The sequence below is a fragment of the Bradyrhizobium sp. AZCC 1693 genome (assembly GCF_036924745.1).
Lineage (GTDB): Bacteria > Pseudomonadota > Alphaproteobacteria > Rhizobiales > Xanthobacteraceae > Bradyrhizobium.
Window position 1 is genome coordinate 899,142 of record NZ_JAZHSD010000001.1, and the last position, 113,862, is coordinate 1,013,003.

The following is a 113,862-nucleotide window of genomic DNA, read 5'->3' on the forward strand; positions in this document are numbered from 1 at the left end:
GCTTCAGGCGACCGGAAGGCTCAGTCCCGATCGTAGTACCGGCCCTGCTGCGGGCGTCGGTAATACCCGTCGCCGTAATATTGTTGACGCCCCTGCTGATACTGCGGCGGCACCATTCCGTTCGGGTAACATTGGCCATCCCTGACATCGAGGTCGGCGCCATGGCCGCAAGGCACGGGGTAGCGGCCGCCGCGATAGTAACGCGGATATTGCCTTGCGGCCTGCTCCTGCGGCGGCAGATACCCGTTCGGATAGCAGAGGCCATCGCGCGCGCTCAGATCCCAGCCATGGCCGCATGGCGGCGGACGGGCGGGGACATGGTATTGCACGGCTTGAGGCAAGACAGGCGCAACCACGTCAGGTGCAACAGCGCTTCCGGGCGTCATGCTCAACTGAGCGGCCAGTGCTGCGGCGGCAATGCTGACGATCATGGTCCTTCTCCGATCAAACCAGAAGCTGCGTTTCCACGACGCGCTGGCCGGATCGCCCGATCACGATCGAGGGGCTGTTGTTGCGTCGATACAAATATATCAAAACACGCCCTGAATATCCGATGAACGCATTCCAGGCATCGGAGTCAAACTCCCTGCAACGGCGGCCACGGGACAACTGCTCGGCGAACAGACGTTCAGCGTCGCCGCGGCTATCGCATTTCGAAGTAGCCGTTTCGTCGATAGTGATAGCCCGGGCGGCCTTCCTGATACTGCCGTGGCACCGTGCCTGTCGGGTAGCAGAGCCCATCGCGAATATCGCGGTCTGCGCCGTGCCCGCATGGTACCGGCCGCCGTCCGCCGCCGTACTCCAGGGGATAATACCGGCCCGATTGAAACCGCGGCGGCACCATCCCGTTCGGGTAGCACTTGCCGTCCCGCTCATCGAGATCGTAGCCGTGGCCGCACGGCGGCGGATGGCCGTGACGGCGGTAGCGGATTTCCTGCGCCAAGATTTCCTGCGCCAAGATTCCCTGGACCAAGGGGATGGTTTCGTTCAGCGGCTGGGCAGGTACTCCCAATTGTAGCGCGAGGGCTACGCCGGCAATGCTGGCGAACATCTTATCCCTCCGGTGAACATCCGATTTCCCTGCGGCCGATCTTCGCTTTCGGAAATGGCTACGGGAAAGTACGTTTCCATATCGATGCTGTGCGCGCGCTCGGGAAGACCGGCTTGCGAAAATAGGACGTCCTTCAAGCGCGACATTCTTGCGGCAGCCGGTATGCCGACACAATCCCAGACCATCGCGCAATGGCGGCTGGTCGGGCAACTCACCGTCCATTCAGCGTTACTGAGATTGGCAGCCCCGAGGCGTGAAAACAAAAGACCGCCCGGAGGCGGCCTGTCATTGTGATGCCTGTTGAGGGTTAGGCCGGTAGAGGTCAGGCCTGTTGAGGCGCGACGGCCGTATGGTTGCGGCGGCGATAGGCCAGAAAGCCGACGCCGACGAATCCCAGGATCATCATGGCCCAGGTGGAAGGCTCAGGAACGGCGGAAATCTGCGCAGTCACGAACTGCGTGTTGTCCCCGAAATTGGAATCCCAATAGTACAGCTTGAGCTCGCCAGTCGCGTTCGCCGGGCCTGAGAACGAAGTGCCGATTTCAAAGAAGGCGCCAGCGCCGATTTTGCCGACCAACGTGCCATAGGGGAGGCTGAGGCCAGCCTGATTCCATAATCCGAAATCTATACCAATGAGAGTGCCGGGAGCCTGGCCACTCTCGTCGCCGAGCACCGCATATCGCAACCCCGTCAGCCCATCCGCGTTCGACCATCGCGGCAAGGCGCCAGCGTTCCAAAGATCGTTAGGGTCGACCGAGACTGTGAAGTTCTGGCCCACGTTCAAGAAGACGCCGGTTGAGCCGCCGGTGCCGCCCGAACTGCTGTTCGTATAAGCGTCGACGACGACGGCCTGGGCGGAGGTGGCGGAAATGCCGGCAAGTCCCGCAACGAGTGCGCACGCAAACAAGGCTCGCTTGAAGTTGAGATTAATCATGCCAACACCTAATTTAATAATCTAAATCAAAGCCTCGCGGACGGAATCGCGCGAGTCCGGTTGCAGTCATTACATTTAATTAATAGTGCGTCAACAATGCCGGTCTGGCTGCCCACAACGACGAGCCCGCTGATGGCGGGCGACCGCGTCAGGGCAGGGTGCGGTTCAAGCTCGGGTCATGGGCACGCGAATAGGCGCTGATCTCGGGCCAGCGTTTCTTCATGCCGACGGCAATCTGTTGGGCCAAGCGGTCTTCACACTGAAATGGCTGCAACGACGCGCGACGTTGCGCCCGCAACCGTGCGCGGTGACGCCGGAGGTATCTTTTGGATCGCGTATGCATGAGGCATCGCTCCAAGATTTGGAAGCCACCGCCAAAAAGGACCCTGCGGAGCGGCGGTCGTCTCCCGATCGGGCTTACGATGATCGTGTCTGGCGGATTATTTTCTTACCCGCAGCGTCCTGGCTCATTTAATTAAGCTAATAGAGCTATTTAACTGGATCGATAGTTTCAGGCAAGAAGGCCGCGGTCAATCGGCATAATTACGGTTAAATTGTTGGGGCGGGGGCGTTCAAGGGAGCTTTGCATTTTTCCCGATTTAAGTCCGGGAGCAGGGAGAGGGATCATGGCCAAGCGCTGGAGTGCCGAGGATATCAGGAACCTCAAGACTCTCGCTCAGAGGTATTCCGTTCAAGCGATTGCCGAAAAGATGGATCGAACCGTGGGTGGGGTGGCCTTCAAGGCTCACCAACTGGGGCTACCACTAAAAGCGCCTCGCGGGCCATCGATCCGGAGTCCACGGATTTCAATTGGAGAGACACCTGCGTCTGACGAATGCCGCTGAGGCAACGCCTGCGGCCCTCAAGGTGAAGTTTGGTTCTGAGGCCGCTGCGAGCCTAGCCGGTGCGGTAGGCATCCAGCGCATGGGCGGCGAAGATGCCCACGCTGACCAAGGCGAGGATGGCTGCTGAGAGTTCGATCATAGCTCGGCCTCCCGCTTATCCATTGCGGCGAGGAACCTGCCGCGTGACTGGTTCCATATGAGATCGAAGAAGAACTGCATGTCGGCCGTCCCTGTTTTGTTAACAACCAGGTACGCAGCCCTTTGTTTCAGGATGTTTTCGTCAGGCTCAGAAAATGGTTTCGTCCGGGCGTTGGCGGCAACTGAATGATGACAATTTCGCGGCCGGCGCGCATGCTTTTTGTGACACCAGCGGAGTGATTCGATCATGCTGGAAGCAATTGTGCTGTTGCTGGGCGTGAGCACGTGCGCCCTGATCCTCATTGCCTTCTGGGGCCTCGACCTGCGCGGGATGCGACGCCGCAGAGGATAGGGGGCTGGTTCAACGCGGATCGTTGCCGCGAGTAGCGCTGGCGCGAGGTTGTCACGCGCGCCTGAGGTGCGCCCCCTCACAGTAAACCAACACTTAACTATAAATCGGTACCATCTGTTGCGTCCGGGTGGTGACCGTCCGGCCAAGCGGGAGCGAATATCATGCCCGTCGAGATGCTGACGTATGCCGACCTGGGCGACAGGCTCAAAATTTCACCGGAGGCTGCCCGGGCTCTGGTAAAACGACATCGATGGCCGCGTTCCCGCGCCAACGACGGCAAGACGCTTGTGCAGGTCGACCTCACTGAGATCAGCCATTCGCCAATCGCCCGTCAGCCGCAAGCGCAGGCCGGTCACCAGGTGGTCACCGCCCTGAAGCAAAGAATCGAGACCCTGCAGGCCGAACTGATCGAGACGAAGGCTGTTGCCCACGGCCATCGGGCCGACTTTGAGAGAGAATGCGAACGCACGAACAAGCTCCTGGCCGAATTGCTCAGGGCCACCTCGGAAAGCATGGGCGCGCGGGAAAAGGCGGCTCTGCTGGAAGGGAAGCTATCGATGCTAACGCAACCCTGGCGACGCCGGCTGGTGGATGCTTTCACCCTTGCCTTGCCACAAGTCGCCGGCAACACGCCCGAGAGTGCCGGAGGCTCAGCCCGATCGCATAATTGAACTGACGTGCCTGCCAAAAGCCAACACCAGGCCGACTCCGCATAGAAGCCAGAGCACAATTTCCCGGTTGATTGGCACTTTCCGCATGATCCCCTCTGGGAGCCGGGCTGGGATATTGCTGGAACGGGCGCCATGAAGCGTAACCCGCAGCGGCGCCTGCACGCGCGACGGCTCAGACGGTAATGATCTCTTAACGCCTAAGGCCAAGTAGCCGTCGCTAAATCGTCATAGCGACGGCTTTTTGCCACCAAGCTGCCACCAGTTTGGCCGACGAATCGCGCGTGTTTGAATCCCACCTTTTCTCATTAGCGGGAGATACTGAAGTGGCGATAGGGACAGTGAAGTGGTTTAATGCAACCAAGGGGTACGGATTTATCCAGCCGGACGGCGGCGGCAAGGATGTTTTCGTGCACATTTCAGCTGTTGAGAAGGCCGGTCTGAGCAGCCTCAATGAGGGTGCCAAAGTGAGCTATGAAGAAATGAGCAACCGGGGCAAAACGTCCGCGGAAAATCTAAGAGTCGGGTGAACTCAAGCCCGCTGGTTCATGCCGGCGGGCTTTGTTCTGGCGAATTGCCCGCAGGCTCACGTGACCGACGGTTGCGTGCGCTATGCTCGGTCATCGCTTTCACTGCCTCGTTCTCGTCGGCGCAAAAAGCAATGCTTTGCCGATCCGCAAACACGAGCCATTGATGATGGCCAACTTCCGTGATGACGTATTCGGTCATTCCGCCCTCCGGCGAGTAAATACACCTTAGGACAGCAGCCTTGCTGCTTTGTTAACCACAATCCGCCACGATCCTCGTGACCTTCTGGTGGTCACGCGTATTGAGTAGAGCCGTCGCTGGGAATACCTGCGACGGCTTTTTTGCAGGAGAGTCGATGGATTTTCAGGCTTTCACGAATGACAGCCTCACCATGATGTACGCTGCCGTCCGTGGTGCTTTGGCTGCCGATGACGCGGCTGAACGCCAGGGCGGCGAACCCAGGTTCAAGGTCCGCGATACGCCAGAGTGGAAGAAACACGCAGCGGACCTGGAATCCGAAATGCTTAGACGGGGCATGCTATTCGAGGTCATCGATTGGGCTGATGGACAAGGATCCCTGCCGCTTTAGCATTTCCGGGTCGCGGGGCATGTGGCTCCCAATGTATCCGGCACCTCCGGTGATAAGGATCGCCATTGCTATCGCCTTAGGGAGACCTGATTTGAAACTTCGGAACAAAGTTCCCTTCAGGCGTGTTATGAAAGCCCATGCCAAGGAGGTGCGCTGGGGGTTCGTTCCCGATTAAGCGATTTGCTGGGTGTCGCCTGATGTGATGCAGGCGGCGGTGTCGGCCGATGGCAGAACCGTCTGCGTCTCGATCCGCCGCTCGAAACTCCTCGTGCAGCCGCTCGATCGCATTGGTGATAGTAGCGATGTGGCGATCCCGCCGCGCGAATTCCCACCACATTTCCGGGCGGCATCAGCGTTGTCATGCAACCAGTTAAGGACAATGCATGGCGCTTGAACAGGTGGATGGCGACGGCTCTGAATTTGCGCGGCCGAAACTCGGCCTCGCATTTGCTGCTCGTCATGCGGAGACGTTGCTCGTGCTCCTTGTGCTGGGCGTGGCCTTGGTCATCGGGCTTGCGACCGCCGCGGATTACGGGGTGTCAACTGACGAATTCAATACGGACGATTACGGCCCAAAGTCGCTTGCCTGGTACGCGAGCGCCTTTGGGGACCGGTCTCAGTTCGAGACGGTCGAAGAGTATCTGTGGATGTATGGACCGTGGTTTCAGATGCTCGTCGCGGCCGTGCAGTCGCTTGAGCTCGCGAACCCGATCACGGTCCGGCACGCCATCACCTTCCTGTTCGGCCTCGCTGGGCTCGCCGCCGTCGTGCCGATAGCACGGCTCACGGTCGGGTACTGGGCTGGGTTGACGGCGCTCGCCCTGTGCCTGCTGACCGGCTACCTGTACGGCAACCTGTTCTTCGCCCCGATCGACGTGCCGTTCCTGTTCACCATGAGCTGGTCGACGCTCTCGATCGTCCTGATGGTGCGGCAGGAGGTGCCGAGCTGGCATCTGACACTTGCGACGGGCCTTGCCACTGGCCTCGCCATTGCGACGCGCACCGGCGGGGTGATCACGCACGCCTACCTCGTCGGTGGCATGAGCCTGTGCGCGCTCGAGGCGCTGCTGCGCCATGGTCGTGCGGGTTATGGCCAGTTGCGCCAGATCGCCTTGCATACGCTGCTCGTCATCCTCGTCGCCTGGCTGACGGCGATTGCGCTCTGGCCGTGGTTGCAGACTGGACATCCGCTCATGCAATTCCTCGAGGCCTATCGGCACTTTGCCACGCTCGACACCTCGTTCGAATTCCAGAACTGGGGCCGGCGCACGTTCACCGATAAACTGCCCGCCTGGTACATCCCCGGACAGCTCGTGGCGCGTTTGCCCGAGGGCTTTTTGGCGTTGCTGTTGCTCGGCATGGCGGTCTGGATCAGTGCTGCAGGGTCGTGGACGCGCGCCGCCATCGGCGCCCTGCGTCGGTCCGGCATCGTGGGACTGCGACCAGTCGCGGCCGAGCTCGCAGGATCGCGCGCGGTGCTGGTCGTCGGTGTGGCGGCGTTCGGGCCCATCGGGGTGCTCATCCTGCAGGGCTCGACGCTCTATGACGGTGTCCGCCACGTATTGTTCGTGATCCCAATGCTCGCGATCGTGGCCGCGCGCGGGCTGACGAGCCTCTTGCCCTTCTTGCGACGCCTCCCGATTGTGCCCGCGGTCCTTGGGGTCGCGCACATGGCCGTCATCGTGGTGACGCTCGTCATCCTGCATCCGCTCGAATACATCGCAATGAACAGTCTGGCAGGCGGCGTCGCCGGCGCTTACGGCCGGTTCGACCTCGACTATTGGAGCATGGCGGCTCCCGAGGCGCTGCGCCGCCTCGAGCGTCGAATTGACGCCGAAGGCCGGTTCGCGGGCGATCCACCGCGCGTGCTGGTCTGCCTGGGCTGGCGCGAGCAACTGGCCGGCGTGATGTTCCGTCGCAACTGGATTGCCGAAACCGATCTGCATAAGGCCGACTACCTGATCGCCACCGAGCGCTGGCCTTGTGCCGAGGGCACGTTGGCCGTACTGGTTGATGAGGTCACGCGATTTGGTCGCCCGTTCGCCCAGATCTACGCCAATCGTCGCGGGCTCGGCGAGTGACGCCAACTCCGGGCGCGACTTGACAATGGCATCTACTTCTTCGCCTGCAATTCGATCGGGGGCGCCTCGGCCTTTCGGCCCAACATGACCGGACGACGTTTTCGCGGCGGGCCTGCCTCACGCCGGCTCTCCTTGGCGCGATCGATCGCGACGGCGCGCGCCAGCCGCGTGATCATATCGAGCTGGAGCCGCAACTTGAGATGCAAGTTGAGCATGATGAGCAGGCTGATCACGACCCAAATGTAGACGATGAGGTCGGAGCCGCGGCCGATTCCCACGAAGGCCGCAAGCGCGGTGGCATGCTCCGGCATCCAGACGAAGTACAGGCCGGCGAGCGCAGCGCCGCTCGCGAGCAGGCCGATGATCGGCACCGTCCGATGCGCCGACCAGGCATAGACCAGAACCAACGCCAGAAAGGCCGTAAGCAACAGCTGCGCGATCATCGGTAGAGCCTCCGCGCAAATAGATCGATCAGGATGGCCAGCGCATCGGTGATGCGTTGACCCTTGCCCAGCGAATAGGCGCTGTACTCGATGTTCACCGGCACCTCGACAAAGCGCAGGCGGCTCTGCGCGATCTGGTGCAGGATCTCGGACGCGTGCGCCATTCGGTTCTGTCGCAAGCAGATCGCGCGGGCGCCGCGCGCGGTTATCGCCCGTAGTCCATTGTGGGTATCGGTGACCGGCAGTCCGGTGCTCGCACGCGTGAACCAAAGCGCCGTGCTGAGCAGGATGCGGCGCGACGCCGGCAGATTTGCCGTCGCGCCGGTGAGAAAGCGGCTGCCGAGCGCGAAATCGATGCCGGGCTGCTCGATCGCCGCGAGCAGCGCCGCGATGGCCATGGGGGAATGCTGGCCGTCGGCGTCGAACGTGACGAGCGCATCCGCACGCTGCTCGAGGGCGTAGTCGATGCCGGTCTGCAGCGCGGCGCCCTGTCCGAGGTTGACCGGATGCCGGACGACGACCGCGCCTGCGAGCAACGCGACGTCGCCGGTCCGGTCACTGGAGCCGTCATCGACCACGACGACCGCGTATCCGGCGCGGCGAATGCCGGACACGACGCTGCCGATCAACGGCGCTTCATTGTACGCCGCGACAACGACCCAGGGATTGCGAATCCGTCCGGTCATGTCTCATCAACCCACAACAAGAACAAACCACACAAAAGCCGCAGGCGATCACCGCGATTCCAACCAGGAGACGCGCCGCCAGCAATGCGATCTGGCCGAGGTTGAGGCGCTCTGTCATGGGGGGCTCGTATCCGGACATGGTGGCGCCTTGCTCAAGACCACGCGCATCGCGTCGAACAGGTTCACTGGAATGGCGAACCGGTTGCCGGTCGGGCTGGCCGCGATCTTGCGGCCGAGCATGCGACCGACCTGGAAGGCGATCAGCGAGAACGGCACGAATTTCCAAGGGTAATCGGAACTCTCGACGCGAAAGCCGACCGAATGGGCCAGAGACGCGATGCTGGCGCGATTGAAGAACCACAGATGCTGCGGAGGCGTCATCAGGCGCCAGTGCGGGCCGGTCGACCGCGCCGCCAAGGAACCGAAGTCTCCGGTCGTCAGCACGATGATCCCGTCCGGCCGGAGATGGTCCGCGAGCAGCGCGAGGGCTTCCTGCGGGTCGGGCAGATGCTCGATGACGTCGAGGAGGACGATAACATCCAGGGTGCCAAGCGACTTGAGAGTCGCTTCGCTCAGCAGGCCACAGATGACGTTCAAGCCGAGATCGCCAGCATGGGCAGCAGCCGACTCCGCCGGCTCGATGCCGCTCACCTCAAATCCCGCGCGGCGGGCTTCATCGAGAAAGAAGCCGTAGGCGCAACCGATCTCGAGCAGGCAACCCTGTGGCTTGCGGTGCTGGATGAACTCGACCGTGCGGGCGAACTCGCGCCGTAGCACGGGTTCGGCGCCGCGATAGTCGGCGTAGCCGTCGGACTGACGGCCGGAAAAGTAGCCATCGTCATAGTAGGCGAGGGGCTCGAAGCTCGATGCTTCGGTGCGTCCCAGTCCGCACTCCCGACACTGAAAGATGTCGCAACCGTTCTTGATGTAAAGGAACCGATGTGGCGTCGCCCGACTGCACGCGGGACACTGAAGCGTCAGCGCAGTTCGGTCGTTTCGCATCAGCACATGCGTCCCCCAAGGGCGTTTCTTCAGTCCGAAAAACGCCTCCGATGCCGAACTGTTCCGCTTGGCGAACGGCCACGGGGTCGCAGGCTGCTTTGTCTGGGCTTCGTATTGACCCCTTTTCGGCGTCCAACCGTGACCCCAGTCAGAGTCTGGTTAGGTGCAACGCGGAGGCAACCTTGGACGCCGATTGGAGGTCAGAGCGCGCCGATTTACACTCGCTCACGACGACTTCGGTCACCGCCAACCTCCTGTTCGACCACATCGCTATCGAAATTGCCTGGATCACCAGAGGCATTGGTCCTCCTGCGCTTGCGGACCGGGTTCGATCTTGAATTTGTAGGATTCTCCATTCGCCCGGACGTAAGCCCGGTCACAAGCGCACCTCATCCCCGATTGGATCGCCCGCGGGCTGGCCAAGGCGGTGGACGCGACTCCGCGTACGCGCCCAACTACCCTTGTGGTTGAACCAAATGAGCTGGCATTTAACTACCTAGCTACCGTCTGACCGCTGCGCGCGCCGCGGTTCTCCTGCGCTGCAAAGGGATCGCAGATCGCAACCCCGAGCCCGGACGACACCACCCGCACATGGTATTGAACTTGTTTGGTGAGCGCGGAGGGACTCGAACCCTCGACCCCATGATTAAAAGTCACGTGCTCTACCACCTGAGCTACGCGCTCACTCGCCGCGCTGTGTAGGGGGCGGGCCCCTGCGGGTCAATAGTGCCGGCGCGACAAAAGCGGCACTCGCGCAACTCGAATTTTCCTTGTGCCCGTGACGCTTAGCAAGGCTTGTTGAAGCGGACGCCTGTTCATCCACCGTCAGTTCGCCTCGCGGCGGATTTCCGACGCAACCGGCTGGGACTGGCTGCCGACCGCCGGCAGCCTGACCGGGCGCAGCCCGATCAGTTCCGCCGTCCGCACCGCGCTCTTGCGCCAGAAGGCGAAGGAATTGATACGGGAGTTCTCCAGCACCGCGATCGCAACCGCCGCGAGGAACGGCAGGCTTTGCAGCACCAGCACGCCCGCGAAGATGTAGATCTCGCGCACCTGTTTGTAGCCGTTCGTCACGACCAGCACCGTGGCGCCGACCAGCAGCAGCACGCCGATCACGGCCTCCCAGAATGCCTGGAATTCGATCGACATCCGCGACAACCCGCCTTTGGAGGTCCGGGCGAAGGCGAGATGCTCGGTGATCAGGCCCTGGGCCACCGCGCGCGACACCGTCCATTGCACGCTCATGGCCGCGATCATGGCGCCCAGCATCTGGCCGGCCTTGATCTTCACCCGCAGGCGATAGAGCGCGATGAAATGCACCAGCGAGACGATGAAGGAGGCGATGATCGGCAGCGTCAGGATCTTGTCGGGGATGGCGATATCCGCAAACGCCACGATCGGCACCCAGATCAGGTTGAGGATCGCGACCACCACGCCCAGGCTTTCGGCCCCTAACCAGTTCAGCCAGCCCAGCGAAAATTCGCGGCGCTGGTCCGGTGTCAGCCGGCTCGCGCCGGGCATGAAGCGCCGCCAGTGCTTCTTGACGATCTGGAAGCCGCCATAAGCCCAGCGGTGGCGCTGCTTCTTGAACGCTTCGTAGGTGTCGGGCAGGAGGCCCTCGCCATAGCGGACATTGGTGTAGTGCGTCAGCCAGCCCTGCTGCTGGATGGTCAGCCCGAGATCGGTATCCTCGCAGATGGTGTCGCTGGACCAGCCGCCAGCCATGTCCATCGCGGAACGGCGGAGCAGGCACATCGTACCGTGCACGATGATGGCGTTACATTCGTTGCGCTGGACCATGCCGATGTCGAAGAACCCGGCATATTCGCCGTTCATGATGTAGTGCATCAGCGAGCGGTCGCCGTCGCGATGCTCCTGCGGCGCCTGCACCAGGCCGACGCGCGGGTCGGCGAACACAGGAACCAGATCCTTCAGCCAGTCGGGATGCACGACATAGTCAGCGTCGATGATGCCGATGATTTCGGCGTCCGCCGCGGTCCGCTCCATGGCGATGCGGAGCGCACCGGCCTTGAAGCCCTTGACCTTCTCGGCGTTGATGAACTTGAAGCGCTCACCAAGCGCGCGGCAGTGGTCTTGAATCGGCTGCCAGAACTCCGGATCGGGCGTGTTGTTGATGATGCAGACGCATTCGAAGTTCGGATAGTCGAGCCGCGACACCGCATCGAGCGTCTGCTTGAGCATCTCGACCGGCTCGAAATAGGCGGGAATGTGGATCGAGACTTTCGGAAAGGCGATGGCGTCGCCGATGGTCGCCGGCGGCATCTGCTCGGCGCTCTTGCCAACCAGCCGGCGCGGACCGCGGCCGAAGGCAACCGCTGCGATTTCGTCGATGCGCGCCATCGCGATCAGGACCAGCGGCACCAGCAGGATCAGGCCAAGCGTCAGCGCAAACGCCGAGCCGAGCACGAAATAGTGCCCGGCCCAGTAGGCGAACACGGTGGAAGCCCAGGCGCCGACGCCGTTCGCGGCGGCCGAAAGCACCAGGGCCTGCATGATTTTCGGCTGCTCGAGCCGCAGGATCGGCAGCGACATCAGGATGCCGACCAGGAGCGCGATCGCCGCCAGCTTCCAGTAGTTCTCGTTCACGATCGGGCCGGTCCACGAGAATTTCGGTTCGCGGGACGCATCGAGAATGCCCCAATAGGGTCCGACGCCACCTTCGAAGAATTTCCAGGGCTGATCGATCGCCTCGACGATGTTGTAGTCCATGCCGATGGCTTCGGCGCGGGTGACGAAACTGCGCAGCACCGAGGCCTGCTGGAACTGTCCGGGCACGGCGTCCCTTAAATTATATCCGGCGCTCGGCCAGCCGAACTCGGCGATCACGATCCGCTTGCCGGGGAACTGTTCGCGCAAGAGCCGATACATCGCGACCGCCTGGTCCACCGCCTGCTTGTCGGTGAAGTTTTCCCAGTAGGGAAGAACGTGTGCGGCGATGAAATCGGCGGAGTTGGCGAGCTGCGGATGGTCACGCCAGATGTTCCAGATTTCGCCCGTCGTCACCGGAACATTGACGGATTTCTTGACCCGCTGAATTAGCTTGGCGAGCCGATAGACGTTGTTTTGCGCAACCGTCCATTTCAACGCTTCGGCCCGCTTGTCCTCAGGCTGCGCTTCCGCATCCCGAACCCGCTGGTTTTCGTCGCTAAGTATCCGCGCGGCATCCGCGGGGTCGAGCCCGGTTCCGGGCACCGGCCCGAGGTTCTCGAGGGGGACTTGTTCACCGCGGTAGACGGTTTCGTTTCCGACCACCACCCCGATGACGTTACTGTTGCGCCGCGCGAGACTGATGACAGCTTCGATCTCGCGATTGTTGCGGTTGCTGTCCTTGTCGATCCACGCGCCGACCGTGACCTTCATGCCGAATTCGGCGGCAATCGGAGGCACCAGTTCGTTGCCTTCCGTCGAGGAGTACAGGCGGACCGCTCGCGCAAGCGTGGACAGTTTCTTCAGATCGGCGCGAACCTTCTCTGAGTCGGCGGCGAGGTCAGTGACGATGTGACCCGGTTCGAACGGCGCGTAAGAAAGGCTCGGCAGAATGCCGCGGAAGTCGGGCGCCGGCTGCTTCTCCTGGAACAGGCCCCACAGCCCGGCGTGAGCTGCAGTCACAAACAGCAGAACGGCGACGACGGCACGCATCGGGGGCTAAACCATACGGGGCTGCAATTTAAGGGAAGCGAACCCGTCCCCTGGGTTCGACCGACATGGCGGCATCATAAGGATAGTCCTGCCCCGCGATTTCACAACTGGTATGACGCCATGACTTTTTTTAAGGACGGCGCTTTTTTAAGGACGGCGTTTTAAGAGCGCGGCCGGGCAACGCCGGAAAATTAGGATCGTTCCGCTGAACGTACCCTGAATGCCGCGCGGCTATTTCGCCGGCGGGGCAGGGCTGGCGCCGGGGGCCGGCGAGGGCGAAGCGGCCGGCGCCGGCGTGGCGTTGCCGGCGGTCGCAGCGCCCGCTGGCGCCGGGCCAGCCGCCGCGGCGGCCTGGGGCTGGGCGCCCGGATTGATCCAGCAGACGTGGATGCGGCTGGAGAGGGTTTCCGCGACTTTGGGGTCGATCTGGCCGCCGAAGCGGGTCAGGCAGCGGAAGGTGGCCTGGACATGGCCGCCCGGGCAGCCAAACCGGTCATAGAGGTCGAGGTGCCGGAAGGCGGTATCGAGGTCATCAAGCCACATCAGGCGTACGACGCGGCGGCCGAGCCAGACGCATTCGGGGTTGCCGGCCGGGCCGTTAATGGCCTGCGACGCCTCGACGAATTCGTCGGCCTTGCGCTGGTTGTCCTTGTTGACGTCGGCGACGTTCGGGGCCGGCGGCTTGCCGGACTGATCCTGGGGCGCCGGGCTGCCGCTCTGGGCAAACGCCCCCGCCGATCCGATCAGGAGGGCCAGGCCGGCAGCGGCGAAGCGCCTCAAAACCGCAACTCTTGGATCAAGCAACCGTCGACGCATACATTCCCCGATGAGTTTCCTGCCGCGAGCGGCTGGTGTGATGTCTGGCTTGTTGCCGCCCAAATTCGTCCCCAATGCGGCGGACATATCAGGCGATTCACATGCCGGGTATTTCAGATTTTGTCCAGCAAAGTCACAACTTTATCGGGGCGCTGGTAAAACTGCCGCAGGGGATGAGGCGCAATAGGCCCATCGGGCATCTTGGCAGAACGCCAATGGTCGGGTAATCGACGGTCCCCGCCCGGAGGATGGAACCGATTTCTCTTCGTACGCCGCTGGCGCTTCTCCTTTCATCGCTCGGCATGATCGCGGCCCTTTGGTGGTGGCTGGCTACGCCGATTACGCTTGTGCGTGCCCCGATTGATCCCACCGCAAAGCTGCAATGCGTTTCCTACGCGCCGTTCCGCGGCGCGCAGACGCCGCTGATACCGACCACGCAAATCCCCCCCGAACAGATCGCGCAGGATCTGGCGCAGCTCGCCAGGATCACCGACTGCGTGCGGACCTATTCGATCGAGAACGGGCTCGACCAGGTTCCGGCGCTGGCCGCCAAGGTGGGGCTGAAGGTGATCCAGGGGATCTGGCTCTCGAGCAACCGGATCAAGAACCTCGCCCAGATTTCGGTTGCGATCGAGCTGACCAAGGAACATCCGGATGTCATCACCGCGCTGGTGGTCGGCAACGAGGTGCTGCTGCGCGGAGAGATGACGACGTCGGATCTCGCGGCCCATATCCGCTCGGTCAAGTCGCGGGTCACCGTGCCGGTCACCTATGCCGATGTCTGGGAATTCTGGCTGCGCAACCGTGAAGTCTATGACGCCGTCGACTTCGTCACGATCCACATCCTGCCTTACTGGGAAGACATGCCGGTGCGCGCGAAACACGCCGCCGGCCATGTCGACGACATCCGCAAGCGGATGGCGGTGGCGTTTCCGGGCAAGGAAATCCTGATCGGCGAAACCGGCTGGCCGAGTGCCGGGCGGATGCGCGAGGGCGCGCTGCCGTCGCGCACCAACCAGGCGCGCGTCGTGTCCGAAATCCTCGATCTCGCCAAGCGCGAAAAGTTTCGGGTCAATTTGATCGAGGCCTACGACCAGCCGTGGAAGCGCCAGCTCGAAGGCACCGTCGGCGGCTATTGGGGCATGATCGATGACGCGCAGCGCGCGGTGAAATATCCGCCTGGCGAGCCGATCAGCAATTATCCGTTCTGGAAACTGCAGATGGGATGCGGGATGGCGCTCAGCGCCTTCGTCTTCCTGGCGGGCTGGCTGACGCTGCGACGGCGGCCGTGGAAGCCGCGGCTGTCCGCGTGGATCGCGGTCGGGACGTCGGCGACGACAGCCGGCATGCTGCTCGGGGTCGCCGCCGACAAGATGTATTACGAAAGCTACGGCGTTGGCGGCTGGCTGCAATGGGGTGCGCTGCTGGCGGCCGCCATTGCCTCACCGTTGCTGTGCGCGAACGCCGCGATGTCGGGGCGGCCGCTGCCGACATTCCTCGAACTGTTCGGACCGCGCGACATCAGGACCAAATCGGTGCTGTCGGCGCTGTTGGGTTTCGTGGTTGGTCGTCACCACGCTGATCGCAGCCGAAACCGCGCTCGGCTTTGCGTTCGATCCGCGCTACCGCGATTTTCCGTTCGCTTCGCTGACCATGGCGGTGGTGCCGTTCGCGGCCTTGATGCTGCTCAACCGGCCGAAAGAGGGCGTGCGCCCGATCGCCGAATCCGCTTTCGCCGGTTTGCTGGTCGCAGCCGCGCTGTTCACCGGCTTCAACGAGGGCAACCAGAACTGGCAGTCGATGTGGACCTGCGCGGTCTATCTCTTGCTGGCGCTCACGCTGTGGCGGGCGCGGGCCGAGCAAATCCCAAAATAAGCAGGCCGATCGCAAGTCCCGACAGCACGATATTGTAGAGCACGATCCCCAATCCCGCCGCGATCAGCCCGCCGGTCAACAGCACGATCGACGGCCGCATCACGTGAAGTGTCGCAATGATCAGCGCGACGATGCCGAAGACCGAATTCTTGAACAAATAGGTGGCGAGCGTCCGCGACTTGCAAAGCATGGTCTGCAGGCCGGCGTCACAGGCGAGCGCAACGGGTGAGAGCTCGACCGCGAGATAGCGCAGGTAAAGCGCGTAACCGACGGTGACGAAGCCGACCACCAACAGGAATTGCACTTGGTAGGGCGTGAGCCGGAACGGGGATTTTTTCATGGGGGCAATATGGTCGGGATTGGCGGCCGGGACAAGCGTTCGCCAATGGCGGCAAGGCGTGTCAAAAATTCGGCGTAACGCGCTGTAGTCAAAAGATTATTGTGAATTTTTCCGGCTGAAGAAGGACGACAATGTCGTCTGTGTTGTCGTCTGCGTCGCCGCAGGCGGCGGGTCCGGCTTCTTCGGCGCCTCCTCGACGACCGCCGCCGCCCGCTTGGCGATGCTGCGACGGCGCGGCATCGGCTTGGCGGCCGTGGGCGGCGGATCATCCGGCTTCAGCGACAGCCGCTGGCCGTCGAAAATCGCAGTCTCGCAGGGCCGTTTGTTTTCGGTCAGGATAGCGCAGATCCTGGCGGCGGCGCCGGCGTCGTTCAAGGGACCGGCCACCAGGCGAAGCTGCATGCCGAGCCCGCCGGTCGCTTCCTTGATGACGATGATCGGACGCAACGCCGCCAGCGGGGCGTTCGATCTCGATTTCAACAGCCCGAGCCACAACGCGCGCAGGCCGTTCACCGAATTGGCGCTGCCAAGATCGACCCCGAACTCGGTTCGCCGCAGCGAGACTTTTGGCGCGGTGTCATCGTCGGCTTCCGCATCGGTCGCCGATGGCGCCGCCGCCACGACGTCAGGGATCGGGCTCGCGATCACGGGGTTTGGCGCCTTGCCCGGCTCGATCAGCTTGCCGGCGGCGGGATCGGGCGGGGCCATCATCGACTGCGACGCCATCAGCGGCGTGGCGGGCGAAGGTTTTGCGGGCTCCGGCTTGACGGCGTCCGCTTTTGCCGCCTCGACCTTTGCCGCTTCCAGCTTGGCGCTCTCCGCTTTGGCTGCGTCGGTCTTCGCGGTGTCCTTTGCGGCGGAGTAAACCGCAGCCGGGGCGGGCTCTGTGGTGGCGGCAGTGGACTTGTCCGTGGCGGTCGCCGTGGCCGGGGCAGTTGCTACCGGCGCGACGGTTGGCGACGGCTGCGGGCTTTGGGCGGCGGCCGGCGGTTCCTGATTTGCAACCGGCGGCGAAGCCGCAGCGGGACCCTGCCGGGCGATGGCCCCGGTGACGGAGTCGAGCCCCTGTTCCAGGCTGGTGACGCGGGAATACAGCCGGTCGCGATCGCCATTGAGCGTATCGATGGCGGCGGCAAGCCGCCGCGCCTCGTTCTGGGTTTCCCTGGCGACCAGCTGGATCTGCTGCGCCTGCCGGGTCAGATCGGCGGCGGCGACCTGTTCCCGCTTCAATCCGAGCGACGACTGGCTGGCCATCACGGCCAGAATCACCGCAGCCGTCGCGCCGGCGCCCCAGGATCCGAGCCGCCACAGCGCGCGGCGGTCAAGTTCGTCCTCGTCGGCCAACAGGTTGCCCAGCACGCCACCGGTGTCATCCGCCTCGAAGTCCGCGAGATGGTCTGGTTTCCTGGCCAAGCGCCCCTGGCCCTCCTCAAGGCCCTGCCGAATCACAGGGCAAACATTAACAGGAAAAGCGCCGCCCACTTGAATCCGGACCTTTTCGGGGCGGCGAATCGGTTTGATCTCCGGGGGAAAACAATTAAAGACGGCCGGCGGCATCCGCCTGATACGTTTCGTCATGGCCGGGCTTGTCCCGGCCATCCACGTCTTTCTTGCTCAATGGGAAAAAGACGTGGATGCCCGGCTCAAGGCCGGGCATGACGAGCCAACCGAAAGTGCCCGATTTCATCGGCTGCTTTTTGAGTCAGACTCTGAGGACCACAATGACCGCTCGATCCAGCCTGACTGTCGTGCTTGCGGCCGGTGAGGGCACGCGCATGCGATCCTCGCTGCCGAAGGTGCTGCACCCCGTCGCCGGCCAGTCGCTGCTGGCGCATGTGCTGGACGCCGCCCCGCACGGAACGGGCGCGGCCCTCGCGGTCGTGATCGGGCCGGACCACAAGGCGGTGGCCGACGTGGCCAGGCGCGTCCGCGCGGACGCGGCAACCTTCATTCAGGCCGAGCGCCTCGGCACCGCGCATGCCGTGCTGGCCGCCCGCGAAGCGATCGCGCGCGGCGCCGACGATCTGCTGGTGGCGTTCGGTGACACGCCGCTGATTTCGGCCCAGACATTTGCGCGGCTGCGCGCGCCGCTGGCGCAGGGCGCAGCCCTTGCGGTGCTCGGCTTCCGTGCCGCGGATCCGACCGGTTACGGCCGGCTGCTGCTCGAGGGCGGCCGCCTGATGGCGATCCGCGAACATGCCGACGCGACGGAAGAAGAGCGCAAGGTGACGCTGTGCAATGCCGGCGTGATGGCGTTCGACGGCCACCGCGCGCTGGAAATTCTCGACCGGATCGGCAAGGCCAACAGCAAGGCCGAGTATTATCTGGTCGATGCCGTCGCTATTGTCAGGGAAATGGGACTGGAGGCCGTCGTGATCGAAACCAGCGAGGACGAAGTGCGCGGCATCAACACCAAGAGCCAGCTTGCGGAGGCGGAAGCGGTGATGCAGGCGCGGCTGCGCAAGGCGGCGCTCGATGCCGGCGTGACGCTGATCGCGCCGGAGACGGTCCATCTCGCCGCCGATACCACGTTCGGCAGCGACATCACTATCGAGCCGTTCGTGGTGATCGGCCCCGGCGTCACCATCGCCGACGGCGCGGTGATCCATTCCTTCTCGCACATCGTGCAGACCTCCATCGGCAGAGGCGCTTCCGTCGGCCCCTATGCGCGCCTGCGCCCCGGCACCTCGCTCGGCGAGGGCGTTAGAATCGGCAATTTCGTGGAAACGAAAGCTGCGACGATCGAGGCGGGCGCCAAGGTCAACCATTTGTCCTATGTCGGCGACGCCCATGTCGGCGCCAACGCCAATCTCGGCGCCGGCACCATCACCTGCAACTATGACGGCTTCTTCAAGCACAAGACCACGATCGGCGAGGGCGCGTTCGTCGGCACCAACTCCTCGCTGGTGGCGCCGGTGAAAATCGGCAACGGCGCCTATATCGGCTCGGGCTCCGTCATCACCAAGGATGTGCCTGATGACGCGATGGCGGTGGAACGCAGCCCGCAGAGCAACCGCGAGGGCGGGGCAGCAAGGTACCGCGAGATGAAGATGCGGGCGAAGAAGCCGAAAGAGAGTTAAGCGGAGCGCGTGTTAAGCTTCCCGCTTCAGACTTGTCTCAATCGGCAATACGGTTTTCGGTCGAAAATGCCGTGAATAGCCCGGCACATTGCGGACACTCGCGAAACCCCTCCGCAACGCCATCGCAGCACAATTTAGCAATTTGGCTACCAATTGGTGCCAGCATTCCGCCGTTGCGGATAGGTCGCAATTGGCGACAGCGAATTCCGAAAGGCTTTAACCCGACCAGCCCGGTTGGCGGTCTCTTTCCTTTGGAGAGGCCCACTATGTTCAAAGGCTTTGTAATGGCAGCCTTGATGCTGCTTGGTGCGTCGCAGCTAGACCAGTATCTCACCCATGGTCGGTATACCGACGCCTCCATGTCGATGCTGAGGCAGATCAGGCACTCGTTCGGTATTTGACCTGCAACCCGGCTGGCGTCGGCTGAATTGGCCACCTCGGTTGACGCCCGAAGGGACGCCTTGATCTTGATGAATATTCATTCAAGTTCCTGCAACCATCGGTCTCGTTCGGCGTCATGCTTAAGTGCGGAGCGCGTTATGGACGACGACAGGGAACAGCGTGAGCTTCAAGAGCGGGTGATGCGCTTCCGCGTGATGGAGCGCGAGGTCACTGACCCGCTTGCAATTGGGCTCCTGCACGACATCGTCACAGAATTGGAAGCGGCCCTGGAGCAGCCTGACAGGTAGTCATGCAAAAGCCCGGCAGCCATTTCGGACTGCCGGGCGAAACGCAAATACCAGGTGAACTGAATGCCGCGCCGCTGCAATGCGGCTATTCTGACGCGGATTTCGTGACCGTCTATCCGGAAGAGTACGGGCGCGCACTTTCGTCCCGTTGGAACCGAACCCTCGCACCTTTGCGGGCCGCTCCAGCGAAGGCAATACGCCGCGCTACTTCCGGCTCCCTTGATTGCCCCGGAGGAACCCTCAGCATTCGTGTCCGTTGCACCGCTAAATCAAGCCCAAGGAGGACTTCCACATGTTGAAGATCGCTCTTTCCGTGGCGGCAGCCGCAGCGCTGCTTACGACTGCCCCGCTCGTCACTCCGGTCAAGGCCCAAGGCGTCGATGTTCAAGTCGGCCGGGACCGCGACTACGATAGGGATCGCGACTATCGCTACGACCGTCGCCGACACTACGACTCCGACACCACAGTTGGCGTCGGTCCAGGGGGTGTCACCATCGGCAAGCGCTGCCGCATGGAGACTACCACGATTGAACGGGACGACGGCCGCAGGATCACGCGCAGGGAGCGCCGCTGCGACTAAACGAATTACGAATTACGGTGCACTAAACATTCCCGCCTGATTAAGTGCACTGTAAGGGCCAAGCGCCTTCGAGACGACTGCCCTTAGCGGCACAAAGGGAGGTGCGTAGCTGTGAAATATGGAAAGTTTGGAGAACTCAGTACCTTGCAACGACGGGGTCACCAAACTTGTACGCTATTCCTATCATTCCAATGTGCGTATTGAGTTTCAAATTCGTGGCCACCGTTACAGTTGAAACACCGGGGGATACGAGCAACAGCGAATTGCTCCACGTTCCGAAGTCCGAGTAACGATACTCAGCACGAAGCATCCAGTTTGCGAAGATTTTCGCGTCGATGCCGACTCCGGCCGTCCAGCCAGTTCGGGTGGAACTGTTCGTCGCCGTCGCAGCAGCGGGGACTGGAGTTGGTCCGCAAAGGGGATCGTTAAGGCTGGTTTGGCAGGTTATGGAGTTGGAGAAGTTCTGGAATGCAATACCGCCAGTCCCATAGAGCAGAACATTGGGAGTTACCAGATATCCGAGCCGACCCCGCACATCCGCATCCCATTTAGCTTTTACACTCGATACATCGGCTCCGGGTCCCGGGACACCCAAAATGCAAGTGACCGTGCAGCCGGGCGCCCCCACAGTCGTGACGGTGCTGTCAAAATAGGCCGCATCGAGGACAATGCCTGCAACCCACTGAGGCGCGAACTGATAGTCGTATCCGGCAAAGACCCCAAAGCGACCGCTTGAGGGGCTAAAGCGCCTGGGCGAACTACCATCTACTGTTGGGGGAGGAATTACAAAGCCCGGTGCGACAACGGCAATCGACGTAGTCGTCCAATTGGCGTTGGCCTGCTCGCCGCCGAGCGAGGCTCCAACATAAAAGCCTGTCCAAGTCGAAGCGGCTGCTTCGGGTGCTTGGTACCGAGGGGCTTTCACAACCATGTCGGCAGCGGATGCGCCCATTGCGCTGGCCGCGAGAACGGATACCGCCAAAGCAAGTTTTTCCATAAAAAAGCCCCAGGCACTCGCTGAATGGCACAACCCAAAGCCTAAACAGGTTCATCCCGCTCGGATGTAACGTTCAAGCCACAGTCGAGACATTTCGGTCGCCGGTTCCGCTCTTGCCAACGCGTCCGCCGACATGGCCGAACGCCAATCGCCTGACGATCGGCATCATGGCGTTGCTAGCCGAGTAAGAGCGCCGCCTCATCAGCGAGCGCATCAAGGCCACGCTTGCAGCCGCCAGGGCGCGCGGCAAGAAGCTCGGGGGCAAGCGCAGCAATGCACTCTCGGCAAGCGGCACGGCGCAAGGCGTTGCGGCGCTGAAGCAGCGCACCAACGAGCGCGCAGCGTCATTCGATCATATCAACCGGTCGCTTTGCGAAAACGTCCCTTGCCTTGCAAAAAACCTGCCTCGCGCCGTGATACCACCACCCCATTCTTTCGAAAACAAATCTGGATTCATTTCTCGAAAGGTGAAGTATCTTCTCGTTGACAAAAACTTTGTGCGGACTTCTGGGGGCGCCATTTCTTTCAACAGGAATCACTTCGGCATCATAAATTAGGCCATGCAATTCTGCGAAAATCATAGCTTCGATGATCAGCATATCTATGCAATATTTTTTATATTTTTCGTCACCACTGAATTTCGTGCTCTGTGGGTGATATTTTCTGCTTGCCAACCATGCATAGGTCGCTCCTGAATCAAACAGGAAGGCGGCGGCGGCTTCCACGCCGTTCTTATCTTTTACTGCAAGCGCGAAAGCTTTCTGACGACGAACACTGTTCTCGATGAGTGTCTCTGCAACGCTTAGCGGGGCGTAGCTCTGCTCGCCATTACCAATCAGATTGCTCTCGTAAAACTTACAAAAGTCAGACGCTGAGATATTCTCTATTTTTGCTAGTCCTGCTGTTTTTTTATACCTAGCTCTTCCGTCTTTTGAAATGGTTTTCAGTACGTTGTCTCTGGCTTGCGCATATCCGTCAACACGCTCATAATTTTGCTTGCTGGGTGGACGGATGTATTTGGGCATTTCGATGCATTCAAACCCAGCTTCGATAAACGCGTCGCGAATGGATGCCTGATTATCCAGGATGAATTGGCAATAACCAATCGATCCAGGAAGCTGCTTTATGATATCGGTGATCGCACCTCGTTTCTCTTCATCACTTATGTGTTTGTCGAGAAAGACGAATGAGCTAAGGCGTCTCCAGTTATCTGAACTTGTTATCCTTGGAAAAATGCCCATTACGTTTGTTTGGCGGTATGGAAAAGCGCATATTAGCTTGCCGGCTTTATTAAATGCCTTGGCTACACGGAGCTCCTTCCTGTACGCGATATCTACGAACCAAGGCTGAGAAAAGATCGATATCTCGTCCAGGTGCGCGCCCGCGATCCAATCCCACTTGCTCCGACTCTTCGGCACGAGCATCGTCGTCAAAAGCCTGCCCCATCGATTTTCGAAGGGCGCGATGCTCAATATCATCCAGCGTTTTATCGTCCAGTCTATTGGCACGCTCGAACTCGACCGCCATTTCGCGGATCACGCCAAGCGGCCCCTCACGTTCTTGATTTTCAAGATCGTCAGGATGCGCCCGGTCGAGGCCGCGGTGGCTTACCCAGAATATTCGGGAGCAACGCAAGAGTGAGTGCGCAGAAGGATTACCTAAATCGGAAAGCCGCTCTGGATATTCGTCGACCCCGCGTTAGTCTCTGCCCGATGCTGCTGCTGCCGAAGCCGCGCCGGATTGGCGAGGCTCACGCGTAATTGCGGTGACACTGTCACCGTAATTTCGTAATTTGGGGTATCCAAGCGCGGCGGCGCGCTGACACGTCTCAAAACGCCTCAGGCCACCGGCGTGCACTGTGGAAGACCCGCAGGACTTGGATTGTGTTGCCGACCAGACGGTACGGCACGATGTATGGCGTCCTCGGGATCACGAACTCGCGCGTCCCCGGAACTCGACCCGGCCGCCCCATTTCGGGGCTATTGGGAAGTAACGTCTCGACATTGTGTACGATATGCAGCGCAACACGTTGCGCTGCTGCGGGATCGTTCTGCGCGATGTAGCCCGCAATGCCGCGAGGTCGGCAATCGCTTCTGGCGACCAGATTGGGTTCATGACCTCAGAGCCGGCTCCGGAAATCTGCACAGTGCGATAAGTGGAGTTTCTGCCTGACGGCGGGCAAGATTGTCCCGCGAATCAGGAGAGACGATGACGAGACGAGCGCGCCGGAACCACACACCGGCTTTCAAGGCGAAAGTGGCGCTGGCCGCGGTGAAGGGCGATCGAACACTGGCTCAATTGGCGGAGCAGTTCGACGTGCATCCCAATCAGATCACGTCGTGGAAAGCCCAGCTTGAGGGCGGGGCCGCCGATGTGTTCGGTCCAGGGGGCGGCAACGCCATGGCGCTACCGGCCGTCGATGTGAAGTCGCTGCATGCCAAGATCGGGGAGCTGACGCTGGAGAACGATTTTTTAGAAGGAGCGCTCACCAAGGCGGGATTGCTGAGCGCAAAACGATGATCGACCGTGAGCACGATCTTTCGATCACCAGGCAGGCGGAAGTTTTGAAGATCAGCCGTGGCAGTGTCTATTACCTGCCGCGTCCGGTGTCGCCCGACGACCTCGCGATCATGCTGCGGCTCGACCGGCTGCATCTGGAGTTTCCTTTCGCCGGTTCGCGGATGTTGAGAGGCCTGCTGGCTGCCGAGGGGTGCAAGATCGGCCGCCGGCATGTCAAGACGCTCATGCGGAAGATGGGGATAGAGGCGCTCTATCGCCGTCCGCGCACCACCAAGCCCGAACCTGGTCACAAGATCTATCCGTATCTGCTGCGGGGCATGGAGATCACGCGCCCGAACCAGGTCTGGGCAATGGACATAACGTATATCCCGATGGCGCGTGGCTTCGTGTATCTCACCGTCGTGCTGGACTGGGCGACCCGCCGGGTTCTGTCGTGGCGGCTGTCGATCACGATGGAGGCGGCATTCTGCGTCGAGACGCTGCATGACGCCATGGCTCGCCACGGCAAGCCGGAGATCTTCAACACGGATCAGGGCTCGCAGTTCACCGGCTCGGCCTTCACCGGCGCGCTCGCCAGCAACGGTATCGCCATCAGCATGGACGGCAAAGGAGCATGGCGGGACAACGTGTTCGTCGAGCGGCTGTGGCGCAGCGTCAAATACGAGGAGGTTTACTTGCGGGCCTACGATAGCGTGTCCGACGCCCGCGCCTCGATCGGCCGATACCTCGACTTCTACAATGGCCGGCGTCCACATTCGAGCCTTGACGGCAGTACACCGGATCAAGCCTACTTCAACTCGCTGCCGCTCCGCACGGCAGCCTAACCCCGGCAGAGGCTCCACTTATCGACGCGGAGATTCTGTTCAGACAATCGGGACCAGCTCACTCTTGGGTGCCGGTTTCTCGTTCGCGCTTCCCCAGGAAGCGACCCAATCCTTAACCTGGTCATGCGGAATCCCTTCGCCGCGATCGAGCGAGGCGATGGCGCGCTTGATACTGGCGACCTGCCATTCATTGAATTCGAGATATTCGTTGATGGCCTCGGCAGCGAGAAAGGAGCTACTGCGACCAGTACTCTTGGCCAATCGCTCCAGCCGTTTCTTCACGCCCGTATCGACGCGCACCGTAAAGGTTGTCGACTTCATGAGGGACCTCTGTGAGTGATTGTGTGCAATATGATACTAGCATCGGAGATGCACAATCCCATGGGCCTCCTGCGGCAAACTGGCTGCTGGAATTGCGAACGGCCGCGTATTTCGACTACGGTGACGTCAATTGGATGTCACCGCAATTCGGCAAGAACCACTGGTAGTTTTATGCGCGGCCGATAAGCTTCAGCCATTGCACAAGGGGGACACGATGAAATCAATTCTATTCGCCACTCTTATGCTCGCCAGCACCCAAGCCTTTGCGGAAACATGCTCCGATTCTTACGGGCGCTGCTTGAAACCTCGCGGCAGTGGCGTCTGTGACGCTCCGTGCCAGAGCTACTGCAAGGGTCAGAGAGCGCAATGTATGACCACTGGCACCTTCACAACTCGCAACACCAGCCGGACGGGGCTCGACCGGAAATAAATTAGTACGGCCGAACCATTTTCTGTGTGACCAAGGGGATTACAGGCTCATTTCGAGGATGACCTGTGGCAGCAAGAGGAAAGAACCGTCGGTTTCCGACGGCGTTCAAATTGAAGGCGATCAAGCGTGCCGAAGGCGGTGAAGGCGTACTGCCTGTGGCCCGCAAGCTTGGTATATCGCGCAAGCTCCTGCATGACTGGATCAAGGCGTGGAAGGCCCACGGGCCCGAGGGGTTGAACCGCAAGCCCGGGCCGAAGCCTGGCCCCCGCAGGCTCAAGCCGCTACAGGCGGATGACATGAAGCGCTCTGCGCTCGCCCAGGCGAACTTGCGCATAGCCGAGCTCGAACGGCTGGTGGGCCGCCAGCAGATGGACATCGATTTTTTTCGAAAAGCCTTGCGCGCCTTGGAGCGGCCGGCAGCGCAAGGCAAACCCGCATCCGCATCATCGAAGTCATTGAAGCGATGACCACAGAAGCGTCTGGCTCACAAGCCGATGTGCAGCGTCTTTGCAGGCTCGCAGGCCTGCCGCGCGCGACCTACTACCGGCACCTTGCGCGACGCGGCGACGAGGCGGATGAGTGCGAGCTGCGCGATGCGATCCAGCGCATTTGCCTCAAGCACCGCTTCTATGGCTATCGGCGGGTGACAGCGGCACTCAGGCGGCAGGGCATGGTGGTAAATGCCAAGAAAGTTCAGCGGCTTATGCGCGAGGACAATCTCCTGGCCCAGCGCAAGGCGCCGTTCCTGAAGCCACCTGCCGATCGACCTTCGGCCTTTCTCATCGTGCCCAATCTGGTGCGTGGCCTCGTGCCGTCAGCGCCGGACCAGATCTGGGTCGCCGACATCACCTATGTGCATCTCGCCAGAGCCTTCGTCTATCTTGCCGTCATTCTCGACGCCTTCTCGCGCAAGGCCGTCGGCTGGGCTTTGGAGAACACGCTTGATGCCTCGCTCGCCATTGCCGCGCTGGACACAGCCCTCGAAGCCCGAAAGCCGCAACCCGGCAGCCTGATCCATCACTCCGATCGCGGCGTACAATACGCCTCCATCGCCTACCGCCAGAAGCTCGCCGAACACGACATCACCATCAGCATGAGCAGGCCCGGCAATCCCTTCGACAACGCCAAGGCCGAAAGCTTCATGAAGACGCTCAAGACCGAAGAGGTCAACGGCAAGGCTTTCGTCGACATCCGCGATGCCCGCCGCCGCATCAACGGCTTCATCGCAGAGGTCTACAACAAGGACCGGCTGCACTCGGCGCTCGGATACCAATCGCCGCTTGAGTTCGAAACCGCGTTCGCGCAAAACAAAGCACGATAACGCATCATGGCAACCGCACTGTCACAGAAATTATCGTGTCTCACTTATGGGGTGCAGTCCAGCACTGTCACCGTAACTCCAGCTGTTGCGCCGGGTCGGCGCCGTACAGGTTCGGCCCCTTGGTGCCTGGCAGAATGCCGAGCTCGACGATGCCCCATAGCGCGGGCGGAAGGCTCGCAAGAACCGGGATCAAGCCGGTCGAGAAATCTCCGCTCCGGCCGGTTCTGGGGTCGTCAAAGAGGGCGATGCTGAAGCCGCCAACGAACAGGGCGAAGGGCAGCAGCCAGAAAACCAGCAGCCACCAGCCGTTCTTGTTGCGGTCGTGCAATCGCTTGCTGCCCACGGCCAGTATCGGCCACAGGCTTAAGAGCCATATGAATTGCGAGGTCAAGGCGAGCATCAGGACGGCCGCCTTTTCGCTTTCGAGGAGAAAGGGGGCGAAGGTCAAGACCAGCACCGCGACGATCAGGGCGAGGATCGCCAGCCAATACGTGCGGCGGCCGATCCGGCCGTCGAAGCTAAAGAGGATCTTCTGCAGTTTCATCGCATCCTCGCCAGGGGCGCCATCTCGGGCGCTTTGATTGGTCGGCACGGCGGCAGATTTGGTTCGAAACGGAGTTCCTTCAGGCAGCGGACAGCGGATACGACGCGCACCGTAAAGGTTGTCGACTTCATGAGGGACCTCTGTGAGTGATTGTGTGCAATATGATACTAGCGTCGGAGAGGCACAATCGAGACCTCATGGGCCTCCTGTGGCAAACTGGCTGTTGGTGGTTAAGCGATAGTCCTCTTTGTGCACGATGGGCCGGACACGAAAACTTCTGGTAATTCGTCATCACGGCAATTGGCTCGCCGGATTGTAGCCCGCTTCATTTTTTGCGTACCCCCGGCAGCCTCCGGGCAAATGGCGAGGAGAAGATCCCATATGGCGAAGCTCGTCTTCGGATTGAACCAGTCGCTGGACGGCTATGTCGACCACACGGCATTTGTACCCGACTCTGTGCTTTTTCGTCATTTCATCGAAGACGTGCGCGGTCTGGCCGGCAGTGTGTACGGTCGCCGCATGTATGAGGTGATGCGGTATTGGGACGAGGATCATTCCGAATGGGACGAGGCGGAACGTGACTATGCGGCGGCGTGGCGGAGCCAACCGAAATGGGTGGTGTCGCGCTCGTTGAAGTCGGTCGGCCCGAACGCTACCCTGGTCGAGGATGAGGTCGAGGCGGCGATACGCGGGTTGAAAGCTCGACTCGATGGGGTGATTGAAGTTTCCGGACCAGAGTTGGCGGCAAGTCTGAGCAACCTGGGCCTTGTCGATGAGTATCAATTATACCTGCATCCCGTTGTGCTCGGTGGCGGCAAACCGTTGTTCACCGGCCCGCTGCCCCCGCTGCGCCTGGTGGCGAGCGATCGTATCGGCGAGGACGTGATCAGGTTGACCTACGTTCCGGCATAGTCACGGCGATTAGCCTGACGGACCGCTGAAGAGAGGCGCAAATTGCGGTGGCCGCGTCACAAACCGGGATGACAGGCAAATCACTTCGGATTTTCAGAAATCGTGTCAAGTCCCGGAATCAAAAATATTCCGCTTCCACCCTCGGGCAAATCACCGCTATCACTCCGGCCATCCACCCCGGCAAGAGGGGCGTATCGCGATCGTCACGGACGCGGGGTTGGATGCGGTGGACGCAGCGGCGTCGGGCGCGATCGTGGTCGCAGGGCGGGTTCTCCCGTGAGTGATCTTACGTTTACGCAGACGACCGGCGTTTCAAGGCCTTCGCAAGAACTTCGCACCGGCATCTCGCCGATCGGAGGGGCGGTTGAGGGCGCTGCGTACGGCGAAGTCGTGTGGTTCTGGCATCCGTTGCTGATGTCAAGCCAGCGGAGATGCGTCGGCCCGACCGGGCTTAGACAAATCTCAATCCGCTGGTGACGGTGACAAAAAGGAATTCGTCGCCGGGAAGAGCGCGTATAAGCCGTAAAGCCATTGCGCAGGGAATGCCGGATTGCCTCCGCTGAACCTGTATGCTCGTGTGCGTTTCCTTCTACCCATTGCACGCGAGACCGCGGGTGCAGCGCGCATCCGGCATTCCCTGCTCCCTCTCTTTCGGGGAGAACCAAGGCCAAAACTCGGGCAGATCATGCCGCGAGATCGCGGACCCATATTCCGTAGGCCCGGCGGCTGTGACAGGTTAATCCCCGGTTTGGCTACCCATTAAGCTTTCCGCTTAAGACTGTCTCAATACGCAACAATTATTGAGTATCTGTCAGACTACATTTCTCGTTAAGAGACTAACGGGTTGCGACGCTACTCTCGTCGATTTGGGGATATCAAACCGCATGTGCGGCATTGTCGGCATTCTTGGGAAAGCTCCGGTCGCGGAACTGTTGGTGGATTCACTCAAGCGGCTTGAATATCGCGGCTATGATTCCGCAGGCGTCGCCACGCTGGAAGGCGGCCACCTCGCGCGCCGCCGCGCCGAAGGCAAGCTGAAGAACCTCGAAAAGCGGCTGGAGGCCGAGCCGCTCGCAGGGCACACCGGCATCGGCCACACCCGCTGGGCGACCCACGGCAAGCCTACCGAGAACAACGCGCATCCGCATGCGACCGATCGCGTCGCCGTGGTTCACAACGGCATCATCGAAAATTTCCGCGAGCTGCGCGAAGCGCTGGAGAAAAAAGGGGCCGTCTTCAAGACCGAGACCGATACCGAGATCGTCTTGCACCTGGTCGACAGCCTGCTGCAGCAGGGCATCAAGCCGGTCGAGGCGGTGAGGGCGGCGCTGTCGGAACTGCGCGGCGCGTTCGCGCTCGGGTTCATCTTCTCAGGCGACGACGACCTGATGATCGGCGCCCGCAACGGGCCGCCGCTGGCGATCGGTCACGGCGACGGCGAAATGTATCTGGGGTCGGATGCGATCGCGCTCGGGCCGTTCACCGATATGATCAGCTATCTCGAAGACGGCGACTGGGTGGTGCTGACGCGCAAGGGCGCTGTCATCTACGACAAGAACAATGCGATCGTGCAACGCGAGGCGGTCAAGCACAGCGCCTCGACTTCGCTGGTCGACAAGGCGAACTACCGCCACTTCATGGCCAAGGAAATCCACGAGCAGCCGGAAGTGGTTGGCCACACCCTGGCACGCTACATAGACATGGCGAGCGACCGCGTCGTGCTGCCAGTCAAGCTGCCGTTCGATTTTAGGGATATCCAGCGCATTTCGATTATCGCCTGCGGCACCGCGAACTATGCCGGCTACGTCGCCAAATACTGGTTCGAGCGGCTGGCGCGCGTGCCGGTCGAAGTCGATGTCGCCTCGGAATTCCGTTACCGCGAGGCGCCCTTGCGCAAGGGCGATCTCGCGGTCTTCATTTCACAGTCGGGTGAGACCGCCGACACGCTGGCCGCGCTGCGCTATGCCAAGGCCGCGGGCGCCCACACGGTGTCGGTCGTCAACGTACCGACTTCGACGATTGCGCGCGAAAGCGAAACCGTGCTGCAGACGCTGGCAGGTCCCGAAATCGGCGTCGCCTCGACCAAGGCCTTTACCTGCCAGTTGATGGTGCTGGCCGCGCTCGCGGTCGCCGCCGGCAAGGCGCGCGGCGAATTGTCGGACGAGGACGAAACCAAGCTCGTCCACGGTCTCGTCGAGATTCCGCGCCTGATGGCGGCGGCGCTGACGATCGAGCCGCAGATCGAAAAACTGGCGCGCGATATCTCGAAATCGAAGGACGTGCTTTATCTCGGCCGCGGCACCAGCTATCCGCTGGCGCTGGAAGGCGCGCTGAAGCTGAAGGAAATTTCCTACATTCACGCCGAGGGCTATGCCGCCGGCGAACTCAAGCACGGGCCGATCGCGCTGATCGACGAAAACATGCCGGTCGTGGTGATCGCGCCATTCGACCGGGTGTTCGAGAAGACCGTCTCCAACATGCAGGAAGTCGCGGCGCGCGGCGGCAACATCATCCTGATGACCGACGCCAAGGGGGCGGCGGAAGCCACCATCGAATCCCTGGTCACTATCGTGCTGCCCGACATGGCGGCGGCGTTCACCCCGATGGTCTACGCCATCCCGGTGCAGTTGCTGGCCTATCATACCGCCGTGGTGATGGGGACCGACGTCGATCAGCCGCGAAATCTCGCCAAATCGGTAACGGTCGAATAGTCAAGTCAAACGGCTGTCACGCTGGCCCTTCAAAAACCTGCTAGGATGGCTTAGCTGGCATAATGCCGGCTGCCCTGACCTGGAACCCCAATGAACCGCGAAGAACTGTCCCCGACCGCGTCCCCGGAGGAACCCCTGCCGGAGGCGCACCACGCCGGGCTAATGGCCCGTTTCCGGAACTATTTTCTGACCGGACTGGTTGTCGCAGGGCCGGTCGCGATCACGTTTTATTTGACCTGGTGGTTCGTGAACTGGGTCGACAATCTGGTTCGCCCCTTCGTGCCGACCGTCTACCGTCCCGAAACCTACCTGCCGTTCGGCTTGCCCGGTTCCGGGCTGATCGTCGCCGTGGTGGCGCTGACGCTGCTGGGTTTCCTCACCGCCAACCTGATCGGGCGGACGCTGGTCGATCTCGGCGAGCGTCTGCTCGGCCGCATGCCGGTGGTGCGCGCGATCTATCGCGGCCTGAAGCAGGTGTTCGAGACGCTGTTCTCGGGCAAGGGGTCGAGCTTCCGCAAGGTCGGCCTGGTCGAATTTCCCTCGCCGGGCATGTGGTCGATCGTTTTGATCTCGCAGGCGCCGAGCGTGAACATCGCCAGCCAGCTTCCCGGCGAGGAAGAGCATATCTCGGTTTTCCTGCCCTGCGCGCCGAACCCGACCACGGGTTTCTTTTTCTACGTCCCGAAGAGCAAGATCATCGAAGTCGACATGAGCACCGAAGACGCCGCGACCCTGATCATGTCGGCCGGCGTGGTGCAGCCCGGCTCTGACCCGCAGAAACGCAATGGCGCGCTGGCCGGCATGGCGAACGCGGCGCGCGTGGCGAATTCGGCTGCCGCGCTGCAGCCGGCTCCGGCAAAGGTGAAGGTGGAGTGATCTGCTGTCATTCCGGGATGCGCGAAGCGCAGACCCGGAATCTCGAGATTCCCCGATGCGCAATCGCGCATCTGAGGTTCGCATCTTCGATGCGCCCCGGAATGACAGCAGTTATGCTAACTCTGACAGGCCGACATCATGACCAAGAAGATCGAAGGCATCATTCCCGTGATGATCACGCCGTTCACCGCGAACGGCCAGATCGACTATCCGGGCCTCGGCCGGCTGGTGGAATGGTACATCGACAATGGTTCCGACGCGCTGTTTGCAGTCTGCCAGTCCAGCGAGATGCAGTTCCTCAGTCTCGACGAGCGGGTTGCGCTTGCCGCTTTCGTCAAGAAAGCCGCCGCCGGCCGTCTCCCGGTCATCGCTTCAGGTCACGTCAGCGAAAGCCTGGAAGACCAGCTTGCCGAACTGGCCGCGATTGCCGCCACCGGCGTCGATGGCATGGTGCTCGTCACCAACCGTCTCGACGCCAGACGGGAAGGCGGCAGCAAGTTCATCGACGACCTGAGCTGGCTGCTCGAGCGGATGCCGACGCAAATTCCCCTCGGCCTCTACGAGTGCCCGGCGCCCTATCGCCGCCTGCTCACGGATGATGAACTGACGTTCTGCGCGGGTACCGGCCGCTTCGTCATCCTCAAGGACGTGTCCTGCGACCTCGAAACCGTGAAACGCCGGGTGGCGCTGACCAGAGGTACGCCGCTGGCCATCGTCAACGCCAATGCGGCGATTGCCCATGATGCGATGAAGGCCGGTTCGCGCGGCTTCACCGGCGTGTTCACCAACTTCCATCCCGATCTCTACAAGTGGCTGATGACCGAGAGCGCCGGCCATCCGGCGCTGGCGGACGAACTTTCCGTCTACCTCGCGCTGTCGGCGATGGCCGAACCGATGGGCTATCCGAAGCTTGCAAAGCTCTATCACCAGCGTCTCGGCACGTTCGCCTGCATCGACAGCCGGGCCGTCACCTTCGATGTCCACGAAAAATTCTGGGCGCTCGACGCGCTACTGGACAAGATCGTCGAGGGCACCGAGCATTACCGGCGGCGCATTGCCGTGGTTGATGCCAGCAAGACTTATCCCGCACCGATCAGCGACACGGCTTCATCGCGCTCGTACAGATAAAGCAGGCAGCGCAGCGCTTCGCCGCGCTCGCCCTTGAGTTTCGGATTGTCCTTCATGATCCGCAGCGCCTCGTCACGCGCCTGCGTAATCAATTGGGCGTGCACGTCGGAGCGGGCGATGCGGTAGCCGGGCAGGCCGCTCTGGCGGATGCCGAGCACGTCGCCTTCGCCGCGCAGCTTCAGGTCCTCCTCGGCGATCCGAAAGCCGTCGGTGGTCTCGCGGATCACCTTCAGCCGCGCCTTCGACATCTCCCCGAGCGGCTCCTTGTAAAGCAAGAGGCAGGTCGACGCCTCCGAGCCGCGCCCGATCCGGCCGCGCAACTGGTGCAATTGCGCGAGCCCGAAGCGCTCGGCGTTCTCGATCACCATGATGGTCGCGGCCGGGACGTCGACGCCGACCTCGACCACCGTGGTCGCCACCAGGAGCCCGATCTCGTGGGCGGCGAATTGCGCCATCACGCGGTCCTTCTCCGTGCCCTTCATCTGGCCGTGGACGAGACCGACCCTGTCGCCGAAGCGTTGCTGCAGCTTTTCAAACCGTTCCGTCGCGTTGGTGAGGTGCCCGGTACCTTCGCCCTCCGATTCCTCCACCAGCGGGCAGATCCAGTAGACCAGCTTGCCGGCCTTGAGCGCGCGGCCGACGCCATCCGTCACCTCGTCGAGGCGGCTCATCGGAACGGCGCGGGTGTCGATCGGCTGGCGGCCGGCGGGCTTCTCGCGCAGTTCGGATACATCCATGTCGCCAAAGTATGTGAGGACCAGCGTGCGGGGGATCGGCGTCGCGCTCAACACCAGCACATCGACCGCTTCGCCCTTGTTGGTCAATGCAAGACGTTCGCGCACGCCAAAGCGATGCTGCTCGTCGACCACGGCGAGCGCGAGCGCCTTGAAGATCACGTCGTCCTGGATCAGCGCATGGGTGCCAACCAGGAAATCGATCTCGCCGGCTTCAAGCTGGGCGAGGATTTCGCGGCGCTCCTTGCCCTTCTCGCGGCCGGTCAGGATCGCCACGCGCAGCCCGGCGCGTTCGGCCAGCGGCGCGATGGTCTTGATATGCTGGCGCGCGAGAATTTCGGTCGGCGCCATCAGCGCGGCCTGCTTGCCAACCTCGACAACCGCAGCGGCGGCCAATAGCGCCACCACCGTTTTGCCGGAGCCGACATCGCCTTGCAGCAGCCGCAGCATCCGCACCGGCTGACGCAGATCCTCGGCGATGGCGGCGACTGCCTCGCGCTGTGAGGACGTCAGCGCATAGGGTAACGCGTCGATGATCTTGTGGCGCAAATGGCCGTCGCCGGCGTTGCGGTCGCCGGCCGGACGCCGCAACTGCGCGCGCACCAGCGCCAGCGCCAGTTGACCGGCCAAAAGTTCGTCGAAGGCGAGCCGCGACCAGAACGGGCCATCGGGCAAAATGTCGGTGAGTTCGAGCGGTACATGCACGCGGTTCAGCGCTTGGCTGATCGGCGGAAAGCTGCAGCGGCGAATGACTTCCGGGCTGATCCACTCGGGTAACTCCGGAAGTTTTTGCAACGCCTGCGCGATCGCGCGCCGCAGCGAACCGAGCGCCAGGCCTTCGGTCAGAGGATAGACCGGATCGATGCCGCTGAGTTTTGCAAATCCGGCCTCGTCCACGACGCGGTCGGGATGCACGATCTGCGGAATGCCGTCATACATCTGCAGCGTACCGGAAACGTAGCGCTTCTCGCCGACCGGCAGCAGCTTTTCGACATAGCCGGGCTTGGCGCGGAAAAATGTCAGCACCACGTCGCCGGTATCGTCCGAGGCATAGACGAGGTAGGGCGCGCGGGAATTGCGCGGCGGAGGCGGCCGGTGGCGGTCCACGGTGACCTCCAGCGTCACCACGGTTCCCTGCACCGCCTCGCGAATCTTCGGCCGCGCCCGCCGGTCAATCACGCTCGCCGGCAGGTGCAGCAAGAGATCGACCAGCCGCGGCGTCTCATCGCGCGACAGCAGATAGCGCAAGAGCTTGTCCTGCTTCGGCCCGACGCCAGGAAGGGTCGTGACCGGTGCGAACAGCGGATTGAGCAGGGTGGGGCGCATCGGTGTCTCGCAGGCGTCATGCGCGGGCTTGACCCGCGCATCCATCTTCAAAAGAGGATGGATTGCCGGGTCAAGCCCGGCAATGACGGCACAGCGAATAATCGCGAACAACAAGGGCTGACATTGGCGATCCCGGCAGCTATATCAACCCCGCCCGGCACGTCCGGGCTTTTGGCGTTCGAAATGGAATGGGACAATGACGGGTACGACACGATCAAGCGGTGGCCTCGACGACCGCCGCAAGCGGCTTTTATTCCGCTGCTGGCATCGCGGTACCCGCGAAATGGATCTCATCCTCGGCCGCTTTGCGGATGCCGAGATATCTGCCATGCGCGATGACGAACTGGCCGAACTCGAACGCCTGATCGAGGTGCCCGATCCCGATCTCTATGCCGCGCTGATTGGCGACACGCCGCTCGATTCGGAATATGCGACCGCGCTGTTCGACCGCATCAAGGCGTTTCGCGCCGTGGATCATGACGCATGAAGGCTCCAGTCACATCACCCGCCGCGCTGCTGGCTCCCGGCCGCGCGCTGACCTTTGCCAACGTCGCCGAGGGCGCCGAGGGGCTGGTCGTATCCGATCTTGCGCGCGCGGTGGCGGCGCGGCCAAAACCGCCGGCGGTGAGCCTTGCCGTCGTCTGCCGTGACGGTCCGCGCATGCAGCAGCTCGCGCGGGCGCTGGAATTCTTCGCCCCCGATTTGCCGGTGATGCAGTTTCCGGCCTGGGACTGCCAGCCCTATGACCGGGTGTCGCCGCATGGCGGCATCCTGGCGCAGCGCCTGACCACGCTGGCGCGGCTGTCGCGCCTGCAGGGCAGTGACAAGCCGCTGATCGTGCTGACCACCGTCAACGCCATCGTGCAGCGCGTGCCGGCGCGCGAGGTGGTGGCGGCGCAGGCGCTGTCGGTGGCGCCCGGCCATGTGGTGCCGATGGACTCGATCGTGGCCTGGCTGGAGCACAATGGCTACAACCGCTCCTCGACCGTGCGCGAGCCCGGCGAATACGCCGTGCGCGGCGGTATCCTCGACCTGTTTCCCGCCGGTCTCGACCAGCCGGTGCGGTTCGATTTCTTTGGCGACTCTCTCGAATCGATCCGTACGTTCGATGCGGAAACCCAGCGCACGCTGCTCGACATGCGCGCGCTCGACCTGGTCCCGGTCTCCGAATTCCAGCTCGTCACCGAAACCATTCGCCGCTTTCGCATGGGCTATGTCGCGACCTTCGGCGCGCCGCAGCGCGACGATCTGCTCTATGAAGCCGTCAGCGAGGGCCGCCGCCATCCCGGCATGGAGCATTGGCTGCCGCTGTTTGGGGAGAGGATGGATACGCTGTTCGACTATCTCGACGGCGCGCCGGTCGCGATCGAGCCGCAAAGCGAGGATGCCGCGCGCGAACGCTTCAAGCAGATCCAGGATTATTACGAGGCAAGGCGCGAGGCGCTGGAACATCCAGGCTCCGGCGCGATCTACAAACCGTTGCCGCCGGACCGGCTCTACCTGACGGAAACCGAGTGGACCGAGCGCCTCGGTGAGGCGGCGGTGGCGCGGCTTACGCCATTTGCGGTGCCTGAGGGGAGCGCCGATGTGTTCGACGCCGGCGCGCGGCAAGGGCGCAATTTCACGCCCGAGCGCGCCGATGGTTCGGTCAACGTGTTCGAATCCGTGGTGGCGCACGTGCTGGCGTTGCAGGCGCAACGCAAGAAGGTGGTGATCACGCTGTGGAGCGAAGGCTCCCGCGACCGCATGGGCAGCATGCTGCGCGACCACAAGCTCGCCAATCTCACCAGCGTCAACACCTGGCGCACGGCGCAGGCGACCCCGCGCAACGAGGCCATGCTGGCGGTTGTCGGCATGGAGAGCGGTTTTGAGACCGACGAATTCGCCGTCATCAGCGAACAGGACATCCTTGGCGACCGCCTGGTGCGGCCGCGCAAATCGAGCCGCAAGCTCGACAACTTCATCTCGGAGGTCACGAGTCTGGCGACCGGCGATCTCGTCGTCCATGTCGAGCACGGCATCGGACGCTTCGTCGGATTGCAGACCATCGAGGTCGGCGGCGCGCCGCATGACTGTCTCGAACTGCACTATGCCGCCGAAACAAAACTGTTCCTGCCGGTCGAGAACATCGAACTGCTGTCGCGCTACGGCTCCGATCACGCCAATGTCGAACTCGACAGGCTGGGCGGCGGCGGCTGGCAGGCGCGCAAGGCAAAGCTCAAGAACCGCATCCGCGAGATCGCGGGCGAACTGATCAAGATCGCGGCCGAGCGGCATTTGCACGAAGCGCCGAAAATGCCGGTGCAGGCGCATGTCTATGACGAGTTCTGCGCGCGCTTCCCCTATGAGGAGACCGAGGACCAGTTGGGGGCCATCACGACCACCCTGAAGGACCTCGAAAGCGGCCGTCCCATGGACCGGCTGATCTGCGGCGACGTCGGCTTCGGCAAGACCGAGGTAGCGCTGCGCGCGGCATTTGCCGTGGCGCTCGAAGGCAAGCAGGTTGCCGTCGTGGTGCCGACCACGCTATTGGCGCGGCAGCACAGCAAGAATTTTGCCGAACGTTTTCGCGGTTTCCCGGTCAATGTCGCGCAGGCCTCCCGCCTGATCCCGGCCAAGGAGCTGACGCAGGTCAAGAAGGGGTTGACTGATGGTAATGTCGATATCGTAGTCGGTACCCATGCGCTGCTCGGCAAGTCGATCAAGTTCAGGGATCTGGGCTTGCTCATCGTCGACGAGGAACAGCACTTTGGCGTCAGCCACAAGGAGCGGCTGAAGCAATTGCGCGCGCAGGTGCATGTGCTGACGCTCAGCGCCACCCCGATTCCGCGCACGCTGCAACTGGCATTGACCGGCGTGCGCGACCTCTCGATCATTGCTTCGCCCCCGGTCGATCGCCTCGCGGTGCGGACTTTCGTGGCGCCGCACGATCCGCTGATGATCCGTGAGGCGCTGCTGCGCGAACGCTACCGCGGCGGTCAGGCGTTCTACGTGGTGCCGCGGATCGAGGACCTCGCCAGCGTCAAGGATTTCCTCGACAAGAACGTGCCGGAGATGAAGGTCGCGGTCGCCCACGGCCAGATGCCGCCGACCGTGATCGAAGACATCATGTCGGCGTTCTACGACGGCAAATACGACATCCTGCTTTCGACCACGATCATCGAGTCCGGTCTCGATATCCCGACCGCCAACACGCTGATCGTGCACCGCGCCGACATGTTCGGTCTGGCGCAGCTCTATCAGTTGCGCGGACGGGTCGGGCGCTCGAAACTGCGGGCCTATGCGCTGTTCACATTGCCGGCGCAGCAGAAGATCACCGCCCAGGCCGAGCGGCGGCTGAAAGTGCTGCAGTCGCTGGAAACGCTGGGGGCGGGCTTCCAGCTGGCATCGCACGACCTCGACATCCGCGGCGCGGGCAATCTCTTGGGCGAGGAGCAGTCCGGCCACATCAAGGAAGTCGGCTTCGAACTCTATCAATCGATGCTGGAGGAGGCGATCCTCAACCTCAAGGCCGGCGTGGCGGAGCCTGCCGCCGACCGCTGGTCGCCGCAGATCACCATCGGCATGCCGGTGCTGATCCCCGAGGATTATGTCAACGATCTCGCGGTGCGGCTGTCGCTGTATCGGCGGCTCGCCGATCTCGAAACGGATGAAGAGATCGACAATTTCGCCGCCGAAATGCGCGACCGCTTCGGCGTGCTGCCCGACGAAGTCCGCTATCTCTTCAAGGTCGCGGCGATCAAAGCCTATTGCCGGCGTGCCAATGTCGAGAAGGTCGATGCCGGACCGAAGGGCGCTGTCATCACCTTCCGCGACAACAAGTTCGCGCAGCCGGATCGGCTGGTGTTCTTCATCCGCCAGCACGGCCAGGCCGCGAAGGTGCGGCCCGACATGAAGGTGGTGTTCCTCCAGGTATGGAAGACGCCGGAAGAGCGGTTGATGGGCACCACCGAGATTTTGCGGCAACTCGCCAATCTCGCGGAGAGCAAGAAGGCGGCGTAGTTCTTCGCGTCATTGCCGGGAATAGATCTGGCGACGCTCTACGACGCCGCGCGATGCGCCTCTTCCTGCAGGCGCGACCGCAGCGATTTTGCGGAATCGTTCGGCAGCAGCGTTGCGACCGTCACCGACGGCTCCGCGCGCGCGTCGCGCGTGCCGTGGCTGGTATGGCGCATCACGCTCGACAGCCGCCGCGCGATGGTGTGTGCCGTCTTCAGGTCGGTTTCGGCAAAGACCACGATAACCGACCCGTCTTCCTGGGCGGCGCCGAAATCCATTTGCCGCATCAGGCGGCTGATGATCCGCGCGCCGTCGAATTGCGCGCGGGGATGCTCGGGATCGAATGCAAAGCGTGCGACCGACAATCCGCCGCCGCGTTGCTGCGTCTGGTAGATGGCGCTGGCAAAGTCACGCTCGAAGGCCTCCCGGGTGAGCAGGCCGGTCCGTGCGTCGATCAAGCCGTCGGCGTCGATGGCCTTCAGCGTGCGGCTCAGATGTGCTTCGAAGGCATGCTGGCGGATCAGCGGCAGTGCCGTTGCGACCACCTGGGCCGCGTCGTCGGCGACGATTTCGAGGTTCGGCAGATCGTAAGCCGGCGCTAGGTCGTTTGCCGTTACGACCACGGGAAGGTTGCGGAAACGGGCATCCTCCGTCAGCACGGTGAGGAAGGCGTCGATCACGCGTGGGCTAAAACCTTCGCCGAGCACGATGCCGTCGATGTCCCTGACGTTGAGATGCTTTGCCGCCGCCTCGATCGAGAGCGCGCCGACCACGCCGGTGCGCTCGCCGAGCGCGACCGACAGCGTCGGATAGGCGCCGCCGCGGCCGATCAGCAGCACGGTGGCGTCGCGCGCCGGATCGATATGCGACGGCGCCATCGCCGTTGCCGGTACCAGCCGGCGCATCACGGTCGCATGCAACGACCGCACGCGCAGCGCGGCACGCAGGCGGGCCACCAGACGGTCGGAGCCGCCTTGGGTTTGCAAGGTTTGGGTTTGAAAGAAAGGAATGACGTTGTCCGGATGCGGGACCTGCGGATTAACCGAGATCAGCGGCAGATAAGGCTGGCGTGCCGCAACGCGCGCTGCCAACTCCGCCAGTCGGGCTTCATCGGTGTCGGAGGTTGCAGCCAGCACGGCGGCCGGCTGCACCTGCTCGACGGCGTGCACCGCATCCGCCCATTCGGTCTCGACCACCGGAAACAGCTTCCCGATTTCGAGCGTGGCGGCGAAGGACGGCCGTCTCGCGGTCGACACGACGAGGATAGGACCTTGCTGGGACATGTTGAGAACTCGGATCAGGCGCGCATCTGGAGCCAGCGATCCTAATTCGCGGCGCTTAATGCGGCGTCAACGCCGGCTGCCGGAGGCTCTCAGACCGCGCTGCTTCGATCGCGGAATGCTTCCACCATCAACGGGTTAAGGCCGAGTTCTGTCAGCGCGTCGCGGGCGCGCGCATTGTCGAGCGCGCGGCCGGCGAGCCGGTGGCCGCTGAGGCGGTCGGGCAATGCGGTCAACAGCGCGCCCTGGCCCAGCCGCCGCGCCCACTCCTGCAGGTCCTGCGCCAGGAACCGGTAGCCGCCGACGGCCATGACGCCGGACGGCGGCGCGGTGATGTTGATCGCGCCGGTCACGCGGTCGAGCCGTGCTGCGTAATCCGTATCGACGTAGTCGCGCGGCGGCGAGGCGATCAGGGAGTCGCTCGGCGGCGGAGGCGGCGCATAGGCCGCGACCGGCACCATCGGCCCGCGCAATCCCAACGTGCCGCGCGGCGTCAAAACGATCTCGCCCGCGATCGACGATCCCGGCAACTCGCGCGGCGCGCCGTGGGGGCCGGGCTTGATCAGGGCCGGCGAGCCGTCCTCTGCGATCCGGCGCGCGCCGAACAATCCGGCCTCGCCGAACAGATAGACATCTGTCAGCGTCGCCTGTTGCGCGGTCCAGCACGCGCTGGAGCCGACCTGTTCCGGCGTGCGCCACAGGCCGACGACATTGCGCAGGCTTGGCATCCGCGCGGCGAGGTCCATTTCGTCCAGCCGCAGCGCCAGTTGAGCCGGTGCAATCAGCGTATCGCAGGCCTGCTCGTTGATCTGTTGTTCCAGCGCCTCCTCGTCGAACGGATGGTGCAGCACCAGCGTTCCACCCGACAGCAGCCAGACCGCCAGCGACGAGGCGAGGCCGGCAAACGACATCGGCGAGAAAGCCGACAGGACCGTTGCGCCCTGCGGCACGTCGCTTTCGAGCGACATCGCAAGGCCGCCGGCAATCAGGCCGAGATGGGCGCGCGGAACCGGCCGAAAGCCGTCCGGGGTGACGTCGAAGGAAATCAGCGCCGCCTTGCGGCCGTCCTGGATCACGGCGCGCGAGGTCAGGGATTCCCGGAAAATCGCGTTGTCGAGCGAGGCCATGCCTTCGGGAAGGTCGCTGCCGAAGCCGCAGACATGGCGGATCGAGAACGCCTCGGCGGCGGCGTTCATGGCGATGTCCGAATAGACCACGCCGTCGACCTTGCCCGAGGTCACGATCCCCCGCGCGGCGGTGCGGTTGAGCGCCATGGTCAATTCCGACTGCCGCCAGAGCAGCGGCAGCACCGCGACGACGAGGCCGGCGCGGAAGGCGGCGAGCACGGTGAGCGCGAATTCGATGGTGTTGGGCAGTTGAACCGCGATTACGGAATTGGCCGGCAGGCCGGATTCGATGAAATGCGCTGATAGCGACGAGATCATGCGGTCGGCCTGCGCGAAGGTAAGACGCTTCGGCGGCTGCCCCGTGATGCGCTGCTTGTTGAGGGGATCGACCAGCGCCAGCGCATCCGGCTGTCGCGCCAGGTTCCGTTTGAACAACGTGTCGAGCGTTGGCGAAGCGGTGGGCTGGGTCACGGCGTTACTTCGGCTCTGTCACGGGGTTGCATCACTTGGTGAGTTCACTTCGTTCCCGGCTTCTGCCACCAGGTTTCCGGCAGATAGCCCGTCAACGCGGTCGCTCTGGGTTGTTCTATCCGATTCCAGCGCGCGATCCATTGCTCCTGCACGTTAATAACGGGGATAGCGTAGAAGCCAGACATCAGGGCGCGGTCGAGCGCCCGCACCGCGGAGAAGAAGGCCGGGCGCTCGCGCGCCTCGAGCAGCGCCGCAATCAGGGCGTCGATGGCGGGCTCCTTGGCTCCCATGTAATTTCGCGTGCCGGGAATGTCGGCGGCCTGGCTGCCCCAGTAGAAGGACTGCTCGTTGCCGGGGGACAGCGATTGATCCCAGCGGTTCTGCAGCATATCGAACTCGTAGCCGAGCCGGCGCTGGTCGAACTGCACGGGATCGACTGCGCGCACGCTGGCCTCGATGCCGGCCCGCTTGAGGTCGCGCTGATAGGCCAGCGCGATCCGCTCCTGATCGCGCGTCGTCACCAGGATTTCGAAGGTAAAGGGGATTTTGGTCGAACGCTGCCGCAACACCGTTCCATCGAGCTCGTAACCGGCTTCCGACAGCAATTTGAGCGCGCTGCGCAGCGTCGTGCGGTCGCGCCCCGATCCGTCGGTGACGGGCAGGCGGTAGCTGCCGTCGAGAATATCCGGCCGGATGCGCGCGGTGAACGGTTTCAAAAGCTCGCGCTCGCGATCGTCGGGTGGACGGCTATAGGCAGACAGTTCGGACCCTGCGAAGAAGCCGGCTGCGCGCGCATAGAGCCCGAAAAAGTAATTGCGGTTGATCCACTCGAAATCGAACAGCAGCGTCAGCGCCTGCCGCACGCGGATATCCGAAAACACCGGACGCCGCGTGTTGAACACCAGGAATTCCGATGGCTGCGGCATCCCGGTCTTGATGGTATCGCGGATCACCTCGCCGTTGTGGGCAGCCGGAAAATCATAGCCGTCGTGCCAGCGCAGTGGTTCGTGCTCGACACGAAAGTCGTAGAGGCCGCGCTTGAACGCCTCGAACAGGCCGTTGGATTCGCGATAGAAGTCGAGCCTGATCTCGTCGAAGTTCCACAAGCCACGATTGACCGGCAGGTCGCGGCCCCAGTAATCGGGATTGCGGGTCAGCGTGACGCTGGCCCCAGGCTTGACCGCAGTGACGCGATAAGGGCCCGAACCGATCGGCCCGGTCATGGTCGTTTCCTCGAATGTTGCGGGATCGACCGCGTGCCGCGGCAGGACCGGCATCAGGCCGAGGATCAGCGGTAGCTCGCGGTCATTGGCGCCGCCGAAATCGAACCGCACCGTGAGCGGGTCGGGCGCCTCGGCCTTCGCGACCTTGGAATAATACTGGCGGTGATTGGGACGGCCCTTGTCGCGCAGCAGCTCCCACGAAAACAGGACATCGTCCGCCGTGACCGGCTTGCCATCGGCGAAGCGCGCTTTGGGGTCGAGGCGGAAGGTGACATAGCTGCGTGCGTCGTCGGTCTCGACGCTTTTGGCCAGCAGGCCGTAGAGCGTGAAAGCCTCGTCATTGCCGCGGGTCATCAGGCTCTCGACCACCAAGCCCCGCATCTGCTGAACGGCGAGGCCGCGGACGATCTGGGGATTGAGGCTGTCGAAGGTTCCGAGGATACCCCAGACCAGGCGCCCGCCCTTCGGCGCATCGGGGTTGGCGTAGGGCATATGCGTGAAGTTGGGGGGAAGGGCCGGCGCACCGTGCATCGCCAGCGCGTGGCTTTCGGCCGCTTTTGCCTCGCAGAACGGCGCAAGCGGCGTTACACCCAGCGCGAGGGCGACACACGCCAACACACGCAGGCGGATACGCCCGCAGACGGTCACAGGCGGGCAGGGATTTGATTCGAAAATGCGCACGCGAAAGCTTTACCATAGGCTTCGGCCCCGACCTTTGGGGAATGCCAAAGATGCCTGTCGGCATTGATCTTTTCGCCTGCCGCTGTATTGAAGGCGGGCAATTGATGATGGCGGGAACAGCTGTCACGTATCCGCCTCAATTGCCAACGAGACAGCCGCCTCAGCGCGGCTAGGTGTCGGTGCCTGTAGCGGTTTCGGGCGCTGCGGTTCAGAAAGGGTTTTCCGCAATGAATTTCCGTATCTTGGCCGGGTCGATCCGGCCGCATGGGCAGATCTTGGCCCTGTTGGCGGCCTCGGCATTGTCGGCAACGTTGATCGCTTCGGGCGCGCAGGCCCAGCAGGCCGCGCCCGGCGCGCCGAAGGCTGTCCAGGCCCAGGCGCCCGCTCCGGCTGCTCCGAAAGCGCCTCCGAAGGCTGCTCCCAAGGCTCCGGCTCCCGCCGGCGCCCCGGCCGCGCAAGCCCCTCCGGCCGGCGCTCCTCCCGCCGCCGCCCAGCCGCCGGAACAGCAGGTTCAGCTGATCTACGCGCCCTGGACGAAGTTCTGCCTCAAGGGTCAGGAAGCTGGCGCCAAGCAGGTTTGCTTCACCGGCAAGGACGGCCGCATCGAGTCCGGTCAACCCGTCATCGCCGCCGTCATCATCGAGCCGGAAGGCGAGCCGAAGAAGCTCCTGCGCGTGACCCTGCCGCTCGGCATGCAACTCGTCCACGGAACCCGGATCATCGTCGACAGCAATGCGCCGCTGCAGGGCCCCTACGTCATCTGCTTCCAGAACGGTTGCATGTCCGACTACGAAGCAACCCCCGAGCTGATCGCCAGCATGAAGAAGGGCCAGAATCTCGTTGTTCAGGCGATCAATTCCAACGGCGCGCCGCTGACGCTGCCGCTGCCGCTCGCAGGTGAATTCGCCAAGGCCTATGACGGTCCGCCGACCGATCCGAAGGTGTTCGAGGAAAACCAGAAGAAGCTGCAGGAAGAGCTGCAGAAGCGGGCTGAAGAGCAGCGCAAGAAGCTCGAGGGAGCGGGTGGCGGCGCCGCCAATCCGGCGGCGAAGTAACAGCCGCGTCGTTCGACAAAACACAAAAGGCGCCCGAGCAGGGCGCCTTTTTTTATTGCGGGCAAAGATGGCTAGTTCAAAGATGGCTAATTCAAAGATGTCTAGTTCAGTGACGGATTACGCGGGCGATAGCCGCCCGACTTGTCCTTGACGAAGATCTCGGCCACCTGCGAATGCCGGATCGGCTCGCCGGAATCGTCCGGCAGCAGGTTTTGTTCGGAGACATAGGCGACGTATTCGGACTCCGAATTTTCCGCGAGCAGATGATAGAACGGCTGATCCTTGTGAGGCCGCATCTCTTCAGGGATCGACAACCACCATTCCTCGGTATTGTTGAATTCCGGATCGATATCGAAAATCACGCCCCGGAATGAAAACACCCGATGGCGGACAATCTGCCCGATCTGAAATTTGGCGGTGCGCGCTTTGATCATGTCCCGTCGAATAGACCATGATTGTGGCCGATGCTAGGGGCAATAGGACGAATTAACCTTTACGCGTGGTGGCCGGATCCAGTGCCATGCCCCAGAAATCACTGACGAAAAGACGTTTCCGAGATGGTCGATATCCTCAACCTCGCGCTTCCCTATTTTGGATTGATTTTTATCGGCTTTGCCTGCGGCAAGACCAGAGGGCTGCCGGAATCGGGCCTCGCCTGGATGAACTTCTTCCTGCTGTACGTTTCTCTGCCGGCGTTGCTGTTTCGCATCATGTCGGAGACACCGTTCGCCGAACTGAACAACCCGCCATTCCTGATCGCAACGACGATCGGCACGGTCAGCGCTTTCGTGCTGGCGATGGTGACAGGGCGGATCATCGGCGACCTCTCGCTGCGCAAGGCGACGATCTCCGGCCTGGCGGGCGCCTACGGAAATATCGGCTACATGGGACCGGGGCTGGCGCTGGCGGTGCTCGGCAGCAAGGCGGCGGCGCCGACGGCGCTGATCTTCTGCTGCGACAGCATCTTCCTGTTCTCGATCGTGCCGCTGTTGATGGCGCTGACCAATCGTGAGCATCCGTCCTTCCTGCACGCGGTTGGCGTCGCCGTGCGGCAGATCGTGATGAACCCGCTGATCATGTCGGCTGCCGCCGGGGCGCTTGCTGCGGCGCTACATATTCAACTGCCCGTTGCGGTCGACAAAACGCTGCTGTTCCTGCAGAACGCGGCAGCGCCGACCGCGCTGTTCGTGCTCGGCGTCACCGTGGCGTTGCGCCCGTTCGATCGCGTGCCCTGGGAAGTCCCCGGCGTGATCGCGACAAAACTGCTGATCCATCCGCTGATCGTGTTCGGATTGATGCTGCTGTTCGGGCCGTTCGCGCAGCCCTGGGCGGCGACCGCCGTCCTGATGGCCGCACTGCCGCCGGCGCTGAACGTGTTCGTGATCGCCCGGCAGAACAATACCTGGATCGAGCCCGCGTCGGTTGCCGTCCTGATTGGCACCTTCGCCTCGGTGGTCACGCTGACCAGCGTGATGTGGTTCATCCAGAGCGGGCGGCTGGTGTTCCCATAAAGCGTGGCGCGGGTTCTCGAACCACAAAATCGCGAAAACAACCCCATGCAAAGTAGAATGGGCCCCGGCTCGCAGCACTCGGGCCGCTTGCGTCCGGGCCTAGCTGACGCGTTTCCAGGTCGGCGCCAGCCCCTCGCGCATCGCAAGCCGTCGCAGCGGGCCGAACGAGCCAAGGAGATGCATGCCTGCAGCGCGCAGCGATTGCATGGGCAGGAAGTCGCTGAGCAATGAACGGTTGGCGACATCGATGGCAATCAGCCGGCTCGCGACGTCGGCGCGGCGGGCGGACTGATAGCGCGCCAGGACGGCCAGCGATCCCGGATCTTCGCCGAGCGAAATCGCGCTGCCTGCGATGTCGGCGATATCGGCAGCGTCGCGCAATCCCATGTTGAGGCCCTGCGCGCCGATCGGCGGCACCACATGGGCGGATTCGCCGACCAGCGCGACACGATGGCTGGCGAATTGCGCAGGCCGCTCGATCGTCAGCGGAAACAGGTTGCGCCCGGCTTCGACCTGGACGCGGCCGAGAATGGAGTGCGACTGTTTTTCCGCGGCTTCCGACAATTCGTCGTCGCCGAGCGACATCAGCCGCTCGGCTTCCCTGGCCGCCGAGACCCACACCACGCTGCAGCGGTTGCCGGGCAGGGGCACGAATACGCACGGACCCTGCGAGGTGTGAAACTCAGTGGAGATGCCGTTGTGCGGCCGCGAATGGGAAATGTTGAAGGTCAGCGCCGACTGATGCAGGTCGCGGCGGCTGATCCCGATTCCGGCCGCCGCGCGCGACGGCGATTGCCGCCCGTCGGCGCCGATCACCAGCCGCGCTGCAAGCTGCTCGCCCTTGCTCGTATGGATAACGACGGTCGCATCCTGCGGGTCGATCGTTGCCGCCGCATCGTCAAATCGGGTCAGGTTCGAAAGCCCGGCGGCGCGCTCTTCGAGGGCGACCATCAGCGAGCGGTTGTCGATGTTGTAGCCGAACTGTTCGAGACCGATCTCGTCCGAGGAAAACCGCACCTCGGGCGCGCGGATCAGCCGGCCGGTGTCGTCGACGAGGCGCATGGTCCGCAAGGCGGCCGCCTTGTCACGGCAACGGGACCAGACATCCAGACGTTCGAGCAGATCGGTGGAAGCCCCCAACAGCGCCGTGGTGCGATTGTCGGCATAGGGGACGCGGCGGGCGAGCAGGGCGGTTCTCGCGCCGGTTGCGGCGAGCGCGATGGCCGCGGTCAACCCCGCCGGCCCGCCACCGATCACGGCGGTGTCATAAATTTGCGATGCATCATTCATATTAGGACAATTGACGTTCGGAGCGGCATTTTCAAGCCATCAACCGGCCGAAATGTTTCCGCCCTATCGCGCGGCGGAACGCCGCAAAGCGCCGATATGCAAATCGCAGCGATTCCTGATAGCACTGCCGGAGCAATGGACCAGACCACAGAGCCAGATTCCGCACCCGCGACCAGCCGAATGCGGACCGCAGCGTTCGCCGTGCATATCTTCACGGCGATGGGCGCGGGCGTCGCGTTGCTGGCGATGCTGGAGGCCGTGCGCGAACACTGGGCCAACATGTTCGGCTGGCTCGGCGTCGCCCTGATCATCGATGCGATCGACGGCCCGCTGGCGCGCAGGCTGGATGTCGTGCGGCTGCAGCCGAACTGGTCGGGCGAGGTGCTCGATCTCGTGGTCGATTTCGTGACCTACGTATTCGTTCCGGCCTATGCCATCACCGCGAGCGGGATGCTGCTGCCGGTGGCGGCGCCGCTGCTCGGCATCGGCATCGTGGTGTCGAGCGCGCTCTATTTTGCGGACCGGCGTATGAAGGCGTCGGACAATCATTTCCGCGGCTTTCCGGCGCTATGGAACGTGGCCGCGTTCTACTTGTTCTTGCTGCACTTGCCGCCTGCGCTTTCCAGCCTTGGCATCGCCGTTCTGATCGCGCTGACGTTCGCGCCGTTTCACGTGCTGCATCCGATCCGCGTCGTTCGGCTGCGCTGGCTCACCCTGTGGCTGCTTGGTGCCTGGGCCGTTCTTGCGATCTACACGCTCGTCTACGACTTCAACGTAGCCGCTCCTATCATCGCCGGGCTCTGCGCCATCGCCGCCTATATCGTCGGCAGTGACGCGGCGATCCGGCTCATAAAGTCATTCAAGGCATGATGGAATTGCTTACAAGCCCGGAAGCCTGGGCGGCGCTGCTGACATTGACAGCGCTTGAAATCGTGCTCGGCATCGACAACGTCATTTTCATTTCGGTGATCGTCTCGCGCATTCCTCCCGCGCAGGCCAAACGCGCACGCCAGATCGGCCTGCTGCTGGCGCTGGTGTTCCGCATCGTCCTGCTCAGCGTGCTGGTGTGGCTGATCGGCCTGACGGAGCCCGTCATCGCGGTGAGAGACATCGAATTTTCGTGGCGCGACATCATCCTGATCGGCGGCGGCCTGTTCCTGATCGCCAAGGCGACACACGAAATCCATGGCGAAGTCGAGGCCCGCGAAGCGGGAGACGACGGCGCGCCGAGCGCGAGCGTGTTCTTCTGGGCGATCATGCAGATCATCGTCATCGACATGGTGTTTTCGCTGGACTCGATCATCACGGCGATTGGTATGGCGCAGGACCTGGAAATCATGATCGCCGCCGTCGTGATCGCCTGCGTGATCATGTACGTCTCGTCGGGCCCGGTGGCAAAGTTCGTGGCCAATCACCCGACCACCAAGATGCTGGCCTTGGCGTTCCTGGTGCTGATCGGGGTGGCGCTGGTCGCCGATGGATTCAAATTCCATATCCCGCGCGGCTACATCTATTTTGCCATGTTGTTCGCGGCCGCGGTTGAACTGTTCAATGTGCTCGCCAGACGCAACCGAAGGAAGGCCGCCAGATAACCGGTTTGAACCGATCAGTTGACAAGGCGTCGGCAATGGCTTTCGTTTCGCATCCAAGTTGGGTGCCTGAGTAAATACCGGAGGGAGAGACTGTCATGACCAAGGCCGTGCGCGTGCACAAGGTAGGGGGTCCGGAAGCCCTGGTGTATGAGGACGTGGACGTGGCGGCGCCCGGACCGGGCGAGGTCCGCATCCGCCAGCATGCCGTCGGCCTGAATTTCATCGACGTCTACTTCCGCACCGGCCTCTACAAGGCGCCGGGGCTGCCGTTCATCGCCGGCAACGAGGCGGCCGGCGAGGTCGTGGCCGTCGGGCCGGGCGTCACCAATTTTCACCCCGGCGACCGCGCCGCCTACTATTTCACGCTTGGCGGCTACGCCAGCGAGCGGGTGATCCCGGCGGACAAGCTGGTCAAGCTGCCCGACCACATCACCTATGAGCAGGGCGCGGTGCTGATGCTCAAGGGGCTGACGGTCTGGTACCTCCTGCACAAGACCTTCAAGGTCGAGCCCGGCCATCGCGTGCTGATCCATGCCGCCGCTGGAGGCATTGGGCTACTGGCCTGCCAGTGGGCAAAGGCGCTCGGCGCGCATGTGATCGGCACCGTAGGCTCCAAGGCGAAGGCCGATCTCGCGCTCGCCAATGGCTGCGACCACGTCATCCTCTACAACGAGGAAGATTTTGTCGCGCGGGTGAAGCAGATCAGCCGCAACGAACTCTGCGATGTCGTCTATGACGGCGTCGGCAAGACCACCTTCCCGGGCTCGCTGTCGTGCCTTAGGCCTCGCGGCCTGTTCGTGAGTTTTGGCAACGCCTCCGGCCCGGTGCCGCCATTCCCGCTCACTGAGCTCAACAATCACGGCTCGCTGTTCGCGACGCGGCCGAAGCTCAACGACTATGTCTCTACCCGCAAGGAACTGCTTGAAGGCGCCGACACGCTGTTCGCCGCCGTGATCAATGGCAAGCTTCATGTGCCGATCAACCACGCCTATGCGCTGAAGGATGCCGCCAAGGCGCATATCGAACTCGAGAGCCGGGCGACGACGGGGGCGGCGATTCTGCGGCCTTAGTTTCTACACTAGATCGCACCTCAGACTCGTCATGCCCGGCCTTGTGCCGGCCATCCACGTCTTGCAGCAGCGTAAAGAAAGACGTGGATGGCCGGGACGAGCCCGGCCATGACGAAATCCGACAGATGAATTACGCCACCCGTCTCGCAGCTCCTGCCTTCACCAAAATCGCATCCAGGCAATCGATCATCAGCGATATCTCCTCGCGCGTGACGTTGAGCGCCGGCATGAAGCGGAGCGCATCGGGCTGCGGCGAGTTGATAAGCACGCCGTCCGCCAGCGCCTCGGCCACGATCGCGGCGCCGATCGGCAGTTTCAGATCGAGCGCCAGCAGCAGCCCGCGGCCACGGACTTCGCCAAGACCATGCCGCGCGGACAGTTTTTGCAGTTCGCTTTCCAGAAACAGGCCGGCATCCGCGGTCGCTTTCAGGAATTCCGGCTTGGATACATGCTCGAGAACGGCAAGCCCGGCGGCGCACATCAACGGATTGCCGTTGAAGGTGCCGCCCTGGTCGCCGTGTTCGAAGCACGACGCATGCTCCGTCGCGAGCAGGGCGGCCAGCGGCACGCCGCCGCCGATGCCCTTGCCGAGCGTCATGATGTCGGGCTCGATGCCGGCATGCTCGTAGTGGAATAGCTTGCCGGTGCGGCCCATGCCGGTCTGGATCTCGTCGACGATCAGCAGCAGGCCGTGCTCTTTCGTCAGCGCGCGCAGCTCCGTCATGAACTGATCGGTCGCCGGCCAGACGCCGGCTTCGCCCTGGATCGGCTCCAACATCACGGCAACCGTGTTGTCCGAGATCAGCGCCTTCACTGAATCGAGGTCGTTGAGCTTGGCTTTGCGGAAGCCTGATACTTTCGGCTCGAACAGCGGCTCGAACGCTTTTTTGCCCGACGCCGACATGGTGGCGAGCGTGCGGCCGTGAAAGCCGCCCTCGAAGGTGATGATTTCGAACGCGCCGTTCTTGTATTTGGCGCCGTATTTTCGCGCGAGCTTGATGGCGCCTTCATTGGCTTCCGCGCCGGAGTTGGCGAAGAAGACCTGATCGAAGCAGCTTTTTTCGACCAGCGCCTGCGCCAGCTTGAGGCTCGGACCGTTGTAGAAGGCGGGGCTTGGTGTCAGCAGCAGCTTGGCTTGCGCGGCGAGCGCTTCTGCAACGGCAGGCGGCGAATGGCCTAGCGCGTTGACGGCCCAGCCCTGCACGAAGTCGAGATAGCGCTTGCGGGAGTCGTCCCAGAGATAGGAGCCCGCACCGCGGACGAACACCACCGGCGGGCGAGCGGTAATCTCCATCAGCGCGTCGAACGGATGGGTGGCGTCAGTCATGTCGATCTCCTCTGGGGTTTTGGAAGGGGCAGGCCGAAACGCAAGAAGGCCGCACTTTTGAGGGTGCGGCCTTCTCGAAAACTTGGCTGAAACTAGCTGATCAGCGTTGTCGTCGGACACGGCGCAACCCATCGTCGCTGGAGCGACGACGCAGGCAGGCGCGGCGGTTGGTCCGGTTCAGTTTCATGGCGATGGCCCATACAGCCGAACGGTGGGCCATGTCAAGGGCGCTGGCCTTCGGCATCTGCCCCGTGAAGGTGTAACCTTGCTCTCGGTTATCAATCCGATAACGTCGTCGGCGTACTGAAGTATGTTGTATCAGAGGCGCCGTTGGTTGAATCGATTCAGTTTCAAAAGGTTTGCTCGACACCAAGTCTCTCGGGCTTTTCGCTGGTCACGACGGCGGTGGCTGAAGATCAATCGCTCCTGTTTCTTTTTGTCGAGGTTTCCGGAAGCAGTTCCGTCGTTGAGACATTTCAGCATGGCGTTGGCATTTTTCCGCGCGCAAAGATGGAAGTCCCGAAGCGATTTTGCCTGCAGCGCATGAGCGGTGGCTCGTTGCGGTCGATTGATCTTCCCCTGCTCGACGTCACTTTCCCTCGGGTCGATACCTTTCCCGACGGACGAATTCTTCTTGCGAGCCCCAGATGTTCGTGGCGTGCCGAACACGACTACGACCTGAATGGCATCATCTTCGATCCGGGCACCGGCCGATCCAGGCGCGTGCTTCTCGGTGACGGCATCGACAGTATGCAGATCGATCGCCTTGGCCGAATCTGGGTCTCCTACATCGACGAAGGCATTTTCGGCAATTTCGGCTGGGGAACTCCAGGACCGCCGCCGGTCGGCTCAAGCGGGCTGGCGTGCTTTTCTGCGTCTGGCGAAAAGCTCTGGGAGTTTCCAAGAAGTACGGGCTACGACATTACGGATTGCTACGCGCTCAACGTGTCAGGCTCAGAAGCGGCCATCTTCTTCTACACGGACTTTCCGATCTGCAGGATCAGCGGGGACTATCGCTTGAGCTTCTGGAAGACAGATCTGCAAGGCTGTCACGCATTCGCGCTTTCCGAAACGGAGGCTTTTTTTCTGGCCAGTACAAGGAGCCGCCCGACCTTGCGCATATTGGCAGGCTAGTCGCGGGCGAGCTTAAGGAAACCCGGCGAATACGTCTCTTGATGCCAGACGGCTCCAGTCGATCGGGAGGACGATTGCAGGGAAGGGGCAGGCACCTCTACCACTTCGATGCCGAGAATGTTTGTTGTGTGAGCTTGGATTAACCGCGTGTTCAGCCGGTCACTCAAACGCGTCAAAACCCCGCGACGCTGCCGTGCAGGTCGTATTGATCGGCGCGTTCGATCTTCGCGGTGACGATCTCGCCAACCTTCAGCGGGCGGCGGCTGGAAAGATAGACCGCGCCGTCGATCTGCGGCGCGTCGGCTTTTGAACGACCCTTTGCGACGGTCGGGCCGACTTCGTCGATGATGATCTGCTGCCTGGTGCCGACCTTGCGCTTGAGACGCCGCGCCGAGACTTTCTGCTGCCGCGCCATCAGCGCGTTCCAGCGCTCCTGTTTGACTTCTTCGGGCACAGCGTTGCCGATGGCATTGGAAGCCGCACCCGCGACCGGCTCGTATTTGAAGCAACCGAGACGATCGATCTCGGCTTCTTCGAGCCAGTCGAGCAAATAGGCAAAGTCGGAATCGGTTTCGCCGGGGAAGCCGACGATGAAGGTCGAGCGCAACGTCAAATCAGGACATTCCTCGCGCCACTTCTGGATCCGCACCAGCGTCTTTTCCTGCGCGGCCGGACGTTTCATGGCCTTGAGGACGTCCGGGCTTGCATGCTGAAAGGGGATATCGAGATAGGGCAGAATCTTGCCCTCGGTCATCAGACCGATGACTTCGTCGACATGCGGGTAGGGGTAGACATACTGCAGCCGCACCCAGGCGCCGAGTTCGCCGAGTTCCCTGGCGAGGTCGGAGAATTTGGCGCGGACCTGGCGATCCTTCCAGGGGCTGTCGGCATATTTGATGTCGACGCCATAGGCCGAGGTGTCCTGCGAGATGACCAGCAGTTCCTTGACGCCGGCACTGACCAGCCTTTCCGCCTCGCGCAGCACGTCGTTGGCCGGGCGCGACACCAGGTCGCCGCGCAGCTTTGGAATGATGCAGAAGCTGCAGCGGTTGTTGCAGCCCTCGGAAATCTTCAGGTAAGCATAGTGCCGCGGCGTCAGCTTGACGCCCTGCGGCGGCACCAGATCGAGATGCGGGTTATGAACCGGCGGCAGCGCCCGGTGCACCGCCTCCAGCACGCTCTCATATTGCTGCGGGCCCGTGATCGACAACACGCCGGGATACGCCGCCTCGATCTGCTCGGGTTCCGCGCCCATGCAGCCGGTGACGATGACCTTGCCGTTCTCCGCCATCGCCTCGCCGATGGCGCCGAGCGATTCCTGCTTGGCGCTGTCGAGGAAGCCGCAGGTGTTGACGATCACGATATCGGCGCCGTCATGCTTGCGCGCGAGCTCATAACCTTCGGCGCGCAGCCGGGTGATAATGCGCTCGGAATCCACCAGCGCCTTGGGGCACCCAAGCGAAACAAAGCTGACTTTGGGCGCAGCGGCCTGTTGCATATCTAATCTGCCTGATTGATACGCACGAACTAGTCCCAATTGCCCACAATTACAAGGCTTTGCCCGGGCCTCTGACGTGCTATGGATGCCCGGCCGGGTTAAGAGTTGATCGATGAGCGCTGAGTCGTCGCCGAAAATCGTCATTGTCGACGAAAGCCCGATCCGGGCCGCGATCCTGGAAGAGGGATTGCGGGAGGCCGGCTTTACCGGCGTCGTGCATATCAGCGAAATGCAGAGCCTGCTGGCGCGGATCTATGCGCTCGACCCCGACGTGATCCTGATCGATCTGGAAAACCCCAGCCGCGACGTGCTGGAACAGATGTTCCAGGTCAGCCGCGCGGTGCGGCGGCCGATCGCCATGTTCGTCGACCAGAGCGATGCGGCCTCGATTCAGGCCTCCGTCGACGCCGGCGTTTCCGCCTATATCGTCGATGGCCTGAAGAAGGAGCGGATCAAGCCGATCCTCGACCTCTGTATCTCCCGCTTCAACGCCTTCTCGAAGCTGCAGGACGAACTCGACCGCACCAAGTCAGCGCTCGAGGAACGCAAGGTCATCGACCGCGCCAAGGGCATCCTGATGAAGGTGAAGGGCCTCACCGAAGACGAGGCCTATGTGCTCATGCGCTCCACGGCGATGCGCGAGAAAAAGAAGATCGGAGAGATCGCGCAGTCGATCCTGACCGCCTCGGAGCTGCTGAAATGACGACACCGCTGCATATCGGCTTCATTCCGCTGGTCGACGCCGCCGCGCTGATCATCGCCGTCGACAAGGGCTTTGCGGCAGCCGAAGGGCTCGACGTTAAGCTGGTGCGGGAGGTGTCGTGGTCCAATGTCCGCGACAAGCTCAATATCGGCCTGTTCGACGCGGCGCATTTGCTGGCGCCGGTAGCGATTGCGTCGAGTCTCGGGCTTGGACACGTCAAGGTGCCGATAGTGGCGCCGTTCAATCTCGGCCTCAACGGCAACGCGATCACGGTATCGCCGGCGTTGCATGCGGCAATCATGGGCGAGATCGAGGGCGATGCCGTCGATCCCATGGCCACCGCGCTGGCGCTCGCGCGCGTCGTGGCCATCAGGCGCAAGAGCGGGGCGGAACCGCTGACTTTTGGCATGACGTTCCCGTTTTCCACCCACAATTACCAGCTTCGGTTCTGGATGGCGGCAGGCGGGGTCGATCCCGACGAGGACGTTCGCCTGGTGGTGCTGCCGCCGCCCTACATGGTGGACAGCCTCGCCAACGGCCATGTGGATGCGTTCTGCGTCGGCGCGCCCTGGAATTCCGTCGCGGTCGACCTCGGCGTCGGCCAGATCCTGCATTTCGTCTCGGATATCCTGGTGCGCGCGGCAGAGAAGGTTCTCGCGGTCAGGCAAAGCTGGTCGGAAAAGAATGCGGACGTGCTGGCTGCCCTGGTCCGGGCGGCGTCCCACGCCGCCGAATATATCGAGGATCCCGGAAACCGCGCCGAGACCGCGCATGTCCTGGCGCGGCCGGACCGGATCGGCGTCGGCGCCGAGGTGATCCAGCGCACCCTCGACGGCCGGCTGAAGATTTCACCCGATGGTCAGCGGCGCGAAAGCGGCCGCTATCTCCTGGTCGGGCGCGAGGGCGCGGGTCGGCCCGATCCCGCTCAGGCCGCCTGGCTTTACGCGCAGATGGTCCGCTGGGGGCAGACGGCGATGCGGCCAGACGCGCTCCGAACCGCGATGGGCGTCTTCAGGCCGGACCTCTACGACGCCGCCATGGGGCATCAGGGCAAGGCTCCCAGCGCTTCCGACGCCATCGGCGCCTTTGCCGGTCCCGCGTTTGACCCTGGCGACATCTCCGGCCATCTGGCGGCATTTCAGATCGGCCGCTGGAAACCCTGACAGGGGTTCTTCAATGAAGAAATATTGAGCACTTGTCTGCATTGCCTAAGTATTAGGCTATCTGCTTCAAGAGCAGCAGTGAAGCCAGCTTCATAATTTCGAGGCTGGGTTCATAACCAATTGAAATAAAACAATATTGTTCGTGGCTTGGTGTGGCACGCAACTTGTATGTTGCAGTGCGGCCGGTCGTCATGGATGCCTCTGGCCTACATCCAAGATGGATTTCCGCAGCAACGAAGCTGGTCGGACCGCTCAATCCAGGCCCGGCCTACAAGGCCAAGCCGGTTTCCAGGCGGTCGCACCCAACTTCGTTGACGGCACTACTCGTGGCCGCAGGACCTTCGTCGCGCACCATGAAGATCGAAACGCTCACAATCGACTTTACCGACGAGCAGAAACGCTACCTTGAAGGCTTTACCACCGGGCTGCAGATCAGCCGGGTGGGGCGCGGCCTCGGCGGCGGTAAGGCGGTCAAGGCGAATGCCGAACCGACCGGACCGGACGCCGCGCATATCAAGGCGCAGGACAAGGTCACAGCCTCCGGCAAGAAGCTCACCGACCCCGAAAAATTCAAGCGCGAGGAGCATCCGTTCGATGCCTATCCGCGGCTGAAGCAGCAGGCGCTCGACAATGCGCCACCAAGCCCTGCGGATAATTTCCGCTGGCGCTATTACGGCCTGTTCTATGTGGCGCCGGCGCAGGATTCCTACATGTGCCGCTTACGGATTCCGAACGGCATCCTGAAGCACTGGCAGTTTGCCGGTCTGGCCGATCTCGCCGAAAAACTGTGCGGACCGTTTTGCCACGTCACCACACGGGCCAATCTGCAGGTGCGCGAGATTCCGCCGAAGCACGCGGTGGCGTTGATCGAAGGCATCCAGGATCTTGGCCTGTGCTCGCGTGGTACCGGCGCCGACAACATCCGCAACGTTACGGGCACGCCGACGGCCGGGATCGATCCGCAGGAGCTATTGGACACCCGCGAATATGCGCGCGAGTGGCACTACCACATCCTCAACGATCGCTCGCTGTACGGGCTGCCGCGCAAGTTCAACGTCGCCTTCGACGGCGCCGGCAAGATCGCCGTGCTGGAAGACACCAACGACATCGCGTTTTCCGCGGTCGAGGTGAAGGATGGTTTTGGCGTCGAGCCCGGCGTCTGGTTTCGGCTGGGGCTCGGCGGTATCACCGGCCACAGGGATTTCGCCAAATACGGCGACATCATCGTCAAGCCGGCCGATGCGACAAAAGTGTCGGATGCCATCGTGCGCATCTTCATCGATCTCGGCGACCGCACCAACCGCAACAAGGCGCGGCTGAAATACGTGCTCGATGGGATGGGGCACGACAAGTTTCTCGCGCTGGTCGAGGAGCGGCTCGGCAAACCCTTCACCCGCGTGCCGCCGGAAGCGCTCGCCCCGCGGCCGGCCTTCGACCGCATGGCGCATATCGGGGTGCACAGGCAGAAGCAGGAAGGGTTGAACTGGATCGGCGTGTCGCTGCCGCTCGGCAAAGTCACCTGCGATCAGATGCGCGGGCTGGCCAAGATCGCGCAGGATCTCGGCGACGGCGATATCCGCCTGACGGTCTGGCAGAACCTTCTGATCCCGGGCGTGCGCGGCGACAACGTTGAGCTCGCGATCGCTGCGATCAAGAAGATCGGGTTGGCGGTCGAAGCTTCGCAAATCCGTGCCGGGCTGATCGCCTGCACCGGAAACGCGGGCTGCCGGTTTGCGGCGTCGAACACCAAGCGCCATGCCGCCGAGATTGGCGACTGGTGCGAACCGCGCGTCAATATCGACACGCCGCTTAACATCCACGTCACCGGCTGCCATCATTCCTGCGCGCAGCATTACATCAGCGATATCGGGTTGATCGCTGCGAAAGTGGATGTCGGCGAGGATGTCGATCCCGTCGAGGGCTATCATCTGTTCACCGGCGGCGGCTTTGGACCGGATGCCGATGTCGGGCAGGAGGTCTATCACGACCTCAAGGCGGAAGACGCGCCGAAGACGGTCGAGAGATTGCTCAAGGCCTATCTGGCGCATCGCGTTTCGCCCGAAGAAACCTTTCTGACGTTTGCGCGCCGCCATGACGGCGAGACGCTGCGCAAGCTTGCCGACGCCCAGGTCGCTGACGTTCAGGTGTCCTCATGAACCAGATCACGCCGCCTCCGAAAATCGAAATCATCCCGTCCAGCGCGCCATTCTCCGAAGCGCAGCGCTCGTGGCTGAACGGGTTTTTCGCCGGACTTCTGTCAGATGCGATGCCGTTGTCGGCCGAACAGGGCGCGGCCGTCATGGAAGGAGCCGGCGGCGACGGCGATGACGGCGAAGCGCCGTGGCATGACCAGACCATGCCGATGGCCGACCGCATGAAGCTCGCGGAAGGCCGCCCGCTGCGGCGGCGCATGATGGCGGCGATGGCGCAGCAGGATTGCGGGCAGTGTGGCTACGACTGCCATAACTATTCGGAAGCGATTGCGAACAAGAGCGAAGCACGGCTCAACCTCTGCGTTCCCGGCGGCAAGGAAACCGCACGGATGCTGAAGTCGCTCTATGAGGATATCGACAAGGCGCCGGCCGTGGCCTCATCGGCGCCCGCAACCGCGCCGGCTGTGGTGGTTGCGGAGCCGGGCCGATCGCGCGACAAACCGATCGCAGCGACCTTCCTGTCACGTCGCCTCCTGAACAAGAAGGGTTCGGAGAAGGAGACCTGGCACATCGAGTTCGATCTGTCCGGTTGCGGGCTCGACTATGTCGTCGGCGATTCCTTCGGCATTTTCGCGCGCAACGATGTCGGGCTGGTCGACCAGATCATCGCACTGCTCGGCGCCTCCCACACCACCAAGGTCAACGGCAAGACGCTGCGCGAGGCCTTGATCGATGACGTCTCGCTGTCGCCGGCGCCGGACTCGCTGTTCGAGTTGATCTCCTTCATCACCGGCGGGGCTACCCGCGAGAAGGCGAGGGCGCTGGCGCAGGGCGAGGACCCCGATGGCGACGCGGCAACGCTCGACGTGATGGCGGTGCTGCAGAAATTCTCCGGCGTGCGCCCGCACCCCGAAGCCTTTGTCGAAGCGCTCGAGCCGCTGCAGCCGCGGCTCTATTCGATCTCGTCGTCGCATAATGCCACGCCCGGAAAATTGTCGCTGACGGTCGACTGCGTGCGCTATGTGATCAACAAGCGCAAACGCTTAGGGTTGGCGTCGACCTTCCTTGCCGAGCGGATCAATCCCGGCGATGAGCTGAAGGTCTATGTGCAGAAGGCGCATGGTTTTGCGCTGCCGCAGGATCCCAAAACGCCGATCATCATGATCGGGCCCGGCACCGGCGTGGCGCCGTTCCGCGCCTTCCTGCTCGATCGTCGCGCTACCGGCGCGCCGGGCAAGAACTGGCTGTTTTTCGGCCATCAGCGCAGCGACTGCGATTTCTTCTATGCCGACGAACTCAACGCCTTGAAGACGTCGGGCCTGCTGACGCGGTTGTCACTGGCGTGGTCGCGCGACGGCGACAAGAAGTTCTACGTGCAGGACCGCATGCGCGAGGTCGGCCGCGAATTGTGGACCTGGCTTGCCGAGGGCGCCAACATCTATGTCTGCGGCGACGCCAAGCGGATGGCCAGGGACGTCGAGCGCGCCCTGGTCGATATCGTCGCCCAATTCGGCGCCCGAACCACCGACGAAGCTGTCAGTTTTGTCGGCGAATTGAAGAAAAAGGGCCGGTTCCAGCAGGACGTTTACTAATTCCGGGTTCCAGCTGGCTCAAATCGGCCCGAATAAAATTCTCGCTCTGGTCGGGAGGAGGGGAATTTCCCCTCGAAATGGAGGGCGCGGGAGCGCCCATATCGCTATTTCGGCGGATATCTTGAATCCGGGCGCAAACGATATTCCATATGCAGTCCATGCCGCGTTGGAGATCGATGATGCGCGAACTATCGGCGGAAGCCCGCCTGCACCTTTATGCACGCTCGGTGTCCCGCCGTTCCGGCACCGGGTTGCACACCGCCGCGCTCTACAGCGCGTTCGCGCTCATTGCCGCGATCGTGTTCGGCACGCTCTCGGTTCATCCGTTCTAAGAATTAAATTATCGTCTTGAACGGCGCCACCGCAATCCCGGCATCCTTCAACGCCTGACGCACCGCGCGCGCGATGTCGACCGCGCCGGCCGTGTCGCCGTGAATGCACACGGTGTCGGTGCGCATCTTGATTACCTTGCCGGTGACTGAGACGACCGCGCCGTCCTGCACCATCCGCACCACGCGGTCGGCGATCTCTTTCGCGTCATGCAGCACGGCACCCGGCTTCTTGCGCGACACCAGCGAGCCAGTGTCCTCATAGGCGCGGTCGGCAAACACCTCGTGCACCATCGGCAGATTGGCGGCTTCGCCGGCTTGCACCAGTTTTGAATTGGCGAGCACCACGAAAATCAGGTTGGGGTCGACCGCCTTGATGCCGTTGGCGATGGCTTTTGCGGTCATGTCGTCCTCGCAGGCGACGTTGGAGAGCGCGCCATGCGCCTTGACGTGGGTGACCTTGTAGCCGGCCGCGGTCGCAATCGCCTGCAGCGCGCCGATCTGGTAGGCGATCAGGTTCTCGATCTCCGAAGATTTCAGGCCTGGGATCGGCCGCCGGCCGAAGCCGTGCAGGTCGCGATATCCAGGGTGCGCGCCGACGCTGACGCCGCGCGCTTTCGCCAGTTCGACCGTGCGGCGCATGATGTCGGGATCGCCGGCATGAAAACCGCAGGCGACGTTCACCGACGTCGCCAGCTCGATCATCGCGGCGTCGTTGCCCATTTCCCACGTGCCAAACCCTTCGCCGAGATCGCAATTGAGGTCGATGGTTGTCATGTTGCTGGTCCGCTTCTCGTGAGTGGATTGGTTGATCAGTCCGGGCCCGATATTTCGGCCAACGACACGGCGTGCCAGGTTCCGGCATCGACGGCGCTGACGGCGTGGCCCGCGACATTGGCATCGTGCAGCGCATCGATGTTGAGATCAACGCTTTCGATCGCTCGCAGCCGCTCGGGCAGGGTGCGCAGCAGCTCGGCAAATTTGCGCGCTTCGGCCTGCGCTTCCGCCATGCTGATGGCTCTGAAGCGAAAGGTGCGCCCGGCGAGGATCTGCGCGAGCCGCCCGAAGTCGGCCGAAATAACGGTCGCAATCTTGGGATAGCCGCCGCTGGTGCCGCGGTCGCGCATCAGCACGATCGGCTGCCCATTTCCAGGCACCTGCAGGCTGCCGTTGACGGTGCCGTCGGAAACGATGTTGTGGCCGTGGAGATGCCTGAGCACAGGGCCTTCGAGCCGGTAGCCCATGCGGTCGCTGGTCGCCGAGATCTTCCATTCGCTGTCGACAAACAGCTTTTTGGTCTCGTCGGCGAATTCGTCGTCCTGCGGACCCCACACCACGCGGATCGGCGCGTCGGTTGCTGCCGGCAGCTCGATCCGCTGTTCCGGCGCGCCGCTTGCGGCCTTCGTCTGCAGTTCGTCGCCGGACTGCAGCGGGCGCGGATAGGGGCTGCCGAGGCCGGCGCGGGCATTGACCGCGAGGCTGCCGAACATCGGCTCGCCGGCAATGCCGCCTTCGATCGCGAGATAGCTGAACGAGCCGCCGCGCGCAAAACCGAGCGTCAGCGTCTCGCCGTCGGCAAGCGTTGCGGAAGTATCCGATGCCACGGCGCGGCCGGCAATGTCGGCATTGCGCGGGGCACCCGCCAGTGCGATGCGCACCGCGCCGCCGCGCGCGGTGAACTTTGCCCCGAACGGACCGACCTCGACGGCCGCCGTGAACGGCCCATTGCCGGCCAGCGTATTCGCGGCCGCCAGCGCCAGCCGATCCATCGCCCCGCTTGGAACGAGGCCGTAACGCTGGGCGCCGGGACGTCCGCCGTCCTGTACCGAACTTGCCGGGCCGATCGATGTAATGACGAGCTTGCTCATGAGGCGATCTGCTCGGCAATGAATTCGCCGGCCTCGGCGGCACGATCCTGCTCCGCGAAAGTCTTGGCATCGATCGCCGTAAAGGTGACGTTGTCGCCCGGTTCCAGCAGGAAGATCGGATCGCGGTGGAGCTGGTAGGTGCGGACGGCCGTTTGTCCCAGAAGGTGCCAGCCGCTCGGGCCGGCCAGGCACTGCACGCCGGTCTGCACCCCGCCGATTGAGATGGTGCCGGCCGGCGTCAGCAGGCGCGGGTTCTGCCGCCGCGGCATGTGCAGGGTATCTGCGAGACCGCTGAGATACGACCAGCCGGGCGTAAAGCCGATCATGGCGACCCGGTAGTCGCCGGCAACATGCCGCGCCACGATCTCGTCGGGGGTGGTGTTGAGGGTTTTTGCGACGTCCTCGAGGTCGATGCCGTGCTCGCCGCCATAGACCACCGGAATGCGCCAGCGCCGGGTCTTTGTCGTTGCCGGTACCGGCCGCTGCGCGAGCGCGAGAATCTGTTCGCCAAGCTTGTCGAAGTCGATCAGCACGGGATCGTAATGCACCAGCAGCGAGCGATAGGTCGGCACCGTCTCGGTGACACCCGTGAGCGGCTCAGCAGCCATGGCACGGTCGAGCGCCAACACCCGCCGGTTGGCGGCATCGTCGATGTTGCGGCTGAACTCCACCGTGATGGCGCTGTCGCCACTCGGCAAAAGGCGGGGCGGGGGTAGCGTCGCGGCCATGGCCTCTAAACTGTCTCGCAGCTTTGGCTTTTGAGCATGATCTCTGCGGAAAACCGGTACCCACTTTTCCGGATCATGCTCCTATGCTGGTCTCCACCTCTAGCGTGTTTTGGGTGCGAGTGGAATTCGCTTCGCGCGAAATCAGCCTGTAAGTTCAATAAATTAATCTGCATGCCGACGATAAGATGTTGTGATCGCGCTCCTTTCCGCGAGCCCTTGACGTGCCATCCGCGCTTCGCAAGATGCGCTATCTTTCACCCGTCCTCCGGAGCCTGCATTCCAGATGTCCCTGTCCCCCGAAGCCCTCGCAACCCTGTCCGGCGTGTCCATCGCCACCATCACCACCGTGCTGCTCAAGAAGGGCCTGCGAAACGTCTGGATGCGCGGCACCAAGCCGCTGCGGCCCGGGCAGCCGCGCCTGGTCGGACCGGCCTTCACGCTGCGCTTCGTGCCCGCGCGCGAGGATCTCGCGACGCCGGAATCCTGGTCGTCGCCGATCTCGACCCGCACCGCGATTGAAGCCATGCCGAAAGGCTGCATCGCCGTGGTCGACGCCATGGGCGTCACCGATGCCGGCATCTTCGGTGATATTCTCTGCGCGCGCATGGTCAAGCGCGGCGTTGCCGCGCTGATCACCGACGGCGTGGTGCGCGACGTCGAAGGCGTGCTCGGCACCAATTTGCCCGTGTGGTGCGACGGCTTCGCAGCGCCGCCTTCGGTCGCCGGGTTGACCTTCGTCGGCTGGGGCGAGCCGATCGGCTGCGGCGGGGTCGCGGTATTTCCGAACGACATCGTCGTCGCCGACCAGGACGGCGCGGTGCTGATCCCGCAGGCGTCGCTCGACCATGTGCTGGCCGAAGGGCCGGAGCAGGAGCGGATGGAAGCCTGGATCGTCAACGAGGTGAATAACGGCGCGGCATTGCCGGGCCTCTATCCGATGAACGCCGAGACCAAGGCGCGTTACGCAGCAACCAAGAAATAACCTGAGAAAAAGGGAGAAACTCCATGGAAATCCATCTCGCTGGCTCCCGGCCGACGCGCCGGGCGCCGCCGGACTATTTCACCGGCACGGTGCTGCAGGATCCGATCATTGCAACGGAGTCGCCGGCACGGCTGGTCTCGACCCGGGTTTCGTTCGAGCCGGGCGCGCGAACCGCGTGGCATACGCATCCGCTGGGCCAGACGCTGTACGTGATCTCAGGCGTTGGCCGCGTGCAAGCCAAGGGCGGGCCGATCCGTGAAATCCGGCCGGGCGATGTGGTCTGGATTCCGCCGAATGAAAAACATTGGCACGGCGCTTCGCCAACCAACGGCATGACCCATATCGCCATGCAGGAAACATTCGACGGCAGTTACGTAACCTGGATGGAGCACGTGACCGACGCGGAGTATTCCGAGAAGGTCGGCTGAACGCCTGTCGCTTCACAAGCGCTGCGCGGTCCAGGTGCCCGAGCACAGGGCTGCGCGCCATGTGCCCGATCCCGACGCGCCGTTGAGAACGCCGGAGCCGACCGCGCGCTTCATGCCGCTTGCAAGTGTCACATGGATGGCGCCCGCTTCGGCCACGCGACCGGACGCCGTTACAGTCGCGCTGTTCGAGGCGACCTGGCCGTTGTTGATTCCGATCGAGACCGACGCGCCGCTGTTGCAGGCTGCGTTCGACGAGGTGATCTGCACATTCCAGGCGCCGTCGAATGTTGCGGCCGCGGATGGCGTCGCGAAGCCCAGTGCAACAAGCAGCGAAACGGCTACTGCGGATTTCCGAGACTTGACCATGACGCGCCCCTTTGGTTTGGACACGATCATGGTCTCACAGCGGTTCCATGACGACTGTGACTGTCATCACGGGTCAGGGCGCAGTGAAAAGCCCCGCGTTGCGGCGGGGCTTCCAGTTGAATGCGCAGCGTTAGCTGCCGGTTCAGTTGACGCGGGTCCAGGTCTGGCCGCCACAGAACATGCCGCCGAAGGCGCAGCCCTGAACGCGCAGACTGTCAGTGCCCTTCAGCGCGATCGTCGAATCGTAGGTACTGCCGGAATTCGGATCGAAAATCCGGCCGTTCCACTTGTCCTTGCCGGGCTTCATGTTGATCAGGACCTGCTCGCCGTTCTGGTTCGACTTCTTGTCAACGGAATAGCCGCAGAGATTGGGACCGCACGCTTCGATCCGCACCTTGCCCTCCTTCTCCTCCGTCAGCCACACGCCGAGCGGTGAGTTCGCAGACGAAGGTGCCGAAGCTGCCGGGACGGCGGCCTGTTTCTGTTGCTGCGGCGGTGCTGGCGCGGCAACGGGAGCAGGCGCAGGCGGCGCAGCCGGAGCAGCTTGAGGGGCGGACGGCGGTGCTGGTGCAGCAGTATCCGCCGGCGCAACGGCCGCCGTCGCGGTCGACGGCTCGCCTCTCGAAGTGGTGGCTGCAGCGGCCGGAGCAGGGGCGGCCGGCACAGGCGCAACTGATGGAGCGGCAGCCTGTTCAGCCGGTGCAGGTGCGGCCGGGGTTGCCGCCTCGGGGGCGGCCTGTGGAGCGGACTTCGCCTGTTGCGGCGCCTTCCTAGTCGGACGATCAAGATCGCCTTCCTCGCCGCGCGCGCGTTTGCCCTTCTTGCCGGTATTATCGTAGACGCCCGGAATAGAAACCGTGCCTCGATCGGGATCGATGGTAATGGTCCGGCCGCCATACTCGAAACTGTACTGGGCCTGCGCGGTGGTGAGGCTGCTCGCCAGCAAGAGCACGGCGATAGCGAGAGACTTCTTCATTTGCGACCTCCTGAGCAGGGAACCCCATCCCCGAAGCTACTACGCAATGGTAGCTTCCCTCAAAGTGATCCAGATCACTTTCAAACTATGAGTCGTGTACTAGCGGCTTTGGTTCAAATTCAGCTGGGCAGTCTAAATATCGCCCAAGGGACGGTCAATTTCCTGCGAAAACAGGTTCTTGCAACCAGGAATCAATCGAACCAGGCCGCATAGATTTTTCTGAAGCTGCCGTCTTCGGCAGCGATGTGCAGCCACTGATCGACAAAGGCCTTCAGCGCGACGTCGCGCTGCAGCCAATAGGCCTTCTCGGCAAAGTCGAACGGCTTTTCCGGATGCACCGCGCAGAGCACGCCCGGGTGCTGTTTCTGCTGGTAGCGGGTTTCCGAAGAGTCCGTCATCATCAGGTCGGCGTTGCCCTTGGCGATTTCGTCGAAAATCGTGACGTTGTCGTTCCACATCTTGATCTCGGCGTTCTTGATGTTCGCCTTGGCGAAGCGTTCATTGGTGCCGCCGGGATTGACGATGACGCGCGTGCCGGCCTTGTCGATATCGGCGATGGTGTCATACTTGCCCTTGTCGGCGCAGCGCGCGATCGGCGTCTTGCCCTCGCGCATGATCGGCGTCGAAAACATTCCCTTCTTCTGCCGGTCGAGCGTGATCGAGACGCCGCCCATCGCGATATCGAAATTGTCGGCTTCGAAATCCTTCATCAGTTGCGGCCACGCGGTCTGAACGAACTCGACCTTGACGCCGAGCGCCTTGCCAAGCGCTTCCGCCATGTCGACGTCGAATCCGCGGAATTTCGACGTGGCTTTGTCGAAATAGGTGAACGGCTGATAGTCGCCGGTCATGCCGACCCGCAGCGTGCCGCGCTTGATGATGTCGTCGAGACGGGAATTCGCCGGCTGCTGCGCGTGGGCGACAACGGTCCACAGGACAGCCATTGCAAGGCTAACGAACACTCGAAACATCAGGTCTTCTCCGCCGACAAATTAGATGACACTCTGGACCGATGGCGCCGATTTAGACCAGATATCGCGGTGGTGCCAGCCGGAGAAATTGAAATCGTGACTATCTCGCTCTACGAAGCTTCCGTCGGCGTGTTCGTGCCGTATCTCGGGAATCTCGCCAACCTTCTCGATCAGGCCTCGGCCCATGCGGGAGCCCGAAACATCGACCCCGCGGTCCTTCTGAACATGCGGCTCGCACCCACCATGTACAGCTTGAAGCAGCAGGTGGGAGAAGCCAACCGCCATGCTGTCGTTGTGTCAGTAGCGCGTGATCTGTCGTGTGTTTGTAGCTCGTGAAGTGTCGTGTTTTTGGTGCCCTGGAACAAAGGGGGCACGATGGGCACGGCATCCATTCACGAGGGTGTACGACGGATGCGGTTTTCGGATTTGCTGGATCGGACGGAGGCGAAGGAACTGACGCAGGTGGCCGCGGCTGAGCTTCTCGGGATCAACGTGCGGACGTTTCAACGTTGGGCGGAACGCTATGAGGCGGAGGGCGATGACGGGCTTGTCGACCTCCGTATGGGGCGGCGATCGCCGCGGCGCGCGCCGGAGGAAGAGCTTGAGCGGATGCTGGGGCTGTTCCGGGACAGGTACGCGGACTTCACGGTGAAGCACTTCCACGAGCAGCTGCAAAAGCGGCATGGCTATGTGCTTGGCTACACGGTGACGAAGCTGGCCTTGCACGCGGCGGGCTTGGTGCGGAAGGCGCCGAAGCGTTCGGCGCACCGCAAGAAGCGTCCGCGCCGGCCGCTTCCGGGCATGCTGCTGCATCAGGACGGGTCGCGCCACGCCTGGATCGAAGGTCTGCCGGCGATGGACCTGATCGTCACGCTGGACGATGCGACGAGCGAGATCTACTCGATGTTTCTGGTCGAGGAAGAAGGCACGGCGTCGACGTTCCAGGCCTTGGGCGAAGTGATTGGCGGGCGCGGCCTGTTCTGCGCGCTCTACACCGATCGCGGCAGCCATTATTTCTACACCCCGAAGGCTGGCGAGAAGGTCTCGAAGACGCAACAAACCCAGGTGGGACGGGCTTTATCGCATCTTGGGATCGAGCATATCGCAGCCTATTCGCCGGAGGCGCGCGGGCGCTCCGAGCGGATGTTCGGCACGCTGCAGGGCCGGCTGCCGAAGGACCTGCGGCTCGCCGGGATCAGGACGGTCGAAGCCGCCAATGCGTGGCTGAGGGCGCATTACATGGCCGAGCATAACGCGGCGTTTGCGATCAAGGCCGAACAGCCGGGCACGGCGTTCGTCGCCGATCGCCACGAGGCTTGGCGCGAAGCGCTGTGCGTGATCGAAGACCGAACCGTCGCCAACGACAATACGATCGCATGGAACGGTCGGCGGCTGCAGCTGCCGGAGAGCCGGCTCAGGCCCCACTTCGTCAAAGCCCTGGTGCGGGTCCATGAGTATCCCGATGGCACCGCGAGCGTGTTCCTTGGCCCGCACCGATTGGCGACGTTTGCCGCCGACGGACACCAGATCAGCCCCGACGCGCCTCAGCCTGGCAGCGTGCTCGGAGCCGTCAAGGACAAGCCCTTGCGGGCGCGCAAGCGCGCGTCCTTGACCGCCCCTGCGCGCGCCGCCGTCGAGATAGCGCGGGTCGGGGCGGAGAAACGGGCTTCAAGTCGAACAAAGAAACCGACCAGGAGGGCTAACCCGGCAGCAATATCCGTGGCATGACCAACCCGGAGGAAACCGTCCACGCCTTCCGGCTCCTCCGAAACTCAACAACGAAGGCGACAGATCACGAGCTACAAAAATACGACAACTTCACCCGCTACGGACACCGCCATGCTGTCGTTGCCGGCGCGCTGCTGGCCGGCCGTGCCCCCCACACGTTTTCAGACGCCGAGCCCGACATCCCCGAACTCAAGGCGCGAATATCCGCGGCGATCGATTTCGTGCAAGGTCTGCCGCGCGCCGAGATCGAAGCCGCAGCGGACAAGGAAGTCGCTTTCATTTTCAAGAATGGCGCCCAGCGAACATTCACCGGAAAATCGTTGCTGCTGACGTTCAGCGTTCCGCAGTTCTTCTTTCATGTCACGACAGCCTACGACATCCTGCGCCATGCCGGTGTCGATCTTGCCAAGAAGGATTTTCTGGGGCCGCCGAGATAGCCGTCAGACGCCGCAGTAAGGCTACGCCTCGTCGCTGTCCTTGCGGGCCAGACTGGCGGCGGCGCCGCGCCCGGTCATCTCGCTCTTCAATTGCTCGAAGCGTCTGCGTGCGTCGCTTTCGCGATCGTCCACCATCTGGATCGCGGCTTCCCTCGACATCGGGCCGTTGACGATCGGTGTGGAATTCTCCCCGATGGTCTCATCGACATAATAGTCGCCATTCTCGAGGCGGACCGTCCACTTGAAACGGATCGAGGCCATCGGACCGGGACCGTGCTTGGAGTAACCATGAGCCTCGATCGGCGAAGGGGTCACTGGGATCGGTGGAGGGACCATTGGCCCATGATCCGCGACCGCGGGTTTTTCGGGCTCGCGATGGCTCTCCGGGCGGTCGAGAATGCTGGCGATTGCCGCCAGCGCATTGTCGGTCGGGTCGCTTTGAGTCACGATTCAGCCTCCGGATCGGGGCGTCGTGAGCAGAATCAATGTCCCCGTTGCCGCCCCGTGTCTTTCCTCGTTACCGAATAAGACGGAGCTTTGTCCATCCGTGGCGTTTTTGCGGCGGAGCTTAAGCGCATAGCGGCGGTAACCTGTTCTTCCAGGGCCGCTCCTGTTCGAGCTGCCCGGCCAGCCGGAACAGGGTCGCCTCATCGCCGAACCGGGCCGAGAACATCATGCCGAGCGGCAATCCGGCCTTATTCCACGCCAGCGGCATCGACATCGCCGGCTGCCCGGACATGTTGAACATGGAAGTCCCGGGCATATAGCGACGCAGGATCGGGACAATGTGCGACAGGTCGTTCGACATGGAGTTGAGTTCGCCGATGCGCAGCGGCGGCGAGCACAATGTCGGACACAGGAAGAGATCGCAGCTCTCGAAGAAGGCGGCAAGATCGCGCGAAATCTGGAAGGCCGCGAGCTGGGCGGCGACATAGTCGGTCGCGGTGTTCTTTTGCGCGTTGTGAGCGAACGCCAGCGTCAATATCTCGAAATCGTTTTCCGTTGCGGCGCGCCCGAGCCTTTGCTCGATCAGCCGCACCGTCAGCGCGGTGTTGCCGCCGACGATGGTGGTCATGACCGCGGCCGGATCAGCGGCAAGCACCGGCGCCCGTTCTTCCACCCGATGGCCAAGCCCCGCCAGCAGGCCCGCAATCTCGCGCACGGCGGCGGCGATTTCCGGATCGATGGCGTCGCCATACGGCGATTTGTCGGTGAAGGCGATGCGGAGTTGGCCGGGGTCTCGGGCGACCTCCTGCGAAAATGGCCGTTCCGGCGGCGGCGCGACGTAGGGGCTCGATGGTTCGGGACCGTGGATCGCGTCCATCATGACAGCGCTGTCGCGCACGCTGATGCTCACGACATGGCCGCAGGAGAAGCCACCCCAGCCTTCGCCGCGATCGGGGCCGAGCGGATTGCGCGCCCGGCTCGGCTTCAAGCCGAACACGCCCGAGGCGGAAGCGGGGATCCGGATCGAGCCGCCGCCATCGCTGGCGTGCGCGACTGGCAGGATGCGGGCGGCAACGGCCGCCGCCGCGCCGCCGGATGAGCCGCCGGAAGAATGCTCGAGATTCCAGGGATTGCGGGTCGGCCCGTGCAGCCGCGACTCCGTCGTCGGCATCAGGCCGAATTCGGGACTGGAGCTCTTGCCGAAGATCGAGACGCCGGTATCGAGGAAGCGCTGCGCCAGCGTGCCGCTGTGGTCGGCCACAAAATCCTTCAGGACCGTGGCGCCGGAGGTCGTGCGGGTGCCCTCCAGGAGGTCGAGATCCTTCAGGAGGAACGGTACGCCGGTAAACGGGCCGTCGGGCAGGCCGCGCTCGATCTGGCGCTCGGCATAGTCGTAATGCTTGACCACGACCGCGTTGATCTCTGGATCGACCTTAGCCGTGCGGGCGATGGCCTCGTCGAGCAATTCCTTGGCCGAGACCTGTTTCTTCCGAACCAGTTCGGCAAGGCCGACCGCGTCGTAATTGCCGTATTCCTTGAAGGCCATGGGTCCACCTCGCTCGCCCGCCGGTCGGTGGGCCGGCCGCGCCTGGGGGTCATTGACTTGCGGACGATCTAGCCGAGCACGTCCTGGTTGATCACGTTCTGGCGCAGGGGATCGCCATCTAGCACGCTCAGAATGTTGCGGGCGGTCTGCTCGCTCATCCGGTCGACGGCTTCCACCGTGACGCCTGCGACATGCGGCGCCATGATGACGTTCGGCAGGGCGAGCAATGCCTGACCGGCCGGCGGGGGCTCCTGCGCGAAAACGTCGAGGCCCGCGCCGCCAAGCTTGCCGGACACCAGCGCGGCGTGCAGGGCGGCTTCGTCGACGATTCCGCCGCGCGCCGTGTTGATCAGATAGGCTGACGACTTCATCCGCTTCAGCCTGTCCGCATCGAACATGCCGACCGTGTCCGCGTTCTTCGGGCAATGGATACTGACGAAGTCAGCGCGCGGCAGCGCGGCGTTGAGTTCGGCAACCGGTTCGCAGCCGGCGGCCTTGATGTCGGCGGCGGGCTTGTAGGGGTCGAAAACCAGGACGTTCATTTCCATCGCGAGGCAGCGCTTGGCGGTGCGGGTGCCGATGCGCCCAAAGCCTACGATCAGAACCGTCTTGCCGAACAGGTCGTAGGGCAGCATCCCCAGCCGGTCCTTCCATTTGTCGTCCCGGACCAGCGAATGCATTTCCGTCGCGCGTTTGGCGAGCGTCAGCATCATGAACAGGGCGTGTTCGGCAACGGACGGCGAATTGGCGGTGCCCGCCACCATCAGCGGGACCTTGCGGCGGCTGAGCGCCGGAACGTCGACGGCGTCGAACCCGACGCCGATCCGGGTCACCACCAGCATGTCTTTCGAGGCGTCGAGTTCGGGCTCGCCGAAGCGGGTACCGCCGAGCGCAACGCCATGGACCGGCGCATGCTCCTTCAGCTTGGTTTCGAAATCCTTTTGCGAAATCATGTTGGGAAATTCGACGAGTTCGATATCGTCTCGCGCGTGAAGCAGCGCTCGTCCCGGTTGCGACATCGATTCCGTGACGAAGATTTTCTTCTTGTTGGTCGTCATTTCCTGCCCTTGGGTTTCGCAATCGCGTCGTCAAAGGACGACGCCGGTCACCTCATTTAGCAGGTGCATGTTATTGAGGTCCACAGCCAATCGAAGCGGGCCGCCATCGTGCGCGCCGGCATTGGGATTGACGCGGCCGCAGACCTGCGTGCCCTCCATCGTAAAATAGATCAGCGTCTCCATTCCCATCGGCTCGGTGACGTCGAGCACCGTATCGAAGGTCTCCACGCCCGGCTCTGCATGCTGTTTGGCCTCGGTGATGTGCTCGGGCCGGAGCCCCAGCAGCAATTTATCGGTGCGCGGGACGCCCTGATAGCGGACGGCGCGCGCCAGCGGCAGCGGGAAGGCGATGCGATCGGTCAGCCGGACGTGCAACTTGCCGGCGAGATCCTCCAGCCGGCACGGGATGAAATTCATCGCCGGCGAGCCGATGAAGCTGGCGACGAATTTCGTCGCCGGCTTGTGATAAAGCTCGTTCGGCGTGCCGATCTGCTCGATCCGGCCATGGTTCATCACCACGACGCGGTCGGCCAGCGTCATCGCCTCCACCTGGTCGTGGGTCACGTAGACCGTCGTGGTGCGGACTTTCTGGTGTACCTTCTTGATCTCGATCCGCATCTGTACGCGCAGCTTGGCGTCGAGGTTGGACAGCGGCTCGTCGAACAGAAACACCTTCGGGTTGCGCACGATAGCGCGGCCCATGGCGACGCGCTGACGCTGGCCGCCGGACAATTGCTTCGGCTTGCGGTCGACCAGTTCGACGATGTCGAGCATGCGCGCAGCCTCGTCGACGCGGCTCTTGATCTCGGCCTTCGGATAGCGCTTCAGCCGCAGCCCGAACGACATGTTCTCCGCAACCGTCATGTGCGGGTAGAGCGCGTAGTTCTGGAACACCATCGCGATATCGCGATCCTTTGGCGGCACGTCGTTGACGACGTCGCCGCCGATCATGATGTCGCCGTCGGAGATATCTTCCAGGCCGGCGATCATCCGCAGCGTGGTCGACTTGCCGCAGCCCGACGGCCCCACCAGCACGACAAACTCATGGTCGGCGATGTCGAGATCGATGCCGCGCACCGCCTCGACTTCATCATAACGCTTAACAACCTTACGCAACGTCACGTCAGCCATGAGATCAACCCTTTGTCGCACCAGCGGTCAGGCCGGCAATGTAATAGTCCATCAGGAAAGCGTAGATGATGAGCGGAGGCGCAGCGCCGAGCAGGGCGCCGGTCATGATCTGTCCCCAGGCGAACACATCGCCCTTGATCAGCGTGGTGATGATGCCGACCGGCAGCACCAGCTGGTCGGTCGAAGTCGTGAACACCAGCGGATACAGGAATTGCGCCCATGACACCGTGAAGGCGAAAATCGTAGCGGCGATCAGCCCGGGAAGCGCGACCGGAATGAAGATGCGCGTCAATGTCTGAAACCACGAAGCGCCGTCGATGATGGCGGCTTCGTCGAGCTCCTTTGGGATCGAGGCGAAGTAGCCAATCATGATCCAGGTGCAGAAGGGCACTGTGAGCGTTGGGTACAGGATCAACAGCACGTACCACCTGTTGATCAACTGAATCCCCGTCCAGTCGCCGAATGCCGCGAACATCTTGAACAGCGGCAGGAACAACAGCGTATCGGGGACCAGATAGGTCAGGAATACACCGGTTGCGAGCGTGGCCGAGCCCCAGAATTTCATCCGCGCGAGCGCGAAGGCTGCCGGCACACTGATCAGCATCGTGATCGTCACCACAATGATCGAGACCCAGGCCGAGTTCCAGAAGAACCGCAGGAACTGGTTCGACGTCAGGAGCTCGAGATAGTTGGAGAGCGTTGGATGAAACACCCACCAGGGATTCGTTGCCGCCGAAATCTCCGCGCTGCTCTTGAGCGAGGTGATCAGCATGTAGAGCGGCGGCAGCAGCGAAAAGGCCGCGAACAGCGTCAGAAAGAAATACGACCAGCGCAGCGCCCAGGTGCGGTCACGGCTCATGCTGCCGTATTTCACCTTGCGCGTCGGCGCGGACTTGTCGATCACCACCGTGCTTGTCATCAGGATTCATTCCCGCGTTTGCTGATATCGCGCAGGATGAAGATCGCCGCGATCGCGAGTATCGGGAACATGAACAGCGACACGCTGGCGCCGAGCGGAATGTCGCCGCCCTCGATACCGACGCGGAACGCCCAGGTCGCGAAGATGTGCGTGTGATCGAGCGGGCCTCCCGATGTCAGCACCCGGACGATATCGAAATTCGCAAACGTCACGATCAGCGAAAACAGCGTGGTGATCGCGATGATGTTGCGCATCATCGGCAGCGTCACGTACCAGATGCGCTGCCACCAATTGGCGCCGTCGATCGCCGCGGCCTCATAAAGCTGATCCGGCACCGATTTCAGCGCCGCCAGATACATGATCATGAAGAACGGAGCGCCGACCCAGATGTTGACCAGAATGACCGAAAATCGCGCCCATCCGGCCTCGCCGGTCCAGGGGATCCGCCCGATGCCGAAAAATGCCAGGGTGTAGTTGAAGGCACTATACGATGGATCGAACAGCCACAGCCATGCGAGCGTGCTCATTGCGGGAGGAATGACCCACGGCACCAGCAGCATCCCCCGCCATTTGCGCTGGCCTTTCGCCGGAATGTTGTGGACGAAGTGAGCAACGATAAAACCGATCAGCGCCTTGAACACCACGGCCGTGATCGCGAAGATGCAGGATTGTTCGACGACCAGCCAGAACGTTTCTCGCTTGAACAGGAACTGGAAGTTTCCAAGTCCCACGAACCGCTGCATCGATTTGTTCAAGGTAGCCAGATGCAGGGAATAGAACGCCGGGTAGACGACCAGAATCGCGATCAGAAGGATCAGCGGCAGCGTCATCAGGAACGCTGCCGTGGATTTCCGCTTGAGCGCGGTTCGCAGACTGGAGCGCTTCTGCGCTCCAGTGCCGGCAATGCGGTTCGATTGAATCGCTGCATCGGCCATAATGCATCTTCCTCGCGGTTTCAGAGGAGCCGGTCTGGCTTTTCTTGATCTATCAATGACAGCCGGCATTGCGGCCGGCCGCCTGTGTTGATGCAATTGCGTAGTCCTGACGCGTGCTGCAGCGGCCACACGGTTTGACTGCGCGGCCGCCCGGCAAGTCCGTCGCGTTCAACTCCGCATGAAACCTTCGAGTTCGCCTTCCGCCCAGGCGAGCGTCTTCTCCATGGGCTCGCCCTGGTAGAAGCGTACGCACATCTTGGTCAGGGTTGCCTGCGTGTAGATTTGCTGGGCGACCTTTGGTGGCGCCGGCGATGCCGCAATCGAGAGCTTCTGGTGGTTATACGGATTCGGGTAGTGGAAGAGCGTGCCCTTGGGCGGCCCTTCCTCGGCCCACGTTTTCAGGGTGGTGAGCTTCTCGTAAGCCGGCAGGTCATAGCCACCGCTCGCCGCCACCAGTTTCTCGACCGAGGCCGGTTGCGACAAATGGGTCAACAGCCTCTTCGCCGCCTCCTTGTTCTTGGAGAAGTTCCACACGCCCCAGAAATAAGGCAGGAACGGCGCGAAGCGGCCCTTCGGACCCGCCGGGAAACCATGAGTCCAGCATTGCGCGGCAATATCGGGTGCGTCGCGTTTGGCAACGGCCCATGCGCTCGGCGGATTCATGATCAGTGCGCCCTTGCCGGAGATCAGCCACCTGTTGTTGGACCCATCGTCCCACGCCGGCGCATCGGGCGGCAGGAATGCCATCAGCTTCTTGTAGTACTCGAGAGCTTGCCGCACATTGTCATTCTTCACCACGACGTTGCCTTTGGCATCGACGACTTCGGCCCCGAAGGCCAGGAAGAACGCGCCGACGGTGTCGACGGAGTCGCTCGTCTCACCAAGACCGATGCCGAAAGGAACGCCGCCCTTATGGCAGGCCTCTGCCGCCTTGAGGAACGTGTCCGCCGTCCAGTTGTCCGCCTTGGGCGGGCTGCCTGCCGGGTACATCTCCTGCACGTCGATACCGGCGTACTTCTTCATCAGGTCGATGCGCGTGCAGGGCCCCTTGATCTGGCTGCCGATACACGTGGGAACGGCGAGCCATTTGTTGCCGGCCTTGCCGAGATATTCGACGGTGCCATTAACGGCGCCATTTTGCTTGATGAGCGGTTCGACAACGTCGTTCATCGGCTCAAGCAGTTCGGCCTGCGAGTGCGGCCACCACGTCGCCATCGCGAGGATATCGTGCCCGGATTTCGCCTGCGCTTCGGCCGCGATCGTTATCTCGTTCTTCCTGCCCTGGCTCGGAATATAGTCGATCGAAACCTCGACCTTCTCCTTCGCTGCCCACTCATTGATCAGCTCAGTGGAGGTCTTGTTGGCGCCTGGAACCCAGTGATCCCAAAACCCCATGGATAGCTTGCCGGCGGCATAGGCGCCGCGCACATAAGGCGCGGTGATGAGCGCTGCGGATGATAGCGCTGTCGCAGCAACAAATTGTCGGCGAGAAAGCTTCTTGCGTGACATGTTGTTTCCTCTTTGCTGAGCCAGATTTTGCTTCTTATTTTTTGTCTCCGGCTGATGTCGCACCGCACGAGGACGGTGCGCCAGCGGAGATTTTGTAATCGGATCAGACCAGAATTGTTTGCATCTGTCGAGAAAACACAGCGGCTGCCGTCATTGAACTAACGTTGCGTGGAAATTCCGGGCAGCGGGAGCGGAGGTGTGCTGTGTCCGAAATCGTTAATAATTGACGCGCCGATATTGCGCCGCACACTTCAACGCTCGCTTCCGCTGCAAGGGTGCGCGATTGCGCCGCGGTCATGCTGCGACACAAGTAACTCCTTCGCCAGGAAGGTCTCTCTTTGTCGTGGAACCGTCCGGTGCAACGGTGGACGAGTTTGGGGCGGAAACGATAGTTTAGGCGGAGCAAGGATTCACGTGCGGCCCGGAAATCACCCGCGCGGGTTTCTCGATTGACCATGGAGACCAGATAATGACCCGTCCTGAACCAACTGCGCGTGTGCAGTCGCGATTGCGTTTTGCACTTGGAGCCATTGCTGCGCTCGCTCTGGGCGCGTCGGTAACTGCGAACGCGCAGGGGCTGGTGCAGGGCGTGCAGCAGGGGGCGCGAGAGGGCAACAAGGCCGCCGGTCCGGTCGGCGGCGTGCTGGGCGGCGCGATTGGCGGCGTCGTCGGCGTGGTCAGCGGCGTTACCGGTGTCCTGACCGGGGGTAATAACAAGGGCGGCCAGGCCCCGGCGGCAAAGGATGCCAAGCAGGGCGAGGCTTCCAAGCAGGGCGACACTTCCAAGCAAGGTGACACGTCGAAGCCGGCGAAGGGGACCAAGGCTGCGAAGGCCGCCAAGCAGCAACAACAGCAGCAGCAGGCCGCCGTCCTCACCCAGGCCGGCGCGCCGCAACTGACGGCCGAACAGATCGTCGCCAACAGCGACGCCAATATCGAGCGGATCAAAAAGGAATTAAACCTCACGCCCGAACAGGAAAAGCATTGGGCCGGGTTCAACAGCGCGATGCACTATCTCGGTCACAATGGCGCCGATCGCCTCAATCTGCGCGTTGCGCGGGCCAAGCGCGATCCCCCCGATGACATCATCGAGCAGATGCGCAATGAGGCCCAGTTCCTCAACGATCGCGCCGTCGATCAGCGCAACGTGGCCGATGCGGCCGAGCCGCTATTTGCCAGCCTGGACGACAAGCAAAAGGCGGTCTTCATTCAGGAAATGGTCAATCTGAGCCACGAGCGCGGGCTCGACTAGCGGGCTCCACCCGGACGAATAGCCGGGCACGCATGCCCTGGGGTAGGTTGAAAGGCGCGGCACCCGGCTACTCTGCCGCAGCGGCGCGGCTTCTCCCAATCTCATTGCAATGATGATGAAACCCTGACGGACTCGCGCCTTACTGATGGCTGACTTGCGGCGTTGTCGGGAACTTCAGTCTTTGACGGGTAGTGTTGCACCTCAACATCAGATGCGTGGCGCCACAGCGCGCTGAAAACCAATTCGGGCGTCATGGATGCGGCCGAATTGGGCTCGGCGGGCCGCGGCTCAGGTTTTCGGGAAATTCAATTCGACGCCGACGCCATCGGGATCGTAGAGGAAGAACTGCGTATCGCCGGTGCGCGGCACGATGCTCTCGCGGAATTTGACGCCCTTCGACTGCAGATGCTTGCGCATGCCGTCGACGTCCGTCGCTGCAAAGGCGATGTGGTCAAGCCGACCGGTATCCTCGTACTTCTTCTCGGTGCCGCGCACCACGATGCCCTCGCGCGGCTTGCGCGTACCCATCAGATGCACCGTGGCTGACCCGCCGGAATAGAGCCAGTAGCCGGGAAAATCGAGCGGCGGGCGGTCGCCGTTCTCCAGACCCAGCACGTCGCAGTAGAAATCCTTGGTTCGCTCAAGGTCAGATGGTTCGATGGTGTAGTGCTGCAATCCGCCAAGTCCCATGGTGGCCTCCTAAACAAAGCTGAGGTCGGTATCGACGCCCATCATCCAGGCGCCGACGGTTTCAAAATGCCTGAGTTGGCCCTGCAGTTGCTGCGTCACGGTATGGATGTCGCGGAAGCGGCGCTCCAGCGGGTGGTTCTCGAAGATCGCGGTGGCGCCTGCGGCGTTGTAGGCAAAGTCGACCGCCTCGCGCGCCTTGTGAATGGCGTGGGTGGAGGCCATGCGGATGTTCATGCGCTGGGCCACGGTGATGGTCGCGCCCGCCGAGAGATCCTTCCAGGTATCGGCCATCGACTGCAGCACGTAGCCGCGCGCGGCACGGAGATTGACTTCCGCCTGGGCGAGGTTGCACTGGACCACGGCATTGTCCCGCAACGACAGCTTCGCGCCGCGCGGCACCTTGCTGCGCATTGTCTCGACGAAGTTGTCGAGGGCGGTGCGGGCGATGCCGCAGGCGACACCGGCAAAGCCGACCTGGTAGCAGGTGTGATTGCTCATGCGGTAGAGCGGGCCGCGTTCGCGGCATTCCTGGTCGAACTCACGGGTAATCGAATGGTCTGCGCGTACGAAGAAGTCGTTGAGCGCGAACTGGTCGCTGGCGGTGCCGCGCAGGCCAACGGTGTTCCAGATGTCGGTCCACTCGACATCCTCCGAGCGTACCAGCATGGTGCGTTCGAGCGGGGCGCCGTTAGCGTCGTATTTGGGCGAACCGTCGGCTGCATGGATCGGGCAGTGCGCCCCGAGCCAGGTCGCATGCCGGCCGCCGGACGCAAAGGACCAGACGCCGGTCACCCTGTAGCCGCCTTCGCATTCGACCGCGCGAACCCTGGGGCCGGGCCCCCATGCCAGCACCGCGCGCGGATCGCCGAAGATCGCCTGCGCCACCGGCAGGTCCAGATAGGCCGCCGACATCGCGCAGCCGCCGGCCTGGCTGAGGCACCAGGCGGTGGAAGCATCAGCCTTGGCGATTGTTTCGATGACGTGAAAAAACGTTACCGGATCGGTTTCGATTCCGTCGGTCGAGCGGGGCAGCAACAGCCGGAACAATTGCGCATCGTGCAGCTTGTCGAGCAGCGCGGGCGGCAGCCGGCGCGCGGTCTCGATGTCGTTGGAAGCTGTCGCGACATCAGAACGGATGGCCTCGGCCCGGGCGATCACCGCCTGGTCGCCGGCAAGATCGGTAGAATTTGCGATCGGTGTATTCAAGATTATGCCTGCCGGTCCATCGCGTCCGTGTGCCGTCTTTGGTGGAAAGGCTATCGTGCCATCGCCGCGATCGGCAAGTCCATGCTGACGCGGAGCACATCTGCGAACAAGCGATCGGGATTTCGTGCCGCTCTGCACAATGGAGCCCGAAGACAATTGCATCGGCCGCAGGTCGCGCCTATTCCGGCTTCCCGGCGCACGCGCCGACTTTGTTTAGGGTTTTGCGCTAGCGGTTTGGTCGGGATCGATCGGGACAGGACGGATAGCATGGAAGAGAAGCGAAAGTATCCGCGAACCGAGCTTGACGAGCCTGCCTATGTTTCGTCGGGCGGTTCCATCATGCCCTGCGTGGTGCGGAATATCTCGCGCGAGGGAGCGGCGATCGATGTCGACAACCCGGCCTTCGTCCCGCAGCACTTTCGCCTGGTGATGGCAAGGGATCCGTCGATCGTGCACGAGTGCCGGGTCACCTGGATCCAGAAGAATCGCATCGGCCTGACCTTCATGCAGATCGCGGATGCTGTCGCGGAACCGCCGCCATCGTAGCGCTGAGCCCGCTACTCGATCCGCAACCTTGCATCGCGCACCACCTTGCCCCACTTGTCCATCTCCAGCCTGATACGCGCCCCGAACTGATCCGGCGTATTCGCAATCGCCTTGAATCCCAGCGTTGTGAGGCGTTCCTTGACGTCGGGCTGGGCGACGATTTTGGCGATCTCACGATAAAGCAGATCAACGATCTCTTTCGGCGTCCCCGCAGGCGCAACGACACCCGTGAGCGTGTCGGCGTCCTGATCCTTCACGCCCTGTTCGGCGAAGGTCGGCACATCGGGCATCCCGGCGGCACGTTCGGTTGACGCCACGCCCAGCGCGCGCAGTTGTCCGCTCTGCACCGCCGATAGGGCAGGCGGCAGCGCGGTGAAGGCGATCGGGGTGTGCCCGCCGACCGTTGCCTGGATCGCCGGCCCAGCCCCTGTGAAAGGCACGTGCACCAGGTCGAGCTTGAAGGCCAGCCGGAAAAGCTCACCGCCCAGATGCGGCGTCGAACCGATGCCGGGACCGGCAAAGCCGTACTTGCCGGGGTTGTCCCGAATGAGCTGCACCAGCTCCGGCAGCGTCCTGGCGGGCACTTGCGGGTTGACCACCACGACATTCGGCGAAACCGCGACCAGCGTCACCGGCGCGAAATCCTTGACTGGATCGTACGGCACCCTGGCGTAGAGGCTGGGATTCACGACAAAGCCGGTGCTGATCACCATGATGGTGTAGCCGTCCGGCGTCACGCGTGCGACCTGGCCGGCCGCGGTGTTGCCACCCGCGCCGCCGACGTTCTCGACGTAGAATTGATGGCCGAGATTGTCCGTCAGCTTCTGGGCTACGATGCGCGCAATGGCATCGGTCGGTCCGCCGGCGGGAAAGCCGACCACGACGCGCACCGGCTTGCTTGGATAGCCTTGCGCCGATGACGCTACGACGCCGGACAGCAGCCACGTCGCTGCCCACAATACGCGCAAAGCCGCGACCATGGCGCTCTCCCCAATATGTTTGTTGGGGCCATCATCGGCGAGGCGGCCACGCCGGGCAAGGGGTGACTGCTATGCGACCGCTACTTCCTGAGCAACGGCTTGATCCGCTCTTCCAGCTCCTCGAACGGCATCGAGCCCTGCAGCCGCACACCATTTAGAAAAAACGTCGGCGTCGAGGTGACCTTCAACTCCCGAACGGCGTATTGCTGGTCGGCGGTCAGCTTGTCGAACTGCGCCTGGTCTTTCTCGCAGGTCTCGACGTCCTGTTCGCTCATTCCGTGCTGCTTGCCGGCATAGATCAGCGTATCCTTGGTTTGCGCCATCAGGCGGTCCTGCAGCTTGAACATGGTCTCGACCGCGCTGAGGTATTTTTCGGAATCGCCCTTGCCGATGCAGCGCGCCAGTATCGAAGCGGCGGCAGCCTTGATGTCGAGCGGAAATTCGCGGAACACGAAACGCACCTTGCCGGTATCGATATATTTCGATCGCAACATCGGGAACACATTCTGGCCGAAGGCTGCGCAGTGCGGGCAACTCATCGACGAATATTCGGTGAGGGTGATCGGTGCTTTCGCCGATCCGATGGCAATGTCGGGCAGCGATACCGGTTTGGCGACCGCTGCAGCGATCGCGCTTTGCGCGATGGCTGCACCAGAAAAAGCCGGCGACGCGAACGCGAGGAGAACGGTAAAGGCGATGCGGTGACGAACGTTCAACAGTTACTCCGAAACGAACTGACGAGAGGTGGCAAGCCGTCATATCCGCCAATTTGCTGGTTTCGCGACCTGTGCGCCGATATCGACGAGGCGATGCAGGCGGCGTCGCACGGCTCCAAGGCTGTCCGCGAACTGGAAGCCAGATCCAATCGAGAAGCCGGATCCAATCGATAAGTCGTCGGTGTCGGCCGGAGCGATTTGGAATTTGCGGGCAGCAATAAAAATGCCCCGCAACGCGGTCTATACGACCAGCGATGGCGGGGCAGTCTTAGGAGAAAACGGCGAGATCGCCGAATGATGCGGACATCATCGTCGGACATCATGTAGATCGACATTCCGCTCTTTTGGCAGCGCTCGCATTGACCTGGATCAAGCCGTCGGCGCGCCAGCGTTGAGGACAAGCGCGACGGGAGCCGGCCGCGCGCAGGCGCGCGGCCCTCAATGCTTCGATTCCCAATGCTTCGATTCCCAAGGCTGCGATTCCAGAGGCTTCGATTGATCGCGCGGTCAGTACATCACGCAACGCGATTCCATGCGTGTCCGGGGGCAGGCGTATAGCACGCCGGATGTTCGAACTCGGGATGATCCGCCAGGTGCGTGACTTCGACGCAATCGGCATTCAGACGTTCGTTGTCGACCAACCGCTCCGCCAACACCAGCGCCTGGGCGGGACCAACCGACTGGACCTCGATCTGGCGCTGCAGGCACTTGAAGTTGTGGCCGTCGGAATTGCAGAGATCCTTGTAGAAGGAGACGCGATAATTGTTCATCTTGCACTCCCTTCCTTCCGGCACGCTGTCGGCCAGCTTATACTCTCATGCGTCCATGTCTGCCAGCCGCTGGCGGTTGTGGAGCACGATTTGACGGGCGCTGGAAAACACCAGAACGCCCTGGTCGCTGAGCTGTGAAAGCGCCCGCGAAACGGTTTCCAGTGTCAGGCCGAGGTAGTCACCGATGTCGCGGCGGCACATCGGCAGGGCCATCATGGCGGCCTTGGCGAGCCGACGGTCCATTTCCAAGAGGAAGGTGGCAACTTTTTCCATCGCGGTTTTGCGGCCCAGCAGCAACATGTGGTCCTCGGCGTGCCGGAGATCGCTGGCGGTCATGGTCCAGAGGTTATGGGCGACCTGGACATTCGATCCCGCAGCAGCTTCCAGGCTGCGGCGCTTTACCAGGCGGACGGTGGTTTCAGCGATCGCTTCAGCGGTCAGGCGATGGGTCGAACCGGCATCGAGGCCGAACACGTCGCCGGGCAGATGGAACGCGCCGATTTGGCGCCGTCCGTCGCTGAGGAGCTTGTAGGTGCGAACCGCGCCGCGGACCACCTGATAGACATATTCGGAAGGCTCGCCCTCACCGTAGATTTCCTCGTCCTTGCGGTAGGAAAACTCGGTGGCAATCACGCCTGCGCAGGTTGCGATCACGCTGAACTGGTCGACGACCGGAACACTCTGGGCGCGCGGGGTGGGGAAAACCTTGGCCTGGACTGCCGGGGCGGTGATCGTCTGGGTGAGCATTTGCCATCTCCTCGATGCGGGATGGCTTTGGTGTAACCGGGATTTTTGCTGCCCGATATTTGGGTCGATATCCTAAGGGGGACCCCTTACGGGATTTTGCGGAGGGGGCCGACCGGTATTTCAAGGCTGACCCGCCGGACCCGCCGCATCAATCGCGTTTCGAACGCAATCGACCAGGTTGCCCTCGAGGTTGGGCTTCAGGAGCACTTGGCGCACGCCGGCCGAGCTTGCTTTGGCCGCGATATTTTCGTCCGGATAGCCCGTGATCAGGATGATCGGGGTGGAAACATCGAGCCTTCGCAGCCGGTAGGCCAGTTCCAAACCGTCGAGTTCCGCCATCTTGTAGTCAACGACAAGGCAATCCGCTCGGTTGCGGGTTGAAGATCCCAGCAACGCGACCCCGCTGCGGAACGTACGGACGTCGAATCCCTCGGTCTCCAGCAGAAATCGCAGCGATGTCCGGACGTCGTAGTCGTCATCGACGACGTAAATCATCGATTTTTTGGAGGGAAGGCCTATTCCGGCTTCACCGGCGGCGCTGTTTCGGGTGTCGATCATACCGACAAAATAGACGTTCTCCCAACCCTCGAATTGACTTGGCTCAATCTTCGACGACGCCTGCCCGGATCGCAAACCGCACCAGTTCGGAAAGGTTACCGGCCTGCATCTTGGTCATCACATTCGCCCGATAGACCTCCACCGTGCGCGGGCTGATATCGTACTCCCGGGCGATGGCCTTGTTCGATTGCCCCGTCACCAGTCCCTGCATCACCTGGCGTTCGCGCTGGGTAAGGCTGGCGACGCGGGCGGCCATATCGGCCGACAACGCCTCGCTTTTCGAACCGCTCTCGCGCTCCGCCAGCGCAGTCTCGATCATGCCGATCAGCCGGTCATCCCCGAACGGCTTTTCTAGAAAATCGAGCGCCCCTAGCTTCATCGCCTCGACGGCGAGGGGCACATCGCCGTGGCCGGTCATGACGATGACCGGGAGCTTTCGCGGGCCCGAACTCAACTGACGCAGCAGTTCCATGCCGTCGATGCCCGGCATGCGCACGTCCGTGACCACGCAGCCGGCCTCCAGGTTCGCAAGCTCGTTCAGGAAAGCCTGTGCGGAATCGAAAATACGCACGTTGAAGCCGGCCGAGCCCAGCAGGAAATCCAGCGAGTCGCGCATCGCCGGATCGTCGTCGATGACATAAACTTTAGCGCTCGGCGGCATCGGTCACATCCCTAGTGTGCGCAGCGGGCAGCGTGAAGCGGAAGGTCGCGCCGCCGGACTTGTTGGTTTCGGCCCACATCCGGCCGCCGTGGCTTTCGATGATGGTGCGGCTGATGGACAGGCCGACGCCCATGCCGGTCTCCTTCGTCGTGAAAAATGGCTGGAACAGGTGTGTAAGCGCATCGCCCCCGAAGCCGGGCCCGGTGTCGGATACGGCAATTTCGATCATATCATCTGCGGCCCTGGTGTTTGAGGCAATCAGCTCACGGTGCGCCGAGACCGCCATGGCTTCCAGCGCATTGCGGAACAGGTTGACCAGGACCTGCTGAATCTGGACCCTGTCGGCAAGCACCTGGTCACATATCGGGTCCAGGTTGAACCGCAGAAACACGCCTTGTTCCCGGGCGCCGGTGAGCCCGAGCGCGCCGGCCTCTTCGATCATTTTCGAAAGACTTTCGACGCGCTTCTCGGATGCGTCGCGGGCGACGAAGTCGCGCAATCGCCTGATGATGTCGCCGGCGCGGATTGCCTGCTCGGCGGCGCGATCGAGCGCCGCTTCGATCTTCGGCGCGTTGGCGTCGGTGCTGCCCGCCAGCAGGCGGCGCGACCCTTTCATGTAATTGCTGATGGCTGACAGCGGCTGATTGAGTTCGTGGGCGAGCGCGGAAGCCATCTCGCCCATCGCGCTCAGACGGGAGACGTGGACCAGTTCCGATTGCAGTTCCTGCAATCGAGCCTGGGTCTGCTGCTGCTCGGTGAGATCGCGGACGAAGCCCGTAAAGAAGGGCTTTCCTGCCGAATGCATCTCGCCGATGGTGAGATGCATCGGAAATGTCGTGCCGTCCTTGCGCATGCCGGTGACGATGCGCCCGATGCCGATGATGCGCCGCTCGCCCGTCTTGAGATAGCGGGCGATGTAGCCGTCATGACGGCTGCGATCCGGCTCCGGCATCAGCTCGCTGATACTCTTCCCGATCGCCTCGGATTCGCGGTAACCGAACTGACGCTCGGCAGCACTGGAGAAGAATTGCATGATGCCATGCTCGTCGATCACGATCATCGCATCCGGGATCGTATCCAGGATCGAGCGAAAATGGCTCTCGCGCGTCCTGACCGCGTGCTCAAGGCGCTTCTCACGGTTGATGTCGATCATGATGCCGCTGAGCCGGGCAGGGGCGCCATTGGGACCGTTGATGGTCGTGCCAACCGCACGCACCCAGTGCCCCTCATCCGAATGCCGGTGGACCCGATACTGAACGTCGAAATTGCACCCGGTATCGATCGACTCCTGCATGGCGCTCGCCGTGCGATCGCGATCCTGCGAATCGAGCAGGGAAAGGAAGAGATCGTAGTCGACAGGCGCATCCGGTCCGACGCCGAAGAGTTTTCGGGTGGCGGTGGACCAGTTCAAATTCCCGGTCGACAACTCGAGATCCCAGGCGCCGACGCCCGATCCCTCGGCGCCGCTGCGCGCGTTCTGATCGAGCGGATCTTGATCTCGAAGGGGGCGGTCAGGATCGATCATGCTTCGCTTTCTGCTCCTGCTCATCAGATACCGCATTAAATCGAGCGTGTGAAATAGCTGCGAACCGAAGTTATGAAATTCGAATATCTAATTGATATAACGAGTATTTTTTAACTTCCGTTGCAGATTCCTGCTGGGTTCTGATTGCCGGAAGAGCCGAGGGTGCATTCTTGATCTAGGTCAGCTTCGAACAGTGGCGAATCTCTAGGATGCCGCGGTGTGGGCAAGGGCCAGACGGCATTTCGTCTCAAGGGTGGAGCAGTTATGGACTACAAAACCGTCATGGTCGGTTTGGCGATGGACCGGCGCAACGATGCCTGTCTCCGGGTAGCCGGCGATGTCGCCGAACGGTTCGGGGCACGGATCATCGGCGTTGCCGCCTCGGACATCAGGCCTCCAATGTATTTTGCCGAAGGCGATTTCGCGCAAAAGCTCTTCGATGAGGAGGCCGCCGCGATCGAAAGACGGCTGTCGGAGCTCGAAGCGGAGTTTCGCGCTGCGGTCGAGCGGCGCGCAACAGCGGTGGAGTGGCGTTCCGCCCGGACGTTACCTGTGCCCTACATGCTGCAGCAGGCGCGAGCCGCCGACATCCTCGTGATTGGCGCCCGCCCGGAGACCCTCGTCGACCCCAGCGTGGCTGCGGACCCGAGCGATCTGCTGATGCAGGCGGGCCGGCCGCTCATCGTGGTGCCATCAACGGTGGAATGGCTCGATCTGAGAAGCGTTCTGGTCGCCTGGAAGGATGTGCGCGAGGCGAGGCGGGCCGTGTTCGACGCGTTGCCGATTTTGGCTGCCGCAAAGGAAGTCACTATTGCGGAAATTCCCGAGCAGGACGGTCGCCGCGCGGATGCGCTCGGGCGTGTTGCTGACGTGGCGGCCTGGTTGCGCGGCCACGGCATCGCGGCGAACACGGTCGTTCCCGAACAGGCCTGCGGCGTGACCGGGCAACTCCAGAACATCGCTGCCAATATCGGAGCGGGCGCGGTGATTGCCGGAGCTTACGGCCATTCGCGCTTCCGCGAATGGGTGCTCAGCGGCGTTACGCGCCACCTTGCAACTGAATCGCGCCGCTGCGCGTTCCTGTCCCGTTAAGGATGCAAAATGACGAGGAACCCCCGTGCATAGATTTCTCGAAGCGACCGCCGGGCAATATATGACGCGCAAGGTGAAGACGGTTACGCGCGACACCACCATGCGCGAGCTGCACAAGATGTTCGAGGCCGATGACTTCAATTGCTATCCGGTGCGCGAAGGCGATGACATCGTCGGCGTCGTAAGCAATTTCGATTTCCTGAAATGCTTTGCATTCAACCCCGGCCGCATGGTTCCGGCCTATGATGACCTGCTGTCGCGCATGGTGACGGATGTGATGACCCCGGAATTCATCTATGTCGATCCGGCAACGAAACTGACCCGCGTCCTGCAGCTGATGATGGACCACCGGATGAACAGTCTCCCGGTGCTGGATGCCGAACAGCGGCTGGTCGGGATCATCGCGCGCGAGGACATCATGCGTGCGTTGACCGAGAGCACGCGCGGATAAGTCGCTCCGCGCGGCGGAAGTGCCGGCTCCCGCTCAGCCGGCCTTTGCCATCTCGACGTCTTCGGGCGATTCCAGATACATCCCGGACATGGTGTCGACCCAGCACAGATGGTCGTGAACCTTCCTCACGCCTGCGACGTTCTCCGCGGCAACCATGGCCGCCTGCCGTGAACTCTCGTCGGTGATCACGCCGCTGAGATGGACGATGCCGTCGCGCACGATAACATTGAGGCCGAACGGACTCCAGTCATTCTTCTCGATCGCGGCGATGACGCGGCTGCGAATGTGGTCATCGTCGGCCGTAGGGTCGGGGATTTCACGGGCGAGACTTGCGACCGCCTGCAGCAGGTTGGCGCGCGAGACAATGCCCACGAGCTTGCCGCCGTGCATCACCGGCAGACGCTTGACGCCATTGGTCTCCATCGACGTCACGATCTGTTCCAGCGTTGCGTCTTCGACGACGGTGATCGGATCGGTGGTCATGACCTCCGAAACCTTGCGGCCATGTTCATGAACGTAATCGGTTGCGGCTGCGCCGGCGCCAAGCAGGAATTTGAGCCAGCGGCCGCGCTTGCGCTGCGTGCCGATTTCGCTGCGGCGAATGAAATCGCCCTCCGAGACGACGCCGACCAGCTTTCCGGCCGCGTCGACCACCGGCAGTCCGCTGACATGATGCTGCAGCATGGTTTTCGCGGCTTCGAGGATGGTGGTGTCAGGCGAGGTCGTGATGACGGACCGGGTCATGATCTGATGGGCGCGCATGTGACGTTCTCCTGTTCCATTTATCGTGGGCTGGCGCGGCGCTGCCGACGTCGCCATGTTAGAGAGGGTTTGCTCGGGCTCGATTGACGAGGATCAAACGCAGCTTGGTCGCAGTTGGTTAGGCTGCATACGCTTGCGTGAGGAAAAAATTGGACGAAATGCACGCCATGGTTCTGACAGCGGCCGGCGCGCCGCTGCGGTTTGAGCTGCGAGAGGATCCCGTCGTCGGGCCGGGCGATGTGCGCGTCAAGGTGGGCGCCTGCGGCGTGTGCCGGACCGATCTGCATGTCGTCGATGGAGAATTGCCTGACATCGCCTATCCGATCGTGCCCGGCCATGAGGTAGTTGGCCGGGTGGACGCGCTTGGGCCCGGCGTGACCTCGCTTCGTGTTGGCGAGCGGATCGGCGTTCCCTGGCTGGGCTATACCTGCGGCGAGTGTCGCTATTGCCGGAGCGGCCAGGAAAACCTCTGCGACCGCCCACGCTTCACCGGTTACACGCGCGACGGCGGCTTTGCCACGCATCTGGTGGCGGACGCCCGCTATTGCTTTCCGCTCGGCGAGGCCGGCGACGATGTCGCCATCGCACCTCTGCTTTGTGCCGGCCTGATCGGCTGGCGCTCGCTTGTCATGGCGGGCGATGGAAAGCATCTCGGCATCTTTGGCTTCGGTGCGGCCGGCCATGTCATCGCGCAGGTGGCGCGCTGGCAGGGGCGCTCGGTCTATGCCTTCACCCGCAACGGCGATGTCGAGGCGCAGCGTCTTGCAAAATCGCTCGGCGCGGAATGGGCCGGGTCATCGGAGGACTCGGCTCCGGCGCCGCTCGACGCCGCGATTATTTTCGCGCCGGTGGGCGATCTCGTGCCCCTTGCGTTACGCGCCGTGCGCAAAGGCGGGCGCGTGGTCTGCGCCGGCATTCACATGTCGGACATTCCCTCGTTCCCCTACCGGATCCTGTGGGAGGAACGGCAGCTGCTTTCGGTCGCCAACCTCACGCGCGGCGACGGGACCGCGTTCTTCGAGATCGCGGCGCAAGCGGGTATCAGAACGCACACCAGCGTGTTTCCGTTGCGGGAAGCAAACGAAGTCCTCTCCAAGCTGCGCGCCGGGCAGATCACCGGCGCCGCCGTGCTGCTGCCATGACGGTGCGACCGCCCGCCGACACAGCCGCAACCGAGGCTGACCTGCAGCAGCAGGTGCTCGACTTCCTTGATGGTTCCAGCTTCGGCCCGGCCGGGGGTGGCAAGCGGATCGACACGCATGCCTCGATGGTTTTTCTCGGCGCCGATCGGGCATTGAAGATCAAGCGGGCCGTGCGCTTGCCGTTCCTCGACTATTCGACATTGGAGAAGCGCAGGCGTGCCTGCGAGGATGAACTGAAGGTCAACGCCGGCAACGCTCCCGAGCTGTACCGGCGCATTGTCGCTATCACGCGCAATTCCGACGGCGCCTTCGAAATCGACGGCTCCGGCACTCCCGTCGAATGGGCGGTCGAAATGACACGGTTCGACGAGAAGCAATCGCTCGACTGTGTCGCAGCGTCGAAGGTGATCGATCCATTCCTTGCGACGGCCGTAGCCGATGCGGTTCTGCGATCCCACGACAAGGCGCCACGCGCGGACGGCGAAAGCTGGCTTGCGTCCATTCCACCCATCATCGAACGCAATACAGCAAGGTTTCGCACCGTGCGCGGACTTGATGCCGTTGCCATCGGTCAACTCGATACCGCCAGCCGCGATGCGGCGACGACGCTGCAGCCGCTACTCAGGCAGCGCATCGAGCAAGGGTTCGTGCGTCGCTGCCACGGTGATTTGCATCTCGCCAATATTGCCTTGGTGGACGGCCGGCCGGTACTGTTCGATGCCATCGAATTCGATCCCGTTATCGCGACGACCGATGTGCTCTACGATCTCGCCTTTACGCTGATGGATCTGATGCACTTCAATCAGGCTGCGGCGGCAAACGAGGTGTTCAATCGCTACCTTGCAGGGGCAGGGGATGAAGGTCTCGATGGCCTCCGTCTGCTGCCGCTGTTTCTGTCGGTGCGGGCGGCGATCCGCGCCCATGTGCTGTTCATGAAAAGCGATCAGGCCGGTGAGGGCGGCGCGGTCTGGCAGGAGGCCAAGCGCTATTTCGATCTGGCGGGGAGGCTCATCACACCCAGTCCGCCGCTGCTTGTGGCGATCGGCGGATTGTCGGGGACAGGAAAGTCGGTGCTTGCGCGCGGGCTCGCGGGCCTGCTCGAGCCTCCGCCCGGCGCGGTCATTGTCCGCTCGGATGTCGTTCGCAAGCATCTCTTCGGCATTGCTGAAACCACGGCTCTGCCGGAATCCGCCTATCGGCCCGATGCTACGGAGCGTGTCTACGGCATGCTTTCGCGCACCGCGCAGCGTGTCCTCGCCCAAGGCTGTTCGGTTGTGCTCGATGCCGCTTACCTGCAGGACGCGGAACGGACGGAAGTTGAAGGTCTTGCGACAACGTGCGGCGTACGCTTCGTCGGTTTGTTCCTCACGGCGGATCTCGCGACGCGCCTGGCTCGGATCGAGCAGCGCAAGGGTGATGCGTCGGATGCAACCCGGAATGTTGCCCTGAAGCAGGAGACTTTCACGATCGGCGCGGTAAACTGGCATATGATCGATGCCTCGGGGACGCCGGACCAGTCGCTTCGCAGCGCCCGTGTCTCCCTTTTTGGAGTGCCGGGTGAACGCTGACGATGAGGGGCCGTCCAACCAGAACGTCCAGCCGGGACAAGGCCGCTGAAGCCGCGGGTCTTGACTGTGCAACCGCGTTCCAGACCATGACGCTCGGCTGCGTCGCTGATATCAAGGCCCATCACAGCAGCGCGTGTGCCGGCGATGCCGAGGCGGTGCATCAGATCCGTGTCGCGATCACGCGGTTGCGCGCCGCCGTGGCGTTCTTTACGCCGATCGTAGTCGATGCGGAATGGCGGCGTCTGAAGCAGGAAATCGCCTGGCTGAATGGCCCGCTCGGCGCTGCGCGCGACAGCGATGTCGTCGTGGAATATGCGCGCCGCAAGCGATATGGCGCATGGGCGCAGCGCATGATCGGCGAGCAGCTCGATCAGCGGCAGACGCGGGACCACCGCCGCCTGGTTCGCTGCCTGCGTTCCGTTCGTACGCAACGTCTCATCGCCGCACTGGCAGGCTGGATCAGGCAAGGACCCTGGCTGGCGCGCTATCAGCGGCGCAGGCACGCGGAGGCGCTGCAACCCTATTGCTTGCGCGAGCTCAACCGGTGGCGCGAACGGCTGGTCCGCAAGGGGCGGCACCTGAAGGCCTTGGGTGCGTCACGCCGTCACCGGCTGCGGATCAAGGCCAAACGCTTCCGCTACATGCTGGAAGCGCTGACCGAAACCGTCGCGCTGCGGGGGCGGGGCGAATTCGATCACCTGCACCGGCCGGCGAAACGATTGCAGCGCGCATTGGGCGACATGCGCGATCTCGAGCGCTTCGCCGGCCTTGCCGGCGGATCGCCGCAGGCCGATAATGGCAAACGAGGCAAGAAGCATCCGCCGGGCTATCGCCGTCGAAGGGAAAAGCTGCTCGGCGTCGCCGTCGCGGCGCATCTTGACCTCAAGCGCGCCGGAGCCTGCTGACGCCACGGTTCGCATGCGCGGCCGCCCGGAATTGCCCGCCCGCGCTTGATGTGCGTCAACGTCGGCCAGTCGTCCATCGGTTACCCTCGCCCCGGCAGCAACCCGGACGGGGGCCGCAAGTTCCCTCGAATGTGTGGGAGAATGGCAATGTTCAGGAACATTCTGGTTCATATTCCCTCCGAGCGTCCGGTCAGGCCGGTGATTGATGTCGCTGTCGCGCTGACCATTGCGCGCCGGTCGCATCTCGATGCGGTCGCCATCGGCTATGAATCGATGAGCGCCGCCGGGATGCTTGTCGAGGGCGGCGGCGCCGCCGTGGCCGCCGTGATAGGGGCCGAACAGGAGCGCGCGCAGGAGAGGGCGAACGCCGCGATCGCCGTATTCGAGATCGAGGCCAAGCTGGCCCAAATCGCTTACGGTACCAGGACCTTCGCGGCGATCCCGGCCGAAGCCGGGCAGACAATTGGGGCGCTTGCCCGGCTCTACGACATGACGATCGTGCTGCAGCCGGAACTCGCGAAGACCAGCTACGACAACGAGATTCCGCAGCAGATCCTGTTCAATTCCGGCGGGCCGATGCTGATGGTTCCTTATATCCACAAGGGAGCGCTCGACGCCCACCATGTTGGCATCGCCTGGGACGGCAGCCGCCTTGCCGCCCGCGCCGTGCGCGATGCGATGCCGTTCCTGATGGGCGCGAAGGCCGTGACCGTGATTGCGGTCAACGAAGCGGCGGGTGATGATGCTTCCTCGGACCAGCTCGCCACGCATCTGGGGCGGCGCGGCATTGCGGCCCGGGTCCAGCGGCTGACGGCGGATCGCGGCGACGTTCAGGGCGCCATTCTGTCGGTTGCGGCTGAAAGCCGTACGGGCCTCCTGGTGATGGGGGGATACGGCCATTCGCGATTGCAGGAGCGCATTCTGGGCGGCGTCACGCGAAGCATGTTCGACTGCATGACCGTACCGGTCCTGATGTCGCACTGATCTCGGGTGCGCAGCGGTGTGACTTTTCGTCCCGGAGAGTTCCTTGAGTTGCACCTCCTTGGCTGCGGCTAAGGTCGCAATGACGCCAGTTTGATGCACCTCAATGTTCGGCCCGACGCCAGTGAATATCGTTTCGGGAGAAATTCAGAGATCGATCGGAGATTGTCATGGCAGAGCTGTCTGAACGGGCCGCTTCCGGTTCCTTTCCAGCCGTCGCAAATGCAGAAGCGGAAGCCACCAAACTGAACCAGGGCGCGCTGCAGTTCATGCTTGGCGCGCAGAAGATGATGTTCGAGGAATGGGTGTTTTTCGCCGACGAAATGCTGGAGCGAACGCGCACCGAGATGCATCTGTTCACGGAGTTCGTCGCGAAAATGGCGGCCGCGCATTCCGTCAGGGACGTCAAGACGATGTACCAGGAATGCGGCCAGCATCAACTCGACTTCTTTCGCCGCGACTCCGAACGGCTGTTCAGGCATGGCGAGCGGATGATCGCGGCCACGTCGAAGCTGATCAGTGGCCGCGATCTCAACTGATCGGCCAGGAACATGCACCAGAAATCGACACTGCCGACAGCGGAAGTTACCGTTTTGCCGGTTCGCGCGCGTATGGCCGATCAGGGCGATGAACGGCAGCCGGTCGCGCCGATCGAACCGCAGGTTTCACCGCCGACGGAAGGCGCGGCCGACGTCGAGACATATCAGGCCGACCGCGCCCTGCATGCCATGCTCGCTCGCCTGAGCGGCGGCATTTCGCCGGCCGCGTTGTTGCTGGCTTATACTGACTGGCTAATGCATCTGGCCTCGTCGCCGCAGCGGCGGATCGAGATCGCGCAGGAAGCCCTGGTCGACACCGAGCGCTTCTTCGAAGCCGCGCAGCGTTTCTTCTCGCCTGGGCAGGGACCGTGGTCGCTGATCGAGCCGCAGCCGCACGACAAACGCTTCGGGCGGCCGGAATGGGAGCACCCGCCGTTCAATCTGATGGCGCAGGCCTTTCTGCTCGGCGAACAATGGTGGCACAACGCGACCACGGGCCTGCGCGGCGTCGCGAAGCAGAACGAGGCGATCGTCGAATTCTCGGTCCGGCAGATGCTGGACGTGATGTCGCCTTCCAATTTTGCCGCGACCAATCCGGAAGTGCTGCGGCGAACATTCGAGAGCGGCGGCAACAATTTCGTGCGCGGCTGGCGAAACTTCTGCAGCGACTGGACACGCCTGATGTCGGCGGGCCTTGACGTGAGCCTTGGCCCCGTCGCGACCGGCGATTTCGTTGTCGGCGAGATGGTCGCCACGGCGCGCGGCAGGGTCGTATTCCGCAACGAACTTATCGAACTGATCCAGTACTATCCGACCACCGAAAAGGTGCATCCGGAGCCTGTTCTGATCGTGCCGGCCTGGATCATGAAGTACTACATTCTCGATCTGTCGCCGCAGAACTCGCTGGTGAAATATCTTGCGGGCGAAGGGTTCACCGTATTCATGATCTCGTGGCGCAACCCTGATGCTGCCGACCGCGAAATCGCGTTTGACGATTATCGAAAGCTCGGCGTTGAAGCCGCGCTCGATACGGTCGGCGACATCGTACCGGGCCGTCAGGTGCATGCGTTGGGTTATTGCCTTGGCGGCACGCTGCTATCGATCGCTGCCGCCACCATGGCGCGCGACGGCGACGATCGGCTGAAGTCGGTCAGCCTGCTTACCGCGCAAACCGATTTCACCGAGGCCGGCGAGCTGACCCTGTTTATCAACGAAAGCCAGGTCGCATTCCTCGAAGACATGATGTGGGAACGCGGCGTGCTCGATACCACGCAGATGGTGGGCGCGTTCCAGCTGCTGCGCTCCAACGATCTGATCTGGTCGCGGCTTACCCGCGACTATTTAATGGGGGAGCGGGCGGTGCCGAGCGATCTGATGGCCTGGAATGCCGATGCGACCCGCCTGCCATACCGGATGCATTCGGAGTATTTGCGCAAGCTGTTCCTCAACAACGATCTTGCCGGCGGGCGATATCTCGTCGAAGGCAAGCCGATCTCGCTGTCGGATATTCATACGCCGATGTTCGTGGTTGGCACCCTTCACGATCATGTCGCGCCGTGGAAGTCTGTCTACAAGATCCACCGCCAGGTGGATGCCGACGTAACCTTCCTTCTCACCAGCGGCGGCCATAATGCGGGAATCGTGGCGCCGCCCGGCGAACCGGGACATACTTACCGGATCAAGACCGAGGTGGCGCACGCCACCTATACCGGTCCTGACGAATGGCTGAACACGGTGGCATCAGCCGAAGGATCGTGGTGGCCGGAATGGACGAAGTGGCTCTCCGCACGATCAGGCGAGCCATCCGAACCGCCGCGCATGGGAACCGACGCTGCACAGACGAAGAACCTGCCTGAGGCGCCCGGCGATTACGTTCGCCACTGATTCGCGCGGCTCTACTGGCTGACGGGGCAGCTTGAAATGCCGAGGGCGACATAAAGCGGGCAGCTTCTGAAGAAGGCCGTCACGAGCGGCACCATGCCGAGCAGCCCGGCCCAGTGCCAGCCCTGAATGGCGAGGCCGTCCTGGAAAGCGTAGGCGATCAGCGCCAACCCCAGGACGATCCGTATATATTGATCCAACGTTCCAATATTTACCGGCATCGCAGCCCTCTCAGTGAATGAGCCGCGGCAAGCCTCTCATGCAATGCCGCTGCCGGCATTGATCTGTCTCAACAATAAGTTGGCCGTCAAAGCTAAGGGAAGGCGTCAGCAGAGTTGTCATCGGGCTGAGGTCGTGTCCGGGTTAACATGCCGCGCCTGGAACACATTGCGCGCCATACCTGTTCACAGGGACCGTGACTCGCCGGGTACGAAACACCAATGTCCACCTATCGCCTGAAGAATCTGCTTTCGCCGCATTCCGTCGCTCTGGCCGGGGCCAGCCCGCGCCATGGCTCGGTCGGCCGCGCCATCCTCAACAATATTCGCAAAGCCCAATTCAAGGGCGAATTCGGCCTCGTCAATCCGCGCTATCACGAGATCGATGGTGTTGCGAGCGTTGGCAGCATCGCAAAACTGGCTTTTGCGCCCGAACTTGTCGTCCTCACCGCGCCGGCGCAGACCATCGCAGGTCTGATCGACGAGGCAGGCCGCCGTGGTGCGGCCGGTGCGGTCATCGTCAGCGCCGGGCTCGGGCATGGTCCGGGTTCGCCAGCGGAGGCAGCGGAGCGGACGGCGCAAAAATACGGCATGCGGCTGATCGGCCCGAATTGCCTGGGCATCATGATGCCGGGCGTCAGCCTCAATGCGAGCTTTTCCGCGCATATGCCGGCCGCGGGAAATCTGGCGCTGATCTCGCAGTCCGGTGCCATTGCCGCGGGTATGGTGGACTGGGCGGCACAGCGCGCCGTCGGCTTCTCCGGCATCGTTTCGATCGGCGACCAGCTCGATGTCGATATCGCCGATCTGCTCGATTACTTCGCGCTGGATGAAAGAACTCATGCCATCCTGCTCTACATCGAGGCCATCAAGGATGCGCGCAAGTTCATGTCGGCGGCGCGCGCGGCCGCCAGGATCAAGCCCGTCGTGGTCGTCAAGTCAGGCCGGATGGCACAAGGCGCGCGGGCGGCTGCAACCCATACCGGCGCGCTGGCCGGGGCCGATGCGGTGTACGACGCCGCGTTTCAGCGCGCCGGTGTCCTGCGCGTATCGGATCTTCGCGAATTGTTCGACTGCGCAGAGACGCTCGGGCGGCTCAAATCACCGCCCGGAAAGCGGCTTGCGATCCTGACCAATGGCGGCGGCATCGGTGTGCTGGCGGTTGACCGGCTGGTCGAACTCGGCGGCATTCCCGCCGACATCTCGCCTGCGACCCGCGAGACACTCGATACGGTGTTGCCTCCGACGTGGTCGAAATCGAACCCCGTCGACATCGTCGGCGACGCCGATCCCGCGCGCTATGCCGCGGCGCTCGAAGCGTTGCTGGCCGACGCAAGCAATGACGCCGTGCTGGTGATGAATGTCCAGACGGCGATTGCCCGCGCCGATGACATTGCAGCGGCCGTGGTCGGTGTGGTCGGGAAATATCGCGCCGAGCGGCGCATGTTGCAAAAGCCCGTGCTTGCGGTCTGGGTCGGGGCAGACCAGTCGATCAGCGACTTGCTGAGCGGCGCAGGAATTCCGAACTATCAGACCGGCGGCGACGCCGTCCTTGGCTTTATGCACCTGGTGCGCCATCGCGAGGTGGTGGAGGCGCTGGCGCAGGTTCCGCCGGCGATGCCGAGCGAGTTCGCGCCCGATACGAACGCGGCGCGGCAGATCGTTGCCGCGGCGCTGGCCGATGGCCGCTCCTGGCTCGATCCGATCGAAGTCAAGCGGCTGCTCGATGCCTATGACATCGCCGTCGTGCCGATCTTCGCCGCCGCCGATGCCGAAGAGGCGGTCGCCCATGCAAATGCAATCCTTGCGCAGGGCTCGACCGTCGTGCTCAAGATCATGTCGCGCGACATTGTGCATAAATCCGATGTCGGCGGCGTCGTGCTCAACCTCACCAACGCGGATGCGGTGCGCAAGGCGACCGCCGATATTCTCGCGCGCGCAAGGACGTTGCGGCCGGAGGCGCGGATTTCGGGCGTGATGGTGCAGCCGATGGTGGTGCGGGCAAAGGCGCGCGAGCTGATTCTCGGCCTGGCCGACGATCCCACCTTCGGCACCGTCGTTGTATTCGGCCGTGGCGGCACGGCGGTCGAGATCATCAACGACAAGGCGCTGGCGCTGGCGCTGGCGCTGCCGCCGCTCGACCTGCAACTGGCGCGCAGCCTGATCGAGCGCACCCGTGTCTCGCGGCTGTTGCGCGCCTATCGCGACGTGCCGGCGGTGAAGCCGGATGCCGTCGCGATGGTTCTGGTCAAGCTGGCGCAGATGGCCGCCGACATTCCCGAAATCCGCGGGCTCGACATTAACCCGTTGCTGGCCGATGAAGCCGGTGTGCTCGCCGTCGACGCCCGCGTCGTGATCGGCCGCGTGGCGCGGAAGTTTCGCGGTTCGGGCCCGGCGAATTTCGCCGTGCGGCCCTATCCCTCGCAATGGCAGCGTCACATCGAGGTCAAGGACGGCTGGCGCGTGTTCGTTCGCCCGATCCGGCCCGAGGACGAGCCGCTGATCCACGCGATGTTGAAGCACGTCACGATGCACGACCTGCGGCTGCGGTTTTTCGCCCCGATGAAGGAATTTTCTCATGAATTCATCGCCCGCCTGACCCAGCTCGATTATGCCCGAGCGATGGCCTTTGTCGCATTCGACGAGACGACCAACGAGCTGGTCGGCGTGGTCAGGATTCATTCGGACTCGATCTATGAGAGCGGCGAATATGCGATCCTGTTGAGATCGGACCTCAAGGGCAGGGGCCTCGGCTGGACCCTGATGCAGATGATCATCGAATACGCAAAATCCGAAGGGTTGAAAGCCATCTCCGGCGACGTGCTGGCCGAGAACACGGTCATGCTCGCGATGTGCCGCAGCCTGGGCTTCGAGGTGAAGTCAGATCCGGTCGAGCACGACATCTGCAACGTCAAGCTGGCGCTTTAAACCAGCTCGATCCGATGCGGCTCGCCTCGGATCGAAGTCAGCGTACCGTCAATGCGAGAACAGGATCGGGAGCGGCGGCCTCGACAGCAGGCTCTTGGTGGCGCCGCCGAGGATGAACTCGCGCCAGCGCGCGTGCCCATAGGCGCCCATCACGAGAACGTCGACCTGATGGGAAACGGTGTAGGCTTCGAGCACGTCGCCGATCCGCCGGCCGCCGGCATCGACCTTGTCGAGCACTACGTCGATGCCGTGGCGCGCCAGGTTCTTTGCCAGTGCTTCGGCGGAATGCTTGCTATCCAGTTTCTTTTCGTTGATGACGGTGACGATCCGCACGTTCCTGGCCTTTTCGAGCAGCGGGATGGCATCGGAAACCGCGCGGGCTGCGGCGCGGCTGAAATCCCAGGCGATAGCGACGGTCCCCAGTTCGAACGGGCGCCTCCCCGGACTCTCTGGCAGAACGAGGGTAGGCCGCCCCGATCCGAATATCACGGCTTCTGCGTACCGCTGGTCGTAGCTTTCCGGCACCGGCACGATGGTGAGGTCGCGGAGCCGCGCATGGTCTACCAGCAGATCGGGCACAGCGAAGGTGGGGCACTTTTCTAAATAGGTTTCGTGCAGAATGCCGACCTTGTTTGCCGCGGCGTCGAATGCAGCCAGCATGTCCTTGGCGCTGTTCCGACTCTTTTCCATTTCGCCTGCAATGATCCCGGGAATATTGGCGGTCGAGCCGGAAAGGAAGTGTCCGGGTACCTCCACATGCACCTCGCAAACCACCGCCGCTAGATGAGCGCCGAAGGTTGCGGCGATCGCCACCGCATCCTCGGCGATCGCCGCCGGGATGGGATCGGGATAACTCGTCAGTGTCAGCAGAATGTCCTTGACCGCCATGGGATTCTCCTCTTCCGGGAACCAAGTTAGCGTCCCGTCAGCTTGGGTGTTTGATCCATCGCAAGGCGGGCGCTTGGCCAGGTCTAGGATTGCAGCCGCGGGCGCAGCAGCGGCTTCAGCATTTCCAGCACGAGCAGCGCCATGACACCTGCACCGAGCGTGAGCGCGAGATCGTCGGCGTGGAGAGGGCCGAAGGCGAAGAGCTCGTTCGCGAATGGCCAGAGCAAAGTAAGGGCCAGGATGACGGCGACCGCGGCGAGCACCGCGGCCAGGGTCCGGTTCGGCCGCCGCAGGGCGGTGAGCAGCGATGCGCTGAAGGAGCGGTTGACCAGAATCAGGCTGACAATCACGACGATGAGCGAAAAAAACGTCAACGCCCGCACTTCGCGCACCGGCATGCCCCATTTCAGCGCTGCGACGTAAACGGCGGCGACGGCCACAAACGCCAGCAACCCCTGCAGCAGGCTCCAGGCGACCAACGCCCGCGAGAAAAGCGGCTCGTCGGGGGAGCGCGGCCGCCGCCGCATGACGTCGTCTTCCTCGGTTTCGGCCTCGAACACCAGCGAGCAGACCGGATCGATCACCATTTCGAGCAAGGCGATATGGATCGGCCCGAACAAGAGCGGCAGGCCGAACACCAGCGGCAGCAGCGCCAGGCCCGCGATGGGGACGTGAACGGCAAAGATAAAACTCATCGCCTTGCGCAAATTGTCGTAGATGCGGCGTCCGAGACGGATCGCCTTGACGATGGAGCCAAAATCGTCGTCAAGCAGCACGATGGCGGAAGCTTCGCGCGCCACGTCCGTTCCGCGCCCGCCCATCGCGATGCCGATATGGGCAGCCTTCAGCGATGGCGCATCGTTGACGCCATCGCCGGTCATCGCGACAATCTCACCATTGCCCTTGTAGGCGTTGACGATGCGCAGCTTCTGGTTTGGCGTGATCCGCGCGAAGACACCGGCCGTTTCCACCCGGCCGGCCAATTCCGCCTCGTTCAATGTCTCGAGTTGTTCGCCGGTCACAAGCTCGCCGCGCTCAAGCCCGGCCTGCTGCGCGATCGCATTTGCAGTCGCCGGATAGTCGCCGGTGATCATGACGGCCTTGATGCCGGCGGATCGGCATTCGCGGACCGCCTCGACGACGCTGGCGCGCAGCGGATCAGCAAGGCCGACCAGTCCCAGCAATTCGAATCCAAGTTCGCGCGGCGACGTCGGCCAGGGCGGCCCGGCGTGGCTGGCGCGCGCAACGCCCAGCACGCGCAGGCCGGCGGAAGCCATCGCATCGATGGATTGCATCAGTGCCGCGCGGTCGGCCGAGCTCAACCGGCAAAGACCCGCTATCGCTTCGGGCGCGCCCTTGGTCGCGACAATGTATTCCGGCCGATCGCCATCCGCCTGCCAGATATGCGTTACGGCGAGGAGATCGGGCCGAAGACCATAGGCATGCACCAGCCTCCAGTGCGGATGCCGATAGGAAGCCTCGGTCAGCCGCTCGCGCGCCAAGGTGTGGAACGCCCGCTCCATCGGGTCAAACGGCTCGGGCGCGCTCGCGAGCAGGCCGAATTCACTCAAGTCATGGAACTGCGCCGGCATTTCGATGCCGGCCTGCGGGTGGAAGACGTTTCCATCCTTCAGCCGCAGCTCGACGATCGTCATCCGGTTTTCAGTGAGGGTGCCGGTCTTGTCGGTGCACAGCACGGTGGCAGAGCCCAGCGTCTCGATCGCCGCCGCGCGCCGTGTCAGGACGCGCGCCAGCGAAATTCGCCACGCGCCCATCGCCATGAAGACGGTCAGGACGACCGGAAACTCTTCCGGCAGCATCGACATGCCCAGCGCAATTCCGGCCAGCACCGCATCCAGCCATCCGCCGCGTGTGATGCCGTAGAGCAGCACCGCGAGCACGCTGACCCCGCCGCCGAGAACGGCAAACAGCCTGACGACGCGCCGTGTTTGCACCTGCAGGCGCGGTGGTTCGGTCTCGAGCGTCGCCAGCGACTGACCGATCTTGCCGATCTCGCTCTGCGTCCCGATGGCGGTTACTTCCGCCAGCCCCGATCCCCTCACCACCAGCGAACCGGAGAAGATGTGCGGCAGGTCGTCGCCTCCCGGATGCTGCGGTCCGGACCTCGGGCGATCGTCCCACGCGACCTTGCGCACCGGCACGGATTCGCCGGTCAGCGTGGATTCGTCGGCCTGAAGATCGCTGCAACGCAGAAGAACGGCGTCGGCGGGCACCCTATCGCCTTCGGACAGAACGATGAGGTCACCCCGCACGACGTCCCGGCCGGCGATCCGCTTGCGCTCGTCGTCGCGAATGACGAGCGCGCGGGGGCTCGTGAGGTCGCGCAACGCTTCCAGCACGCGCTCGGTCCGCGTCTCCTGCACCACGGTGATCACGATCGACATGGTCGCGAAGGCGACCAGGATGATCGCCTCCTTCAGGTCGCCGAGCGCGAGGTAAACGAGGCCGCCAACCAAAAGCAGCGCCAGCATCGGCTCGCGCAGCACCTCGATCGCTATTCGAAATGGTGTGCGCCGATCTGGTTGGGGAAGCTCGTTGTGTCCCTCAGCCTGAAGCCGCGCCGCAGCGTCGGCTTCACTGAGGCCGGAAAACGGTTTCATCGTTCAAAGATACGAAACCGTCGTCACCCGATAAGTGTGCATCCTGCCGCCTTCATTGAGCGAGACATACTCGCCGACGCGGAAACGCTCGTCCGCAAAGTGATAGCCGACGTCGTCAGGCAAATTGGTCTCGCCGCCGTCGTAGTGGAAAGCCCAGCCGCCGCCGGCGTGGTGAACCAGGTGACCATGCTTGTCCTGCTGGTCCGGGCGCTGGCGTACAACCCGGCAGGCGTCGCGATGCTCGCGCCATAGTCTTGCATCGATGCGGTCCTCGGCATCGAGCGGCGCCACGATGATATAGGCCACCTCGGCATCGCCTTCGGGATGGCCGGGCTCGCGGGCCAGCGCGAGGCGGAATTGCCGGAATTGTGCGGGCAGGGAAGCGTTCAGGATCGGCTTCGGCTGGGTCTTGGCTCTGGTCTCGGACATCTCGCATGGCTCCTTGGTTTTTCCGGCATGAGGCTGCTGCCCGTGCCGTGATCAGCTCGGCTCGGCCGTGGCCTTCGCCGCAGGGGCGGTTGCCCTGGATTTCTTCAGGCTCTTGACGACGATCGTGATCAGCGGCACCAGCACCAGCGGCAGCACGCTGTTCAGCGGATGGTGCACCATGCCGGTGAACTGCGATTGCAGCGCGCGGGCCTCGCCCTGCAATGCCTCGATCGCGGAGCCGTGAATTTCGGTGGCCAGTTCGAGTTCGCGGCCTGCGGGCGGCCTTCCGCCCACCACGAACAACACCGCTGCGATCACGAAATTGGCAATGCCGAGTATCGCGGCCGCGGAGATCGCGCTCCAGATCTGCACCAGCGCGAAATAGGCCGACAGTTCCAGCATCAACAGGCCGAAGGCCGCGATCAGTGCGGCAAACGCCCGCAGGCCAAGTCCTACCAGCATGTGCCGCATCCGGATTTCCGCGATGATCCGGTCCGTGCGCCACAGCGCCCGCAGATGCTTGATGACGTTCTCGCTGTTCAAGTTTAATTCCTCCTCAGCATGAAACCGATGGCAATGCCGAGCGCGAAGGCGGATGCCAGCGCCGCGATCGGCCGCTCTGCGATCAGGCGCTCGACATGCTCCTCTTCTTCGCTCAAGGTTTCCCCGAGTTCGCTCAAGGTCGCCTTGATCTGGTCGGCGAGTGCTTCGGATCTCTTCCTGGCGGTGTCGAGAATGTCGTCGGCAGGCATACTCAAAAGGCGCGACATCTCACTTTTGAGCGCCAGCAGCTCGTCACCCAGTTCGCCTGATTTGAACATCTCGCCCGCTCGTTTTCCTTGCGTGTGGAGATTGTAGGTGAGGCAGCAGCAGCGCCATTTGATTTGGGTCAACCGCGATGCTCAGCCGCATCTACCGCTTTGAGGCAGGTCAACATGGGTGCCGCGCCCGCGGCCTAGAAAAAAGGGAGCTATCTGATTGAGGGAACATCATCTTGGCGACCGCATCTCTGCTAACGGCGACGCCATCGGGCGACGCGCTTGAACTGCGTCCGGCCGGCTCCTGGACGGCTGTGAACGCGACGACGCTCGAACGGCTATCCAATGACATTGCGCCGCAGCTCGATCATGCCGCTGCCGTCAAGGTCGACATGGCCGGGGTGCGCGAACTCGATACGCTCGGCGCCTGGCTGCTGGAAAAAATGTCGCGGCGGGCCAACTCCGCCGGCCACCGCGCCGATATCATCGGCATCGCCGACAATTACGCCGGCCTGATCGAGGAGGTCCGTCAGGTCAACCGGCGAACGCCGGCACCGGCGCCGGCGCGCAATCCCGTCGTGGCGAAGCTGGGCGATATCGGCCGCGCCACCATCGGATCGAGCGAAGATGTCGCCGCATTCCTGCAGATGCTGGGCGCACTTTGTATCGCTATCCTGGGCGTCCTGCGCCGGCCGCGATCGTTGCGGCTGACCTCGATGACCTACCAGCTCTATCGCGTCGGCTGGCAGGCGATACCGATCATTGTTCTGATCACCTTTCTGATTGGGGCCATCATCGCACAGCAAGGCATTTTCCATTTCCGAAAGTTCGGTGCGGATTCCTACGTCGTCGACATGGTCGGCATCCTCGTGCTGCGCGAGCTCGGCGTGCTGATCGTCGCCATCATGGTCGCCGGGCGTTCGGGCAGCGCCTATACCGCCGAACTCGGCTCGATGAAGATGCGCGAGGAGATCGACGCGCTTTCGACCATGGGGCTGAACCCGATCGAAGTCCTGATGCTGCCGCGGATTCTGGCGCTGATTTGCGCGCTGCCGATTCTGAGCTTCATCGGCTCGATGGCGGCGCTCTACGGCGGATGCCTGGTTGCCTGGTTCTATGGCGGCATGGGGCCGGCGATATTCCTCGCGCGGCTGCATGACGCCGTTTCCGTCACCCATTTCGAGGTCGGCATCATCAAGGCGCCGTTCATGGCGTTGGTGATCGGCATCGTCGCCTGCAGCGAAGGCCTGCGCGTGAAGGGCAGCGCGGAGTCGCTCGGCAAGCAGACCACCACGTCGGTCGTCAAGTCGATCTTCCTGGTGATCGTGCTCGACGGGCTGTTCGCGGTGTTCTTTGCATCGATCGGAATGTAGCGATGCACGAAGTAACCGAACCATTTGCCATTCGGGTGCGCGATCTCGTGGTCGGCTTTCGCCGGCATGTCGTGATAGATCACCTCGCGCTGGACGTCCGCCGCGGTGAGATCCTCGGACTGGTTGGCGCTTCGGGCGGCGGAAAGTCGGTGCTGATGCGGACCATCATCGGCCTGATCCCGCGGCAGGGCGGGGAAATCGAAGTGATGGGTTCGCCGATCAACCACGACCGCACCACGCCGAGCGCGGCAGGGCGATGGGGCATCCTGTTCCAGCAGGGGGCGCTGTTCTCGTCGCTCACCGTACGGCAGAACATCCAGTTTCCGTTGCGGGAGAATCTCGTGCTCTCGGACGCCCTGATGGACGAGATCGCCACCGCCAAGCTCGAAATGGTCGGGCTCAGGCCGGATGACGGCGACAAGTTTCCTTCCGAATTGTCCGGAGGCATGACCAAGCGTGTGGCGCTGGCGCGTGCGCTCGCGCTCGATCCCGCGATCGTGTTTCTCGACGAGCCGACCTCGGGGCTGGACCCGATTGCCGCCGGCGATTTCGACGCTCTGATCAAGACACTGCAGAAGACGCTGGGGTTGACCGTGTTCATGGTCACCCATGATCTCGCCAGCCTCAATGCCGTCTGCGACCGCGTGGCGGCGCTGGCCGACGGCAAGATCGTCGCCATCGGCCCGATGCGCGAATTGCTTCAATCCGAGCATCCCTGGGTGCGGGCCTATTTTCACGGCAAGCGTTCCCAGATGCTGCAACCCAGAGCGAGCTAGGAGATGGAAACCCGCGCTCCCTTCGTCATTGTCGGCGCCTTCGTGCTGGCCGCCATCATGGCCGTATTCGGCTTCGTCTATTGGCTGCAAAATACCGGCGGGCTCGGCCCACGCTCCAGCTACCACGTGCAGTTCGAGGGCTCCGTGCCAGGCCTCCTTGTCGGCGCGGCGGTGCTGTTCAATGGCATTCGGGTCGGCGAGGTGACGGAGCTCGGCCTCGCGCCTGGCAACCCTCGCGGCGTCAACGCGACCATCTCGGTCACTTCGACGACGCCCGTGCGCGCCGACACCAAGGTTGGCCTGGAATTCCAGGGCTTAACCGGCGTGCCTGTAATCGCACTCGAAGGCGGCACGCAGGCAGCGCAGAGCGGCGAGGTGCCGACGCTGATCGCCGAGCCAGGCGCCGGGCAGGGCATGACGCAGGCCGCGCGCGATGCGTTGCGCAGGGTCGATACGGTGCTGTCGGAAAATTCGGGGGCGTTGAAGGACACGATCGACAATTTCAAGGTGTTTTCGGAAGGCCTGGCGCGTAACACCGGCAAGCTCGATGGCATCGTCGCCGGCCTCGAACGCATGACCGGGGTCACCAGCCCGCCGCCGAAGATCACCTATGATCTGCGCGCGCTGCAGAATCCGGCACCGGTGGGCAAAGCCATCAATGTGCAATGGGCGATTCCGGAACCGACAGCGGTTGCGATGCTGGAGACGCAGCGCTTCCTGTTCTCGCCAGCGCAGGAATATCCGGGATTTGCAGAGGCGATGTGGGCCGACGCGCTGCCTAAACTGATTCAGGCGCGGCTGATCGAAAGTTTCGAGAATTACGACATCGCGCATGCGCCGCTGCGCATGGCCGATGTCGGGCAGACCGAATTCCAGTTGCTGATCGATGTCCGGCGGTTCCGCATCACCGTGGGGTCCGCGCCGGTAGCGGAAATCGGATTGTCGGCCAGAATCGTCGACAAGAACGGTAAGGTGGTCGCGTCGCGGCTGTTTGAGGAGAGCGAGAAGTTTGCGACTGTTGCGCCGGCCGAAGCCGTCGCCGCGTTCAGCGAAGCGTTTGGTCGGATTGCAAAGAACGTGATCGCGTGGACGGTACAGGCGTACTAGGTATGCACCCCGCCGCGCATCTACGCCTGAAGCACTATATCGGCGTCACCTTGGGACGTGACGATTGCCGCGCCATCACACAATGTTGGGGCCGGCGCCGGAGCCGGTCCGCCTATTCAAGCGTCTTCAGATACGCCAGCAGATCGCCGATCTGGTCCGGCTCGAGCTGGAAGGCCGGCATCGTCGGATGGCCGGTGTAGATGCCTTCGGCCAACGCCTCTCCGAGTGTCTCGACCGGGTAACGCTTGTGCAGCGTCCGGAACGGCGGCGCGATCTTGAGCGGACTCGGCGAAACCTTGTCGATCGAATGGCACTTCGCGCAGTTGTTCAGTGCGAAAGTCTTGCCGCGCTGCTCCTGAGGCGATGCCGCAGCGGCCGGTGTCAGAGTGATGAGCGTAAACGCCACCGGAATCAGAATTCGTCCGATCATTGCAGCCTCAACTCCGTAAAATGCGGCTTTCAGCCCGGAGTCGCACTGTGAAGGATGAATCGCCGGCGAATTTGATCTGCATCAATCAGCGAACGGTGGATCCGCTACAATGAAATATATCTCCGACAGGTCTGCTATGGCCGGGAGAGGCACGTCAATCCGGCGCTTGAAGGGCAGCGGCAAATGATACGAACCATTTCTCCGAATCGGGCAAGTTTCCGCCGCTGCTCGGCCTGCACCGTCCGCTCGCTCAGCATCTGCGGCGCGCTTGACCAGACCGACCTTGCGGAGTTCGAACGGATCGCCCGCCACACCCATTTTGCACCCAATGAGGCGCTGTTCACGGCGGGCCAGCTCGCGCATTCGGTCCATAACCTGACTGCGGGCTTTGCGCGTTTGTACAAGCTGCTGCCGGATGGGCGGCGTCAGGTGATCGGTTTCGCGCTGCCCGGCGACTTTCTCGGCGCGGCGCCGTCCGATCGTTACGGGTTCTCGGCGGACGCCGTCGATGCGGTGACGGTGTGCCGCCTCTCCAAAGAGGCGTTCATGCACTTCATTGAACAGAGGCCGCATTTTCTGATTCGCATTAACGAGTTCGCGGCGCGAGAATTGATGCTGGCGCAGGAGCAGATGCTGCTGCTGGGTCGGCGCACCGCGGAGGAGAAGGTTGCGTCCTTCCTCGTCGGCTGGCGGCAGCGCCTGGCCCATATCGGCGACGAGCGGCAAACCATTGCGCTGCCGATGAGCCGGCAGGATATCGCGGATTATCTGGGGCTGACGATCGAGACCGTGAGCCGGACGCTGACCCGGTTCGAGCGCGAAAAGATGCTCATTATCGTGGCGGGTGGTGTCCGCCTGCTGGACGCGAGCCGGGCAGTGGCCATGGCCGCGGCCTGAGAAATTCCGCGCAAATGCTGCAGCTTTTGACCCAGGTCAAAGCCTCTTTTGGCGCTCGTAGGCATGCTTCCTCCGTCACAGGAGATCAACCGCATGCCAACCGATTCCTTGCTCGTTACCGTCTGCGTCGTTGCGATGTTCGTGGTCTTTGCCGCCGTGCTGTTCTGGGGTGACCTGCAGACCCGGCCGAAGCAACTGGCCAACCCTTCCGCCGCCAAGCGCCGCGCCTTCTGATTAGGCCGGGCCCGGGGCGGGATCACCTGCAGACGAGCGCGGCTAACCGGAAAATTTGCATCGATCGTTGCAAGTCCCGATGACACCTCGATCTTAGTTGCGAATCTCTGACGAACTCCATCTCGCTTGATTCACGTCAAGACGTCAGGCGGCGGCCTGCGCTTTGGTTGCGCTTGGTCCTGTGAGGTTTCGTTTTGACGATCATGTCCGCCAAGGAAAGATTGACCGCCGCCATCGCCCGCCAGATGCGGGCGATCGCAGCCAGGTTCAGGCGGCGGGCCGAGCGGAAGGGCATTGCCCGGGCGCGCGGGCAGATGGTGCGGAATCTCGATCTCTCGCATCCAGAACTCTATGGGCTTCCTTCCGCAGGCATCGTGAAAGAGCCTGCGAGAAGGCGCGATGTTTGTTCGGAACCTGCCAAGGCCATGCAGGCCCACCTGCCGATTGGCCCATCATGTTGCTGAATTCGCGTCCAGATCGATCAGCCTTTCAAATTGCGCAAAACACCTGAACCTTTGACTTCGATCAAATCTCCGATGTCGAAGCTGTGATCATTGTGCGGTGCATCTGCAGAAGAGAAGCCCGCGCATGACCCAATCTCATACGGCAAAATCGATGACGCAAGGCGAGGCCGGTCTGGTGCTGGTCTTTTCGATCTCGGCATTCCTGTGCCTGTTCGCGACGGCCAAGGCACTGGATACGGCGTTTGCCTTCCACGCCGCGCTGGCCAGCGCCGCCAGCCTGTGGGCGGTGATCGCGATCGGGAACCGGTATTTCGCACGCCCGGCATCATTGACACCGCAGGAAATCAACGGCCGGCCCAATTACAACATGGGCCCGGTCAAGTTCTCAGCGGTCATGTCGGTGATCTGGGGCATCGCCGGATTTGCGGTAGGACTATTGATCGCCTCCCAGCTCGCGTGGCCCTCGCTCAATTTCGATCTGCCATGGACCAGCTTCGGCCGCCTGCGGCCGCTGCATACGTCGGCGGTGATCTTCGCCTTTGGCGGCAATGTGCTGATCGCAACCTCGCTCTACGTCGTGCAGAAGACCTGCCGCGTACGCCTGGCGGGCGATCTCGCGCCGTGGTTCGTCGTCATCGGCTACAATTTCTTCATCCTGATCGCCGGCACCGGCTATTTGCTCGGCGTAACCCAGTCCAAGGAATATGCCGAGCCGGAATGGTACGCGGATCTGTGGCTGACGATCGTCTGGGTGGTGTACCTGCTGGTCTTCCTGATGACCATCATCAAGCGCAAAGAGCCGCATATCTTCGTCGCCAACTGGTTCTATCTCGCCTTCATCGTCACCATCGCCGTGCTTCATCTCGGTAACAATCCGGCGCTGCCGGTCTCGGTGTTCGGCTCAAAATCCTACATCGCTTGGGGCGGGGTGCAGGACGCCATGTTCCAGTGGTGGTACGGGCATAACGCGGTCGGCTTCTTCCTGACCGCCGGCTTCCTCGCCATCATGTACTACTTCATTCCGAAGCGCGCCGAGCGGCCGGTCTATTCCTACCGGCTGTCGATCATCCATTTCTGGTCGCTGATCTTCCTCTACATCTGGGCCGGCCCGCATCATCTGCACTACACGGCGTTGCCGGACTGGGCGCAGACGCTCGGCATGACGTTCTCGATCATGCTGTGGATGCCGTCTTGGGGCGGCATGATCAACGGCCTGATGACGCTGTCGGGCGCCTGGGACAAGCTCCGCACCGATCCGGTGCTCCGCATGCTCGTCGTCTCAGTCGCCTTCTACGGCATGTCGACCTTCGAAGGGCCGATGATGTCGATCAAGGTCGTGAATTCGCTCAGCCACTACACCGACTGGACCATCGGCCATGTGCATTCCGGTGCGCTGGGCTGGGTCGGCTTCGTCTCGTTCGGCGCGCTGTACTGCCTGATTCCCTGGCTGTGGGATCGCAAGGGGCTCTACAGCCTGAAGCTGGTCAACTGGCACTTCTGGACCGCCACGATCGGCATCGTGCTCTACATCTCGGCGATGTGGGTGTCGGGAATCCTGCAAGGCCTGATGTGGCGGGCCTACACCTCGCTCGGCTTCCTCGAATATTCCTTCATCGAAACCGTGGAAGCGATGCATCCCTTCTACATCATCCGTGCCGCGGGTGGGGCGCTGTTCCTGATCGGGTCGCTGATCATGGCCTATAATCTCTGGATGACGGTGCGCGTCGGCGAAGCGGAAGTGCCGTTGCCCCTCGCTCTTCAGCCGGCGGAATGAGGAGCGCGCACATGTCTTTCTGGTCACGGCACCAAATCTTCGAAAAGAACTCGATCGTCCTGATCGCGGGAATCCTCGTGGTGATCGCCATCGGCGGTCTCGTCGAAATCACCCCGCTGTTCTATCTCAAGAGCACGATCGAGAAGGTCGACGGCGTCAGGCCGTACACGCCGCTCGAGCTTGCCGGGCGCAACGTCTATGTCCGCGAGGGATGCTACCTCTGCCATTCGCAGATGGTCCGGCCGCTGCGCGATGAGGTCGAGCGCTACGGCCATTACTCACTCGCAGCCGAGAGCATGTACGACCATCCGTTCCAGTGGGGGTCCAAGCGCACCGGTCCCGACCTGGCGCGGGTCGGCGGCAAGTACTCCGACGAATGGCACGTCACGCATCTGAACAATCCGCGCGCAATCGTGCCGCAATCGGTGATGCCCGGTTACGCGTTCCTGTCGCAGACGGAAGTCGATGAGGCCAGCGTCACGGCCCACCTGCGCACCAACCGCGCGGTCGGCGTACCTTATTCGGACGACCAGATTGCCAATGCCGTCGCCGATCTCAAGGCGCAGGCCGACCCTGACAATGCCGGTGTCGATGCGTTCACAAAACGCTACCCGAGGGCGGTTACCCGCAATTTCGACGGCAAGAGCGGCGCGCCGACCGAGATGGATGCGCTGGTCGCGTACCTGCAGATGCTGGGCACGCTGGTCGACTTCAAGCTTTACAACGAAAAAACAAATCTTCGCTGAGAAGGCAGAACGATGAAAGCAATTCTCACTGTCCATAACATTGCGTCGGACCTGGTCACGACGTTCTGGACGCCGGTCTTCGTCGGCATCTTCATCGCAATTCTGACCTACGCGCTTTGGCCGCGCAACCAGGCCGCCTTCGACGAAGCGGCGAAAATGCCTTTGCGGGAAGAGTGAGCCGATCATGACCGAACACAGCGATATCGATCACGTCTCCGGAAGGTCGACCACGGGTCACGAGTGGGACGGCATCAAGGAACTCAACACGCCGCTGCCGCGCTGGTGGTTGATAACCTTTTATCTGACAATTCTCTGGGCGATCGGCTACTGGATCGTCTATCCTGCGTGGCCGCTGCTCTGGAGCCATACGACCGGCATCTGGAATTACTCGACCCGCGCGGAGGTCGCCACCGAACTCGCCAATCTGGAAAAGATCCGCGGCGACAGGATGGTGGCGCTTGGCGCTGCCTCGCTGGAGGAGATCGAGAAGAATCCCGCGCTGCTGGCCCTGGCGCGGGCGCGCGGCAAGACGGTGTTCGGCGACAATTGCGCGCCTTGCCACGGCAGCGGCGGCGCGGGGGCCAAGGGCTATCCAAATCTGAACGACGACGAATGGCTATGGGGCGGCAGCCTCGACCAGATCATGCAGACGATCCAGTTCGGCGCCCGTTCGGGGCATCAAAAGACCCACGAGAGCGCCATGCTGGCCTTCGGCAAGGAGGGCGTCCTCAAGAAGGATCAGATCGTTACCGTCGCCAATTACGTCCGCTCGCTATCGGGCCTGCCGGCCGCTCCGGGATACGATGCGGCCGCCGGCGTAAAAATCTTCACGGACAACTGCACGTCCTGCCATGGCGACAACGGCAAGGGGAACCAGGAACTCGGTGCGCCCGATCTCACGGACAAGATCTGGCTCTACGGTTCGGATGAGGCGACGCTGGTCGAGACCATCACCAATGGCCGCGCCGGGGTGATGCCGGCCTGGGTCGGCCGGCTCGACCCGTCCACGATCAAGGCGTTGACGGTCTATGTCCACTCGCTTGGCGGAGGAAAATAGCCGCCGGGCAGGGCAGGCGTCCTTCCCCTTGAGGTGGATCAAACGCCCTTCCAGAGCCGGGTCTACAGTGAACTCCTGAGACGAGATCAACCCGGCGATGACCAAGACCGTGAACCCGACCGAATTGCAGCTTGACGACGATGGGCCGCTTTACGCGGCCCAGAAGAAGGTCTATCCGCAGAGCGTTTCCGGAACCTTCCGCCGCACCAAATGGGGCCTGATGGCGTTCTGCCTCGGGGTCTACTATCTGCTGCCGTTCGTGCGCTGGAATCGCGGTTTGGGTGCGCCGGACCAGGCGGTGCTGGTCGATCTGCCGAACAGCCGATTCTATTTCTTCTTCATCGAGCTGTGGCCGCAGGAAGTCTATTATTTTACCGGCCTGTTGATCATAGCTGCCCTGACGCTGTTCCTGATGAACGCCGTCGGCGGCCGCATCTGGTGCGGCTATCTCTGCCCGCAGACCGTCTGGACCGATCTGTTCTATGCCGTCGAGCGCCTGATCGAAGGTGATCGGCGCGAGCGCATGCGGAAAGACGCCGCCAAGGGCACGATGAAGCTTGAACGCTTCGCCGAACTCCTGCTGAAGCATTCGATCTGGCTGATGATCGCCTGGTGGACGGGCGGCGCCTGGGTGCTCTATTTCAACGACGCCCCGACGCTGGTGAAGCAACTCATCACCTTCCAGGCGCCAATGATCGCCTACATCTGGATCGGCATCCTGACGGCGACGACCTACATCTTCGCCGGCTGGATGCGCGAGCAGGTCTGCGTTTATATGTGCCCGTGGCCGCGTATTCAGGCAGCCCTCACTGACGAGTGGGCACTCAACGTCACCTATAAATATGATCGCGGCGAAGCGCGCACGTCGTTGAAGAAGGCAAACGAGCTGCGCGCGCTCGGCCAGCCGGTCGGCGACTGCATCGATTGCTATCAGTGCGTGGCTGTCTGCCCGACCGGCATCGATATCCGCAACGGATCGCAACTCGACTGTATCCAATGCGGCCTCTGCATCGATGCCTGCGCCACCGTGATGACCAAGATCGGCCGGGAAACCAGGCTGATCGGTTACGATAACGACATCAACATTCACCGACGCGAGGCCGGCAAGCCGCCGGTCTACCGTATCGTGCGGCCGCGTACCATCACCTACGCCGCAATGATCCTGGCTGTCGGCGCGATTATGCTCTACGCGCTGCTGAACCGAACGCTGCTCGACGTCAACGTGTTGCATGACCGCAATCCGGTTGCGGTGAAGCTCGCCGACGGATCGATCCGCAATGCCTATACCGTTCGCCTCCTGAACAAGCGCGGCTTCGACCGCGTCATCGCGATCGACGTGGATGGCCCGGTCAATGCCACGCTCCATGTCGTCGGCGCCGATTCCGTGACACAGGACCGGCCCATGATCATCCTGGCGCGCGATACGACCACCGAACTGCGGCTGCTGGTGACGGCGCCATGCGGAGAACAATCCCGAGAAGTCCGTGCCGGTGCATTTCCGCGTTACCGACATCGGGCTCGGCGAGGTTGCCTCCGCCACCGACCATTTCGTGTCGCCATGATATTTTCGAGGAGTCTTCACATGAGCCGGAAGCAGCCGCCAAGACCCATCACCGGGCGCATGGTGCTCTTGATGATGGTAGCGTTCTTCGGCGTCGTGATCGGGGTCAACCTCGTCATGATGCGACTGGCGATCCAGACCTTGCCCGGCACCGAGGTCGATAGCGCCTATAGCGCCAGCCTCACCTATGAGAAGGAGATTGCCACCGCTCGTGCCCAGAGCGCGCGCTGCTGGAAGGTCGACGCCCATGTTGAACGCAGCGGGCAGGGCGGCGCCACGTTGCAGGTCGAGGCGCGCGACAATGATGGCCGGCCGATGTCCGGCCTGAAGTTTCACGGCCGGTTCGAACGGCCGACTGACCGGCGAGCCGATCAGCAGGTCACGCTCGCCGAGGTGGGGAT

General features: G+C 62.7%; 108 protein-coding genes, 1 tRNA gene and 4 pseudogenes (1 of these 113 cut by a window edge). 56 read left to right on the forward strand and 57 right to left on the reverse strand.

What is annotated here, in order from left to right; genetic code table 11:
• Positions 1–20 precede the first annotated feature (20 nt).
• The 4 genes and pseudogenes from V1293_RS04495 to V1293_RS04510 all read right to left on the reverse strand — a co-directional run bounded on the left by V1293_RS04495 (position 21) and on the right by V1293_RS04510 (position 3,253).
• A complete protein-coding gene (locus tag V1293_RS04495; protein ID WP_334507053.1) occupies positions 21–431 on the reverse strand; it encodes a hypothetical protein in 411 nt (136 codons plus the stop codon).
• A gap of 212 nt (positions 432–643) precedes the next feature.
• Complete coding sequence (locus tag V1293_RS04500; protein WP_334507055.1) at positions 644–1,051, reverse strand: hypothetical protein; 408 nt, start codon at positions 1,049–1,051, stop codon at positions 644–646.
• Between the two features lie 322 nt (positions 1,052–1,373).
• Positions 1,374–1,487 (reverse strand): annotated as a pseudogene (locus V1293_RS36095) (PEPxxWA-CTERM sorting domain-containing protein); the annotation flags it as partial.
• Between the two features lie 1,478 nt (positions 1,488–2,965).
• Positions 2,966–3,253, reverse strand: coding sequence for a hypothetical protein (locus tag V1293_RS04510; RefSeq protein WP_334507059.1), 288 nt, complete (start codon positions 3,251–3,253; stop codon positions 2,966–2,968).
• A gap of 228 nt (positions 3,254–3,481) precedes the next feature.
• Here V1293_RS04510 and V1293_RS04515 point away from each other — a divergent pair, with 228 nt between their 5' ends.
• Positions 3,482–3,991, forward strand: coding sequence for a hypothetical protein (locus tag V1293_RS04515; RefSeq protein WP_334507061.1), 510 nt, complete (start codon positions 3,482–3,484; stop codon positions 3,989–3,991).
• 323 nt (positions 3,992–4,314) lie between these two features.
• Entirely contained in the window at positions 4,315–4,518 is a 204-nt protein-coding gene (locus V1293_RS04520; RefSeq protein ID WP_192738421.1) for a cold-shock protein, read from the forward strand.
• Between the two features lie 16 nt (positions 4,519–4,534).
• Here the strand turns inward: V1293_RS04520 and V1293_RS04525 are convergent, their stop codons facing one another.
• A complete protein-coding gene (locus V1293_RS04525; RefSeq protein ID WP_334507063.1) occupies positions 4,535–4,717 on the reverse strand; it encodes a hypothetical protein in 183 nt (60 codons plus the stop codon).
• 154 nt (positions 4,718–4,871) lie between these two features.
• Between V1293_RS04525 and V1293_RS04530 the strand changes: the two genes are divergently transcribed.
• Both V1293_RS04530 and V1293_RS04535 read left to right on the forward strand, forming a co-directional pair.
• Complete coding sequence (locus V1293_RS04530) at positions 4,872–5,105, forward strand: hypothetical protein (protein WP_334507065.1); 234 nt, start codon at positions 4,872–4,874, stop codon at positions 5,103–5,105.
• Positions 5,106–5,488: 383 nt separating this feature from the next.
• Positions 5,489–7,186: a hypothetical protein gene (locus V1293_RS04535; protein ID WP_334507067.1), complete on the forward strand. Its 1,698-nt coding sequence runs from the start codon at positions 5,489–5,491 to the stop codon at positions 7,184–7,186.
• A gap of 32 nt (positions 7,187–7,218) precedes the next feature.
• On the opposite strand, the gene V1293_RS04540 is transcribed toward V1293_RS04535, so the two are convergent.
• The 6 genes from V1293_RS04540 to V1293_RS04565 all read right to left on the reverse strand — a co-directional run bounded on the left by V1293_RS04540 (position 7,219) and on the right by V1293_RS04565 (position 13,793).
• Positions 7,219–7,629, reverse strand: a complete 411-nt coding sequence (locus tag V1293_RS04540) for a DUF2304 domain-containing protein (RefSeq protein ID WP_334507069.1) — start codon at positions 7,627–7,629, stop codon at positions 7,219–7,221.
• A complete protein-coding gene (locus tag V1293_RS04545; protein ID WP_334507071.1) occupies positions 7,626–8,315 on the reverse strand; it encodes a glycosyltransferase family 2 protein in 690 nt (229 codons plus the stop codon). The genes V1293_RS04540 and V1293_RS04545 overlap by 4 nt, the downstream gene beginning before the upstream one ends.
• 114 nt (positions 8,316–8,429) lie before the next feature.
• A complete protein-coding gene (locus V1293_RS04550) occupies positions 8,430–9,317 on the reverse strand; it encodes a class I SAM-dependent methyltransferase (RefSeq protein WP_334507073.1) in 888 nt (295 codons plus the stop codon).
• Positions 9,318–9,925: 608 nt separating this feature from the next.
• Positions 9,926–10,001: transfer RNA gene (locus tag V1293_RS04555), tRNA-Lys, on the reverse strand.
• Positions 10,002–10,142: 141 nt separating this feature from the next.
• Entirely contained in the window at positions 10,143–12,977 is a 2,835-nt protein-coding gene (locus V1293_RS04560; protein WP_334507075.1) for a glycosyltransferase, read from the reverse strand.
• Between the two features lie 231 nt (positions 12,978–13,208).
• Positions 13,209–13,793 carry a beta-1-3, beta-1-6-glucan biosynthesis protein gene (locus V1293_RS04565; protein WP_334507077.1) on the reverse strand — a complete coding sequence of 195 codons (585 nt, stop codon included), beginning with the start codon at positions 13,791–13,793 and terminating at the stop codon, positions 13,209–13,211.
• A 248-nt stretch (positions 13,794–14,041) separates the two neighbouring features.
• Between V1293_RS04565 and V1293_RS04570 the strand changes: the two are divergent.
• Positions 14,042–15,668: pseudogene (locus V1293_RS04570) on the forward strand (glycoside hydrolase family 17 protein).
• Here V1293_RS04570 and V1293_RS04575 read toward each other — a convergent pair.
• The 3 genes from V1293_RS04575 to V1293_RS04585 form a co-directional block, all read right to left on the reverse strand.
• Positions 15,628–16,008, reverse strand: coding sequence for a hypothetical protein (locus V1293_RS04575; RefSeq protein WP_334507079.1), 381 nt, complete (start codon positions 16,006–16,008; stop codon positions 15,628–15,630). The pseudogene V1293_RS04570 and the gene V1293_RS04575 overlap by 41 nt on opposite strands.
• Before the next feature lie 96 nt (positions 16,009–16,104).
• Positions 16,105–17,421, reverse strand: coding sequence for a hypothetical protein (locus tag V1293_RS04580; RefSeq protein WP_334507081.1), 1,317 nt, complete (start codon positions 17,419–17,421; stop codon positions 16,105–16,107).
• 124 nt (positions 17,422–17,545) lie between these two features.
• Complete coding sequence (locus tag V1293_RS04585) at positions 17,546–17,695, reverse strand: hypothetical protein (protein WP_334507083.1); 150 nt, start codon at positions 17,693–17,695, stop codon at positions 17,546–17,548.
• Positions 17,696–17,729: 34 nt separating this feature from the next.
• Between V1293_RS04585 and glmU the strand changes: the two genes are divergently transcribed.
• The 3 genes from glmU to V1293_RS04600 all read left to right on the forward strand — a co-directional run bounded on the left by glmU (position 17,730) and on the right by V1293_RS04600 (position 20,357).
• Positions 17,730–19,088, forward strand: a complete 1,359-nt coding sequence (gene glmU / locus V1293_RS04590) for a bifunctional UDP-N-acetylglucosamine diphosphorylase/glucosamine-1-phosphate N-acetyltransferase GlmU (RefSeq protein WP_334507084.1) — start codon at positions 17,730–17,732, stop codon at positions 19,086–19,088.
• Positions 19,089–19,627: 539 nt separating this feature from the next.
• Positions 19,628–19,777 (forward strand): hypothetical protein, encoded by a 150-nt coding sequence (locus tag V1293_RS04595; protein ID WP_275188687.1) that lies wholly within the window; start codon positions 19,628–19,630, stop codon positions 19,775–19,777.
• A 292-nt stretch (positions 19,778–20,069) separates the two neighbouring features.
• Positions 20,070–20,357 carry a hypothetical protein gene (locus V1293_RS04600; protein WP_171582318.1) on the forward strand — a complete coding sequence of 96 codons (288 nt, stop codon included), beginning with the start codon at positions 20,070–20,072 and terminating at the stop codon, positions 20,355–20,357.
• Between the two features lie 136 nt (positions 20,358–20,493).
• On the opposite strand, the gene V1293_RS04605 is transcribed toward V1293_RS04600, so the two are convergent.
• Positions 20,494–21,354 (reverse strand): outer membrane protein, encoded by an 861-nt coding sequence (locus V1293_RS04605; protein ID WP_334507088.1) that lies wholly within the window; start codon positions 21,352–21,354, stop codon positions 20,494–20,496.
• Between the two features lie 344 nt (positions 21,355–21,698).
• The gene (locus tag V1293_RS04610; RefSeq protein ID WP_334507090.1) at positions 21,699–22,826 is read right to left on the reverse strand and encodes a hypothetical protein; all 1,128 of its coding nucleotides are present in this window, start codon (positions 22,824–22,826) and stop codon (positions 21,699–21,701) included.
• Here V1293_RS04610 and V1293_RS04615 point away from each other — a divergent pair.
• A complete protein-coding gene (locus tag V1293_RS04615; RefSeq protein ID WP_334507092.1) occupies positions 22,819–22,995 on the forward strand; it encodes a hypothetical protein in 177 nt (58 codons plus the stop codon). The genes V1293_RS04610 and V1293_RS04615 overlap by 8 nt on opposite strands.
• A 187-nt stretch (positions 22,996–23,182) precedes the next feature.
• Here V1293_RS04615 and V1293_RS04620 read toward each other — a convergent pair whose 3' ends face one another.
• Positions 23,183–23,458 (reverse strand): type II toxin-antitoxin system RelE/ParE family toxin, encoded by a 276-nt coding sequence (locus tag V1293_RS04620; RefSeq protein ID WP_334516621.1) that lies wholly within the window; start codon positions 23,456–23,458, stop codon positions 23,183–23,185.
• A 104-nt stretch (positions 23,459–23,562) separates the two neighbouring features.
• On the opposite strand from V1293_RS04620, the gene V1293_RS04625 reads away from it, so the two are divergent.
• Positions 23,563–24,698 (forward strand): IS3 family transposase gene (locus V1293_RS04625; protein ID WP_334506457.1). Its coding sequence is split into 2 segments (ribosomal slippage): positions 23,563–23,821 and positions 23,821–24,698, totalling 1,137 coding nucleotides; the frame shifts between segments, so codons are not numbered across the junction.
• A 39-nt stretch (positions 24,699–24,737) separates the two neighbouring features.
• On the opposite strand, the gene V1293_RS04630 is transcribed toward V1293_RS04625, so the two are convergent.
• On the reverse strand, positions 24,738–25,019 hold the full coding sequence (locus V1293_RS04630) for a CopG family ribbon-helix-helix protein (protein WP_334507094.1): 282 nt from the start codon (positions 25,017–25,019) through the stop codon (positions 24,738–24,740).
• A 495-nt stretch (positions 25,020–25,514) separates the two neighbouring features.
• Between V1293_RS04630 and V1293_RS04635 the strand changes: the two genes are divergently transcribed.
• Both V1293_RS04635 and V1293_RS04640 read left to right on the forward strand, forming a co-directional pair.
• Positions 25,515–25,916: a transposase gene (locus V1293_RS04635; RefSeq protein WP_334507096.1), complete on the forward strand. Its 402-nt coding sequence runs from the start codon at positions 25,515–25,517 to the stop codon at positions 25,914–25,916.
• Complete coding sequence (locus V1293_RS04640; protein WP_334507098.1) at positions 25,913–26,770, forward strand: IS3 family transposase; 858 nt, start codon at positions 25,913–25,915, stop codon at positions 26,768–26,770. The genes V1293_RS04635 and V1293_RS04640 overlap by 4 nt, the downstream gene beginning before the upstream one ends.
• A 67-nt stretch (positions 26,771–26,837) precedes the next feature.
• Here V1293_RS04640 and V1293_RS04645 read toward each other — a convergent pair whose 3' ends face one another.
• Positions 26,838–27,314, reverse strand: coding sequence for a DUF805 domain-containing protein (locus tag V1293_RS04645; RefSeq protein ID WP_334507100.1), 477 nt, complete (start codon positions 27,312–27,314; stop codon positions 26,838–26,840).
• Positions 27,315–27,695: 381 nt separating this feature from the next.
• On the opposite strand from V1293_RS04645, the gene V1293_RS04650 reads away from it, so the two are divergent.
• The 4 genes from V1293_RS04650 (at position 27,696) to V1293_RS04665 (ending at position 32,941) form a co-directional block, all read left to right on the forward strand.
• A complete protein-coding gene (locus tag V1293_RS04650; RefSeq protein WP_334507102.1) occupies positions 27,696–28,226 on the forward strand; it encodes a dihydrofolate reductase family protein in 531 nt (176 codons plus the stop codon).
• Between the two features lie 884 nt (positions 28,227–29,110).
• A complete protein-coding gene (glmS, locus tag V1293_RS04655) occupies positions 29,111–30,937 on the forward strand; it encodes a glutamine--fructose-6-phosphate transaminase (isomerizing) (RefSeq protein WP_334507104.1) in 1,827 nt (608 codons plus the stop codon).
• Between the two features lie 90 nt (positions 30,938–31,027).
• Complete coding sequence (locus tag V1293_RS04660; RefSeq protein WP_334507106.1) at positions 31,028–31,813, forward strand: DUF502 domain-containing protein; 786 nt, start codon at positions 31,028–31,030, stop codon at positions 31,811–31,813.
• Positions 31,814–31,951: 138 nt separating this feature from the next.
• Entirely contained in the window at positions 31,952–32,941 is a 990-nt protein-coding gene (locus tag V1293_RS04665; protein ID WP_334507108.1) for a dihydrodipicolinate synthase family protein, read from the forward strand.
• On the opposite strand, the gene recG is transcribed toward V1293_RS04665, so the two are convergent.
• On the reverse strand, positions 32,893–35,001 hold the full coding sequence (gene recG, locus V1293_RS04670; RefSeq protein ID WP_334507110.1) for an ATP-dependent DNA helicase RecG: 2,109 nt from the start codon (positions 34,999–35,001) through the stop codon (positions 32,893–32,895). The two genes, V1293_RS04665 and recG, sit on opposite strands and share 49 nt — an antisense overlap.
• Before the next feature lie 196 nt (positions 35,002–35,197).
• Between recG and V1293_RS04675 the strand changes: the two genes are divergently transcribed.
• Together V1293_RS04675 and mfd are read left to right on the forward strand one after the other, a co-directional pair.
• A complete protein-coding gene (locus V1293_RS04675) occupies positions 35,198–35,488 on the forward strand; it encodes an FAD assembly factor SdhE (protein ID WP_334507112.1) in 291 nt (96 codons plus the stop codon).
• Positions 35,485–39,003: a transcription-repair coupling factor gene (gene mfd, locus V1293_RS04680; RefSeq protein ID WP_334507114.1), complete on the forward strand. Its 3,519-nt coding sequence runs from the start codon at positions 35,485–35,487 to the stop codon at positions 39,001–39,003. The genes V1293_RS04675 and mfd overlap by 4 nt, the downstream gene beginning before the upstream one ends.
• Before the next feature lie 38 nt (positions 39,004–39,041).
• Here the strand turns inward: mfd and V1293_RS04685 are convergent, their stop codons facing one another.
• From V1293_RS04685 to V1293_RS04695, 3 genes are all read right to left on the reverse strand, one after another.
• Positions 39,042–40,283, reverse strand: a complete 1,242-nt coding sequence (locus V1293_RS04685; protein ID WP_334507116.1) for a GGDEF domain-containing protein — start codon at positions 40,281–40,283, stop codon at positions 39,042–39,044.
• Between the two features lie 89 nt (positions 40,284–40,372).
• Positions 40,373–41,878: a class I adenylate-forming enzyme family protein gene (locus V1293_RS04690; protein WP_334507118.1), complete on the reverse strand. Its 1,506-nt coding sequence runs from the start codon at positions 41,876–41,878 to the stop codon at positions 40,373–40,375.
• Between the two features lie 44 nt (positions 41,879–41,922).
• Entirely contained in the window at positions 41,923–43,719 is a 1,797-nt protein-coding gene (locus V1293_RS04695) for an extracellular solute-binding protein (protein WP_334507119.1), read from the reverse strand.
• A gap of 290 nt (positions 43,720–44,009) precedes the next feature.
• Between V1293_RS04695 and V1293_RS04700 the strand changes: the two genes are divergently transcribed.
• The gene (locus V1293_RS04700; RefSeq protein ID WP_334507120.1) at positions 44,010–44,837 is read left to right on the forward strand and encodes an invasion associated locus B family protein; all 828 of its coding nucleotides are present in this window, start codon (positions 44,010–44,012) and stop codon (positions 44,835–44,837) included.
• A 101-nt stretch (positions 44,838–44,938) separates the two neighbouring features.
• On the opposite strand, the gene hspQ is transcribed toward V1293_RS04700, so the two are convergent.
• Complete coding sequence (gene hspQ, locus V1293_RS04705; protein ID WP_334507122.1) at positions 44,939–45,271, reverse strand: heat shock protein HspQ; 333 nt, start codon at positions 45,269–45,271, stop codon at positions 44,939–44,941.
• A 123-nt stretch (positions 45,272–45,394) separates the two neighbouring features.
• Between hspQ and V1293_RS04710 the strand changes: the two genes are divergently transcribed.
• Positions 45,395–46,348, forward strand: coding sequence for an AEC family transporter (locus V1293_RS04710; protein WP_334507124.1), 954 nt, complete (start codon positions 45,395–45,397; stop codon positions 46,346–46,348).
• A gap of 99 nt (positions 46,349–46,447) precedes the next feature.
• On the opposite strand, the gene V1293_RS04715 is transcribed toward V1293_RS04710, so the two are convergent.
• The gene (locus tag V1293_RS04715) at positions 46,448–47,638 is read right to left on the reverse strand and encodes a UbiH/UbiF family hydroxylase (RefSeq protein WP_334507125.1); all 1,191 of its coding nucleotides are present in this window, start codon (positions 47,636–47,638) and stop codon (positions 46,448–46,450) included.
• 135 nt (positions 47,639–47,773) lie between these two features.
• Between V1293_RS04715 and pcsA the strand changes: the two genes are divergently transcribed.
• The 3 genes from pcsA to V1293_RS04730 all read left to right on the forward strand — a co-directional run bounded on the left by pcsA (position 47,774) and on the right by V1293_RS04730 (position 50,300).
• Entirely contained in the window at positions 47,774–48,508 is a 735-nt protein-coding gene (gene pcsA, locus V1293_RS04720) for a phosphatidylcholine synthase (protein WP_334507126.1), read from the forward strand.
• Positions 48,505–49,230, forward strand: a complete 726-nt coding sequence (locus V1293_RS04725; RefSeq protein WP_334507127.1) for a TerC family protein — start codon at positions 48,505–48,507, stop codon at positions 49,228–49,230. The genes pcsA and V1293_RS04725 overlap by 4 nt, the downstream gene beginning before the upstream one ends.
• Before the next feature lie 95 nt (positions 49,231–49,325).
• Positions 49,326–50,300: a quinone oxidoreductase family protein gene (locus V1293_RS04730; RefSeq protein WP_334507128.1), complete on the forward strand. Its 975-nt coding sequence runs from the start codon at positions 49,326–49,328 to the stop codon at positions 50,298–50,300.
• A gap of 130 nt (positions 50,301–50,430) precedes the next feature.
• On the opposite strand, the gene V1293_RS04735 is transcribed toward V1293_RS04730, so the two are convergent.
• A complete protein-coding gene (locus tag V1293_RS04735; RefSeq protein ID WP_334507129.1) occupies positions 50,431–51,627 on the reverse strand; it encodes an acetylornithine transaminase in 1,197 nt (398 codons plus the stop codon).
• 330 nt (positions 51,628–51,957) lie between these two features.
• On the opposite strand from V1293_RS04735, the gene V1293_RS04740 reads away from it, so the two are divergent.
• The gene (locus V1293_RS04740) at positions 51,958–52,761 is read left to right on the forward strand and encodes a hypothetical protein (RefSeq protein WP_334507130.1); all 804 of its coding nucleotides are present in this window, start codon (positions 51,958–51,960) and stop codon (positions 52,759–52,761) included.
• 172 nt (positions 52,762–52,933) lie between these two features.
• Here the strand turns inward: V1293_RS04740 and rimO are convergent, their stop codons facing one another.
• Positions 52,934–54,259, reverse strand: coding sequence for a 30S ribosomal protein S12 methylthiotransferase RimO (gene rimO, locus V1293_RS04745; RefSeq protein WP_334507132.1), 1,326 nt, complete (start codon positions 54,257–54,259; stop codon positions 52,934–52,936).
• Between the two features lie 112 nt (positions 54,260–54,371).
• On the opposite strand from rimO, the gene V1293_RS04750 reads away from it, so the two are divergent.
• The 5 genes from V1293_RS04750 (at position 54,372) to V1293_RS04770 (ending at position 60,202) form a co-directional block, all read left to right on the forward strand.
• A complete protein-coding gene (locus tag V1293_RS04750; protein WP_057852587.1) occupies positions 54,372–54,962 on the forward strand; it encodes an ANTAR domain-containing response regulator in 591 nt (196 codons plus the stop codon).
• Positions 54,959–56,125: a CmpA/NrtA family ABC transporter substrate-binding protein gene (locus V1293_RS04755; RefSeq protein WP_334507134.1), complete on the forward strand. Its 1,167-nt coding sequence runs from the start codon at positions 54,959–54,961 to the stop codon at positions 56,123–56,125. Before V1293_RS04750 ends, V1293_RS04755 begins: the two co-directional genes overlap by 4 nt.
• 353 nt (positions 56,126–56,478) lie before the next feature.
• The gene (locus V1293_RS04760; RefSeq protein ID WP_334507136.1) at positions 56,479–58,281 is read left to right on the forward strand and encodes a NirA family protein; all 1,803 of its coding nucleotides are present in this window, start codon (positions 56,479–56,481) and stop codon (positions 58,279–58,281) included.
• Positions 58,278–59,870 (forward strand): sulfite reductase subunit alpha, encoded by a 1,593-nt coding sequence (locus V1293_RS04765; protein WP_334507138.1) that lies wholly within the window; start codon positions 58,278–58,280, stop codon positions 59,868–59,870. Before V1293_RS04760 ends, V1293_RS04765 begins: the two co-directional genes overlap by 4 nt.
• A 179-nt stretch (positions 59,871–60,049) precedes the next feature.
• Positions 60,050–60,202, forward strand: a complete 153-nt coding sequence (locus tag V1293_RS04770) for a hypothetical protein (protein WP_247777853.1) — start codon at positions 60,050–60,052, stop codon at positions 60,200–60,202.
• 3 nt (positions 60,203–60,205) lie between these two features.
• Here the strand turns inward: V1293_RS04770 and V1293_RS04775 are convergent, their stop codons facing one another.
• Genes V1293_RS04775 through pxpB form a run of 3 tightly spaced genes read right to left on the reverse strand, consistent with a single transcriptional unit; the run spans position 60,206 to position 62,795 of the window.
• Positions 60,206–60,976: a LamB/YcsF family protein gene (locus tag V1293_RS04775; RefSeq protein WP_334507140.1), complete on the reverse strand. Its 771-nt coding sequence runs from the start codon at positions 60,974–60,976 to the stop codon at positions 60,206–60,208.
• A 35-nt stretch (positions 60,977–61,011) separates the two neighbouring features.
• Positions 61,012–62,067 (reverse strand): biotin-dependent carboxyltransferase family protein, encoded by a 1,056-nt coding sequence (locus V1293_RS04780; RefSeq protein WP_334507142.1) that lies wholly within the window; start codon positions 62,065–62,067, stop codon positions 61,012–61,014.
• Entirely contained in the window at positions 62,064–62,795 is a 732-nt protein-coding gene (gene pxpB, locus V1293_RS04785) for a 5-oxoprolinase subunit PxpB (RefSeq protein WP_334507143.1), read from the reverse strand. Before pxpB ends, V1293_RS04780 begins: the two co-directional genes overlap by 4 nt.
• 283 nt (positions 62,796–63,078) lie before the next feature.
• Between pxpB and V1293_RS04790 the strand changes: the two genes are divergently transcribed.
• Positions 63,079–63,777, forward strand: coding sequence for a ribonuclease activity regulator RraA (locus V1293_RS04790; RefSeq protein ID WP_334507144.1), 699 nt, complete (start codon positions 63,079–63,081; stop codon positions 63,775–63,777).
• Between the two features lie 23 nt (positions 63,778–63,800).
• Positions 63,801–64,205 carry a (R)-mandelonitrile lyase gene (locus V1293_RS04795; protein WP_334507145.1) on the forward strand — a complete coding sequence of 135 codons (405 nt, stop codon included), beginning with the start codon at positions 63,801–63,803 and terminating at the stop codon, positions 64,203–64,205.
• Positions 64,206–64,217: 12 nt separating this feature from the next.
• On the opposite strand, the gene V1293_RS04800 is transcribed toward V1293_RS04795, so the two are convergent.
• The 3 genes from V1293_RS04800 to V1293_RS04810 all read right to left on the reverse strand — a co-directional run bounded on the left by V1293_RS04800 (position 64,218) and on the right by V1293_RS04810 (position 66,518).
• Entirely contained in the window at positions 64,218–64,571 is a 354-nt protein-coding gene (locus tag V1293_RS04800; protein ID WP_334507147.1) for a hypothetical protein, read from the reverse strand.
• 142 nt (positions 64,572–64,713) lie between these two features.
• Positions 64,714–65,547, reverse strand: coding sequence for a DUF2147 domain-containing protein (locus V1293_RS04805; RefSeq protein WP_334507149.1), 834 nt, complete (start codon positions 65,545–65,547; stop codon positions 64,714–64,716).
• A gap of 191 nt (positions 65,548–65,738) precedes the next feature.
• The gene (locus V1293_RS04810; protein WP_334507151.1) at positions 65,739–66,518 is read right to left on the reverse strand and encodes a transporter substrate-binding domain-containing protein; all 780 of its coding nucleotides are present in this window, start codon (positions 66,516–66,518) and stop codon (positions 65,739–65,741) included.
• Between the two features lie 96 nt (positions 66,519–66,614).
• Between V1293_RS04810 and V1293_RS04815 the strand changes: the two are divergent.
• The 3 genes and pseudogenes from V1293_RS04815 to V1293_RS04825 form a co-directional block, all read left to right on the forward strand.
• Positions 66,615–66,812: pseudogene (locus V1293_RS04815) on the forward strand (DUF1993 family protein); the annotation flags it as partial.
• Positions 66,813–66,929: 117 nt separating this feature from the next.
• Positions 66,930–68,246 carry an ISNCY family transposase gene (locus V1293_RS04820; RefSeq protein WP_334506553.1) on the forward strand — a complete coding sequence of 439 codons (1,317 nt, stop codon included), beginning with the start codon at positions 66,930–66,932 and terminating at the stop codon, positions 68,244–68,246.
• Entirely contained in the window at positions 68,243–68,683 is a 441-nt protein-coding gene (locus tag V1293_RS04825) for a DUF1993 family protein (RefSeq protein WP_334507155.1), read from the forward strand. The genes V1293_RS04820 and V1293_RS04825 overlap by 4 nt, the downstream gene beginning before the upstream one ends.
• A 21-nt stretch (positions 68,684–68,704) precedes the next feature.
• On the opposite strand, the gene V1293_RS04830 is transcribed toward V1293_RS04825, so the two are convergent.
• The 7 genes from V1293_RS04830 to V1293_RS04860 form a co-directional block, all read right to left on the reverse strand.
• Complete coding sequence (locus V1293_RS04830; RefSeq protein ID WP_334507157.1) at positions 68,705–69,130, reverse strand: hypothetical protein; 426 nt, start codon at positions 69,128–69,130, stop codon at positions 68,705–68,707.
• Between the two features lie 121 nt (positions 69,131–69,251).
• Positions 69,252–70,676, reverse strand: a complete 1,425-nt coding sequence (locus tag V1293_RS04835) for an amidase (RefSeq protein WP_334507159.1) — start codon at positions 70,674–70,676, stop codon at positions 69,252–69,254.
• A gap of 68 nt (positions 70,677–70,744) precedes the next feature.
• Positions 70,745–71,734: a hydroxyacid dehydrogenase gene (locus tag V1293_RS04840; protein ID WP_334507161.1), complete on the reverse strand. Its 990-nt coding sequence runs from the start codon at positions 71,732–71,734 to the stop codon at positions 70,745–70,747.
• 30 nt (positions 71,735–71,764) lie between these two features.
• Positions 71,765–72,865 (reverse strand): ABC transporter ATP-binding protein, encoded by a 1,101-nt coding sequence (locus V1293_RS04845; RefSeq protein WP_334507163.1) that lies wholly within the window; start codon positions 72,863–72,865, stop codon positions 71,765–71,767.
• A 4-nt stretch (positions 72,866–72,869) separates the two neighbouring features.
• Entirely contained in the window at positions 72,870–73,784 is a 915-nt protein-coding gene (locus V1293_RS04850; RefSeq protein ID WP_334507165.1) for a carbohydrate ABC transporter permease, read from the reverse strand.
• Positions 73,784–74,719 (reverse strand): carbohydrate ABC transporter permease, encoded by a 936-nt coding sequence (locus V1293_RS04855; protein WP_334507167.1) that lies wholly within the window; start codon positions 74,717–74,719, stop codon positions 73,784–73,786. Before V1293_RS04855 ends, V1293_RS04850 begins: the two co-directional genes overlap by 1 nt.
• A gap of 168 nt (positions 74,720–74,887) precedes the next feature.
• Positions 74,888–76,228: an ABC transporter substrate-binding protein gene (locus tag V1293_RS04860; protein ID WP_334516622.1), complete on the reverse strand. Its 1,341-nt coding sequence runs from the start codon at positions 76,226–76,228 to the stop codon at positions 74,888–74,890.
• Positions 76,229–76,697: 469 nt separating this feature from the next.
• On the opposite strand from V1293_RS04860, the gene V1293_RS04865 reads away from it, so the two are divergent.
• Positions 76,698–77,480, forward strand: coding sequence for a Spy/CpxP family protein refolding chaperone (locus V1293_RS04865; RefSeq protein WP_334507168.1), 783 nt, complete (start codon positions 76,698–76,700; stop codon positions 77,478–77,480).
• Positions 77,481–77,768: 288 nt separating this feature from the next.
• Here V1293_RS04865 and V1293_RS04870 read toward each other — a convergent pair whose 3' ends face one another.
• Both V1293_RS04870 and V1293_RS04875 read right to left on the reverse strand, forming a co-directional pair.
• On the reverse strand, positions 77,769–78,170 hold the full coding sequence (locus V1293_RS04870) for a VOC family protein (RefSeq protein WP_334507170.1): 402 nt from the start codon (positions 78,168–78,170) through the stop codon (positions 77,769–77,771).
• A 9-nt stretch (positions 78,171–78,179) separates the two neighbouring features.
• Positions 78,180–79,376 carry an acyl-CoA dehydrogenase family protein gene (locus tag V1293_RS04875; protein ID WP_334507172.1) on the reverse strand — a complete coding sequence of 399 codons (1,197 nt, stop codon included), beginning with the start codon at positions 79,374–79,376 and terminating at the stop codon, positions 78,180–78,182.
• Between the two features lie 267 nt (positions 79,377–79,643).
• On the opposite strand from V1293_RS04875, the gene V1293_RS04880 reads away from it, so the two are divergent.
• The gene (locus V1293_RS04880) at positions 79,644–79,922 is read left to right on the forward strand and encodes a PilZ domain-containing protein (RefSeq protein WP_334507174.1); all 279 of its coding nucleotides are present in this window, start codon (positions 79,644–79,646) and stop codon (positions 79,920–79,922) included.
• A gap of 11 nt (positions 79,923–79,933) precedes the next feature.
• Here V1293_RS04880 and V1293_RS04885 read toward each other — a convergent pair whose 3' ends face one another.
• The 7 genes from V1293_RS04885 to fixL all read right to left on the reverse strand — a co-directional run bounded on the left by V1293_RS04885 (position 79,934) and on the right by fixL (position 85,879).
• Positions 79,934–80,902 carry a Bug family tripartite tricarboxylate transporter substrate binding protein gene (locus tag V1293_RS04885; RefSeq protein ID WP_334507176.1) on the reverse strand — a complete coding sequence of 323 codons (969 nt, stop codon included), beginning with the start codon at positions 80,900–80,902 and terminating at the stop codon, positions 79,934–79,936.
• 80 nt (positions 80,903–80,982) lie between these two features.
• Positions 80,983–81,618, reverse strand: coding sequence for a DsbA family protein (locus tag V1293_RS04890; RefSeq protein ID WP_334507179.1), 636 nt, complete (start codon positions 81,616–81,618; stop codon positions 80,983–80,985).
• Between the two features lie 515 nt (positions 81,619–82,133).
• Positions 82,134–82,388 (reverse strand): hypothetical protein, encoded by a 255-nt coding sequence (locus tag V1293_RS04895; protein ID WP_334507181.1) that lies wholly within the window; start codon positions 82,386–82,388, stop codon positions 82,134–82,136.
• Between the two features lie 45 nt (positions 82,389–82,433).
• Positions 82,434–83,135 (reverse strand): helix-turn-helix domain-containing protein, encoded by a 702-nt coding sequence (locus V1293_RS04900; protein ID WP_334507183.1) that lies wholly within the window; start codon positions 83,133–83,135, stop codon positions 82,434–82,436.
• Positions 83,136–83,255: 120 nt separating this feature from the next.
• Positions 83,256–83,630, reverse strand: a complete 375-nt coding sequence (locus V1293_RS04905; RefSeq protein WP_334507185.1) for a response regulator — start codon at positions 83,628–83,630, stop codon at positions 83,256–83,258.
• A 106-nt stretch (positions 83,631–83,736) separates the two neighbouring features.
• Positions 83,737–84,354 carry a response regulator FixJ gene (fixJ, locus tag V1293_RS04910; protein ID WP_334507187.1) on the reverse strand — a complete coding sequence of 206 codons (618 nt, stop codon included), beginning with the start codon at positions 84,352–84,354 and terminating at the stop codon, positions 83,737–83,739.
• Complete coding sequence (gene fixL / locus V1293_RS04915) at positions 84,338–85,879, reverse strand: sensor protein FixL (RefSeq protein WP_334507189.1); 1,542 nt, start codon at positions 85,877–85,879, stop codon at positions 84,338–84,340. Before fixL ends, fixJ begins: the two co-directional genes overlap by 17 nt.
• Positions 85,880–86,143: 264 nt before the next feature.
• Between fixL and V1293_RS04920 the strand changes: the two genes are divergently transcribed.
• Together V1293_RS04920 and V1293_RS04925 are read left to right on the forward strand one after the other, a co-directional pair.
• Positions 86,144–86,971, forward strand: a complete 828-nt coding sequence (locus V1293_RS04920; protein ID WP_334507191.1) for a universal stress protein — start codon at positions 86,144–86,146, stop codon at positions 86,969–86,971.
• A 25-nt stretch (positions 86,972–86,996) separates the two neighbouring features.
• On the forward strand, positions 86,997–87,422 hold the full coding sequence (locus tag V1293_RS04925; RefSeq protein WP_334507193.1) for a CBS domain-containing protein: 426 nt from the start codon (positions 86,997–86,999) through the stop codon (positions 87,420–87,422).
• Positions 87,423–87,455: 33 nt separating this feature from the next.
• Here V1293_RS04925 and V1293_RS04930 read toward each other — a convergent pair whose 3' ends face one another.
• On the reverse strand, positions 87,456–88,184 hold the full coding sequence (locus V1293_RS04930) for a CBS domain-containing protein (protein WP_334507195.1): 729 nt from the start codon (positions 88,182–88,184) through the stop codon (positions 87,456–87,458).
• Between the two features lie 158 nt (positions 88,185–88,342).
• Between V1293_RS04930 and V1293_RS04935 the strand changes: the two genes are divergently transcribed.
• From V1293_RS04935 to V1293_RS04960, 6 genes are all read left to right on the forward strand, one after another.
• Positions 88,343–89,326, forward strand: coding sequence for a zinc-dependent alcohol dehydrogenase family protein (locus tag V1293_RS04935; protein ID WP_334507197.1), 984 nt, complete (start codon positions 88,343–88,345; stop codon positions 89,324–89,326).
• Complete coding sequence (locus V1293_RS04940) at positions 89,323–90,894, forward strand: bifunctional aminoglycoside phosphotransferase/ATP-binding protein (protein WP_334516623.1); 1,572 nt, start codon at positions 89,323–89,325, stop codon at positions 90,892–90,894. Before V1293_RS04935 ends, V1293_RS04940 begins: the two co-directional genes overlap by 4 nt.
• Positions 90,895–90,896: 2 nt before the next feature.
• Positions 90,897–91,799 (forward strand): CHAD domain-containing protein, encoded by a 903-nt coding sequence (locus V1293_RS04945; protein WP_334507199.1) that lies wholly within the window; start codon positions 90,897–90,899, stop codon positions 91,797–91,799.
• A gap of 147 nt (positions 91,800–91,946) precedes the next feature.
• The gene (locus tag V1293_RS04950; RefSeq protein WP_334507201.1) at positions 91,947–92,783 is read left to right on the forward strand and encodes a universal stress protein; all 837 of its coding nucleotides are present in this window, start codon (positions 91,947–91,949) and stop codon (positions 92,781–92,783) included.
• Between the two features lie 167 nt (positions 92,784–92,950).
• The gene (locus V1293_RS04955; RefSeq protein ID WP_334507203.1) at positions 92,951–93,319 is read left to right on the forward strand and encodes a hypothetical protein; all 369 of its coding nucleotides are present in this window, start codon (positions 92,951–92,953) and stop codon (positions 93,317–93,319) included.
• A 12-nt stretch (positions 93,320–93,331) separates the two neighbouring features.
• The gene (locus V1293_RS04960) at positions 93,332–95,203 is read left to right on the forward strand and encodes a PHA/PHB synthase family protein (protein WP_334507205.1); all 1,872 of its coding nucleotides are present in this window, start codon (positions 93,332–93,334) and stop codon (positions 95,201–95,203) included.
• Positions 95,204–95,214: 11 nt separating this feature from the next.
• Here V1293_RS04960 and V1293_RS04965 read toward each other — a convergent pair whose 3' ends face one another.
• Positions 95,215–95,421 (reverse strand): YgaP family membrane protein, encoded by a 207-nt coding sequence (locus V1293_RS04965; RefSeq protein ID WP_334507207.1) that lies wholly within the window; start codon positions 95,419–95,421, stop codon positions 95,215–95,217.
• Positions 95,422–95,640: 219 nt separating this feature from the next.
• Here V1293_RS04965 and V1293_RS04970 point away from each other — a divergent pair, with 219 nt between their 5' ends.
• On the forward strand, positions 95,641–98,346 hold the full coding sequence (locus V1293_RS04970; RefSeq protein WP_334507209.1) for a bifunctional acetate--CoA ligase family protein/GNAT family N-acetyltransferase: 2,706 nt from the start codon (positions 95,641–95,643) through the stop codon (positions 98,344–98,346).
• A 48-nt stretch (positions 98,347–98,394) separates the two neighbouring features.
• Here the strand turns inward: V1293_RS04970 and V1293_RS04975 are convergent, their stop codons facing one another.
• The 5 genes from V1293_RS04975 to V1293_RS04995 all read right to left on the reverse strand — a co-directional run bounded on the left by V1293_RS04975 (position 98,395) and on the right by V1293_RS04995 (position 103,105).
• Complete coding sequence (locus tag V1293_RS04975) at positions 98,395–99,234, reverse strand: universal stress protein (RefSeq protein ID WP_334507211.1); 840 nt, start codon at positions 99,232–99,234, stop codon at positions 98,395–98,397.
• 83 nt (positions 99,235–99,317) lie between these two features.
• Positions 99,318–101,855: a cation-translocating P-type ATPase gene (locus tag V1293_RS04980; protein ID WP_334507213.1), complete on the reverse strand. Its 2,538-nt coding sequence runs from the start codon at positions 101,853–101,855 to the stop codon at positions 99,318–99,320.
• A 3-nt stretch (positions 101,856–101,858) separates the two neighbouring features.
• Positions 101,859–102,284: a hypothetical protein gene (locus tag V1293_RS04985; protein ID WP_334507215.1), complete on the reverse strand. Its 426-nt coding sequence runs from the start codon at positions 102,282–102,284 to the stop codon at positions 101,859–101,861.
• 51 nt (positions 102,285–102,335) lie between these two features.
• Positions 102,336–102,827 (reverse strand): phage holin family protein, encoded by a 492-nt coding sequence (locus tag V1293_RS04990; protein WP_334507217.1) that lies wholly within the window; start codon positions 102,825–102,827, stop codon positions 102,336–102,338.
• Positions 102,828–102,829: 2 nt separating this feature from the next.
• On the reverse strand, positions 102,830–103,105 hold the full coding sequence (locus V1293_RS04995) for a hypothetical protein (protein WP_334507219.1): 276 nt from the start codon (positions 103,103–103,105) through the stop codon (positions 102,830–102,832).
• 173 nt (positions 103,106–103,278) lie between these two features.
• Here V1293_RS04995 and V1293_RS05000 point away from each other — a divergent pair, with 173 nt between their 5' ends.
• The 3 genes from V1293_RS05000 to V1293_RS05010 are packed head-to-tail and all read left to right on the forward strand — an operon-like array spanning position 103,279 to position 106,298.
• A complete protein-coding gene (locus tag V1293_RS05000) occupies positions 103,279–104,415 on the forward strand; it encodes an ABC transporter permease (RefSeq protein WP_334507221.1) in 1,137 nt (378 codons plus the stop codon).
• Positions 104,416–104,417: 2 nt separating this feature from the next.
• Positions 104,418–105,191, forward strand: a complete 774-nt coding sequence (locus V1293_RS05005; protein ID WP_334507223.1) for an ABC transporter ATP-binding protein — start codon at positions 104,418–104,420, stop codon at positions 105,189–105,191.
• A 3-nt stretch (positions 105,192–105,194) separates the two neighbouring features.
• Positions 105,195–106,298, forward strand: coding sequence for an ABC-type transport auxiliary lipoprotein family protein (locus V1293_RS05010; protein ID WP_334507225.1), 1,104 nt, complete (start codon positions 105,195–105,197; stop codon positions 106,296–106,298).
• 112 nt (positions 106,299–106,410) lie between these two features.
• On the opposite strand, the gene V1293_RS05015 is transcribed toward V1293_RS05010, so the two are convergent.
• A complete protein-coding gene (locus tag V1293_RS05015) occupies positions 106,411–106,728 on the reverse strand; it encodes a c-type cytochrome (protein WP_334507227.1) in 318 nt (105 codons plus the stop codon).
• 183 nt (positions 106,729–106,911) lie between these two features.
• On the opposite strand from V1293_RS05015, the gene V1293_RS05020 reads away from it, so the two are divergent.
• The 8 genes and pseudogenes from V1293_RS05020 to V1293_RS05055 form a co-directional block, all read left to right on the forward strand.
• Positions 106,912–107,625: a Crp/Fnr family transcriptional regulator gene (locus V1293_RS05020; protein ID WP_334507229.1), complete on the forward strand. Its 714-nt coding sequence runs from the start codon at positions 106,912–106,914 to the stop codon at positions 107,623–107,625.
• A gap of 93 nt (positions 107,626–107,718) precedes the next feature.
• Entirely contained in the window at positions 107,719–107,859 is a 141-nt protein-coding gene (locus V1293_RS05025) for a hypothetical protein (protein WP_334507231.1), read from the forward strand.
• 615 nt (positions 107,860–108,474) lie between these two features.
• Positions 108,475–110,097, forward strand: coding sequence for a cytochrome-c oxidase, cbb3-type subunit I (gene ccoN, locus V1293_RS05030; protein ID WP_442894331.1), 1,623 nt, complete (start codon positions 108,475–108,477; stop codon positions 110,095–110,097).
• An 11-nt stretch (positions 110,098–110,108) separates the two neighbouring features.
• Complete coding sequence (gene ccoO / locus V1293_RS05035) at positions 110,109–110,843, forward strand: cytochrome-c oxidase, cbb3-type subunit II (protein WP_334507233.1); 735 nt, start codon at positions 110,109–110,111, stop codon at positions 110,841–110,843.
• A gap of 12 nt (positions 110,844–110,855) precedes the next feature.
• Positions 110,856–111,020 (forward strand): cbb3-type cytochrome c oxidase subunit 3, encoded by a 165-nt coding sequence (locus V1293_RS05040; protein ID WP_334507234.1) that lies wholly within the window; start codon positions 110,856–110,858, stop codon positions 111,018–111,020.
• Between the two features lie 7 nt (positions 111,021–111,027).
• Positions 111,028–111,900 (forward strand): cytochrome-c oxidase, cbb3-type subunit III, encoded by an 873-nt coding sequence (gene ccoP, locus V1293_RS05045; RefSeq protein WP_334507235.1) that lies wholly within the window; start codon positions 111,028–111,030, stop codon positions 111,898–111,900.
• Between the two features lie 97 nt (positions 111,901–111,997).
• Positions 111,998–113,462 (forward strand): annotated as a pseudogene (gene ccoG / locus V1293_RS05050) (cytochrome c oxidase accessory protein CcoG).
• 20 nt (positions 113,463–113,482) lie between these two features.
• A protein-coding gene (locus V1293_RS05055) for a FixH family protein (RefSeq protein ID WP_334507237.1) crosses the window boundary here: on the forward strand, positions 113,483–113,862 show its 5' portion. 118 nt of this gene lie beyond the right edge of the window; 380 of the gene's 498 nt are visible here — the first part of the coding sequence; it begins with the start codon at positions 113,483–113,485; the stop codon falls past the right edge of the window.

Coding starts and splice junctions, on each gene's coding strand:
- glmU (WP_334507084.1), top strand. CDS start 17,730: ATGACCGCTCGATCCAGCCTGACTGTCGTGCTTGCGGCCGGTGAGGGC.
- V1293_RS04500 (WP_334507055.1), bottom strand. CDS start 1,051: ATGTTCGCCAGCATTGCCGGCGTAGCCCTCGCGCTACAATTGGGAGTA.
- V1293_RS04930 (WP_334507195.1), bottom strand. CDS start 88,184: ATGCGCGCCCATCAGATCATGACCCGGTCCGTCATCACGACCTCGCCT.
- V1293_RS04820 (WP_334506553.1), top strand. CDS start 66,930: ATGCGGTTTTCGGATTTGCTGGATCGGACGGAGGCGAAGGAACTGACG.
- pxpB (WP_334507143.1), bottom strand. CDS start 62,795: ATGGCCGCGACGCTACCCCCGCCCCGCCTTTTGCCGAGTGGCGACAGC.
- V1293_RS04700 (WP_334507120.1), top strand. CDS start 44,010: ATGAATTTCCGTATCTTGGCCGGGTCGATCCGGCCGCATGGGCAGATC.
- V1293_RS04715 (WP_334507125.1), bottom strand. CDS start 47,638: ATGAATGATGCATCGCAAATTTATGACACCGCCGTGATCGGTGGCGGG.
- V1293_RS04710 (WP_334507124.1), top strand. CDS start 45,395: ATGGTCGATATCCTCAACCTCGCGCTTCCCTATTTTGGATTGATTTTT.
- V1293_RS04525 (WP_334507063.1), bottom strand. CDS start 4,717: ATGACCGAATACGTCATCACGGAAGTTGGCCATCATCAATGGCTCGTG.
- V1293_RS04565 (WP_334507077.1), bottom strand. CDS start 13,793: ATGCGTCGACGGTTGCTTGATCCAAGAGTTGCGGTTTTGAGGCGCTTC.
- V1293_RS04870 (WP_334507170.1), bottom strand. CDS start 78,170: ATGGGACTTGGCGGATTGCAGCACTACACCATCGAACCATCTGACCTT.
- V1293_RS04515 (WP_334507061.1), top strand. CDS start 3,482: ATGCCCGTCGAGATGCTGACGTATGCCGACCTGGGCGACAGGCTCAAA.
- V1293_RS04665 (WP_334507108.1), top strand. CDS start 31,952: ATGACCAAGAAGATCGAAGGCATCATTCCCGTGATGATCACGCCGTTC.
- V1293_RS04770 (WP_247777853.1), top strand. CDS start 60,050: ATGCGCGAACTATCGGCGGAAGCCCGCCTGCACCTTTATGCACGCTCG.
- V1293_RS04495 (WP_334507053.1), bottom strand. CDS start 431: ATGATCGTCAGCATTGCCGCCGCAGCACTGGCCGCTCAGTTGAGCATG.
- V1293_RS04730 (WP_334507128.1), top strand. CDS start 49,326: ATGACCAAGGCCGTGCGCGTGCACAAGGTAGGGGGTCCGGAAGCCCTG.
- V1293_RS04935 (WP_334507197.1), top strand. CDS start 88,343: ATGCACGCCATGGTTCTGACAGCGGCCGGCGCGCCGCTGCGGTTTGAG.
- V1293_RS05010 (WP_334507225.1), top strand. CDS start 105,195: ATGGAAACCCGCGCTCCCTTCGTCATTGTCGGCGCCTTCGTGCTGGCC.
- V1293_RS04535 (WP_334507067.1), top strand. CDS start 5,489: ATGGCGCTTGAACAGGTGGATGGCGACGGCTCTGAATTTGCGCGGCCG.
- V1293_RS04575 (WP_334507079.1), bottom strand. CDS start 16,008: ATGAAAAAATCCCCGTTCCGGCTCACGCCCTACCAAGTGCAATTCCTG.
- V1293_RS04940 (WP_334516623.1), top strand. CDS start 89,323: ATGACGGTGCGACCGCCCGCCGACACAGCCGCAACCGAGGCTGACCTG.
- V1293_RS04855 (WP_334507167.1), bottom strand. CDS start 74,719: ATGGCCGATGCAGCGATTCAATCGAACCGCATTGCCGGCACTGGAGCG.
- V1293_RS04960 (WP_334507205.1), top strand. CDS start 93,332: ATGCACCAGAAATCGACACTGCCGACAGCGGAAGTTACCGTTTTGCCG.
- V1293_RS04765 (WP_334507138.1), top strand. CDS start 58,278: ATGAACCAGATCACGCCGCCTCCGAAAATCGAAATCATCCCGTCCAGC.
- V1293_RS04750 (WP_057852587.1), top strand. CDS start 54,372: ATGAGCGCTGAGTCGTCGCCGAAAATCGTCATTGTCGACGAAAGCCCG.
- ccoP (WP_334507235.1), top strand. CDS start 111,028: ATGACCGAACACAGCGATATCGATCACGTCTCCGGAAGGTCGACCACG.
- glmS (WP_334507104.1), top strand. CDS start 29,111: ATGTGCGGCATTGTCGGCATTCTTGGGAAAGCTCCGGTCGCGGAACTG.
- V1293_RS04585 (WP_334507083.1), bottom strand. CDS start 17,695: ATGAAATCGGGCACTTTCGGTTGGCTCGTCATGCCCGGCCTTGAGCCG.
- V1293_RS04685 (WP_334507116.1), bottom strand. CDS start 40,283: ATGTCCCAGCAAGGTCCTATCCTCGTCGTGTCGACCGCGAGACGGCCG.
- V1293_RS04810 (WP_334507151.1), bottom strand. CDS start 66,518: ATGTTTCGAGTGTTCGTTAGCCTTGCAATGGCTGTCCTGTGGACCGTT.
- V1293_RS04980 (WP_334507213.1), bottom strand. CDS start 101,855: ATGAAACCGTTTTCCGGCCTCAGTGAAGCCGACGCTGCGGCGCGGCTT.
- V1293_RS04605 (WP_334507088.1), bottom strand. CDS start 21,354: ATGGAAAAACTTGCTTTGGCGGTATCCGTTCTCGCGGCCAGCGCAATG.
- V1293_RS04900 (WP_334507183.1), bottom strand. CDS start 83,135: ATGCTCACCCAGACGATCACCGCCCCGGCAGTCCAGGCCAAGGTTTTC.
- V1293_RS05005 (WP_334507223.1), top strand. CDS start 104,418: ATGCACGAAGTAACCGAACCATTTGCCATTCGGGTGCGCGATCTCGTG.
- V1293_RS04530 (WP_334507065.1), top strand. CDS start 4,872: ATGGATTTTCAGGCTTTCACGAATGACAGCCTCACCATGATGTACGCT.
- V1293_RS04540 (WP_334507069.1), bottom strand. CDS start 7,629: ATGATCGCGCAGCTGTTGCTTACGGCCTTTCTGGCGTTGGTTCTGGTC.
- V1293_RS04835 (WP_334507159.1), bottom strand. CDS start 70,676: ATGGCCTTCAAGGAATACGGCAATTACGACGCGGTCGGCCTTGCCGAA.
- V1293_RS04795 (WP_334507145.1), top strand. CDS start 63,801: ATGGAAATCCATCTCGCTGGCTCCCGGCCGACGCGCCGGGCGCCGCCG.
- V1293_RS04860 (WP_334516622.1), bottom strand. CDS start 76,228: ATGTCACGCAAGAAGCTTTCTCGCCGACAATTTGTTGCTGCGACAGCG.
- V1293_RS04675 (WP_334507112.1), top strand. CDS start 35,198: ATGACGGGTACGACACGATCAAGCGGTGGCCTCGACGACCGCCGCAAG.
- V1293_RS04735 (WP_334507129.1), bottom strand. CDS start 51,627: ATGACTGACGCCACCCATCCGTTCGACGCGCTGATGGAGATTACCGCT.
- V1293_RS04600 (WP_171582318.1), top strand. CDS start 20,070: ATGTTGAAGATCGCTCTTTCCGTGGCGGCAGCCGCAGCGCTGCTTACG.
- hspQ (WP_334507122.1), bottom strand. CDS start 45,271: ATGATCAAAGCGCGCACCGCCAAATTTCAGATCGGGCAGATTGTCCGC.
- recG (WP_334507110.1), bottom strand. CDS start 35,001: ATGCGCCCCACCCTGCTCAATCCGCTGTTCGCACCGGTCACGACCCTT.
- V1293_RS04780 (WP_334507142.1), bottom strand. CDS start 62,067: ATGAGCAAGCTCGTCATTACATCGATCGGCCCGGCAAGTTCGGTACAG.
- V1293_RS04560 (WP_334507075.1), bottom strand. CDS start 12,977: ATGCGTGCCGTCGTCGCCGTTCTGCTGTTTGTGACTGCAGCTCACGCC.
- V1293_RS04825 (WP_334507155.1), top strand. CDS start 68,243: ATGACCAACCCGGAGGAAACCGTCCACGCCTTCCGGCTCCTCCGAAAC.
- V1293_RS04970 (WP_334507209.1), top strand. CDS start 95,641: ATGTCCACCTATCGCCTGAAGAATCTGCTTTCGCCGCATTCCGTCGCT.
- V1293_RS04645 (WP_334507100.1), bottom strand. CDS start 27,314: ATGAAACTGCAGAAGATCCTCTTTAGCTTCGACGGCCGGATCGGCCGC.
- ccoN (WP_442894331.1), top strand. CDS start 108,475: ATGACGCAAGGCGAGGCCGGTCTGGTGCTGGTCTTTTCGATCTCGGCA.
- V1293_RS04790 (WP_334507144.1), top strand. CDS start 63,079: ATGTCCCTGTCCCCCGAAGCCCTCGCAACCCTGTCCGGCGTGTCCATC.
- V1293_RS04955 (WP_334507203.1), top strand. CDS start 92,951: ATGGCAGAGCTGTCTGAACGGGCCGCTTCCGGTTCCTTTCCAGCCGTC.
- V1293_RS04640 (WP_334507098.1), top strand. CDS start 25,913: ATGACCACAGAAGCGTCTGGCTCACAAGCCGATGTGCAGCGTCTTTGC.
- V1293_RS04845 (WP_334507163.1), bottom strand. CDS start 72,865: ATGGCTGACGTGACGTTGCGTAAGGTTGTTAAGCGTTATGATGAAGTC.
- V1293_RS04630 (WP_334507094.1), bottom strand. CDS start 25,019: ATGAAGTCGACAACCTTTACGGTGCGCGTCGATACGGGCGTGAAGAAA.
- V1293_RS04615 (WP_334507092.1), top strand. CDS start 22,819: ATGCTCAATATCATCCAGCGTTTTATCGTCCAGTCTATTGGCACGCTC.
- V1293_RS04660 (WP_334507106.1), top strand. CDS start 31,028: ATGAACCGCGAAGAACTGTCCCCGACCGCGTCCCCGGAGGAACCCCTG.
- V1293_RS04545 (WP_334507071.1), bottom strand. CDS start 8,315: ATGACCGGACGGATTCGCAATCCCTGGGTCGTTGTCGCGGCGTACAAT.
- V1293_RS04865 (WP_334507168.1), top strand. CDS start 76,698: ATGACCCGTCCTGAACCAACTGCGCGTGTGCAGTCGCGATTGCGTTTT.
- V1293_RS04885 (WP_334507176.1), bottom strand. CDS start 80,902: ATGGTCGCGGCTTTGCGCGTATTGTGGGCAGCGACGTGGCTGCTGTCC.
- rimO (WP_334507132.1), bottom strand. CDS start 54,259: ATGCAACAGGCCGCTGCGCCCAAAGTCAGCTTTGTTTCGCTTGGGTGC.
- V1293_RS04550 (WP_334507073.1), bottom strand. CDS start 9,317: ATGCGAAACGACCGAACTGCGCTGACGCTTCAGTGTCCCGCGTGCAGT.
- V1293_RS04755 (WP_334507134.1), top strand. CDS start 54,959: ATGACGACACCGCTGCATATCGGCTTCATTCCGCTGGTCGACGCCGCC.
- V1293_RS05020 (WP_334507229.1), top strand. CDS start 106,912: ATGATACGAACCATTTCTCCGAATCGGGCAAGTTTCCGCCGCTGCTCG.
- V1293_RS04995 (WP_334507219.1), bottom strand. CDS start 103,105: ATGTTCAAATCAGGCGAACTGGGTGACGAGCTGCTGGCGCTCAAAAGT.
- V1293_RS04950 (WP_334507201.1), top strand. CDS start 91,947: ATGTTCAGGAACATTCTGGTTCATATTCCCTCCGAGCGTCCGGTCAGG.
- V1293_RS05025 (WP_334507231.1), top strand. CDS start 107,719: ATGCCAACCGATTCCTTGCTCGTTACCGTCTGCGTCGTTGCGATGTTC.
- V1293_RS04975 (WP_334507211.1), bottom strand. CDS start 99,234: ATGGCGGTCAAGGACATTCTGCTGACACTGACGAGTTATCCCGATCCC.
- V1293_RS05040 (WP_334507234.1), top strand. CDS start 110,856: ATGAAAGCAATTCTCACTGTCCATAACATTGCGTCGGACCTGGTCACG.
- V1293_RS04650 (WP_334507102.1), top strand. CDS start 27,696: ATGGCGAAGCTCGTCTTCGGATTGAACCAGTCGCTGGACGGCTATGTC.
- V1293_RS04850 (WP_334507165.1), bottom strand. CDS start 73,784: ATGACAAGCACGGTGGTGATCGACAAGTCCGCGCCGACGCGCAAGGTG.
- V1293_RS04775 (WP_334507140.1), bottom strand. CDS start 60,976: ATGACAACCATCGACCTCAATTGCGATCTCGGCGAAGGGTTTGGCACG.
- pcsA (WP_334507126.1), top strand. CDS start 47,774: ATGGACCAGACCACAGAGCCAGATTCCGCACCCGCGACCAGCCGAATG.
- ccoO (WP_334507233.1), top strand. CDS start 110,109: ATGTCTTTCTGGTCACGGCACCAAATCTTCGAAAAGAACTCGATCGTC.
- V1293_RS05015 (WP_334507227.1), bottom strand. CDS start 106,728: ATGATCGGACGAATTCTGATTCCGGTGGCGTTTACGCTCATCACTCTG.
- V1293_RS04965 (WP_334507207.1), bottom strand. CDS start 95,421: ATGCCGGTAAATATTGGAACGTTGGATCAATATATACGGATCGTCCTG.
- V1293_RS04805 (WP_334507149.1), bottom strand. CDS start 65,547: ATGAAGAAGTCTCTCGCTATCGCCGTGCTCTTGCTGGCGAGCAGCCTC.
- mfd (WP_334507114.1), top strand. CDS start 35,485: ATGAAGGCTCCAGTCACATCACCCGCCGCGCTGCTGGCTCCCGGCCGC.
- V1293_RS04895 (WP_334507181.1), bottom strand. CDS start 82,388: ATGAACAATTATCGCGTCTCCTTCTACAAGGATCTCTGCAATTCCGAC.
- V1293_RS04880 (WP_334507174.1), top strand. CDS start 79,644: ATGGAAGAGAAGCGAAAGTATCCGCGAACCGAGCTTGACGAGCCTGCC.
- V1293_RS04985 (WP_334507215.1), bottom strand. CDS start 102,284: ATGTCCGAGACCAGAGCCAAGACCCAGCCGAAGCCGATCCTGAACGCT.
- V1293_RS04760 (WP_334507136.1), top strand. CDS start 56,479: ATGAAGATCGAAACGCTCACAATCGACTTTACCGACGAGCAGAAACGC.
- V1293_RS04920 (WP_334507191.1), top strand. CDS start 86,144: ATGGACTACAAAACCGTCATGGTCGGTTTGGCGATGGACCGGCGCAAC.
- fixJ (WP_334507187.1), bottom strand. CDS start 84,354: ATGCCGCCGAGCGCTAAAGTTTATGTCATCGACGACGATCCGGCGATG.
- V1293_RS04800 (WP_334507147.1), bottom strand. CDS start 64,571: ATGGTCAAGTCTCGGAAATCCGCAGTAGCCGTTTCGCTGCTTGTTGCA.
- V1293_RS04840 (WP_334507161.1), bottom strand. CDS start 71,734: ATGACGACCAACAAGAAGAAAATCTTCGTCACGGAATCGATGTCGCAA.
- V1293_RS04725 (WP_334507127.1), top strand. CDS start 48,505: ATGATGGAATTGCTTACAAGCCCGGAAGCCTGGGCGGCGCTGCTGACA.
- V1293_RS04945 (WP_334507199.1), top strand. CDS start 90,897: ATGAGGGGCCGTCCAACCAGAACGTCCAGCCGGGACAAGGCCGCTGAA.
- V1293_RS04595 (WP_275188687.1), top strand. CDS start 19,628: ATGGACGACGACAGGGAACAGCGTGAGCTTCAAGAGCGGGTGATGCGC.
- V1293_RS04905 (WP_334507185.1), bottom strand. CDS start 83,630: ATGATTTACGTCGTCGATGACGACTACGACGTCCGGACATCGCTGCGA.
- fixL (WP_334507189.1), bottom strand. CDS start 85,879: ATGATCGATCCTGACCGCCCCCTTCGAGATCAAGATCCGCTCGATCAG.